The sequence below is a fragment of the Mesorhizobium sp. WSM4814 genome, assembly GCF_055811595.1.
Genome location: NZ_JBVVQT010000017.1, coordinates 57,672 through 140,094, shown reverse-complemented (window position 1 = coordinate 140,094; position 82,423 = coordinate 57,672). Strand labels below are relative to the sequence as shown.

The 82,423-nt window shown below is 57.8% G+C and carries 65 protein-coding genes and 16 pseudogenes; 49 read left to right on the top strand and 32 right to left on the bottom strand.

Annotated features, from left to right (window positions below; genetic code table 11):
- The first annotated feature begins 1,482 nt into the window (after positions 1–1,482).
- The 5 genes and pseudogenes from AC0L2V_RS23230 to istA all read left to right on the top strand — a co-directional run bounded on the left by AC0L2V_RS23230 (position 1,483) and on the right by istA (position 9,367).
- Positions 1,483–2,706, top strand: a complete 1,224-nt coding sequence (locus tag AC0L2V_RS23230; protein ID WP_473521310.1) for an ATP-grasp domain-containing protein — start codon at positions 1,483–1,485, stop codon at positions 2,704–2,706.
- A 475-nt stretch (positions 2,707–3,181) separates the two neighbouring features.
- Positions 3,182–3,919, top strand: a complete 738-nt coding sequence (locus AC0L2V_RS23225; protein WP_473521309.1) for a class I SAM-dependent DNA methyltransferase — start codon at positions 3,182–3,184, stop codon at positions 3,917–3,919.
- A 1,019-nt stretch (positions 3,920–4,938) separates the two neighbouring features.
- Positions 4,939–6,189: a methylaspartate ammonia-lyase gene (locus tag AC0L2V_RS23220; RefSeq protein ID WP_473521308.1), complete on the top strand. Its 1,251-nt coding sequence runs from the start codon at positions 4,939–4,941 to the stop codon at positions 6,187–6,189.
- Positions 6,190–6,204: 15 nt separating this feature from the next.
- The gene (locus AC0L2V_RS23215) at positions 6,205–7,356 is read left to right on the top strand and encodes a CaiB/BaiF CoA transferase family protein (RefSeq protein ID WP_473521307.1); all 1,152 of its coding nucleotides are present in this window, start codon (positions 6,205–6,207) and stop codon (positions 7,354–7,356) included.
- A 464-nt stretch (positions 7,357–7,820) separates the two neighbouring features.
- Positions 7,821–9,367, top strand: a pseudogene (gene istA, locus AC0L2V_RS23210) (IS21 family transposase).
- Here istA and AC0L2V_RS23205 read toward each other — a convergent pair.
- Positions 9,282–9,545: a hypothetical protein gene (locus AC0L2V_RS23205; RefSeq protein WP_473521323.1), complete on the bottom strand. Its 264-nt coding sequence runs from the start codon at positions 9,543–9,545 to the stop codon at positions 9,282–9,284. The pseudogene istA and the gene AC0L2V_RS23205 sit on opposite strands and share 86 nt — an antisense overlap.
- Here AC0L2V_RS23205 and AC0L2V_RS23200 point away from each other — a divergent pair.
- From AC0L2V_RS23200 to AC0L2V_RS23170, 7 genes and pseudogenes are all read left to right on the top strand, one after another.
- A pseudogene (locus AC0L2V_RS23200) lies at positions 9,511–9,621 on the top strand (IS21-like element helper ATPase IstB); the annotation flags it as partial. The gene AC0L2V_RS23205 and the pseudogene AC0L2V_RS23200 overlap by 35 nt on opposite strands.
- A gap of 31 nt (positions 9,622–9,652) precedes the next feature.
- Positions 9,653–10,036 carry an ATP-binding protein gene (locus tag AC0L2V_RS23195; RefSeq protein WP_473521306.1) on the top strand — a complete coding sequence of 128 codons (384 nt, stop codon included), beginning with the start codon at positions 9,653–9,655 and terminating at the stop codon, positions 10,034–10,036.
- A 138-nt stretch (positions 10,037–10,174) separates the two neighbouring features.
- A pseudogene (locus AC0L2V_RS23190) lies at positions 10,175–10,246 on the top strand (hypothetical protein); the annotation flags it as partial.
- A gap of 28 nt (positions 10,247–10,274) precedes the next feature.
- On the top strand, positions 10,275–11,177 hold the full coding sequence (locus AC0L2V_RS23185) for a M81 family metallopeptidase (RefSeq protein ID WP_473521305.1): 903 nt from the start codon (positions 10,275–10,277) through the stop codon (positions 11,175–11,177).
- 8 nt (positions 11,178–11,185) lie between these two features.
- Complete coding sequence (locus AC0L2V_RS23180) at positions 11,186–11,443, top strand: MlrC C-terminal domain-containing protein (protein WP_473521304.1); 258 nt, start codon at positions 11,186–11,188, stop codon at positions 11,441–11,443.
- Positions 11,444–12,115: 672 nt separating this feature from the next.
- Entirely contained in the window at positions 12,116–12,370 is a 255-nt protein-coding gene (locus AC0L2V_RS23175) for a M81 family metallopeptidase (RefSeq protein WP_473521303.1), read from the top strand.
- Between the two features lie 444 nt (positions 12,371–12,814).
- Positions 12,815–13,361: pseudogene (locus AC0L2V_RS23170) on the top strand (IS66 family transposase); the annotation flags it as partial.
- A gap of 27 nt (positions 13,362–13,388) precedes the next feature.
- Here AC0L2V_RS23170 and AC0L2V_RS23165 read toward each other — a convergent pair.
- Both AC0L2V_RS23165 and AC0L2V_RS23160 read right to left on the bottom strand, forming a co-directional pair.
- Positions 13,389–13,529, bottom strand: a pseudogene (locus tag AC0L2V_RS23165) (IS630 family transposase); the annotation flags it as partial.
- 38 nt (positions 13,530–13,567) lie between these two features.
- Positions 13,568–13,906, bottom strand: a complete 339-nt coding sequence (locus tag AC0L2V_RS23160) for an Lrp/AsnC family transcriptional regulator (protein WP_473521302.1) — start codon at positions 13,904–13,906, stop codon at positions 13,568–13,570.
- A gap of 590 nt (positions 13,907–14,496) precedes the next feature.
- On the opposite strand from AC0L2V_RS23160, the gene AC0L2V_RS23155 reads away from it, so the two are divergent.
- Genes AC0L2V_RS23155 through AC0L2V_RS23145 form a run of 3 tightly spaced genes read left to right on the top strand, consistent with a single transcriptional unit; the run spans position 14,497 to position 19,293 of the window.
- Positions 14,497–15,546, top strand: a complete 1,050-nt coding sequence (locus AC0L2V_RS23155) for a GHMP family kinase ATP-binding protein (RefSeq protein ID WP_473521301.1) — start codon at positions 14,497–14,499, stop codon at positions 15,544–15,546.
- A 10-nt stretch (positions 15,547–15,556) separates the two neighbouring features.
- Positions 15,557–16,612 carry a cysteine synthase family protein gene (locus AC0L2V_RS23150; RefSeq protein WP_473521300.1) on the top strand — a complete coding sequence of 352 codons (1,056 nt, stop codon included), beginning with the start codon at positions 15,557–15,559 and terminating at the stop codon, positions 16,610–16,612.
- Positions 16,612–19,293 (top strand): lyase family protein, encoded by a 2,682-nt coding sequence (locus AC0L2V_RS23145; RefSeq protein ID WP_473521299.1) that lies wholly within the window; start codon positions 16,612–16,614, stop codon positions 19,291–19,293. Before AC0L2V_RS23150 ends, AC0L2V_RS23145 begins: the two co-directional genes overlap by 1 nt.
- 223 nt (positions 19,294–19,516) lie before the next feature.
- On the opposite strand, the gene AC0L2V_RS23140 is transcribed toward AC0L2V_RS23145, so the two are convergent.
- Both AC0L2V_RS23140 and AC0L2V_RS23135 read right to left on the bottom strand, forming a co-directional pair.
- Entirely contained in the window at positions 19,517–19,774 is a 258-nt protein-coding gene (locus tag AC0L2V_RS23140) for a DDE-type integrase/transposase/recombinase (RefSeq protein ID WP_473521298.1), read from the bottom strand.
- A gap of 45 nt (positions 19,775–19,819) precedes the next feature.
- Positions 19,820–20,368: a cupin domain-containing protein gene (locus AC0L2V_RS23135; RefSeq protein ID WP_473521297.1), complete on the bottom strand. Its 549-nt coding sequence runs from the start codon at positions 20,366–20,368 to the stop codon at positions 19,820–19,822.
- A gap of 179 nt (positions 20,369–20,547) precedes the next feature.
- Here AC0L2V_RS23135 and hisD point away from each other — a divergent pair, with 179 nt between their 5' ends.
- Positions 20,548–21,852: a histidinol dehydrogenase gene (hisD, locus tag AC0L2V_RS23130; RefSeq protein ID WP_473521296.1), complete on the top strand. Its 1,305-nt coding sequence runs from the start codon at positions 20,548–20,550 to the stop codon at positions 21,850–21,852.
- Positions 21,853–22,172: 320 nt separating this feature from the next.
- Here hisD and AC0L2V_RS23125 read toward each other — a convergent pair whose 3' ends face one another.
- The 5 genes from AC0L2V_RS23125 to AC0L2V_RS23105 form a co-directional block, all read right to left on the bottom strand.
- On the bottom strand, positions 22,173–23,375 hold the full coding sequence (locus AC0L2V_RS23125; protein WP_473521295.1) for a glycine C-acetyltransferase: 1,203 nt from the start codon (positions 23,373–23,375) through the stop codon (positions 22,173–22,175).
- Positions 23,376–23,440: 65 nt separating this feature from the next.
- Positions 23,441–24,400, bottom strand: a complete 960-nt coding sequence (locus tag AC0L2V_RS23120; RefSeq protein WP_473521294.1) for an aminotransferase class IV — start codon at positions 24,398–24,400, stop codon at positions 23,441–23,443.
- A gap of 319 nt (positions 24,401–24,719) precedes the next feature.
- Positions 24,720–25,184, bottom strand: a complete 465-nt coding sequence (locus AC0L2V_RS23115; protein WP_473521293.1) for an Lrp/AsnC family transcriptional regulator — start codon at positions 25,182–25,184, stop codon at positions 24,720–24,722.
- A gap of 34 nt (positions 25,185–25,218) precedes the next feature.
- Positions 25,219–25,758, bottom strand: a complete 540-nt coding sequence (locus tag AC0L2V_RS23110) for a hypothetical protein (RefSeq protein ID WP_473521292.1) — start codon at positions 25,756–25,758, stop codon at positions 25,219–25,221.
- Between the two features lie 155 nt (positions 25,759–25,913).
- Entirely contained in the window at positions 25,914–26,324 is a 411-nt protein-coding gene (locus AC0L2V_RS23105; protein WP_473521291.1) for a transposase family protein, read from the bottom strand.
- A gap of 535 nt (positions 26,325–26,859) precedes the next feature.
- Between AC0L2V_RS23105 and AC0L2V_RS23100 the strand changes: the two genes are divergently transcribed.
- Positions 26,860–27,222: a transposase gene (locus tag AC0L2V_RS23100; RefSeq protein ID WP_473521290.1), complete on the top strand. Its 363-nt coding sequence runs from the start codon at positions 26,860–26,862 to the stop codon at positions 27,220–27,222.
- A 120-nt stretch (positions 27,223–27,342) separates the two neighbouring features.
- Positions 27,343–27,687 (top strand): IS66 family transposase, encoded by a 345-nt coding sequence (locus tag AC0L2V_RS23095; RefSeq protein ID WP_473521289.1) that lies wholly within the window; start codon positions 27,343–27,345, stop codon positions 27,685–27,687.
- Positions 27,688–27,889: 202 nt separating this feature from the next.
- On the opposite strand, the gene AC0L2V_RS23090 is transcribed toward AC0L2V_RS23095, so the two are convergent.
- The gene (locus AC0L2V_RS23090) at positions 27,890–28,318 is read right to left on the bottom strand and encodes a transposase (RefSeq protein ID WP_473521288.1); all 429 of its coding nucleotides are present in this window, start codon (positions 28,316–28,318) and stop codon (positions 27,890–27,892) included.
- A gap of 595 nt (positions 28,319–28,913) precedes the next feature.
- On the opposite strand from AC0L2V_RS23090, the gene AC0L2V_RS23085 reads away from it, so the two are divergent.
- From AC0L2V_RS23085 to AC0L2V_RS23075, 3 genes are all read left to right on the top strand, one after another.
- On the top strand, positions 28,914–30,113 hold the full coding sequence (locus tag AC0L2V_RS23085; protein WP_473521287.1) for a M24 family metallopeptidase: 1,200 nt from the start codon (positions 28,914–28,916) through the stop codon (positions 30,111–30,113).
- Positions 30,114–30,646: 533 nt separating this feature from the next.
- Positions 30,647–31,816: a M20 aminoacylase family protein gene (locus tag AC0L2V_RS23080; protein WP_473521286.1), complete on the top strand. Its 1,170-nt coding sequence runs from the start codon at positions 30,647–30,649 to the stop codon at positions 31,814–31,816.
- Between the two features lie 67 nt (positions 31,817–31,883).
- Complete coding sequence (locus AC0L2V_RS23075; protein WP_473521285.1) at positions 31,884–33,104, top strand: M24 family metallopeptidase; 1,221 nt, start codon at positions 31,884–31,886, stop codon at positions 33,102–33,104.
- 471 nt (positions 33,105–33,575) lie between these two features.
- Here the strand turns inward: AC0L2V_RS23075 and AC0L2V_RS23070 are convergent, their stop codons facing one another.
- Together AC0L2V_RS23070 and AC0L2V_RS23065 are read right to left on the bottom strand one after the other, a co-directional pair.
- Positions 33,576–33,779 (bottom strand): hypothetical protein, encoded by a 204-nt coding sequence (locus tag AC0L2V_RS23070; protein WP_473521284.1) that lies wholly within the window; start codon positions 33,777–33,779, stop codon positions 33,576–33,578.
- 146 nt (positions 33,780–33,925) lie between these two features.
- A pseudogene (locus AC0L2V_RS23065) lies at positions 33,926–34,230 on the bottom strand (LexA family protein).
- 38 nt (positions 34,231–34,268) lie between these two features.
- On the opposite strand from AC0L2V_RS23065, the pseudogene AC0L2V_RS23060 reads away from it, so the two are divergent.
- Positions 34,269–35,385 (top strand): annotated as a pseudogene (locus AC0L2V_RS23060) (IS630 family transposase).
- Between the two features lie 38 nt (positions 35,386–35,423).
- Here the strand turns inward: AC0L2V_RS23060 and AC0L2V_RS23055 are convergent.
- Complete coding sequence (locus AC0L2V_RS23055) at positions 35,424–35,987, bottom strand: transposase (RefSeq protein ID WP_473521283.1); 564 nt, start codon at positions 35,985–35,987, stop codon at positions 35,424–35,426.
- 18 nt (positions 35,988–36,005) lie between these two features.
- Between AC0L2V_RS23055 and AC0L2V_RS23050 the strand changes: the two genes are divergently transcribed.
- From AC0L2V_RS23050 to AC0L2V_RS23030, 5 genes are all read left to right on the top strand, one after another.
- Entirely contained in the window at positions 36,006–36,227 is a 222-nt protein-coding gene (locus AC0L2V_RS23050; RefSeq protein WP_473521282.1) for a hypothetical protein, read from the top strand.
- A gap of 608 nt (positions 36,228–36,835) precedes the next feature.
- Positions 36,836–37,669, top strand: a complete 834-nt coding sequence (locus tag AC0L2V_RS23045; RefSeq protein WP_473521281.1) for a transporter substrate-binding domain-containing protein — start codon at positions 36,836–36,838, stop codon at positions 37,667–37,669.
- 60 nt (positions 37,670–37,729) lie between these two features.
- The gene (locus AC0L2V_RS23040) at positions 37,730–38,704 is read left to right on the top strand and encodes an amino acid ABC transporter permease (RefSeq protein WP_473521280.1); all 975 of its coding nucleotides are present in this window, start codon (positions 37,730–37,732) and stop codon (positions 38,702–38,704) included.
- Positions 38,705–38,829: 125 nt separating this feature from the next.
- Positions 38,830–39,573, top strand: a complete 744-nt coding sequence (locus AC0L2V_RS23035; protein ID WP_473521320.1) for an amino acid ABC transporter ATP-binding protein — start codon at positions 38,830–38,832, stop codon at positions 39,571–39,573.
- A 154-nt stretch (positions 39,574–39,727) separates the two neighbouring features.
- Complete coding sequence (locus AC0L2V_RS23030; RefSeq protein ID WP_473521279.1) at positions 39,728–40,927, top strand: M20 aminoacylase family protein; 1,200 nt, start codon at positions 39,728–39,730, stop codon at positions 40,925–40,927.
- Positions 40,928–41,467: 540 nt separating this feature from the next.
- Here the strand turns inward: AC0L2V_RS23030 and AC0L2V_RS23025 are convergent.
- The 5 genes and pseudogenes from AC0L2V_RS23025 to AC0L2V_RS23005 all read right to left on the bottom strand — a co-directional run bounded on the left by AC0L2V_RS23025 (position 41,468) and on the right by AC0L2V_RS23005 (position 47,168).
- On the bottom strand, positions 41,468–41,731 hold the full coding sequence (locus AC0L2V_RS23025; RefSeq protein ID WP_473521322.1) for a hypothetical protein: 264 nt from the start codon (positions 41,729–41,731) through the stop codon (positions 41,468–41,470).
- On the bottom strand, positions 41,644–41,916 hold the full coding sequence (locus AC0L2V_RS23020; protein ID WP_473521319.1) for a site-specific integrase: 273 nt from the start codon (positions 41,914–41,916) through the stop codon (positions 41,644–41,646). Before AC0L2V_RS23020 ends, AC0L2V_RS23025 begins: the two co-directional genes overlap by 88 nt.
- 118 nt (positions 41,917–42,034) lie before the next feature.
- A complete protein-coding gene (locus AC0L2V_RS23015) occupies positions 42,035–43,378 on the bottom strand; it encodes an MATE family efflux transporter (protein ID WP_473521278.1) in 1,344 nt (447 codons plus the stop codon).
- Between the two features lie 882 nt (positions 43,379–44,260).
- Positions 44,261–44,656 (bottom strand): annotated as a pseudogene (locus AC0L2V_RS23010) (transposase); the annotation flags it as partial.
- Between the two features lie 694 nt (positions 44,657–45,350).
- Positions 45,351–47,168, bottom strand: coding sequence for a hypothetical protein (locus AC0L2V_RS23005; protein ID WP_473521277.1), 1,818 nt, complete (start codon positions 47,166–47,168; stop codon positions 45,351–45,353).
- 659 nt (positions 47,169–47,827) lie between these two features.
- On the opposite strand from AC0L2V_RS23005, the gene AC0L2V_RS23000 reads away from it, so the two are divergent.
- Genes AC0L2V_RS23000 through AC0L2V_RS22990 form a run of 3 tightly spaced genes read left to right on the top strand, consistent with a single transcriptional unit; the run spans position 47,828 to position 50,491 of the window.
- Positions 47,828–48,700, top strand: a complete 873-nt coding sequence (locus AC0L2V_RS23000) for a GtrA family protein (protein ID WP_473521276.1) — start codon at positions 47,828–47,830, stop codon at positions 48,698–48,700.
- Positions 48,701–48,739: 39 nt separating this feature from the next.
- Positions 48,740–49,726, top strand: a complete 987-nt coding sequence (locus AC0L2V_RS22995) for a glycosyltransferase family 2 protein (RefSeq protein ID WP_473521318.1) — start codon at positions 48,740–48,742, stop codon at positions 49,724–49,726.
- A 15-nt stretch (positions 49,727–49,741) separates the two neighbouring features.
- Positions 49,742–50,491, top strand: a complete 750-nt coding sequence (locus AC0L2V_RS22990) for a class I SAM-dependent methyltransferase (protein ID WP_473521275.1) — start codon at positions 49,742–49,744, stop codon at positions 50,489–50,491.
- A 138-nt stretch (positions 50,492–50,629) separates the two neighbouring features.
- Here the strand turns inward: AC0L2V_RS22990 and AC0L2V_RS22985 are convergent.
- A pseudogene (locus AC0L2V_RS22985) lies at positions 50,630–50,800 on the bottom strand (IS5/IS1182 family transposase); the annotation flags it as partial.
- A 299-nt stretch (positions 50,801–51,099) separates the two neighbouring features.
- Here AC0L2V_RS22985 and AC0L2V_RS22980 point away from each other — a divergent pair.
- Positions 51,100–51,774 (top strand): annotated as a pseudogene (locus tag AC0L2V_RS22980) (transposase); the annotation flags it as partial.
- Positions 51,775–52,051: 277 nt separating this feature from the next.
- Here AC0L2V_RS22980 and AC0L2V_RS22975 read toward each other — a convergent pair.
- The 3 genes and pseudogenes from AC0L2V_RS22975 to AC0L2V_RS22965 all read right to left on the bottom strand — a co-directional run.
- Positions 52,052–53,278, bottom strand: a complete 1,227-nt coding sequence (locus tag AC0L2V_RS22975) for an ATP-grasp domain-containing protein (protein WP_473521274.1) — start codon at positions 53,276–53,278, stop codon at positions 52,052–52,054.
- 87 nt (positions 53,279–53,365) lie between these two features.
- The gene (locus AC0L2V_RS22970; protein WP_473521273.1) at positions 53,366–54,313 is read right to left on the bottom strand and encodes a hypothetical protein; all 948 of its coding nucleotides are present in this window, start codon (positions 54,311–54,313) and stop codon (positions 53,366–53,368) included.
- 705 nt (positions 54,314–55,018) lie between these two features.
- Positions 55,019–55,694 (bottom strand): annotated as a pseudogene (locus tag AC0L2V_RS22965) (IS6 family transposase); the annotation flags it as partial.
- A 155-nt stretch (positions 55,695–55,849) separates the two neighbouring features.
- On the opposite strand from AC0L2V_RS22965, the gene AC0L2V_RS22960 reads away from it, so the two are divergent.
- A complete protein-coding gene (locus tag AC0L2V_RS22960; RefSeq protein WP_473521272.1) occupies positions 55,850–57,085 on the top strand; it encodes an ATP-grasp domain-containing protein in 1,236 nt (411 codons plus the stop codon).
- 660 nt (positions 57,086–57,745) lie between these two features.
- Here AC0L2V_RS22960 and AC0L2V_RS22955 read toward each other — a convergent pair.
- A complete protein-coding gene (locus AC0L2V_RS22955; RefSeq protein WP_473521271.1) occupies positions 57,746–58,786 on the bottom strand; it encodes an IS110 family RNA-guided transposase in 1,041 nt (346 codons plus the stop codon).
- Between the two features lie 176 nt (positions 58,787–58,962).
- Between AC0L2V_RS22955 and AC0L2V_RS22950 the strand changes: the two are divergent.
- From AC0L2V_RS22950 to tnpB (AC0L2V_RS22940), 3 genes and pseudogenes are all read left to right on the top strand, one after another.
- Positions 58,963–60,076: pseudogene (locus tag AC0L2V_RS22950) on the top strand (IS110 family RNA-guided transposase).
- A 409-nt stretch (positions 60,077–60,485) separates the two neighbouring features.
- Complete coding sequence (gene tnpA / locus AC0L2V_RS22945; RefSeq protein WP_473521317.1) at positions 60,486–60,878, top strand: IS66-like element accessory protein TnpA; 393 nt, start codon at positions 60,486–60,488, stop codon at positions 60,876–60,878.
- Between the two features lie 8 nt (positions 60,879–60,886).
- Positions 60,887–60,991: pseudogene (gene tnpB / locus AC0L2V_RS22940) on the top strand (IS66 family insertion sequence element accessory protein TnpB); the annotation flags it as partial.
- Positions 60,992–61,075: 84 nt separating this feature from the next.
- Here the strand turns inward: tnpB (AC0L2V_RS22940) and AC0L2V_RS22935 are convergent.
- From AC0L2V_RS22935 to AC0L2V_RS22915, 5 genes and pseudogenes are all read right to left on the bottom strand, one after another.
- Positions 61,076–61,366: a tyrosine-type recombinase/integrase gene (locus tag AC0L2V_RS22935; RefSeq protein ID WP_473521270.1), complete on the bottom strand. Its 291-nt coding sequence runs from the start codon at positions 61,364–61,366 to the stop codon at positions 61,076–61,078.
- A gap of 116 nt (positions 61,367–61,482) precedes the next feature.
- Positions 61,483–62,079: a tyrosine-type recombinase/integrase gene (locus AC0L2V_RS22930; protein WP_473521269.1), complete on the bottom strand. Its 597-nt coding sequence runs from the start codon at positions 62,077–62,079 to the stop codon at positions 61,483–61,485.
- Positions 62,076–62,624, bottom strand: a pseudogene (locus AC0L2V_RS22925) (tyrosine-type recombinase/integrase); the annotation flags it as partial. The gene AC0L2V_RS22930 and the pseudogene AC0L2V_RS22925, both read right to left, overlap by 4 nt.
- A 41-nt stretch (positions 62,625–62,665) precedes the next feature.
- Entirely contained in the window at positions 62,666–63,007 is a 342-nt protein-coding gene (locus AC0L2V_RS22920) for a hypothetical protein (RefSeq protein ID WP_473521321.1), read from the bottom strand.
- 106 nt (positions 63,008–63,113) lie between these two features.
- Positions 63,114–63,227, bottom strand: a pseudogene (locus AC0L2V_RS22915) (site-specific integrase); the annotation flags it as partial.
- Here AC0L2V_RS22915 and tnpB (AC0L2V_RS22910) point away from each other — a divergent pair.
- Positions 63,207–63,470: an IS66 family insertion sequence element accessory protein TnpB gene (gene tnpB, locus AC0L2V_RS22910; protein WP_473521268.1), complete on the top strand. Its 264-nt coding sequence runs from the start codon at positions 63,207–63,209 to the stop codon at positions 63,468–63,470. The pseudogene AC0L2V_RS22915 and the gene tnpB (AC0L2V_RS22910) overlap by 21 nt on opposite strands.
- 29 nt (positions 63,471–63,499) lie before the next feature.
- Here the strand turns inward: tnpB (AC0L2V_RS22910) and AC0L2V_RS22905 are convergent.
- A pseudogene (locus AC0L2V_RS22905) lies at positions 63,500–64,116 on the bottom strand (recombinase family protein); the annotation flags it as partial.
- Between AC0L2V_RS22905 and AC0L2V_RS22900 the strand changes: the two are divergent.
- The 10 genes from AC0L2V_RS22900 to AC0L2V_RS22855 all read left to right on the top strand — a co-directional run bounded on the left by AC0L2V_RS22900 (position 64,085) and on the right by AC0L2V_RS22855 (position 73,901).
- Positions 64,085–64,660 (top strand): aldolase/citrate lyase family protein, encoded by a 576-nt coding sequence (locus AC0L2V_RS22900; protein WP_473521316.1) that lies wholly within the window; start codon positions 64,085–64,087, stop codon positions 64,658–64,660. The pseudogene AC0L2V_RS22905 and the gene AC0L2V_RS22900 overlap by 32 nt on opposite strands.
- Positions 64,661–64,956: 296 nt before the next feature.
- Complete coding sequence (locus AC0L2V_RS22895) at positions 64,957–65,883, top strand: LysR family transcriptional regulator (protein ID WP_473521267.1); 927 nt, start codon at positions 64,957–64,959, stop codon at positions 65,881–65,883.
- Positions 65,884–66,087: 204 nt separating this feature from the next.
- Positions 66,088–67,521 carry an NAD-dependent succinate-semialdehyde dehydrogenase gene (locus tag AC0L2V_RS22890; RefSeq protein WP_473521315.1) on the top strand — a complete coding sequence of 478 codons (1,434 nt, stop codon included), beginning with the start codon at positions 66,088–66,090 and terminating at the stop codon, positions 67,519–67,521.
- A gap of 6 nt (positions 67,522–67,527) precedes the next feature.
- The gene (locus AC0L2V_RS22885; protein ID WP_473521266.1) at positions 67,528–69,072 is read left to right on the top strand and encodes a fumarate hydratase; all 1,545 of its coding nucleotides are present in this window, start codon (positions 67,528–67,530) and stop codon (positions 69,070–69,072) included.
- A 223-nt stretch (positions 69,073–69,295) separates the two neighbouring features.
- Positions 69,296–69,793, top strand: a complete 498-nt coding sequence (locus AC0L2V_RS22880; protein WP_473521265.1) for an Lrp/AsnC family transcriptional regulator — start codon at positions 69,296–69,298, stop codon at positions 69,791–69,793.
- Positions 69,794–69,953: 160 nt separating this feature from the next.
- Complete coding sequence (locus tag AC0L2V_RS22875; protein ID WP_473521264.1) at positions 69,954–71,360, top strand: aminotransferase; 1,407 nt, start codon at positions 69,954–69,956, stop codon at positions 71,358–71,360.
- A gap of 268 nt (positions 71,361–71,628) precedes the next feature.
- A complete protein-coding gene (locus tag AC0L2V_RS22870; protein WP_473521263.1) occupies positions 71,629–72,354 on the top strand; it encodes a LuxR family transcriptional regulator in 726 nt (241 codons plus the stop codon).
- An 85-nt stretch (positions 72,355–72,439) separates the two neighbouring features.
- Positions 72,440–73,072, top strand: a complete 633-nt coding sequence (locus AC0L2V_RS22865) for an acyl-homoserine-lactone synthase (RefSeq protein WP_473521262.1) — start codon at positions 72,440–72,442, stop codon at positions 73,070–73,072.
- A gap of 24 nt (positions 73,073–73,096) precedes the next feature.
- Positions 73,097–73,582 carry a transcriptional regulator domain-containing protein gene (locus tag AC0L2V_RS22860; protein ID WP_473521261.1) on the top strand — a complete coding sequence of 162 codons (486 nt, stop codon included), beginning with the start codon at positions 73,097–73,099 and terminating at the stop codon, positions 73,580–73,582.
- A complete protein-coding gene (locus tag AC0L2V_RS22855; protein WP_473521260.1) occupies positions 73,476–73,901 on the top strand; it encodes a DUF2285 domain-containing protein in 426 nt (141 codons plus the stop codon). Before AC0L2V_RS22860 ends, AC0L2V_RS22855 begins: the two co-directional genes overlap by 107 nt.
- A gap of 24 nt (positions 73,902–73,925) precedes the next feature.
- On the opposite strand, the gene AC0L2V_RS22850 is transcribed toward AC0L2V_RS22855, so the two are convergent.
- Positions 73,926–74,207: a hypothetical protein gene (locus AC0L2V_RS22850; protein WP_473521259.1), complete on the bottom strand. Its 282-nt coding sequence runs from the start codon at positions 74,205–74,207 to the stop codon at positions 73,926–73,928.
- Between the two features lie 116 nt (positions 74,208–74,323).
- Here AC0L2V_RS22850 and AC0L2V_RS22845 point away from each other — a divergent pair, with 116 nt between their 5' ends.
- The 3 genes from AC0L2V_RS22845 (at position 74,324) to AC0L2V_RS22835 (ending at position 77,332) form a co-directional block, all read left to right on the top strand.
- Complete coding sequence (locus tag AC0L2V_RS22845) at positions 74,324–74,551, top strand: helix-turn-helix domain-containing protein (protein ID WP_473521258.1); 228 nt, start codon at positions 74,324–74,326, stop codon at positions 74,549–74,551.
- Between the two features lie 1,517 nt (positions 74,552–76,068).
- Positions 76,069–76,491 (top strand): SET domain-containing protein-lysine N-methyltransferase, encoded by a 423-nt coding sequence (locus AC0L2V_RS22840; RefSeq protein ID WP_473521257.1) that lies wholly within the window; start codon positions 76,069–76,071, stop codon positions 76,489–76,491.
- Positions 76,492–76,594: 103 nt separating this feature from the next.
- Positions 76,595–77,332, top strand: coding sequence for a class I SAM-dependent DNA methyltransferase (locus AC0L2V_RS22835; RefSeq protein WP_473521256.1), 738 nt, complete (start codon positions 76,595–76,597; stop codon positions 77,330–77,332).
- Between the two features lie 765 nt (positions 77,333–78,097).
- Here the strand turns inward: AC0L2V_RS22835 and AC0L2V_RS22830 are convergent.
- Positions 78,098–80,542 carry a GcvT family protein gene (locus AC0L2V_RS22830; protein ID WP_473521255.1) on the bottom strand — a complete coding sequence of 815 codons (2,445 nt, stop codon included), beginning with the start codon at positions 80,540–80,542 and terminating at the stop codon, positions 78,098–78,100.
- Positions 80,543–82,423 lie beyond the last annotated feature (1,881 nt).

Here is an 82,423-nt window from a genome sequence, read left to right as displayed (position 1 = left end):
AAGCAATGCCAAGCGTTGGGCCGGATCCTTTGGTCATTGCTATCTCTCCAGTTCAATTCTATAGCTCCTCCTCGATGGGGGGATTATCATGCCGTGGAGGAGCGCGACATATCCAAGGCCGGCAGGGGCGAGATGGTTTAGAATAGTCGCCATAACTGGGACCGTCCCCCCAGAAGATCCGCGGGGAGTGGCATTCGATCAAACAAAACCAAAAGCAAAGAACCGGCGCCGCAGGAAGAAAAGGGGGAACATGACAATCTCTCGACGCAAATTCCAAAGTGTGGATCACGGAAACCAAACCTAAGGGTCGCCAGCGCATAGGTGTGGAAGGGCCTTTCGGCATCTACTGGAGGCTACCACGGCCCATCGCGGCGGAACTGAACGTCGCTGTTATCCCTATCGAGTGCAGCCATCCGCGAGCTCCTACACCGGTCGGAGATCGATGGAGAGAGCCGCGCCGGCACAATTCGAAGAGATCATGGACAGCAGGCACCGTGATTCAACGCTGCTGCGCGCGACGACCAGTCCTGTGTTTTTTGCGCCTGTGTTTGAATAGTGCCGCATAGCCAATCACTTTTCTGGAATGGCGCATGACGGCGAAGCGCCCCTACTCCAAAGAGCCGAAGAGCCGAGATGAGTGCCCGTGATCAAACCCTGTGGCGCTGCGGTCAACTTCGGATATCTGATCCAAATCATCATCGGTTGCCCATGACGTCGTCCGGCACCTGCACGGCGCTACACACCCATGGGTATATCGGGTTCTATCTCGTTGAATCCAAGCTTGCTGTAGTGTGGCAGGCCAACCTCGGTGGCGATCATTCGGCATTCGATGCAAGAGCGAGCTTCACCTGCCGAAACGTTGCACCGCAAGCACAGCCCTTTCGTAGCGACAAAGCTCCTGATTGGCAATGTTCGCTATCGGCACCCCCCAGGTTTTTTGCGCATCAGCTGGCTGACTCACGAGCGACATAATCCCCACGATGCTAAGCGCTCCTCTTGTTTTCAACCATGCTTCGACCTCAGAGTTGCAGTGAACATACCATTGGCGGCGACTTACGATCGCAAAGGTTCTGTAAATTTTTTGCGCTGCCGAGCTAAGTTGTTTGTTTAATCCCGAGGATGATGGCGGCGGTTGATGAAGCCGAGGAACTTGGCGAAAGGTTTCTTGTAGCGCGTAGCGATTCGCCGCCTGCTTGAGCTCGCGACGAAGTTCCCGTCACCCTAAGCGGTTTTAGCCGACTAGGTGGGAACGTGCTGATATTAGCGGCAGCGCGGAGGAATGCCGAGCTCGCGGCCTCGGTCGAGAATCGCTCCGTCGGCCTCCAAACTCCCAAGCCGGGATTCGATCACCGGGGGCACTCAAACAAAATTTTACAGAACCTTAATGGCGGCAAATCCCGGACAGTAGTACGTTCATCACCACGTCCGGGGTCAGACCCCACTAATTCGACGCTGTACAGACGCAATGCAAGGTCCACAACCATGGTAAGAAGAGCGCTCATCCTGGTTGAAGGTCATAGGAGTAATGGTCCCCTCTACATCCGAGCGGCCCAGTGCATTGGACTTCATCCAATTGTCTTGTCGGCTGATCCAGCTCAGTACGACTATCTTGCAGCGGAAAGCATTGAGACAATCCGTGTTGATACAAGCAATTTCGACGCGCTGGTCACCGAATGTTCCCGGCTGAATGCGAGCTATGACATCGCTGGCATTACGGGCCTCAAGGAGGCGTTCTATGCGACAGTTGGCAAGCTTTGCCGGTATTTCGATCTACCGGGACCGAATCCCACATCCATTGCGCGGTGCTGCGACAAACTCGTTCAACGTCAGCTCCTCGCGAAGGCCTGCCTTCCGATCCCTGCTTATCGATTGGCAGTGACTGCGACAGATGTAGAACGCTCTGCTGCCGAGATTGGCCTGCCGGTGGTTCTTAAACCAGTGGTCGGCAGCGGCAGCACCGGTGTCCGATTGTGCCGCAACCTCGAGGAGTTAGCCGAACATACGACCTTTCTGTCGGGCGGCAAGCACACAGGGGAGTCCTCGCCGAGAATACTGGTCGAAGAATTCGCACAAGGCCCCCTTTATGTCGCCAATTTAATGGGAGATGAGGTCATTGGAATTACCGCCTATGAGTTCGGCCCGCCACCGCATTTCCTCTCTCATGAATACACCTGTCCGGCCCCGCTAATTCATGACGAGCATCAACGTATCGCCCATGTGTCGCTGAGCTGTTTGCGAGCTCTCGGCCTTGGCTGGGGGCCATCAAATATTGAATTCCGGTGGACGATGCTTGGCCCAGTGGTCATCGAAGTCAATCCGCGTATGGCTGGTGGAGACCCTGAACTGATTCAGCTGTGTTACGGTGTCGATCTCATCGCCGAGCACATCAAACTTGTGATAGGCGAGGAATGGGATTTGCGCAAAAGGCATTCGCAGGCTGCGTCCACCCGGTGCTTAGTTCCTGATCGCGATGGCATCCTCGATTGGAGCGATGACGGCAGCCGGGCCGCTGCCCTAACTGGTGTCGTCGAGGTCAAATACCTTGCTGAATCCATGACGCCTATCGTCAGGAAAGGGGATTTCCGAGACTACATCGGGTATGTCATCGCGGCTTCACCCAGTCGTGCTCAGACCGCGGCGATACTTCAGCGTGCCGTCGACTTAATCGATTGGTCGATCACACCCTTTCCCCCCACTTGCGGATAAGAAGTCGTGTCACGGGCGTAGATGCTATGCGGCGAACGGCGAAGGGTGGCACTTTCGGCGGCTAAAATCAACTCTCAGAAGACGACCGCCGGCACAAAGGTAGGAGAATTTGCTGCACTGAAGCACGCCTCGCGACGCCAAGCAAAGACCTCTGCGGCCTAGTGCCACCTACGCACATTGGTAGCTATAACGAGGTTTGGTAACAAACTATGTTTGCTCTCGAAGCGGAAGTTATGCATTCGCTCTTAGAATGTATCCTGTTAAAGACGTGCGATTTCGCCAAGGCCCAACGATAGTTCAGGGGTGGCGGAGGTTTGCGTGTTCGGTGAAACCCGAGCCGACGTGCCTGGTGAATCGCCGTCGGAAAGTCAAATATTGCCCGTCGTTGAAAGTGCTCGTAAGGGACAGTTGTAGGCATTAATAAGATTAATACGTTTAGCAACGCAATGAGAAGATAGGGTCAGGAGAACCGAAATTGACAGCAGAGTTTAGCTATGATGAGAATTTGGCTTCCGTCTATGAAAAATTAACTGGTATGGTAGGCAAGGTCGCCGAGGCAGATGAAACAGCTATCTTTCTTGAGCGGTTTTCCAGCGGAAGGAGTGCTTTCGAACTAGGCATAGGCAACGGGCGCGTAGCGGTGCCGTTGAGCGAGCGCGGCGTAAAGGTCGAAGGTATCGACAATTCGGATAGCATGTTGAAGCTCCTCGCCAAGCGTACCGATCTGATTAAGGCTTGGAAGGTGGACATTGCCGATTTCAGCTCAGAGCAACGCTACGATCTTGTTTATTGTGTTCATAGTACATTTACGCTGCTCTGCCGCCGCGAACAGCAAATAACTTGTCTCCGATCTGCCGCGAAGGCGTTAGACGATGAGGGCGTTTTGGCGATAGAGCTGCGTGTGCCAGCCTTGGATGGGTTCGTCAGCGGCCAAAGAACGACTACTACGCTCGTGGATCGCGAGAATACAATCGTTAATGTGGAAATTCACGACCCACTAAGCCAGAACTTGCTTTCATCCCTCCTGTGGTTTTCTGGCAGCTCGGTCAGACGTTTTCCACAACGTATTCGTTACGTTTATCATCAGGAGCTCGATACGATGGCCGAATTCGTTGGGCTGGAGCTAGCGGAGCGTTGGGGAGATTGGGGGAGAGGTGCGTTCACCAACGTCTCCAAACGTCAAATCTCAGTTTACCGTCGAACCACCTCGTAATCCGTGACCTGCCAGTTAGACTAATCTTAAGACGACAAAAAGGAGCGCTTCGGGGATCTTTGATCCGAATCCAGTCTCTGGGCCCGCCGGTTGGATCACCGCTGATCTCGCGACCCGCCATGCCGCGCTACATGGAGATGATGCTGCTGTCGAACTCGGCACTGGGTATTTGGCAGTTAACTTCAGATCCAATGTTTCGGGCCGCCCGAGCGTTCTAGATCAAGCGTAGTCTTGCTTTCAAGTGCCCGTCAGAACCGACTTCTTCGAATAGCCGTTGCGGAGAGTGGCGTTGCTGGCGTTTTTATCTTCAATCGTTCAGTTCTGGAATTGCAAGGAGTTGGTAGCCATCTGCACGATCCGGACCTCCCTAGTGTGGAGAGCCACCTCCATCGCGACGGCAGCAGCGTCGGCTTCAATCCGCGCCGCGTCTCTTCGCAACGATGCGGCCAAGCCGCGTCGACATCAATAAAAAGGCCGCTCGGGGTTCCGGCACTGTCCCGCTGAGGCTCTATGCTTAGCTTTCCTTCGACATGTGACGGATGATGGGATGATGTCTCAACGATGTCGCAGCGCTGTGTTGAAGGGCAGAAGGGCACGCACCCCAACAGCGCTCGGCACACCCCGTGCTTTGCAAGCATACAAAAAGAAGTCGGGGGCATCGCCTCTATTGGCGCATCGCGCGCGACGAGGGCAACTCCATCTCTTTCGTACTCAGGTGCGCCGAGGGCGGTATGCGGGCCCAGGGTATGCTATGTCTCTGAGCTTCTCGGCTCGAAGAGGGGCAAGGGCTCGGCGTCTATCAAGGATCGGAATGACGCCATTCCGCACGCGTTCTGGTTTTTGAGCGTACTACGCTACGCCTGCTGTGAGCGTGATGAGCCCGCATCCATCTGAAAACGCGATGGCAACGTCCGGAACATTATATTGGTGAACTCAACATCAAGTGGCGCATACTTGGCAGGCAGCGAACGAACCGCAACCGCCCGTCAACGCAGTCCGTAAAAATCGAGTGAAGTGAAGTGCAGATCAAAGATGTCCTGCTCGCGCCTGGCACCGGCGCATTTTTCTATGACGATCAGGAAGCCATTAGGTCTGGCGCTATCCAGGACGGCTTCGTCTATGTCGGTGGACCGACAACGCTCGGATTCAACTCGATACGCATTCCAGCATCTTCGCTCAGCGTCGGGCTCGTCCTTGCCGACGACACCGTTGTCTGGGGCGACATGATGAACGTCCAATACTCTGGTGCCGGTGGGCGCGATCCCGTGTTCGATATCAATGAAATCTCATCTTTAACGTCACGCGTTGTCGCGCCGCGGCTCCTTGATGTGGATGCCTCTCGCTTTCGTGGTTCTTGCACGGATGTCTTGGAAGCGCTCGAACAGCGGTTACCTTCGGCTGTTGAATATGGCGTTAGCCAAGCTCTCCTTCGCGCAGCCGCCCATCTTCAGCGCAAAACGATGGCGGAGATCATATGCACGGAGTTCGGTCTGGTGCTGCCGACCCGCAAGGTCCCGATTTACTGCCAGAGCGGTGATGCTCGCGAAATCAACGTCGACAAGATGATCCTGAAAGCGGTGGATGTGCTTCCCCACGGTCTGATCAATTCGCGGCAGAAATTCGGCGTCGACGGCCAGACCTTCATGGATTTCGTGAAATGGGTTGCAACACGCACGTGCGAAATCAGCCGCCCGGGGTATCATCCGGTCTTGCATTTCGATGTGTATGGCTGGATCGGCCAGGAAATTGGCTTGGAGCCGCAACGCATCGCCGACTTCATCTCCAAAGTTGCAGATACCGTTGCGGGCTTCACGCTCAACATCGAGTCCCCGGCGGATTTTGGTTCCACGCAAGCGCAAATTGAGAATTATGCCGAGATCGTATCGATTTTGGACAAGCGGGATTCCAGCGCTCGTATTGTCGTCGATGAGAGATGCAATACGTTAGAAGATATTCGGCTCTTTGCCGAAGCGAAGGCCGCGCATCTGCTCCAAATCAAGACGCCAGACGTCGGCTCAATCGCCGATACGGCTCGCGCGGTTCTTATCTGCAAGGAAAACAAAGTAGGGGCTTATGTCGGTGGGAGCTGTACCGAAACGGATCTCTCCGCGCAGGCTTCAGTCCACGTCTCTGTAGCGACCCAAGCCGACATGATGCTTGCAAAGCCCGGAATGGGTGTCGACGAGGCATTCTCAATTGTTGGGAATGAACAAAACCGGTTGCTGGCGATACTGAACCGTCGTCGGGCTCAAAACGAAAAAATTGGATGAAAAGCACGGTGTCGCATGCAGAACTCTCTTGAGGCGATTACGGTCGTAGCCGTAGAGCAGGCGGTGGCGGCGCCTTACGCATCATCACGGCTTGCGGATGCTGGGGCCCGGGTCATTAAGATCGAGAGGCCGGAAGGGGATTTTGCCCGAAAGTACGACAAGTTGGTGCGGGGACAGAGCGCTTACTTCGTCTGGCTCAACCGGGGTAAGGAGTCGGTTTGTCTGGACCTGAGATCGGAAGCTGACTGCGGCGTGCTGGACACGCTTATTGCCAGTGCTGACATCTTCATCCAAAATCTGAAACCGGGCAGCATAGAAAGACTCGGTTTTGGGTCTGCGGATCTCCGTCGGCGTTTTCCACGGCTGATCACCTGCGACATCTCTGGTTTCGGGGAGACAGGCCCGTATTCCCATTTGAAGGCATATGATCTCATCGTTCAGGCTGAAACGGGTCTGTGCGCGATCACCGGGAACCAACAAGGGCCCGCACGTGTCGGAGTCTCGGTTTGCGACATCTCGGCGGGCATGACCGCGCATAGCGCCATTCTTCAGGCGCTGTACCACCGCGAAGTCACCGGCGAAGGGGCCAGCATCCAGGTGTCACTTTTCGATGCCCTGGCCGATTGGATGAACGTGCCGGTTCTGCAAAGCGACTACAGTGGGTATCACACGGTACGCGCCGGCGTGAAACACCCGTCGCTGGCGCCATATGGGGCGTATCGTTGCGCCGACGGCAAGGAGGTTGTTTTTTCGGTGCAAAATGACTGTGAATGGGTAAATTTCTGCGAGAAGTTCCTTAAACGAACCGAGCTGGCACGCGCACCTGGTTTTTCCGACAACATGGAGCGCCTCGATAATCGGGTGCAACTTGACGAGATTATCGCACTGCGCTTTTCCGAACTGTCCTGTCCCGAAGCAATGCAGGAGCTTGAGGCAGCCGGTCTGGCATATGGTCGACTGAACGAGGTGGCCGATGTTTCAAGACATCCACACGTTCGCAGAGCAACCGTTAGCACACCCGAAGGAACTATAGAGACGATAGCGCCGGCGGCGATCTTCAACGCGGAGCGTCCTTCGCTGCGCCCGGTTCCGGCTCTTGGTGCTCATACGCAGACTGTCCGGGAAGAGGTTCTGGGGCGTCTGCGCGATAGGGCCGCGTCAGCATGAGCGCGCATCGTGTCGGGACGCGCTCGCGATTTACAGAACGCGTGACGGTTCCTCGCCATCCAGTCCGGGCACTCTGCAAACTGGCTGCTACCGCCCTCGCAAAAATCAACCGCAGAGGCACTCCGTGATCAAGGACACCGTTTCGGCCGTTGAGAGCCCGAAGGTCTGTGCCCCGCTGGAGATCCCTGCTCTTCGTTGCCGCTCACGTTTCCCGCTTCGTGGGGGAGGGCTCATGAAAGGGGGGCGGACGGCATCATACTCGACCTCGAGTGTGATTTTTTATGGAATGAGGACCCTGTTTCAGGGGTGATTTTCGTCCAAACGGGACCCCTTAACGGTGGGGTCATCAAGATGCCTCCGGTTTGATCGGAGGCATTTGTGTTGTGCGCCCGGCATGGGCATCGACTAGGAGGTGGAAGTCCTCTCGTGAGCCGGTCACAGCGAGCGAAGCGAAGCCGATTTGGATGTTGGTTGTGGAGACGATTGCAAAGATACGCCGGCTGTCGCTGGTGCAGGGAAAGTCGATCAAGGCGATCTGCCGGGAGCTGAAGATCTCCCGGAAGGTGGTGCGCAAGGTTTTGCGTTCCGAGGAGACAGAGTTCCGCTACGAGCGCAAGCATCAGCCTTGTTCCCCGGATGGGCGCCTGGCGTGACGAGTTGGATCGGCTGCTGTCGGCGAATGCGGCCAAGTCTCAGCGGGAGCGGCTGACACTGATCCGCATCTTCGAGGAGCTTCCCGGCCTCGGCTATGACGGCAGCAGTTCGGTGTGGCGGCATGCTCAGAGTTGGGAGGCGGATCGCGGCAGCGCCGCGGCCGAAGCTTACATTCCGTTGAGCTTTGCGCCGGGCGAGGCCTACCAGTTCGACTGGAGCCACGAGATCGTTCTGCTCGACGGCGTGACGGTAACGGTGAAGGTGGCGCACATGCGGCTTTGCCACAGCCGTATGTTCTTCGTGCGGGCCTATCCGCGCGAAACGCAGGAGATGGTGTTCGACGCCCATGACCGGGCGTTCGGCTTCTTCCGCGGCGCCTGTACGCGCGGCATCTACGACAACATGAAGACGGCGGTGGACGCGATCTTCATCGGCAGGGATCGCCGCTACAACCGCCGCTTTGCGCAGATGTGCGGGCACCTTGTCGAGCCGGAGGCCTGCACGCCGGCGGCCGGCTGGGAGAAGGGGCAAGTCGAGAACCAGGTCGGGCTGGTGCGCGAGCGCTTCTTCACACCGAGGCTGCGCTTCAAGACGTTGGAGGATCTCAACGGCTGGCTGGCCGACAAATGCGTTGCCTATGCCAAGGCCCCGAACAGGGCGAGCGCACGATCTGGGACGTATTCGAAGAAGAGCGCGCCAGCTTCATTCCCTATGCCGGTCGCTTCGACGGCTTCCATTGCATTCCCGCGTCGGTGTCGAAGACCTGCACGGTGCGCTTCGAAAACAACAAATACTCGGTGCAGCCGTCGGCCGGCCGGTCGAGATCCATGCTTATGCCGACCGGATCATTATCCGCCAGGACGGTGTGGTCGTGGGCGAGCATGCCCGCTGCTTCGGCCGCAACGAGGGTCATCTACGATCCCTGGCACTACGTGCCGGTGCTGGCCCGCAAGCCGGGCGGATTGCGCAACGGCGCGCCGTTCCTTGGCTGGGTCCTGCCGTCGGCAATGGAGAAGGTGCGCCGCAAGCTCAAGGCGGTTGATGGCGGCGATCGGCAGATGGTGTCGATCCTCACCTGCGTGCTGACCGATGGATTGAGCGCGGTCGAGGCCGCCTGCCAGAAGCCATCGAGCACGGCGTCTCGTCGGCGGCGGGGATCCTCAAAATTCTGGCCCGCAGCCGCGATCCGGCGCCGGGCACGATCCTTTCCATTCCCCAGGGGCTGAAGCTGGCTCACGAGCCGATCGCCGACTGCGCCCGCTATGACAGCCTCAGGAGGACGAACAGCCATGGAACGCACCGAAGTATTGGAACTGATGGGGGCGCTGAAACTCTTCGGGATGCGCGCGGCCTATAACGAGATCATGGGCGTCGCCATTAAGCGGCAGCACGAACCGCCGAAGATCGTCGGCGATCTGTTGCAGGCCGAGATATCGGAGAAGCAGGCCCGCCCCATCAAGTACCAGCTCACCGTCGCCAAGCTTCCGCTGGGCCAAGGATATCGAGGACTTCGATTTTGCCGGCACGCCGGTCAACGAGAGCCTGATCCGCGATCTCACCGCCGGCGCCTTCGTCGCCGATCAGCGCAATGTCGTCCTGGTCGGCCGGACAGGCACCGGCAAGTCGCATCTGGCGATCGCCATTGCCCGTTCTCTCATCCGCACGGCGCACGCGGGCGCTTTTCAACGTTGTCGACCTCGTCAACAGGCTCGAGACCGAGACCCGTGCCGGCCGGCAGGGCCGCATTGCCGATCACCTTACCCGGCTCGACTTCGTCGTCTTCGATGAACTCGGCTATCTTCCCTTCGCCCAGGCCGGCGGGCAGTTGCTCTTCCATCTGGTCTCGAAACTTTACGAACGCACCAGCGTCATCATCACCACCAATCTCGCCTTCGGGGAATGGCCGAGCGAGCGTCTTCGGCGACGCCAAGATGACAACCGCGCTGCTCGACCGCCTCACCCATCATGCGAGATCGCCGAGACTGGCAACGAATCCTGGCGCTTCAAGAGCCGCTCTCAAAGCTGAAGTCCGAAAGCCAATCAGTCGCGCCCGATCAGGCTGTGCAGCCCCGACCAGCTTCGCCTGATCGGGCGCTTACCGGCGTGCCCTTCAATACCCCAATACCGGGGCCCCTTTTGCGCGAAAAAACAGGGTCCCGATTCCGTGGTCTTTGACAGTCAAACATTTGAGCAGCTTTGCGACTGGTTCCTTACGGGGGCCAAAGGCTGCGATGGAGCGCTCTTCGAGTTGCCTGGGGCTATGGTTGCCGAGGGCTGCGAAGACCCGGAAGGCCGAGATCCTTGCACGACTGCGTACTGTGCTCGGGCCGGACGCGCCGATCGTCGCTACGCTCGACCTGCACGCAAACGTCACGGCAAAGATGGCGGCAAACGCCTCGGCGCTGATTGCCGTGCGGACGTATCCTCACATTGACTATTATGAACGCGCCTGGCAGGGCGCAGAACTGCTCGACCGCGCTCTGCGTGGTGAGATTCGTCCTCGGACGGTCATCGCCAAGCGCCCGATGGCGCATGGTCTCGATGGCGGGCGTACTCAGGTCGGCCCGATGCGCGAGCTGATCAACCGCGGAGAGGCGTTGGAGTCCTCCGGAAAGGCACTGGTAGTGAGCGTCTGCGCTGGATTCGAACTGAGTGACATTTACGATGTCGGGCCCAGCGTCACCGTTACTGTCGATGGCGACACCACCGCGGCGCAGCGCATTGCAGAGGAATTTATGGATTACGCATGGCAGACACGTGAGTTTCTCTCCTCCCCTTGGACATCAGCCACCGCTGCCCAAGCAGTGGAGCAAGCAAAAGCCGGCGAATTGAATGCCAAAAAGCCCTTGGTGCTCCCTGATAACAGCGACAATCCGGGCGGCGGTGCATACGGAGACGCTACGGATTTGCTGCGAGCTATGATCGCGGCCGACCTCCAGAACGCGGCCTTCCATGCGATCTTCGATCCGGCGGCGGTTCAGGCCGGCATCGCCATCGGTGTGGGGAACAGCGGGCGGATGGCTCTTGGTGGCAAGCATGCCCCTGAGATGGGCGGTGGACCGCTCGAAGTCGAAGCGCAGGTGGTGTCAATAACTAGCGGACATTTCCGCTGCTATGGTCCTTCGTTCTTGGCGGAGGCGGGTGGAACAGCTTCGGGCCGAGCCTGATGCTCCGTGTGGGCGGCATCGAAGTCGCGGTAATCTCGCGAAATATCCAAGGAGTCGACCTTGCGCAACTTACCTCTCTTGGCGTGGACCCGCTTCACTGCGCGACTATCGCGCTCAAGTCATCTCATCATTTCCGCGCGGCCTTCGAACCGATCGCACGCGAAGTGCTCATGGTGGACGGCGGTGGGATGTTGGGTTCAGAACTCCTGTTAAGGTTGCGCCATGTCCGCCGTCCGATCTGGCCACTTGACGACATCAAACTCTAGGATACGGACGAATTAGGCTGTGCAGGCCAGAGCAAAGTTTGTCAGAAACTGCGCCACGTCGGCAGTTTCACGGCGAACGAGAGAAAACATGGGGATGGTCGACTTCGACGGGCGGCACTATTTTGACGGCCGCGCTTCCGATCCAAACGAGCTCCATTAGATGCTCGGCAGCCCGCCACCGACCACAAGCGCCTTCGAGTGATGTGGGACGGATCTTGCCTCCGTCCCGACCATTCACCAGCTACCGCTCCGAATCCGGTTTTCGCGCTCCTGCAAAGGAGCTCGATTTTACAGGCCGATACGAGTTCAGCCCGTTCGTCACGGCGGTCGGGCAGGGATGTTCATGATACCCCACGCCGCTATCTGCTGATCTTAAGATTTGAGGGGCTGCCCGGATGGTCCTAAACCTGGCCTTTAGCAACAGGTTGGCAGGAAGGGCTGACCGGGCGCGGAACTGTTCGGAGAGCATACGGTGCGCATTGTCATTGCCCGCCTCAATCATGAACCAATACATTCTCAGCCGTCTCAAAAGCCTCGTCTTCTACGAGTCCGCCGGGGTTGGCGGTGGCCGCGAGCGGCGTGATCACCTCCGCTCCCTTTAAGAGTGCAATCGTAAAAGGCGCCTAGCGCCGCCTTCGGCATCGGCTTGAATACGGCAAATGGCCGCCGCCGTTGTTGCCGCCTGTCGAATGTGGTTGCGACGCGATTCCTCTCGATTTGCACGGGGCTATGGTGACGCGCAGTTTCGATGTCGGCGAGGGAGAACTGCTGGCACGAGCCAGAAGGGCTGCCGCTGACGTTTCTCTCGGGGTGGCGCTCGATCTGCATGGTACATCACGCAGCGCATGGTGTACAATTGCGACTGCATGGTCGGTTTTCAAGACATATCCCCATTTCGACATGTCCACGACCGGCGAGCCAATCTGAGAAGTAAAAGCGGACGATTGCAGCGCCGTGCACTGTGGGGGAAGGTTGTTGCTGGGAGCGATGGCAACTATGTCGTGTCCGGACCGATCTATTCCGATCAGCTTTGCCATATACGGAGGGCCGTTTTAAACTGACGCGGCGATCGTTCTCAGATCTTGGCGTCTTTCACTGTGCGGCAATAGATCCGCTAAACGCACGCTAACCCATTCTCAAGTCGAGAATGTATTGTCAGCCTGTCTTTGAAAGGCACTGCAAAGCAGCTATAGAGTGCGCAAGCGGCGGCATCACCAGCTCCAATTACAATCTGCTTTCTTTTCGGAAACTCGCCCGGCCCATCTATCCGCTGGATGGCGACGTCCACCGGGAGCCGTAGAACGTTTGATTCTTCGTGTAACCGGTCGGAAAAGTCCCGGACGGCTGCGCCCTGTACAGAGTAGGTTCCATCATCCGCGGCGCAAGTTTTACGAACTGCATATCCGTGGGATCCCGCAGGGCGCGACGGTTTCGGTCACAACCATGAGCAAACTGTGGGAGGTCTAGAACGAGGTCCGCGGCAAGGATGCCGATAGCCGCGCTGCGCTGCGTCAGGAAAAGTCCGGCCATCCTCGAGAGCCTCTTCGAGCATTGGGGGAAGGAACTGGGCAAGGTCTCTCCGGAATCCAAGACCGCCGAGGCAATCCGGTATGCGCTCACCCGACGAGAGGCGCTCGAACGCTTTCTATGACGGACGGTCGCATCGAGATCGACTCCAACATCGTCTAGCGCGCCATCAGGCCCCAGACAATTACTCGCAAAAACAGCCTATTTGCCGGCAGCGAGGGCGGTGGACGAACTTGGGCGACCGTAGCCACACTTCTGCAAACGACCAAAATGAATGGCATCGATCCGCTCGCCTGATCTCACAGACCTTGACCGCATCGCCCGGCGCTGGCCCGTAGCCGAAATCGAAATGCTCATGCCCTGGAACTTCAAGCCAGACGCCATCAGCTAACCGGTTACGCTTGGACTTATCAGCTTACCGCATGATCTTGATGGTGCCCACGCCGTAGCTCCGCAACAGAATGATCTCGGCGCGCCAAATGTGCTTCTGCGGCGCATTGCGATCTCTGATCAGCGCGCCCAAACGCTGACAGTCAATCGAAGAAACAGTGAGCAATATTCCTGTGTGGCAGTGACTTCAGCGAAATCCGTCAAAAGCTATACTGTTGTCCTTGGCTCGAACTTAACAAGATCAATATTGATCATGCTGTTAAATTTTCGCACGTTGGGGTCGCTATAGAGCTTCTTCTTGACGAAGACGTAAAAGGCCTCGACGTCCTCGACCGTCACGATGAGGACGAAATCGACTTCGCCTGTAACCATATAGCATTGCTTGACCTCCCTGGCTGAGTGCATCGCGCGCTTGAAGTGGTTGACAAACTCCAGGCGTTCACAGTCAAGCTCTACTGTCACAACAACGGTAATCGATTTGCAAAAAGCCTTCGGATCGAGTATCGACATATACACAATGACATCTTCTGCATGGAACTTTTTCACTCGACGGATTCTATAGAGACGGAAGAAACGAGAGTTCGGCAAAGACTGCCGATTCCTGTGTAGCGCTGTTGGGATCCTTTTGTCTAGGTCGTCCGCGGTCCGATGCTGGCCTTACCTCAAAATTTAATATTTACCTTACAAGTTTTGCAATTTCTTAATTTTTTTACATGAGGCATTCAGAGTCGGCACACGCGCCACCAGTTTGATAGCGGTCTCGCGCGATGGTTCCAAGAGCGCGTCGGCGCCGGCAAGGGGCGCATCCCCGGGCGCATCCACCCTTCCGGAGGGCGCCACGACGCCAAAATGGTCCGTTGAACATCGCACCCACCGTCGCCATACGCCCCAGTCATCGAACGGTGTAACGAATCCTACAAGTAACTTCAAAGAATCTTTGCAACCGCTAATCGCGACGAATGGTACGTTCACCCACAGTCGGGGGTTTTAGGCCGCTCGGGGTTTGGGCAATCGGCATCCGGCCACTTATAAGTATCTCGACTCAAACACGAGTAAGTGTCGCCTGAGACAGGAGTCGCGCTCTGAATGGTCCAAGTCTCGTGTCCTCGCAACATCAGCGCACCTAGGAAAGTAACATGCCGACTCAGCATTCCGCCAGTTCCATCGAACCTGCAGGAGGCAGGGCGAGCATTGCGACGAGAGAACTTGTAGAAGCGGCTACAGATGAAGTTTGGAGGCCATTCATGTGTCACCAGACATTCGATGGCGCAGATGCGGCTGAGATTATCGCCGAGAACGGGCAGCAGCCAAGGGTTTACTCTGGCGACGCTCTTTGTTGCGGCACATTCGGCGAGCTGTTGCAAGGCCAATTGCCAATCGGCTCCCTTTCCCGTGACTCCCACTTTTTGGTCACGATGCCCATCGCGCTCTTTGCGCGTGCCCACTTCATGCCGATCTCGGGCACACGGTCCGTAGCCGTTTATCCGTCACACAAAGTCAAAGCAAAACGACTGGCTGAGAGTCTCGTGATTGCGCTCGGCTCCTCGGGAGGAATCCTCTTTTTGCAATCTGAGCTTCCGGAAGGCAAAGGGCTGGCGAGTTCGTCTGCGGATCTTGTTGCGACTGCACGGTCAATCGCCTGCTGCTTCAAGCATAGAGTCCGGACGTCGTTGATCGAGAAGCTAATGGCGGAGATTGAGCCGTCCGACGGAGTAATGTACCCCGGCGTGGTGGCATATCAGCAGCGAGCATGTAGCCTTCTCTCATTTCTCGGACAAATGCCGCCGCTTGCAATCGTTGGTATCGATGAAGGGGGAACGGTCGAAACCGTCGACTATGATCATCGGCGAGGTGAAATCTCCGCCACTCGCAGAGCAGAGTATCAGGAATTACTCGACCGCGCCCGCATGGCAATTCCGCGCGGTGACACTGCCACGATAGGCAGAATAGCTACAGCCAGCGCTCTCCTGCATCAGGAGCGGACTCCAAAGGAGCATCTGAATTCGATGTTGAATGCATCCGAGGCTACTAACGCTCTTGGGGTCATAGTCGCGCACAGCGGCACAATGATTGGAATCCTGCTTGATCGAATGGCGGCTGACTTTCCACAGAAGCTTCGGTCTGTGCTCGCCCACGTATCGCCGTTCGACAACTCGCCTAAAATTTATCTGACCATGACTGGCTGAGGTAAGCAATATGGACGCTGATCGCAAATGCATGCCATTCTCCGGCTATTCTGATGCCTATGCTCTTCCCAGCATCATTAGATGTGAGACAAACCTTTATCTTGCGCAGTTCGCGTTCATGAAGCTTCTACCTGCAAAGTACATTATCGAGCAGGCGCTGGCTCGGGGGACTTTGACGCACGGCATGAAAGTTCTCGAAACCTCGAGCGGAACCTTCGCGCTGGGTCTGGCCGTGGTGTGCCTGGAACGTGGATTCCAGCTAGAAATCTTCACAGACCCAGTGATGGAAAAAGGCCTGGAAAACAGGTTGAGCTCCCTGGGAGCTGAAGTCTTCATAATAACTGAAAAGGCGAGGCGCGGTGGCTATCAAAGAAGCCGCCTTGACGCATTGCACGCCAGGATGAGACAGTTGGGCCACTCCTGTTTCTGGCCCCGGCAATACGAAACACCGGACAACCCCGCCGCCTATTGGGTCTTGGCCGACCAAATATCAGAGATGTTGGACGCCGACGTAACTCTGGTCGGTTCTGTCGGGTCCGGCGGCTCTACCTGTGGAACGATCGAGCGCCTCCGCCAAAAAGCCCCTGGGGCGCGCCTGATTGGAGTGGATACCTTCAACAGCGTCATTTTTGGCCAACGGGATGGCGAACGGAAACTGCGGGGGCTGGGGAACAGTCTAGTCCCCAAGAACGTGAAGCATGAGCTGTACGACGAGGTGCATCTCATCTCGGCTCCGCTCGCATTTGCTGCAACGCGATCCCTGCACGCGCGGCACGCCGTTTTCGCCGGTCCCACCTCCGGAGCGAGCTACATCGTCGGGCGTTGGCGCGCTCGACAGTATCCAAGAGAGACCGTAGTCGTCATATGTCCTGATGAAGGCCACCGCTACGTCGAAGCCGTTTACGACCACGAGTGGCTGAAGAAGAACGGATGTCTACATGAAGGTGTTCTGCTGGACGCGCCGGCAACCGAAAATCACCCTTCGACGGCTCTCCCGCCATGGAACCGATATCTTTGGAAGCGGAAAAGCCGGGAAGCTGTCCTGACCCTTTTGGAGGAGGTTTGATGAACGGAGGTAGCTTCCTTTTCGTGGAAAGCAACACGACTGGCACCGGCGAACTATTGATGAAGCGGGCCCGACTCCTGGGCTTTGAGACCTATCTCGTTACGCGCAATCCTGCGCGCTATCCGTTTCTCAAGGACTCGGTCGCCAAAGTGATTGAAGCTGAAACGCGCAGTCCGCACGAACTCCTCAGGGTCGCTGCCAAATTAACAGGCCTGGCAGGTATATACTCGTCGTCGGATTATTTTGTGAAAGCAGCGTCAAGTGCTGCGATGGAGATGGGGCTACCAGCAGCGAATTCGGAGGCTATCGCCACATGCCGGAACAAATGGAAGCAAGCGGCCGAGTTACAGCGACAATCAATCCCGATTCCTGAAACACGGCTGGCCACTTCCGTCAGAGATGTCGAGAATATTCTTGCCCAAGCTACTCTGCCGGTGGTCGTCAAACCGGTGTCCGGTAGTGGTAGTAGCGGCGTGAGGTTGTGCGATACTGCCACAGCCGCCGTCAAAGCGTTTGAGAGCGCAAGGGGCGCACTGCTTGAACAAGTAGGTCTGCCCAGTCCCGACATCCTCATCCAGCAATATGTCGAGGGTAAGGAATACTCCGCAGAGATAATTGCCTACAATGGGACGCTGCATTGTCTTGGAATTCTTGCCAAGCATAAAGGGCCGCCTCCCTGCTTCGTCGAGGTGGGGCACGACTTCCCGGCATCGCTACCGGAGCCATCTCTACGGGAACTGGCCTCTTTTGCCGCAGGCGCGGTCTCGGCTCTGGGCCTGAATTTCGGACCGTCTCATGTGGAGTTCGTGATAACGGAGTCGGGCCCCGTCATCATCGAGGTCAACCCCAGACTGGCTGGAGGGATGATTCCAGTCATGCTCTCCCACGCCCTGGGAACGTCAATCCTTGACATGGTGATTAGACTTTACGCGGGAGAAGGGTTCACGCCTCCCCACGCGAGCGCAAGGGCGGGAGCCATCCGTTTCCAACTCGTTCATAAATCCGGCAAGCTCAAACGCCTGGGCTTTTCTCGAAATCCAGACCCGACTGTGCCAGAGGCCGGGCTACTGAAATCTGAAGGGGACGAAGTTCAAATAGAGGGCGACTTCAGAGACAGAGTAGCCTACGCCGTAGGCGTCGCTGATGAACTCGATGCCGCCGCCGCCGCAGCTGATCGGATGATCGATTCCATTGTGATCGATATCGAGACGGCTGCTGGCGAATCGGACAAGCAAGACCTTGGGTCGAGCGAGGGCAGCTGGAACTTACATCCCGAAGCGATGAAGTTGCTCGCCCCGCCTATCGAAATCTCACGCGATGGCCGCTTTCTGCAGCACCAGGCGGCCATAGACGAAGCACATCTGGTGATGCTTGCGGACCAGGGTTTGGTCAGCCAGGCGGCCGCTGCCGATCTCCTCAAGCACGTCTTGGACCTTCAGGACGAGCGCTTTCAGTCTTTGGAGGGCCGCGATGCTCCGCGTGGACTTTATTTGGCCTACGAGGCTGAACTTGAGGCCAGAGCCGGTCCGGAAAAGGCCGGCTGGCTGCACCTGGCGAGATCCCGGAACGACCTGAACGCGACCATTTCTCTCCTGGTCCTTCGGGAAGCCGCGTGGTCCATCTCTCAAGAAATGGAGAGCCTACAAGATGCCCTGCTTCAGCGAGTGGAGGAAGCATCGAGGCTTGTGGCTCCTCTGTACAGTCAGTACCAGATCGCACTTCCCGGATCGCCAGGGCACTACCTACTAAGCGTTTTCTTCGCTCTGGGGCGCGAGCGTCAGCGTCTCCACTGCCTGCTGGGAGACATGAGGAACTGCCCTATGGGAGCTGGTGCCGGCGGAGGCACCAGCATGCCTATAGATCCCCTGAAGACTGCAAATCTTCTGGGATTCGAACTACCGTCATTCAATTCACTTGATGCGGTCGCAAGCCGCGATCATCATCTGCAAGGGCTTTCAATCTTTGCTGGCGTTTCAATCTTGCTCAGTCGGGTGGCCCAGGACCTGCAGGTTTGGACAACGCGTGAGTTCGCTCTCATAGACGTTCCTCGAAATCTTGCCGGCGGCTCTTCCATGCTGCCTCAGAAGAAGAACCCGTTTCTGCTTGAACACATCAAGGGATCGGCAAGCACCATAATCGGCGCATACGTTTCTGCGGCAACGGCTACGTGTAAATCGCCTTTCAGCAACTCGATCGAAGCAAGCAACTACGGCTGCTCTCCATTAGGCCTTGCAGAAGATGCCCTGAAGCGGGCCATCATCCTCACGTCGCTTATCGTGAAGGACATGTCGTTCAACGTGAGGTCAATGCGCGAACACCTGGAAGATGGCTTATCTATGACGGCCGTCGCCGCCGAACGGATGGCGTCGCGATGCATTCCTTTCAGGAAGGCCCATACACAAATTGGCGAGTTCGCAAGGCGCCTGGCTGAGAATAGGCACGTGGCGGAGCGCCGAAGCCAACTGGCTAGCCAGCTCGGTGGCGTGCTGCCAGGGAGCCTCGAAGAGTGCAGGGATGCTCTGCAATTCGGAGGTGGACCCGGAAAAAGATCAGTTGACGACCAGATTTCTGTAGCAAAAACACTGTTTCGGGAAATGCAGCTGAAATGTGAGGAGATACGGGAGCGGTGGGCTGGCGCCGAGGTGCACCGCAAACGACGAGTGAAAGAATTCGTTGATTGACGTATGCATACGCTGAAGTGTAAGCGCGTCGCTGATCCCCTCCGGATTTGCTCGAGCGCCGTTGCGGATCAGCGCCCGACGACCACGTGCGACTTACCGGTGCCTGTGCCCGCCGACCAGAACGACACTGCGCTGATCGGCGACGAAGGCTCCGCCGGCGAGGCCACGGATGAAGCTCTCGTTGAAAATCACCCCTCAAACAGGGTCCTCATTCCACGAAAAATCACACGCGTCCGCAGGCGCTTGGCCGCCATGGGTTGCGGCGCGTCTGGACAATCTCATCGAGCACATATTCGTGACTAACCGCTCTCCACAACGAGCATTTCTGACCGTTGATACGCACCACGACTTCATCGAGGTGCCGGACATCACCTTTCGTCGGCGCCTTGTGGGGTATGCGGCGCGGATAACCAGAGTCCGTGCTTTCGGCATCATCGGCGGATGGTCTCGCAGGAACGACGATCCCGCAGTCGCGCAGCATTTCCTCGACATCCCGCGGGCTCAGATTTTGGCGAGGATCGGATGGTCAATAAGTGGGTGGTGTTATAGCGCTCACAATTTCGCTATGGCCGTTGTGAACGTTTCGAAATTGATGCGGCAACCGACTATCAAAATAGTATCCGTCTCCCGGATTGAGAATTCGTTTCTGGTTTCCCACCGTCACCTCCACCATGCCGGATAAAACCATGCCAGCTTCCTGCGCTGCATGAGTGAATTCCTCGCCGCTGTCCGCGCCTGGTGCATATCGTTCGTGCAACATCAGCAGTTGGCGGTTCGGGTGATCCAAGCCGATCACGCGATAGGAGATTGTGTCGACCTTTCCAATTTCTACCAGGTTGGCCGACGCATAGAATGGGGAATACGGGAGGCTTGACTGTAGATCGGAAAAGAAGCCCGTAAGCGTCGTTCCAAGCGCGTCCAACACAGCACCCAAAGTGTCGACCGAAGGGCTCATTCGATCGCGCTCAATGAGAGATATTGTGGAATGAGATATTCCCGAACGAGCCGCCAACGCTCTGACGCTAAGGTCCCGTCGGCGACGCAGTTCGCGCAGTTTGCTTCCAATCTTTGGCACTCGTCAGTTCCTTGAATGATTGACTGGAGATCATGCCGTCCCCGCAATGAAAACGATACCAAGATGACCCGGATAGCTGACCGGCTGGTGAGTATATTGAACGAGCGCTCGCTGGGCAATTGTGGGACTGCTTTTGTTGCACGATGCTGGCGTCCATCATCGCACGAAAGGAGGTTTTGATGTCGTCACGTCTCGAAGGCCTGAAGAAAGACAAATTCACCCACATCAAGAAGCCGACCCGAGACGCTGTCTCAGACTCGGCCCCAGTCGAGAAAACCGTAGGGGAGATTATTGGGAACGTCCGTGAGCGCGGAGACTCTGCGGTTCGCGAATATTCGCTTGCCTTCGACAAGGCTGACGTCACGAACTTCGAAGTCACCGAGGCGGAGAAGAAGAAAGCTGTCGCCGATCTCAATCCGCAGACCCGAGAAGATACCGAATTTGCCATAGCCAACGTCCGCCGCTTCGCCGAAGCTCAATTGGGTACCATTTTACCGCTTGAAGTCGAGAGCCTCCCCGGTCTTCACCTCGGTCACCGCGTAATTCCGATTGAGACTGTCGGCTGCTATGTGCCGGGCGGTCGCTATCCGCTTCTGTCAGCTCCAGTCATGACCATCGTACCGGCCAAGGTCGCAGGCTGTGACCAGGTAATCGCCTGTCTACCGCCAAACGCCCATTCAGCGATGATCGCCGGCTGCCACCTTGCTGGTGCGGACCGCATTTTCCGCGTTGGCGGTGCCCAGGCAATTGCCGCAATGGCCTTCGGCACTGAGACGATTCCGGCAGTCGACAAGATCGTCGGCCCGGGAAACGCCTTCGTCAACGAAGCAAAACGCCAGGTGTTCGGCCAGGTCGGAATCGACCAGCTCGCTGGCCCGAGCGAGATCTTCATCGTCGCCGACGAAACCGGCAATGCAGCAACCATCGCGATCGATCTATTGGCGCAGGCCGAGCACGACGTCCGCGCCCGTGTTGGGCTCGTGACGACTGACCGCCAGCTTGCTGAAGACGTTCTCAAGGAAGTCGAAAGGCAGTTGGAAGACCTGCCCACGGCGCCGGTCGCAGGCGTTGCTTGGAAGGATTATGGCGAGATTACCGTCGTCGAAGACGAAGACGCGATGATTGCCTATTCGGATTATATCGCAACGGAGCATCTGCAGGTCCACACTCGCGACCCACAGGCAACCGCCAAGAAGCTTCGGAACTACGGCTCGCTATTCATAGGCGAACTGGCCAGCGTCGTCTATTCGGACAAGTGCTGCGGCACGAATCACACCCTACCTACTATGGCAGCAGGCCGTTACACCGGCGGTCTCTGGGTCGGCTCCTACGTGAAAATTGCCACCCATCAGTGGCTGGATGAGCGCGGCGTTGCCGCCGTCGCCCCGGCCGCTGTCCGCCAGAGCGCGACCGAAAAGCTGGAAGGCCACCGCCGCGCAGCTGCGTTGCGCCTTGGCCCAAAGCAGCTGACCTCAGTTGGTTGAGCCATGACAGCGTCCGATTTGCACATCGAAGTCCTGCAGAAGGTTCCGGCAAATTCTGATTTGGCGTAGACGGGTCGCAGCATTTCCTCGACATCCCGCGGGCTCAGATTAAAGCGGAAGTATAGCCAGACAAGCACGGGCTACGATTCGATCGGATAGCGGTGGTTCTTGTAGGCCGGTGCACTCACGGTCATGGGCGCGCTGCTACTTCAATTTCCTTACCGCTTAACCAATGTGATAGCACCCGGCGGGGCGCACACGCCCCGAATCGAACCCGCCGACCGCAACCTGCAACCCCCGCCTTGCATCACGACGGATGATCACTGCCGGCGCCCAACGAATGTGATCGAAAGTTCCCTTGCTACCGCCGCAAACGCCTCAACCGCACGGTCAATGTCCGCAGTGGAATGCGACGCTGACATCTGCGTGCGAATGCGTGTCTGGCCCTTGGGCACAACCGGGAAGGTAAAGCCAACGACATAGATGCCGCGCTTCAGCATGCGTGCGGCCATCTCTTGCGCAAGGGCTGCGTCGCCCAGCATCACCGGGATGATCGGATGGTCGGCGCCGGCCAGCGTGAAACCGAGCTTGCCCATCTCGGAGCGAAACCGCGCCGCATTGGCATAGAGCCTGTTGCGCAGACCGTCGCCGTTTTTGATCAGCTCGAAAACCCGGATCGAGGCGCCGGCGATCGCCGGCATCAGCGTGTTGGAAAACAGATAAGGACGCGAGCGCTGGCGCAACCAGTCGACCACCTGGCGCTTGCCCGATGTGTAGCCGCCCGACGCGCCGCCGAGTGCCTTGCCGAGCGTGCCGGTGATGATGTCCACCCGGCCCTCGACGCCGCAATGCTCAGCCGAGCCTCGGCCGTTCTTGCCGACGAAGCCGACTGCATGGCTGTCGTCGACCATCACCATTGCATCGTACTTGTCGGCGAGATCGCAGACGCCCTTCAGATTGGCGATGATGCCGTCCATGGAAAATACACCATCGGTGGCGATCAGCCGAAAACGGCAATCCATCGCCTCCTTCAGCCGCGCTTCCAGATCGGCCATGTCGTTGTTGGCGTAACGGAAACGCTTCGCCTTCGACAGCCGCACGCCGTCGATGATCGAGGCATGGTTCAGCGCGTCGGAAATGACCGCATCCTCCTCGCCGAGCAGCGTCTCGAACAGACCGCCATTGGCGTCGAAGCAGGAGCCGTAGAGGATCGTGTCCTCCATGCCGAGAAACCCAGAAATCGTCGCCTCGAGCTGCTTGTGCTCTTCCTGCGTGCCGCAGATGAAACGCACCGACGCCATGCCGTACCCGTAGCGGTCAAGCGCCTGCTTGGCCGCGTCGCGCAATTCGGCGCTGTCTGCGAGCCCTAGATAGTTGTTGGCGCAGAAATTCAGCACCTTTTCGCCGCCCACCTCGATCTGCGCCGACTGCGTCGACGAGATGAGGCGCTCTGATTTGTACAGGCCCTCCGCCTTCAGGCCGGCGAGTTCGTTCGAGAGATGAGAAATAAAAGCGTCGGTCATCGGCAGACTCACGGCAGCACAGACTCCCCCGCGCTGGGGAGGAGCACTCGATATATGTCGCGGCACTATCTGTAATCTACCGCGATCGACCATGCCGGATCGGCATGCTTCTCCCAATACAGGTCTGTCAGCTGGCGTGTTAGAGAGCCAACCTTGCCGTCGCCAACAACGGTCTCGTCTATCTTGGACACCGGCATGATTCCGCCCGCAGTAGACGTGATGAAAACCTCATCGGCGCCCTTCAGCTCGTTGCGATCAATGTCGCCGGCGCTGACGGACAGGCCCAGTTCGTCGCAAAGATCAAAAACGGTCTGCCGGGTAATGCCTGCGAGGACGCCAAAAGCCGGTGTCTTCAAGCGGCCGTCTTTCAGGGTGAAAACGTTGAAACCAGGCCCTTCGGCAATGTTGTCGTTAATGTCGACAATCAATGCAGTTTCGGCACCGTTGTCGTATGCATCGAACAGGCCCTTCACCAAATCGAGCCAGTGATAGTTCTTGATGGTCGGATCAATTGATTTGGGCGGGATCCGAACGGTGTTGCTGATGGCGACATGCAGGCCGCGCTCAAGTTGCTCCTTGTTGGCGACCGACCCGAAAGGCACCGCGAATGCGATGAACCTATTCTCCGACTGGCGCGGGTCACGGCTAAAGTTGGGTGAGCCGCCTCGCGTGCAGATCATTTCGACATACGCCGACTTGTGTCCGGAGAGCGCCACGCAGGTCGACAGGATCTTTTCGATCTCACTGCGGCTGTAGGGAACCTTCATGCGGAGCTTTTCCATTCCGCGGAAGAAGCGGTCCAGATGCAGGTCCAGCCTGAAGAACCTCCCGTCCCATACATGAACGGTATCGTAGGTGGCGTCGGAGTGCAGAAAGCCCCAGTCCAGAACGGACACCTTGGCTTCGGACATCGGCAGGTACTGACCATCCATGAAGGCTACGCCGTGAGGATAATGCCGTTGATCCCGGTGGCGTTGTTCTATGGTTGGGAGAGCCGTTCCAGGTTCGGCTGCAGCAAGTGTCATTCCCGGATCCTCCAAATCTTGCACTCCAGGCGCTCCGCACACCCGGTCACGAGTTTGCCGCCGCGAAACCGCCAAGCGGCCCCATCTCAGCAGTTCGAATGTTGGCTCACCTCGGACCGCCAGCACGCCGCGCGTGCCAATGTCGTCAGCGCGATCGATTACCCCTTGAGCGGGGCCGTAAGCCCTTTCGCGGCCGGCCGCCGGTCACCCGGTGATGCAATTAGATCGCAGACTTCGATGCACTGATCGCGATCAAAGTGCCTCCCCGGCCGCAATGCACGTTTCAAAAACGGGATGGGAGTGGCGCAAACATTCAGCCTTAAAAGGGCGACGTTAGTACCCTGGGCTCGAACTTTACGCGGTCCAGCGCAATCATGCTCTTGAACTTGCGAACATTGGGATTTGTATAGAGTTTGGTCTTTACAAAAACGTCAAAGGCCTCGACGTCCTCGACGAGTACAATAAGAACGAAGTCAGCATCACCTGTCACCATATAGCATTGAGTGACTTCTTTTGCCGCCCTCATTGCTCGTCTGAAGTCATCGACAAGATCCAAACGCTCGCGATCGAGCTCCACCGCTACCACCACGGTCAGCGACTTCCCGAGCGCTTTAGGGTCGACTAGGGAGATATCAGCGGTGATAACGCCGTCGGCGCGTAACTTATTGACGCGGCGCATGCATGAGGCAGCAGACGAACCCACAAGATCCGCAAGCTCGGCGAACGACAACCTGTTGTTCTTTTGAAGGGTGCCGAGTATCCGCCGGTCAAGGTCATCTATCATCCCAATACCCTAGAGGCGAAACGACAATCAGGCTTTAGCGATCCGAAACGCTCGTTGCAATATCGACGCTCAATGAAACGCTACCCCATTCAAAGGCAGGGCTATCGCACATGAGTGATGGCATTGATGAGGTAGTCGTCATTCCAGGCGGATTTCTTGATGCGATGGCTGATAGGAACGTTGGGAGCATCAGCGGCTTTAAGGATGTTTCTGGCGAGGCGCTTGAGGAGGGCTGTGTTGGCGGGAGCATTGTCCTTGCGGGCACGGCTGAGATCCTCATCGAAATGTACATCGAGCATCCATGCAGGCCGTTCTCGATCTGCCAATGAGCTCTGGTGAGGTCGAGCGCCTGCTGCGGCGACAGAAGCGTGGAGGCCATGAACAGACGCATCAACGGCTTGGCCTTGTCGCGTTGGCTGGTGATGCGGATGAAGGCCCGGTGGCCGGGCATCAGCGGCTCGGCCGCCGATACGATCTCGGCTTGCCGCCACTCGTTGCGGCCGTGGCTGGTCTCGGTGCGCTCGGCAATGGAAGGGGTGGCATCGGCCAGTTGCAGTTGGCACGGCGCAGCCAATGACGACGATTGCCCTTCAGCGCAACCAGGTAATCGCCACCTCTTTGGGTAATGGCCGCAGCCATGCGGGTGTGGCAATGGAGCGCGTCGGCGGTGACCAATCGGCCCGTAGATCAATGAGTTCGATGACTTTGAGCGCGGCCTCGACTTCGTTCTTACCATCGCTCGGCGAGACTGCCGCCAGACACAGCCGGGTCCCGTCGGCGAAGGCCGACACCGTCAACGGCGGACTGGCTGCCAAGCCCCTTCTCATAGGCCCGCCGCAAAGCCTTGCCGTCAAGCGACACCACCTCGGGCGTCTCTCGGCTGGCTCGGGCGAAAGCTGCCGCAAAGGCAGCGAAGGCGCGACCGAAGGCCTCCGGGTCGAGCAGGCGCAGCAGCCGCGAGAAGGTGTCGTGGCTGGGGGCTGCGTCATAGTCGATCAGCCGCGACAGCGCCTGTTTGCGCTCCTGCGCAAACAGGGCAAATTCCGTCGCATTGCTGGCGCCGCACAGGCTTGCCGCGATCATCATCACGATCAGGTCGCCAAGCCGGTGCGTGGCGTTGGGCGCGCGTGGATCAGGCACCGCGCCAAAGTAGCTCTAAAGGCAGGAAATGGCAGTCGCTCCTTCGCTCAACTGCCTCTCCAAAGAATCCTTTCTCAGCCTAAACTCAACCCCAAAATCGCCATATGCGATTCCCCTGCATTCAAAGGGTGCCATGATTGCGATCGTCATGGAGACGCAATCGTTCTTTTCACCCGAATGCGTGTTTTGCCCAAAAGTTTCCTCGGATTCTTCGAGTTGCGTGTTTCTCATGACCCGGAGGCGCCATCAACCATGCGGTTCGTAGCCAGGCGCGAGGCTCTTGGAGGGCGTTGTCACGTTATTTGAAATTGTGGCCGCGTATGGCCGACACCGCGCTGTTCAGACAGGCCGTGCACTCATGGCGGTCCTGGTCGAGTAGCTCAGCCATTCGGCTTTCGACGGGTCACCGAAGGCGGTCGCCCGCCCCCGGTTCCCACAGAACGTGGCGTGCGGAGCTACCGCACCACGCTTTTCGGCAGTTGCCTCACAGCACCGCAAGTGCCCTGCAGCCCCCGTATGGGAGCCACAGTTTCGGATGCAGTGGTGGGTCCGCTCTTTGACCTGGAGGAAGGCGTCCCAGACTGCACAGCATCTTGCGCCAGTAACGCTAAGCGACCCGATACACCTTGGTCAGCGAGCGGATATTGATCGCGGCCAGCATTCGTCTTTGGATGAGCTTGCCAGACTGAGCGACTGGGTGCGGACCGATCAAGTCCTTTCCCTTTGTGTTTCCTGCTCTGCGAACGGCGAGCCTGCCTGGCCGCCAATGGCCTTGTTCAAGGCGATGCTGCTTACAGTCTGGTACGACTTGTCCGACGTCAAGCTTGCCGAGGCGCTGGACGACAGAGGATCGTTCCTACCGGTTCTGCGGGTTCTCGGCTCAAGAGCCGACACCTGAGCGAACGCTTTCGTGCGTTTCTCGAAAAGCCCGCATCGCCTTAAGTCCGACTTGCGCCCGACGGGAGCATTCCGCGCCGGTCATCGCGGCCCTGGAATTATGGTTCGAAAGCAGCTACCGATGATCTCCTCGGGCTCTGGACTGGCCGAAGACATACGTTATGGGCTTGCTCACTGGCAGGGGCTGACCCGTTTCCTGGACGATGGCCACATGGAACTCGACACCAACCCAGTCGAAAACGCCATATGCTTGACCGAAAAAAATGCTCTGTTTGCTGGCAATGAGATCGGGGCCGAAAACTGGGCGCTGCTCTCATCCATCGTGGCCACCTGCATGCTCAACGACGTCAATCACGTCGCCTCCCTCGCCGAAACCCTCGACGCCATCATCAACGGCCACCCCCAGAGCGAGATCGAGGATCTCATGCCCTGGCGATTCCGGAAAACGTCAAGCTCACATCCGTGAGGCGATCGATGAGGCGCTCACAAATCACGAAAGAGTCAGCAACCAGGACCGTTGGTATAATGGAGGCTTGTTCGCGGGAAGCAATCTTGCGTTGATTTTGTTGATCTATCGGCTTCAGCGTAAGGGGGAAACCATGTCAGCGCTGACATGGTCGGCTGTGTCTTCTGGCGCTCTCGTGTGGGCGTCAATGGTGTTTTTGTCATTATCCAGCGATGACGATAAACTTCAAACTGCGTTTCATCGTAATGTAAGCGATGGCAATGAGGCGAATTTGAACGCATGCCTTTGCAAGCCCTCGCCATCGCATCCGGCGAAGGCCGTAGCTTCGTTTCCAGGTACCGAAAATCTTCTCGATCCGGCCATAAATGCGGTGGATCGGTTGGTTCGAGGCCTCAAGACGCGCCAGTGTTTCGGCTTCATCCCGTCCCCACATACCGGTGGCGACGATGCGTGGCGTCGCACCCTTGGTGCGCACCGCGTCGTCGAAATGGTTGCCTCGACAAGCGCTATCGGCAAACACCTCGCCGGGATCGTCCGGCAGAGCATCAGGACCGGCCTTACCATCGTTGATGTTTGGGAGGCGTGACGGCGATCTCCTCGACCAGAGCTGTGTCAGCGTCGGCGCCGACATAGGCCTGGAAACCATGAACCGCTGGCCGGCTCTTATGCTTGACCCAATGACATCTTCATCATCCTCACGTCTTCACACGGATCGCTTTGGCCTTCAGCTGGCGGGTGATTTCGTCGAACAGAGTCTTGTCCCGACCATGGGCCAGAAGCACCGCGCGGGGGCGAGAAGAAGGGGCTTCTTCTGGACGATCGCTTCCGATGACCCCGCGGCCATGGTGGCCAAGGCCTGCCCATCGTGCTGTTCAACTATGCGCCAGGGCGCGGCGGCGACCATGCTAAACGCTTCCTGTAAGGTTTCGGCGGACAGTTTGTGCAAGTTGGACCGGGATGCTCGTCCATTGCTGGAGCCATCTGCGCCGGCGTTTTGTGAAGCTGGCGCAACACTAAGTCCCCGATCGCCGAAGCCGCCGTGCGGCCAGATCGCCACGGTCTACGCCGTCGAGGCGACGGTGCACGGCGTGAGTCATTGGCGGTGAATATTATGACCAGCCAGCGCTAGCTAGCTTTCCCAGCGGCGGAGGACCTCTTATCGTCTCTTCATCTCGCATTTTTTCGCGCGCGGGTACTGGAGATTTGATCTACTATGGGAGAACTCAATGACAGGATTTGTACCGGAAGAGACCTCGTCGATGATAGGTATGCCGCTGCCGTTCACGAATGGCGAATACCGGCAGCGGATTAATGCCGTGCGCAAGCGGTTAGTCGAGGAGAAGCTCGACGCTCTCCTGATATTTCATCAAGAAAGCATGTTTTACCTCTTTGGTTATGAGCAGACAGGCTACTGGATCTACCAGACTGCGATCCTGACTGCCGACGGTCCAGAGATTACGGTATTTGTTCGTACCGCTGATGAACATATGGTCCACGGACTCCCATACGTTGGGGATGTTCGGACGTGGAAAGACGATTCCGCGAACGACCCGATTGCGATCACTGTCGATTTGCTTCGGGAACGCGGCGTCTTAGGGCCTGGTAAGCGCATAGGTATCGAGCTAAAAACGCATGCTCTCTTGCCCTTCTACCATAAACGGCTGAACGAAGCATTGCCGTCGTTGGTCGACGCTTCTGACGTGATAACTGAACTGAGGATTCGCAAATCGGACGCTGAAGTGGTCTATATGCGGGAAGCGGGAAAAGTACTCGATGCTGCTTACGCAGGCGCGTTCGAGGCGCTGCGTCCGGGCGTGCTTGAAACCGAGGTTCTTGCTGCAGCGCTCACCGGCATGTTCAGGGCGGGCGGTCACGTGCCGGCCATCGTTCCTCCGTTCGCAAGCGGACCTCGCTTGCCTTCATGGACCCATGGCCACGCCGTGGATCGCCGCATTTCGCCCAATGAGGCAGTGACAATCGAACCCGGCGGTTCACGCTACAGATATCATGCAGTTGGTGTACAGACGCGGTGGGTTGGTGGCGAGCCGACAGCGAAAGTTCAAAAGACGTTCGACGACCTTATCCAAGCTCAGGAAGCTGCAGTTTCTATGATACGACCGGGGGTTTCTACGGCAGACGCGGCCCGTGAGATCAATCGCGTACTCAAGCATTTTGAGCTGTACAAGCCGGGAACCCATAGTGGCTACGGCACGGGAATTGGTTACCCTCCCACTTGGCTGGACACCCTGCGCATCATGGAAAGCGACCGCCATGTGTTTGAACGAAACATGACTTTCTTCTTAGTTTCCTATTGGGCTGTCAAACAAGTAGGCAACATGACTACGGAGTTGTGCTTGGGCGAGCCATTTATTGTAACCGACACCGGTTGCGAACGGTTGTCTGCTACGCCGCTCAGCTTGACCTGACTGCGGACGATGTCCAGTTGCAACACCGCGCTACGCAAGCGCGGCTCTGCGCTGATCTGGCTGGATGAGGAGATTTGCGGGCGTTAACACGTTGTTTAAAATGTGGGCCAGCACCGCGCTTTTCAGGCGGGCCGTGCACTCACGGCTCCCCACGTGGCCAACATTTTAAACAACGTGACAACGCCTCTTCTCGCCACAGGCGGAGCCGGTGGCCGCCGCCCCACCCTCTATCTCCATCAGCTTCTCAGGCAGCTGATCTGACGACCGATCCAGGCGCCTTAAACGCTGAAGACAATTCAAAACTCATCCTTTGCTGTAGCTGATGTTTCAACAGGAAACGCAGTTTGGTGTAAATCCCTCGCCATAATGCAGTATATTGATTTATGCTGACCAAAACGAGATTATTTTTCCCTCGTAAGATATCACTCAAAGTAGGGGTCCATTGATTCCTTTTGCCCATGTCCGAGCAGAATGGCGCTGAACTTTGCATCAAAACGGTCCGGCAGAAAACTCCAAATATGGATAAATACAGAATGACAAGCTTTGAAATTTTCCCGGAACTGCATCACGAAGCAACCGAATGGCGCCGGTACCTTCATCAACATCCTGAACTCGATTACCGGCTACATAACACAGCACAATTTGTTGCGGAGAAATTAGCCTCGTTTGGCATCGATCATATCGAGAAGGGGATTGCCGAGACGGGCATAGTAGCGATTGTCCAGGGTAAAGGTGGCGACGGGCCGACTGTGGGGTTGAGGGCTGACATGGATGCCTTGCCAATTGTTGAGGCTTCAGGCAAGCCCTGGGCATCAAAAAAGCCGGGCCGAATGCATGCATGCGGCCATGACGGGCACACGGCCATGTTGCTAGGCGCCGCGAAACATTTGTCAAGAACGCGCAACTTCAAAGGCTCCGTTGCTCTGATCTTCCAGCCCGCCGAAGAGGTTGAGCTGCCATCGGGGGGGCTGAAAATGGTCCTAGAGGGGATCATGGATCGTTTCAACATCTCCCAGGTCTTCGGCATGCACAACAGGCCAGGGGTGGAGATCGGCACATTCGCAATTTCCGCTGGTCCCATCATGGCGTCGCAAGATGACTTCGACATAATCGTAAAGGGGAGGGGTGGTCATGCGGCTTCGCCAAGCCGAACTATAGATCCTGTGGTTGTTGCAGCACAGATCATCATGGGCCTCCAGACACTGGTCTCGCGCAAGACTGATCCTATGGACTCCCTCGTGATCTCAGTGACAAAGTTGAAGGCCGCAGAAGCCTACAATGTCATTCCCGATAAAGTTGAAATCGCTGGAACTGTTAGGGCGCTTTCATCCGAGCTCAGAGATTTTGCCGAGCGAGAGGTGTTTGCTTCCGCTCAGGGCATTGCGCGTGGATTCGGCGCCGATATCGAGTTCACGTATCGCCGATCCGTTCCGGTTACTTTCAATCACGCTAAAGAGACAAATTTTGCGACCACGGCGGCTCGTAAACTGGTGGGAGCCGCATCAGTGGACGACAAGGTCAGGATGAGTATGGGCGCAGAGGATTTCGCCTATATGCTTGAGGCGCGACCGGGGGCGATGATCTTTCTTGGAAATGGATCATCGCCTTCTCTACACAATCCGGCTTATGATTTTGACGATGAGGCCCTTGCCTATGGCATCGGGTTCTGGCTCAGCCTGGTAGAGACAGTGTTGCCGGTTTGAGAGGAACCTGAGCCGAATCGTGAATCGTCGACATTCTAGATTGCCAAGTAAGTTTGCAGGAGAATTCATGCCCAATCCACATTGTTCTGGCATTACAACCATCCCGCGCGCCCCGTTTCCGCGTATTGAGTGTAAAAACCGGATCCTGAATGCGCGGCAGTTAATGAAGCAGCATGCTTTTGACGCGCTTCTCGTCACGTCCGAACATAACTTCCGCTATTTTGTTGACGACACCAGCACCACTCCCATTCAGACTACGCGACCGCGCTTTTTGTTGCTCCTGCAGTCTGGTGAGGCGATAGCAATTGTTCCAACTGGTCTAGATGAATTTTTCAGGGAGACCACCTGGATAAGAGATTTCCGCACTTGGCCGGGTCCGAATCCGAAAGATGAAGGCGTCTCCGAAGTTGCGAAGCTCTTAAATGAACTGGCGCCAGAAAATGCCCGGATCGGGATCGAGCTTGGCCCAGAAAGCAGACTTGGAATGCCTGGAGGAGACTTTTTACGTTTGAGCGAAGCAATAAGGCCCCGGATATTTGCCGATGCATCAGGACCAATTCTGACCCCATTGCGAATGATTAAGTCAGAGAGGGAAATTGATCGCATCAGAACTGTATGTAGAATTGTTTCCAAGGTCTTTGACAATTTGGCTCAGCAGTTGCACCTTGGAATCACCGAGCGAGAGGCTTGCCGCCTTTTCGAACTAGGATGCTTTATTCACGGTGCAGATAAAACTCCAAAGATCGACAGTGCTTCAGGCCGTGGAGGATATTCGCGATGCTACGGTGAGCCGACGGATAAAGTGCTGTCTGGTGGGGATGTGCTTTTCATTGATGCTGGCTGTTTGTTTAATTTTTATTGGAGCGACTTCAACCGCAACTTTTCTTTCGGAGAAGCTGATCCGCATACACAGGATGCCTACCGGGCGGTTTGGGAAGCGACAGAAGTAGGAATTGCTGCTGCGCAGCAAGGTGTTCCAATCTGTAATGTGTGGGCTGCAATGTCCGATGCCCTATCTCATTCGACAAAACGGGGAAAGCGCACCACTATCGGCCGTATGGGACACTCCATGGGTCTCTGGATGCCAGAGCTACCTTCTGTTCAGCAGGATGACAACACGATGCTCAAGCCAGGCATGATCATCAATATCGAGCCCAGTATAGCCTATCCCTCTTATTTTGATGGTTCTTCAAAGCTAATGCTTCACGAAGAGGTTATATTAGTGACCGAAAACGGGCCGCAACTGCTTACCTCGCGGGCTCACCGAGAAATGCCCGTCATTGAGTAGCCGATTATAGGCCACGGCTGCTGTCCACGACGTTGGCGGTCCCTCAAAATGTCGCTGGGCCTGAGGGCGGCCCTTCATCCAATGTGCAAAGGTACGAGGGTTAAGCCGGCTGGCCGGCGCAGAGCCTCATGCATAGGAGAGGGCCATATGGACCATATCAGATTGTCGGCTCGGATATCCACAAGGAACGGATCTCGGTCGCGATTGCGGAGAGCGGACACTCCGGCGCAGTGGAATATCTCGGCGAGATTGCCAATGCTGCTGATGCCATCAGCAAGCTGTGCGACCGTCTCGGGCGGTCCGCCAAGCCGCTGCCGTTTTGTTATGAGGCCGGCCCGTGAGGCTATGGCGTTCATCGCCAAGTCACGCGCCTCGGCCATCGGTGCGACTTGGTGGCGCCGACGCTGATTCCGCGGAAGCCTGGCGATCGGGTGACGACGAACCGCCGCGATGCCACCCTGCTCGCCCGCCTCAACCGGGCTGGTGAGTTGACGCCCGTCTGGGTTGCCCGACGCCGATCATGAAGCCATGCGCGACCTGATCCGGCTGCGCAGCGTCGTGCGACAGGTGGTGACGCGAGCGCGCCAACATCTTCAAGGATTTCTTCTGCGTCACGGGCGCAAGCATGAGCGTGGACGGCCTGGCGAAAGGCTTACCGGCGATGGCTTTCGACATTGGCCTTCAACCATCCCGCTCATGCCGGGGAGCATCGTCTCCACTATGAGCCTCGACGCTCGCCACCTAGGTAGAGGGTCAGCCCTCAGAGCCTCTGGTATGACTCGTCTCTAGCGTGGCCTACACTCTTTGCTCCTAGTACCGTTTCACAGTGATTGTGACTGGTTAATTTCGAGCCATTGCAAGATGGGCAGCTTTTGGGGCGGGACGAGGATTTCGATGCTTCGGGATATGCCGGATTGACGGCGAATGAGCCCATTTCGTTCGAGGGTCATGATCATCTGGTGGACCGATGGCGGGCTGACCCGAAAATGGCGTTGGAGATCGGCTTCGGCGGGTGGGCGTCGGAACATGTGCGAATAGGTGTAGAGATAAAGGCCAGGTACTGGCCTTGCTTTTCGGTGAAGCCCTGGTCGATGGACCGGTGCGCAGCGCCTGATCTTTGACTCATCTGTCGATTCGTCCTGAGCCTCCAACGAGGAGGCTGCGATGAACATACGTTACCGGGTCGAGCTGAGCCAAGCCGAACGCGACGAGCTGAGCGCGCTGCTGAACGGAGGCAGGCATGCCGCCCGCAAGCTCAAACGAGCCCAAATCTGCTTGCAGCCGATGCGGGCAGTAGCGACGAGGAGATTGCGCGGGTCGTGGCGGTGGGCGACTCGACCGTCTATCGAACCAAGCGACGCTTTGTGGAACGTAATCTGGAATACGCGCTGAGCGAGGAGCCGCGCCCTGGAGCCGAGCGCAAGCTGACCGGCAAACAGGAAGCCTTGCTGGTGGCGACTGCGTGCGCGAACCCGCCGGCGGGCCGCGCGCGCTGGACGTTGGAGCTGCTGGCCGATGCCATGGTAAGGCTCACCGATCATGCCAGCCTGTCGCACGAGACGGTGCGCCGCCGGCTGGCCGAGAACGGCCTCAAGCCTTGGCGCAGGGACATGTGGTGCATTCCCGAGGTCAATGGCGAGTACGTGGCGCGCATGGAAGACGTGCTCGATCTCTATGCCGAAGCGCCCGATCCAGAGCGCCCGGTGATCTGCTTCGACGAAACCCCGGTGCAGCTCATCGGCGAGGTCCGTCAGCCCATCCCGGCCGCGCCGGGCCAGCTCGAACGCTACGACTACGAATACCGCCGCAACGGCACGGTCAATCGCTTCGTCTTTCTCGACGTGAACCGGCCTTGGCGAAAGGTCAAAGTCATCCAACGGCGCACGGCACGAGATTATGCCCATTGCATGCGCGACATCGTCGCCCGAGGCCACCTGCATTCGCGTCGTCCAGGACAACTTGTCGACCCACTCGGCCGGTGCCCTCTACTAAGCCTTCCCGCCCACCGAGGCCCGCCGCATCCTGCGCCGTCTGTAGTTCCACTACACGCCCAAGCACGCCAGCTGGCTCAGCATGGTCGAGATCGAAATCGGCGTCCTTAACGGCCAGTGCCTAGACGAGGTATTGACGACGCCAAGCGCCTAATCAGCGAGATCGCCGCATGGGAACACCAGCGAAATGCCGCCGGCGCCCAAATCAAATGGATGTTCACAGCCGATAAGGCCCGAGCCAAGATGGCCGCGCCTATCCTCAGGCAGTCAAAGAGTCACAATCATTGTGAAACGGTACTAGGCTAGAGCACATCCTGTTTAATTTGGGTCATATTCTGCGGCCTTGAAGTAGTTTGCGCATTCGTCTGGGTGTGAACTGGTCGAGGATCGAACCGACGGCGTCCCACAGGGCGTTGATGGTTCTCTCGGCTTTGGCGCGCATGACAGCCTTGAGTTTTGAGAAGGCGTTTTCGATCGGATTGAAGTCGGGCGAGTACGGCGGCAGGAACAAGAGCTTGGCGCCGACCTGTTCGATTGCCGCTCGCACGCCTGCCCCCTTGTGCGCCGGCAGGTTGTCCATCACGACGACGTTGCCCGGCGCGAGGGTCGGGACCAGGACCTGATCGACATAGGCAAGGAACACACTGCCGTTCATGGCACCGTCGTAGACGATGGTGCGGTCATACCCGTCAACCTCAGCGCGCCGGTGAAGGTGGTCGGTGCGGCACGCCGGCCCGGCAGCGCGCACCGCATGGCGCACGCCCCCGCAAGACGGGGCCATCTTGGTCGACAGCCCGGTCTCGTCAATGAAGACGAGCTTTGCCGGATCGAGATCGAGTTGGCCGTCGAACAGGCGCCGGCGCTTCAGGATGTCGGGGCGGCCCTGCTTCAATGCGTGTGCGGACTTTTTTTGAACGTCCACCCGTGGCCGCGAAGCCATGCGCTCAAGGCGCTGCGGCTGATCCGCACCGACCGCTCGCCTTCCAGCCACTCCACCATCTCGTTCAACATGATGTCCTTGCGCTCATCGATCAGCCCGACGATGAAGGCTTCATGCGCATCGAGGCTGGACGCGCGGCGGCGGCCTTGCGGCCGCGGCGCCAGTTCGCCGATCTTCGCCCGCGCGATCTAGCGGATCGCACTCGATATCCCGACCCCAAAACCGCGCGGCAGCCTGCCGGGCCGATATGCCCGCGTCAGACGCCTTCAGGACCCGCAGCCGGAGATCCTCGCTCGGTGATCTTCCCATCATCCACGTCACCAAAGTGGATGTTGAATCACCTGCCAAGGCCGCCGACACATCACAATCGATTCGTCGATCACAGGACGTGCTCTAGTGCGATGCGGCTTCGTGGGATGGCCGCACCACCGACATACATTTTCACCAGCGCGGTTATTTCAAACCTAGCTCGGGCCGCATTTCAGAACGGCGTCAAAAATGGTTCACACGTTTCACAAGCCAGCTAAGTTTGCAGTTGTATCGTGCTTCACCAAGTTTCATAGATTAGGTGCTCAAAAAAGCTGTGCCGGACCAGAAAACAACTGGTGCGAGCAAGGAAACTCTCTGGCAGAAGCGAGCGTACAGTACAACGATAAGGAGAAAAGCGCCTCGACGACATGAGTTGCTGAAATTTTATAACATAAACGGCTTCGGCAAACGGCAGTACGGTCAACGTGCGGCGTCTTGGGCTGCGACGTCCCGAATACGCGTTGGCCAGCGTATCAAGAAGGGAACGATCGATGCTAAAACGACTGGGGACGGCGGCGTTTGCCGCCGCATTTACCATTGCCGCTTGGACCGGCGCCGCAACAGCGGGTGAAGTACTTGACCGAGTGCAGCGGACGAAAACCTTAACGGTCGCCGTAGGTGCGGACTGGGGGCCGGGCTCGCATTTGGACGAAAACCATGAGTTCGCTGGTTATGACGTGGCTATCGCCAAACAGATTGCCGCGTCACTCGGGGTTAATATCAAATTTGTGACGCCGGGCTGGGATCTCATCGCTGCAGGCAAGTGGGACGGCCGTTGGGATGTCGCCATGGGACAGATGACGCCGACGAAGGAACGGGCCGAAAGGATAGACTTCCCTGCTACCTACATTTGGGGGCCCACTTCGGCGGTCGTTCACAAGGACAGCAAGGCAACGAAGCCTTCCGACCTGGAGGGGAAGGTGGTCGGCGTAACAGCAGGCGTCACGGGAGAAGCGTATGCCAATCACAATTTCAAGCCAGGTTGGCTGAACGCCGACCCTATTACATATCAATTCAAGCCTGCTCAGGTGAAAACCTACGGAACGAGCAACGTTGCATTTGATGACCTTCGACTTGGCGATGGGGTGCGCCTTGACGCTGTGATCGCAGACACACCTATAGCGCTCGATGCGATAAAGGCCGGTTATCCTTTGAGGATTCTGGAGCCAGCGCTGTTTAATTCGCCTGGAGATATAGCAATTCAGCGTGGCGACAAGGAATTCAGCGCTAAGATCGCAGCGGCCGTCAAGCAAATGGAGGACGACGGCACGCTCTCCAAGCTTTCAATGAAGTGGTATGGAGTCGATTATTCCAAGCAACAGTGAGGCTGCGAACTCCAGGCGGCTTGGACTCTGCCCGGGCTGCCCCCTTATGAGAGACTTCTTATGCTTTATCAGGATACGGTCGAATCCGAGGTGCTTGTCCATAAGCCATGGTTTGTTGCCACGGTTTTTGCCGTCGTGCTCGCGGTCTTTCTTGTGGTCAACCTTACGGGCACCACCTTCGGCGAACTCATGCGGCCGGTTATCGGCGACCCGATGCAAAGCGGAATCTATGGCCGTGTCGCGATCGCATTCGTGATCGCAGTCATGTTCTGCATCAACATCGTTTTAATCGGGTTTGCTCCGTTGAGGGCGCAGATCGGCATTGTATGGGTCGAGCTGCTAGCCCTGTTCTTTTTCTTCTTCAAGGCATTTAACCTGAGCATGCCGTTCATCTGGCAGAATCTACCATACCTGATCACGCAGGGGGTGGTGACCACGATCTATGTTTCGGCGGTTTCAATTATATGCGCATCACTCATCGCGATTATTGCGGCTATCGCAAAGCTTTCGAGCAATGGTTTCGCCTACGCGATCGCCAATTTTTACACATCGTTTTTTCGCGGTCTGCCGCTTCTCATGCAGATTTACCTAGTCTACCTCGGGTTACCGCAACTGGGTATCGTCATCGATGCAGTTCCTTCCGGCATATTGGCACTGTCGCTTTGCGTGGGAGCCTATATGACGGAAATCTTCCGCGCGGGTATCCAGAGCATCGACCGCGGCCAATGGGAAGCGTCACGATCGATGGGGTTCAGCTTCGGCCTTACCATGCGCAGGATCATCTTGCCGCAGGCACTGCCGGTCATTATTCCGCCTATGGGAAACACTTTTATCTCAATGTTGAAAGACAGCTCGCTTGTGTCCGTTCTTGGCGTCTGGGAACTGACGTTTCTTGCTCGCACCCTCGGTCAGCCGACCTTCCATCACATGGAGATGCTGATCACAGCCTCGATCATCTACTGGATCATGTCTGCCTGCCTCGAGGTTGTTCAATCGCGGCTTGAGCGTCACTTCGGAAGGAGTAAGGTGCGATGAACGCTATCAATATAGGTCAGCTGGAAGGTGGCTTTGGTGGAGGCAGCCCTTCGCAAGTGATGGGCAACATACCGAACGTGCAGCTACTTTCATCCCAGGAGTCTTCCAGTCCGAAGCAGGTGCCAATGAGTGCGGACAACATTATCGAAGCAACGAACGTCTCCAAATGGTACGGCACCTTCAAAGCATTGACTGATGTCAACCTCACTGTCCGCAAAGGCGAACGCATCGTTATTTGCGGCCCCTCCGGATCCGGGAAGTCGACGCTTATCCGCTGCTTCAACCGGCTCGAAGCGCATCAGGAAGGCGAGATCACCGTCAACGGGATCAGATTACACAACAAAATGCGCAACGTGACTGAAGTTCGCAAGAATGTTGGTATGGTTTTTCAGCACTTCAATCTCTTCCCCCACATGACCGTGCTGATGAACTGCATGGCCGGGCCAATGTGGATCAAGGGCGTGCCCGAAGCCGAGGCCAAGAAGACCGCGCTAAAGTTCCTCGAGCGCGTGCGCATTCCAGAACAGGCGAACAAATACCCGGTTCAACTCTCCGGAGGACAGCAGCAGCGCGTGGCAATAGCCCGCTCTCTATGCATGGAACCTGCGGTCATGTTGTTCGACGAGCCTACCTCGGCACTCGATCCGGAGATGGTGTCGGAAGTTCTCGAAACCATGACAAGTTTGGCGCGCGACGGCATGACCATGGTCTGCGTCACCCACGAGATGGGCTTTGCCCGCGCTGTCTCCGATCGGGTTATCTTCATGGATTGGGGCCAGATCGTTGAAGAGGGTAAACCAAACGACTTCTTCACCAATCCGCGGCACGACAGGACAAAACTCTTCCTCAGTCAGATACTGAAGCACTGATCGGTCTTCTCGACGAGCCGCGGTAAGGTTTTGGCAGCGCGTAGCCCTGGCGCGGCGGTCGAAGTTGCGTGCGAGCTATTTCGACGCGCAGACAGCAGCAGAGTTCCAGAAAATGACGAGCTCTGTGCGAGACCGATGAATCGAAGGTTAACCTATGAAAATCATCCCAGAAATTGCGCATTCACAGCAGGAAATGCAGTCAATGAGGCGCTGGATGCATGCTCATCCAGAACTCAGCTTTCAAGAAAAGGAAACCGGCGATCTTATTGCTAAAACTTTGGCCGGCTGGGGCATCGAGGTATATAGAGGGTTGGGTCGGACGGGAGTGGTCGGGGTCCTTAAAGTTGGAAACGGTAAACGGGCTATCGGTATCCGAGCAGATATGGACGCGTTGCCCATCCAGGAACGCAATGATTTCGAACATCGTTCACAGTATCCCGGCAAGATGCATGCGTGCGGCCACGACGGGCACATGGCAATGCTCCTCGGTGCAGCGCGTTATCTAGCGCGAGCACGTAACTTCGACGGTACCGTGGTGTTCATTTTCTCTCCTGCCGAGGAAGCGGGGGGGGGCGCAAAGGTAATGGTCGATGAGGGCCTTTTCGAGCGTTTCCCGGTTGATGCGGTATTTGGATTGCACAACGAGCCCGGACTGCCCGCTGGAAAGTTCGGTGTGCGGGCCGGCACGACCATGGCGGCGAGCGGCGAGTTTCGTATTCGCCTGACAGGCGTTGGTTCGCACGCGGCCGCTCCTCATCTTGGCAAAGATCCGTTATTCGTCGGCGTCCAGATTGTAAGTGCGCTGCAAGGAATAATCACGCGCAACAAGAAGCCGGTCGATACAGCTGTGTTTTCCGTCACGCAATTTGACGCCAATGGCGGTGCAACGAACATAATCCCCGAAGTTGCGACCATCGCCGGGATCGTACGTGCTGAAAGCACGCCTATCCTTGATGTGATAGCGTCGAGAATGAAGACAGTCGTTAAGGGACTTTGCGCGGCGCATGACTGCCAACTTGATTACGAATTCGTGCACGGCTGCCCTCCTACGGTCAACACGCCGGACGAGACGAGGTTTGCTGCTGAAGTGATGAAGTCGATAGTTGGCGAAGCCGGTGTTGATACCGATATCGAACTGGACATGGGCGTCGAAGATTTCGCCTACATGCTGCAGGCTCGTCCCGGCGCTTACGCTTATCTCGGCATTGGATCCGGTGAACACCGCGCTAGTGGGCATGGTTCCGGTCCATGTGAGCTCCACAATGCGAGTTACGACTTTAACGACGAAATGCTTACGATTGGATCGACCTATTGGGCGGAATTGGCGCTCCAGTGGCTGAAGTCATCGACCTAAATCATTGCGCTTCATAAGATGACAAGACCCAAAGAATACAAATGCTGAGATGTTAAAACATCAGCAATCCGGCTTTGACCTGACCGATATCGACCCGTCGCCGCACAAAATCGGGGGCGCCAAGCAAAGTGGACCATTTTTTCTGATGTGCATGCACGCCGGGAAAGCGCTGCCGGCTTGTCTATCGGACCTCGGAATAGAACGGAGCGAAAATGGAGCGTCACATAGCCTATGATGTTGGCGCAAAGGCAGTTGCATGGAAACTCTCCGCTGCCCTTTGAGGCACCGTTGCATATCCAGCGCTATAGTCGGCTTGCCCTTCAAGCCATTGACAGCATCCCCGAGGTCAGTGACGGGACAACAAAGGCGATGTTCGCGGAAGTGAGGGCAGAATATACGAACATTGAGGTTGCCCTCAACGAACCTTACACAGATCGATGAACTCGGCGACTATGCGATACCTGTGCACGGGAGCAACGGGGGCTTCCGCATGTTCTCATCGAGATCCGAAATGACCTCATCTCTGATGAGGCCGGACAATCACGCTGGGCAGAGATCATCTCTAAACGACTCGAGGCCGTCGCCCATGCCATCCGCACCGTCTTTGCCGCTTTGCCGAACTCGGCTCGGCGCGCCGACCCTGCGGCCATGCAGCTTCACCTCGACGAGATCAGCCGCCATCGCCTCGGCCGAAGAGCTGAGACGCTCCTCGAGGATCAGTTGCTGCTGGGGTTCGAAGAGGCTGAACAGATCGAGGCCGCCGGTGACGAAGAGCAGGCACAGTTCGCTCTTGTGCGGCGGCACGGTGAAGCTGGTGGCCCATTCCGAATGTAAGCGACGATAGCTATGCCGACGTCTGGGCGTAGCGGCATCGTCGCTTGTCGCCGCCCCTTGCCATGGCCGAGGATCTTGCCTGACCGCGGGTCAATGTCATCAACACAGAGGGCCGCGATCTCGCTGTCGCGGAGGCCAAACTTGGCCAGCACCATCAGAACCGCATAGTCCGCCGTCGCTGTATCGCCGCCGATCCGCAGCACACCACCCTCTCATGCGCCTATCCAGCTCCCGGCAACCAAGCTCCGATATTGCTAGGTAGCCGATCGACAATCATCCCGCGAACGCAGAGCGGACACGGCGCCACATGACCGACAGCAAGCTTATGCCACGCACAAGCAGAAAAATGTGAAGGGCAGCCCAGAGCCCGTGGTTGCCGAAGATCAGCCCGAACGCGAACAAGGCAGCGATAAAGGCGGCGAAAGATAGGAGCATCATGTTGCGTATGTCACGCGACCAGGTGGCGCCGATGAAGATGGCGTTCATCTGCATAGCCAGGGCGGCGCTCAAACTCCCGAACGCCGCCCAAGGTAGATAGATAACCGCCTCCGCACGCACGTCTGCTGTCTTCGTTATGACGCTCAGTAACTGTTCGCCGAACGTGAAGAGTAAGACGCTAGTAAGGCCAGCAAGCGCAAATCCCCAGCCTGCGGTCAGCTTTACCGTGCGCAAGAACGCCCGCTGATCACGGGCTCCAATGGCCCGACCGGCGAGTTGCTGGGCGGCCGTCGCGAACCCCTCGAGGAAATAACACGCGACTATGAAAAAATGCATCAGCACTGCGTTGGCGGCCAAGGTCAACGTGCCAAATTGGGCGCCCTGCCGCGCGAACAGGACGTATGCCCCCGTCAGCACGAAGGAACGGATCATCATGTCGCCGTTGAGGCGAAGCATTCGCTTCATTGCCAGCATGTTGAACGTGGGCTGGCGCGAAACTTTTGGCATCGCGCGGAAGCGCCCTAAGAGGATGGTCATGCCGGCGATCGTGGCGGCGGCCTCTCCACACAAGGTTCCCCAAGCGACGCCCGCAACGCCCCACCCGAGGTAAAGACCCAGGAAGATGGATGACGCGGTACTCACCCCGTTTAAAAAAAGCTGCAGGATAAGTCCGAGGGCTGCATTGCCGCAGCCCAGAAAGTAGCCGAGAATCGAATAGTTGATAAGAGAGGCAGGCGCCGAGACTAGGCGGATGCGGATGTAGAGGTCCATTGCGGTGGTCACGGGCTTTTCTGCATTCATAAACCATTCGCCGATCAGGGCAATCAGCGGGGCGAGCACGACTAATGCCAAGCCTGAACTCACCGCTATAGCAAATGCCCGCCAGAAGGCGGCCCTCGCTTCCAGAACATTGCCCCTCCCGAAAGCTTGTGCGACGAATGCGGTCGTACCGGAGAGCAGGAAACTAAAACTCGTTAAGATGACGTCGAAAACTACGCCCCCGGCCGCAAGACCTCCAATCAACCGGGCATCCCCGATTTGGCCGACTACGATCGTGTCGACGAAGCCGATCAGCGGGGTAGTGAGGCATGCGAGCGCCATGGGAATGGCGATCGCCAGGACCTGCCGGTTGGTGACCTGGAGTGACCTGGAGCCGAGGGGCGGCGCTTTCCGTTGCACGTCGACTCCTACTGATCTGTTGCGAACTCTTGTTTGCCAGCGGGATGGCACACAGCCCCGAAGACCAAATTCGGAGAGCTGCGATGTCTAAGGGACGCCAGTTTTTTGCGTCCCTGTTATCTTGCCCGTAATATGAGGCTGCGCGGCCTCGAAGAGATGGCCGAGCGAGTCATCTCGGTCGATCACACTACCGGCAGATGCCCCATCGATGTAGTCTCTTACAAGGCTCTTGGCCGGTAGATCTATCTGCATCCCCCACCAACAGCGTTGGCGAAGTAGCCGCGTTCCGGCATGCTGAGTGCCGCGACGGCGGAACACTTGTTTTGGCGGACGCGGAAGGGGCGTGGCCGGCCCGACCGCGTCGTCATTGATGGCAGTCCTAGCAAGGTCATGGGTCGCCCGCAGCGGGGAACATTCGCGGATCAGCGCTACATCGTCTTTATCGGCACTGATTGCCTCAATTCCGGCTGCTGCGAGATAGTCGTACGGGCCGGATCAGTCGACAGGTAATTGGATAAAGACCAGGCGCTGGGCCGCTTTGCAGGCCCACAGAATGTTCATTGCAATTTGAAGTAGAGCTAGGCCTATTTATAGAGCTAGACATCTCTTGCCATTCATCAATACCGAGGCTATTTGCTACAAAGCGACCTGAGCATGTATTCACATTCCCTTCCTCTCTTATTCCGGTCGCAGGTTGTGCCGTGAAATTACCATCACCAACAAACTTTGGTATAAAGATCCTGCAGTTCTATTTTAAGTTTTTGTTGCAGGCTGAATCTTGCTAGGAACGCTATGATTGAGGCGGCAATGTACGAAGGATGAAGGAGCCAGCGTGGCGTTTCGCGTCGTTTGAAAATGGGCGCGTGAGGCCGACCGCGCTTTTCAGGAGGCCGTGCACTCATACCAAGAGTCGTGGGATGGACCGATATGGGCCCACTCCCGCATTCCGATTGAAGCGATAGCATCGGGGGCGACGAGCGAGCCTCGCATGCGGCTTCGATGATGGCGTCGTGGCGGTCGAAGACGCGGTTGGAGAGCCAGTTGGCGCGCAGATATTGCCATATGTTCTCGACCGGGTTGAGTTCCGGGGCTCGCGACGGCGGCAGCACCGGCGTGATGTTTTTCGGCACCTTCAGCTTGGCGGTCGTGTGCCATCCAGCCCGATCATGACGAGCACGGCATGCGCGCCGTTTTCGACGTGCCGGCTGATCTCGTTGAGAGGAGGTACATGGTCTCGGTGTCGGCAAAGAGAAGCGCGAGAGCAGCACCGATGCCGCGCACGACTATTCTACCGCGCAATTGCCTCCAGGTAGTAAGTAGGGGGCGTAATCGCGCTGAGAATTTCGCTATGGCCATCGTGAACATTTCCGGAACCGATGCCGCGGTAAGCGGCTGTCGAAATAGTAGCCATCGCTTGGCTTGAGGATACGCTTGATTTCCCCACAGTGACCTCGACTGTACCCGCTACAATCATGCTAGCTTCTGGCGCTGCATGAGCGAATTCCTCGCCGCTGTCGGCGCCGGGAACGTATCGTTCGTGCAGCATCAACATCTGCCGGTTGGGATGATCCAAACCAATCGCGCAATACGAAAATGCATCGATCTTCCGATCTCTTAAAAGGTCGTCTGACGCATAGGATGGGGATATGCTGACTGCAGATCGGAAAACAAACCGGTAAGCGTCACACCGAGGGCGTCCACAGCCCAAAATCTCGACCGAAGGGCTCTGCGGCGTTAAGGAACGTGAGAGAGCAATGCGATAAATATGGGGCACGCCTCAGCAGTCAGTGTCTTGCGTTCGCGGCAGACCCGACGATGATCTTCTTTTAGGCACGCGCCCAGAACGCCCGGTGGGTCGTGGGACTGATAGATTCTTACCGGGCAGGAACAGAAGTAGCTGATGCAGTAAGTAAGTTGCGCAGTCTCCATTTCCGCGGCTTCGCACAGCTTTCATTATTGGCTCCTTTTCTGGCTATCCGGCTGTTTGTCGCCTGGCTTGCCGACACGATTGCTCCGCGAGCGCGGCGGGGCGAACTGGCTTTAACAGAAACTGCCGACCATTCGGATAATCCCGGTCAACGACGGTGGGGTCGAACGTAGCGGCGGCGACGTAGTCCGCCTGCCCGGCTCCAAAGGAGGCCATGACACTGGCTTGGTCGAGATGACTCTTGCCCTCTGGCTCGATCAGTACCCACGCCTTGGCCAGATCGGCGCAGTTCTCAAATCCGAGCGTTTCCACCGCCACAGCACTACCGCCGGGAAACCATCCGCTCAGCCATGGAAGACCTAGCGCTCGTGTCTCGAGCACATACAGCAGGCTTGGCGAGCCGCCAGTGAGATCGACCACTGGGGTACCAACTTCAAGGCCGGCCGCACGAGCCTTGACGCTGGCCGTGGCCAGATAGTTGTGGAGCGATTCCGCGATCACCAATTTTCCACCACCAGGCATGGGCATGACAGCGGTATAAGCGCGCACATCTTTCACGTCCCAGGGCGGGTTGAGGATACTATCATTGTTGACTGATGCAGTGAGCAACTGTGCGAACACAGTCAGGGGCAATAGAGTGGCGAGGCTGCGTCCCTGTTGCGCAAGAGGGCTAAGGAAAGCAACGCCCGCGAGCATCCAGAACAAGGCGGCGAGCGCGCCAAGATGCCAGTAATTGATATTGGAGCCCAGTGCGAACACGTGCGGCAGGACCAAAAAGGTTAGCGCTAGAGCGATGCTGGTGGCAGGCTGGGTGCGCAGAACCAATCCCTTACGGTAGAGCATCGCGCCCAAGCATGTGAAGGCCGACACTAGGAATAGGGTTGAGGGCTGGATGCTGATTGGGTCAATCCCCAGCAACGCAATCCCTATTGTTACGATCAACACTGCAGCGAGAGTCAGCGATGGGAGCAACTTGTCCGTGGATCCCAAGAGAATGCTGAGCAGAAGAGCTACCGCCAGTAACACAGCCATTGTGACTTGCCAGCGACTGGTGGCGAGCCAGTCGATCCGAAAGCTGCCAAACACCTCGTGTCCGGAACCTAGTAGGATTTCCATCTCAGCGCTGCTGACCATACGGGTCACCAGCCCGGTGATGCCGCCGTCGATCAAATGGGCAGTCATTATCAGTAGAGCGAGAGCGACCAGTGCCGCGCCGAGCATGGGCAGCAGCGACTTTCGGCGCAAAACGACAACATACAGCATAACGATGAGGGCAATGGCCGCAGCGGTGGTCGGCTTGGCCATGAAACAGCACCAGCCGCCAACACCGACCAGGGTCCACCCCAAGACTTGGCGCATGCGCCCTGCGCGGTCGGCCAGTAGCAAACCGATCATTATGATCAAGAGCGATTGAAAGGCTAGCGCATAGTAGCTCGGGGTGAGCGTCAGTCGAAAGCGAAAGACGATTGATGCCATGCTGGCGATCCCTGCCGATAGCACCGCCGCCTGCAGCCAGCCCACTATCCAGAGGCGCCGGATCGCAAGGAAGCTAAGAATCCACCCCAGCGCCATGGTGAGCGTGACGTTGGCTTTGCGAAGCACTGCAATATCGCCCCCCACCCACAGATATGGCCAGTGATAAACGAATCCGAAAAGGGACGGCGGAGAATTGATTGAGTAGGGGAATGGGTTCGCGAGAAAGTTGAGGTAGAAACCTTCGTCTTCGAGATGAAGACCGTAGTTGCTGTAGTACAGCAGCCAAGCGAAAAGGATCGCTGTGGTTAAGGCGGACAGAGCCAGCAAGGTCCGCTCCGGCAAGAGCGACAACGTCCTTCCATTGGCAAAGTGGTTCTCTCTTGCCATAGGCCCTTCCTGCCAGCCTCCTAGACAAGGCCCGTTCCATGGGTTTCAGGATCAGGAGCTTCTAACCGACCCGAGTCCCGCAATCGCCTACAAGAATTGGTAGGCTCGCTCACTTCGTGGTCCGATCGCAATGTCCGGAAGGGCCTCGACTTAGGGCCGTGACGGAGTCGGTTGTGGACATCTGCTGGAAAGCCGGGACCAATCAGGCCTATTTCAACAGAACAAAGAATTATCCGGATTGATGCCGACGGAGATGCGGTGGTTGAAGCAGCCCGAGGAGAGGGAAAAGAACGGCAAGCAGAAGAAACTGGTGAGTGACCTATCGCTCGACACACGCGTAGCCAATCTCTCATAGAAAGTGACGAGGCGCGGAAATCACGCGAACCACGGCTGTTCCTTGTCCGGTATCTGACAACGGCACAACGGCTGTCCGGTTTAAACACGGAAGGCTGTTGGCGGCGGACAAACTTTTCAAAGCGAATCAGAAGCTTAACGTCGGGGAACGGCCATGGCACGATCGTTGCAGAGTAAGGGCTGAGTCCCCGCGCAAACCAGTGATGCCCTTCTTCCCTTGAAAACGGTGGGCCCTGTTTCTGAGAGAGAAGCGAGCTCGAGTACGAAAGTCGTTCAGTCGTCTGGTGATAGCTTTGGAGAGCAACATGGCGGTGCGTTTGAAGTTCCTCGCTCCTCTGATCAAAGTGGAGAGCTGGCCCCCCGCCAGCCCCTCACGACCTTCCAGCCCGGGACGAGCGGACGCTCTCAAAACGGCTGGGACGATCCTACCCGCATTAGCGGCGGGATGCTCCTCTTGGCGGCTTGCTTCCTCGCCATCAAGAATGATCATGGAGCCCGCGCCGAAAAATGTTGCGTCGGGCGCGCTCGCCTATGTGCGAGAGCATGGATCTGAAAGCAGTCCAGGAAAGCCAATTCTCGAAAAGATGATCGCGAAACACGAAATTGATTGGACGTTGCTCGCGGCCGAGGACGGTGGCATCCCCATCTTCGCTGAACTGGAGGTTGGCGGCAAGCATACAAAGATGAAACGCCGTCATCTATCTCCGGGAAGGCATGGACAGGTGAACTCCAGCCGAGCCCAAACTGGTGTGAAACTTACGTCTTTTGAGCAGATCGAGCCATTGGCAAGGCTTGGCCCGCCTCTTCGCTACGTTGTCGTTGGCTGCGTCAACACGTTTGTCGGCCTGTCGGTGATTTTTTTCTGCATAGGCTGTGTGGGAATGCCATCCATTGCCGCGAATGCTTCCGGATATGCAGTAGGTTTATTTCTGAGCTTTCTTCTGAACCGGCGTTTCACCTTCCGCAGCGAGATTCCGATCGCATCAGGAGTTGGTCGATTTTTGATAGTCATGCTTCTCGCATATTGCGCAAATGTCCTTGTGGTAATTGCGGCCACTGCGTGGCTTTGCGTTGGTGACTACCTTTCCCAAATTCTAGGCGTAGGGAGCTATCTCATCGTTGGTTTCTTAGGGAATAGTCTCTTCGTTTTCAAGGAAGGCGGATGTGAAGCGAAATAGTCATGGATTGGCGCCTCGTCCGGGGTTTGGGGGTGGGTGATGAGTTCGCAGAGAATATCTGGGCTGATTTCATTGGTAGTTCCGGTGCTGAACGAGCAGGACGCGATCGCACCGTTCCTCCGGCGCGTCATCCCGTGCCTCGAAGAGGCTGCCCGGCGGATTGGCGAGCGGGGAGCTTACGAGATCATGTTCGTGGACGATGGCAGCACGGACTCTACGCTGGCTGCGCTTTCCGCCGAACGGCGAAACAACTCCGCCGTCAAGGTTGTCGTGCTTTCCCGCAATTTCGGCAAGGACGCGGCGTTGGCGGCGGGGATGAATTATGCCCTGGGCGACGCCGTCATTCCAATCGACGTGGATCTGCAGGACCCGCCGGAGATAATCCCGCTGCTCGTTGAAAACTGGCTGGAAGGCGCGAAGATCGTCAACGCGCTCCGCGCGGACCGCAGGGCGGATACAGCGCTGAAGCGGCTTACCGCGCGGGCCTTCTATTCTGCCTATAACCGGATGGCGGACCGACCAATACCCGCTCAGGTAGGCGATTTCCGCCTGATCGATCGCGAAGTGATTGAGGTCCTGAAACTCTTGCCCGAGCGCGCGCGCTTTATGAAGGGCCTGGTCTCCTGGGTCGGGTTCCCGACCCGGGAAGTCGGCTATGTGAGGGAAAAGCGCGAAGCCGGCCTGACCAAATGGAACTACTGGAAACTGTGGAATTTCGCGCTCGACGGTGTTACCACCTCGACCACAGTCCCCGTGCGCATCTGGACGTATCTCGGCGCGGGGGTCTCCATACTGGCGTTTGGCTATGCGCTCTTCATCGTCCTGTTGACGCTGATAGCCGGCCGCGATGCGCCGGGCTACGCATCTCTCATGATCGCGGTCCTGCTTCTCGGCGGCCTCAATCTTCTGTCGCTGGGCATTCTCGGTGAATATATTGGCCGCATTTTCAACGAAGTGAAAGGAAGGCCGTTGTTCATCGTCCGCTCCACCATGGGGATTGATGCTACGATTCGACAAGGAAGCTGATTCCGGAGATGAGCGATGGACAGAATCATCTATGAGCGCTTGGCCGCCAACGAAGAAAGTCATTGGTGGTTTACTGGCCGCCGCGCCATAATCGAACGTCTCCTTGTCCAGCTTGGTCTGCCGCCGGAGGGCGAGGCACGAATCCTTGAGGCGGGGTGCGGAACTGGCGGCAACCTCCGTCTTTTGCAAAAATTTGGCGCGGTCGACGCCGTCGAATTCGACGTTGCCGCGCGCGAGACCGCAAGCCGCAAAAGCGGCCTCAGAATCGGCTTCGCGGCACTGCCGGACCAGCTTGAAGCCCAGGATGGCAGTTACGACCTGATCGCGCTGCTCGACGTTGTCGAGCACATCGAGCAGGATGTCGCCTCGCTTTCGGCGCTGAAGTCCAAGCTGCGCCACACAGGCGCGATCCTGATCACGGTGCCCGCGCATCCGTGGATGTGGTCGGCACATGACGAAGTACATCACCACAAGCGGCGGTATACCCGCGCCGCGCTGAGATTGGCAATCGAACGCGCCGGCCTGGTGACGGCGGATATTGGCTACTTCAGCACCTTTCTGTTTCCTCTGGGCTTGCTGCGGCGGCTAATCAGCAAGCTAACCGGCGGACAAACCCACGACGACATCCCGCCGCCAGCCCCTCTAAACCAACTCTTTGCCGGGATTTTCGCCCTTGAGCGTCACCTAGTGGGGCGGGTTCGATTGCCGATAGGGCTATCCTTGTTCGCAGTGGCCCGGCGGCCCGAGGACAGTTTTTCGGTTTGATTACAAGCCTGTTTTACTCGTGCAGAACTGTCACGAGATCCTGGTGGACCAGCGCTACATTTTATTTGTCGCGCTGACCCTGCCACGATCAATTCCTCCGGTCGGGGTTAGTGTCTGAAAAAACGACTGATGCAATTTTCAAAGTCTTGCGAAGCGAGGCGTGAGCGGGCGGATCTTGGAGATGAACCCAGACTTCGGCGGACGCGATGGTTCGTTCGAAGTCCTTGCTTAGTCTGCGGCATCTGCCGAGCCAAGCGAATGTTCTCTCACCACCCGTCTGTGGGGTAGCACCTCGCAGCCCTTGGTTTTTCTTCGCATTCTTGGTGACGAACGCACCGGGGACAACGGTGCTGACTGATATCGCCGTGGGGTGGACGGAATGCGTGCCGGTGCGGACGAAAGTGGTGATCGCTGCCATCAAAAGTGCCAGGTCGCTATTTCCCTCTCCGCTGCTGGGCGTGGACTTCGACAATGACAGTGCCTTCATGAATGAATTCGTGGTCTCCTGGTACCGAAGTCAAGGGTTGGAAGTAACCCGTTCCCGTGCTATCGGAAGAATGGTCAGGCATGGGTCCAGCAGAGAACGGCGCCATCGTTCGACGTCTGGTCATGCCAAAGCGGCGCTCGACATGGCCGCCAACAAAACCGATGCAATGACGCCGATGGGCCCGCCCACCTGGCGGAGGTCGGTTTCTCCGCGAAGTCCGGGTAAAGGGCTTCGACAGCATGCTTTCTAGGACATTGATCGCGACTCGAACGAAACTCATGCGAACGACACTGGACGTGGTGAACCAGATTCGGGGATTGATGAAGATGTTCGGCCTTCTCGTTCCGTGCAGTATGGGTGGCACGTGCGAAGCGTGGCGTAGCCTGCGCATCCAGGTGGCCAGGTTGGGCAGCAGATCCTCGCCGAAGCGCGTATAAACCAGCAATGTCAGTTGCTGATGTCGATCCCCGGCGTTGGAGCGATCACAGCCACTGCATACCAAACTGCCGTCGAGGATCCAGTGAAGTTCAAGCGATCGCGCTCGGTGGGCGCCTGGCTGGGGTTGACGACACGGCGCTATCAGTCGGGCGAAGTAGACTATGACGGCTATATCTCCCGACGCGGAGATACCCATGTGCATTCGCTTTTCTATGAAGCCGCAGTAGTGACCTGACTCGCAGCCGGCCGACAGCGACTACGCAATTGGGGTATAAAACTACGCGAGAAGACCGGCTTCAAACGCTCCGCTGTCGCCCGCAAGCTCGCCGTCATCATGCTTGCGTGCTCCGCTCCCTGAGCTCATCAACCGGGCGACGACCACCGCCTAACTCAACTCTCGAGCTCTGCAGCGCCCATCGCGTGACGAGGAGTCCCTGCCGGGACCGAGGCTGGCATTCCGTTAAGACCGTTGCACCACGAGTTTGCTCGGAGCGTGCGAGACATACATTGGAGGGACCGCCCCGCGAAGCCCCATGATGCGGCGACCCCTGTCGACCGCGTAGAAGACCATGCTCTCAGTAGACAACTTCTCGCACCTAAAAGGCGCTTGCAAATCTCGCTATTAGACGACGGTCTTACGGTTCCAGTTGTATGATCGACCAACCGATTAGGTCGATGGCACGCTGAAGTATGGCCTCGCCCCGAGTGCGTTCGGGCGAAGTGGCAATGACATGTCCGATCATGTCTAAGTGATCGCCTTTCCGGATGATCGGGGTCCCGGGCTCAACATAAAATCTGACTTCCGCGACACCCGGTACAGCCGCCGCCCGACTGGTGCCGTCGATCGGAGCAAGGATGCCGTCCCGATCAGGAACTAGGAACCGCGCGATCGCAACGTGCGAATGCCTTGTGCGCAGATCACATGCGTTGCCAATTACAAGGTTGATGTGCTCATTGATGATATCAACACCGTAAGCTAGTTGAACCAGCCGAGGAGTGGTCCAACCCGGAAGACGCGCATTGACTTCTATTACGACTGGGCCACGCTTCGTCCATCGGAATTCAATGTTCGCAGGTCCCCAGCCAAGGTCTAGAGCTCGCAAGCAGCTCAGCGAAACATCCACAATACGCTTATGCTCTTCTTCAGTCAGCTGGGCCGGAAATATGCTCTGGCAAGGGACGAAATGCGGCGGACGGTTGAAATGGGCGGCACCGATCGCAACAACCGAATTCCCCATCGTAACGACGTCATAGAAAGGGCCTTCTGCGAAGTGTTCGACGAGTATATTTGGCGAAGACAGCCATGGATACGTCGTGCCCAGTAGATAGCTTGTATGTTCGGCTAACTCATCCGCATCGCGGCACAATCGAACGCCACTGCTGCCGCTGCCTTCGGACGGCTTAACTATAACTGGCCAGCCGAGTTCCGCGGCGAAGCTTTCTATCTCCGCCGCATTCGCCGCCAACCGGTAAGCAGGCACTGGCACGCCGGCCTGAGCAAGGAGGTGACGTTGCGTGAATTTATCACTACACCTTTCAATCGATACGGGATTTTGTCCCGGTAGAGCGAAATGCCGGCAAAGCTTGGCAACTGCCACATGGCGCCACTCATAGAGGCTCCCAAAACCAATGATGCCACAAATGTCATAGGTCGCACGCAGCCGAGAGCAAACGTGCATCAGCGCATCGAAATTGTTGGTATCGACCTGGATGGCCTCGATGCTTTCCGCCGCAAGATAGTCGTACTGTGTTGGATCACTCGCCAAGGTAATTGGATGAAGCCCAAGACGCTGAGCTGCCTGAACGTAAAGTATACCGTTAGTTCTATGACCTTCAACTATGATGAGTGTTCTTCTCGGCATTGACCATTGCCCTTTCCTTGCAGTCGATGCGGTAGCGCGGCCGTAAATATGTCCCTGCCCGATCCCCAAACTTTATGTATTAAAACCTTATGTATATGTTATTTGCGCCGTCATGAGTTCCGCTTCAATATCTGAACACAAGAGCGGCAGTTTCGTAGATATCTGGTGATTGTTTGTGGAGATGAACCGAAGAAACTCGTCGTCATACATGGTCACATATTCTATCTTCTTGACTGTGACATTCGGAAGCACTGGGATTGACGACAGATCCACTACGGTTCGCGGTTGCAAGCGCAGAATCGCGTTCTGAAGAACGGCTTGGTATTGATTGTTGACATCGGCCGTTGCGATCACAACGATCGACCGAGGTTCACGTACAGACCCAATTTCCGCCGGGCGCATGAGCGAGACTTTGATGTCGGTCCAGGGTCGAAGGCGTTTGCGAAGGTTTTTAGGGTTCCGCGTTACGACTACCGTTGAACGGAATCGCTCTCCCACACCGCTTCTGATCATCTCGCGCCCCAGCATGCCCGCACCAATCATGTAAAGGCAGTCGGGTAGCTCTCCATCCTGAAATCGATGAGCTATGATGTCTCTGACAATTTGGTCGTAATTGAACGACGCAATGAACTGCTGTCGCTCCCGCGAGGCACGGCCTATTTCAACTGCTAGACGCCCGACCTTGAAAATCGGCAGGTTTGGCTCAAGAAGTTCTATAGCTTTCGCGATCTGATCGCTGATGTAAGCCTCGCCGAGTATCTGGGAATGAGCGCCGGACGCAATCTCGGCAAGACGTTGAGCAATAGCGGCCGCACCTTCAATGCGTCTGCACGAAACGTTAGAAAATATAGTGCTATCGATATTTCTGAGTGCGGGCTCCTCACCATAGACCTCAACTCGCAAGCAGGTTGCGACCAAGAGAACTCCGCTTCTCGCTAGATCGTTCGCAATTGGTTTGATCTTCGCCGAATGCCGCGCCATAGCGGAAGGCGAGGTCATCTGGTGATCAACGTAAAGGCCAAGAAGTTCGCTCATCGTTTTCCTCCTGCGGCTTCGCATCACAACCGACGAAGGGCGCAAGCCTCGTGCCAATTTGGCGGATCGCGCCGAAGAAGAAGCGTTTTTGTTGATTTTTGAGATTTCCATGAGAGTGCGGCGGCCCGCCAGGCCGATCCGCGCTGGGTCGCGTCCTCGACAAACGCGACATGTGATGGCAGCGACATAAGAACAAGAGTTCGCGCACGAGACGGCTCGATCGGAATTTCTACCGTCATCTCAAGCATGCCCTACGCGATGCTCTCCTGTAGCGCCGAGCTAGCCCGTAAAGTTCAGTGCGCCCCGATGGCGCGTATCACAAGTGGAGGAAGGTTCCCCGACAGTAGTCGATAGGTCTGGTAACTGACGAGCGGCTCGGTCGGTTAACTGGCTGGGTCAAAGTCTCGTGACAAGACGGCCTTGGGCGGTTGAGCAATCCGATGGGCTGTAACGCGAGTGAAGCTTGGCGGGCCCCAAAAGGTTGCTATCACATCCATTGAGCGGTAAGGAAATTGAGGTAGCAGCGCGCCCCGTGAGTGCACCGGCTCTATAAGAAGCACCGCTATCCGATCGAAATAGTAGCCCCGTGCGGTCTGGCTCTACTTCCGCTTAATCTGAGCCTGCGTGATGGAGAAAGCACGGCATTTTCACGTTGTATGAAATTTGGCGGCGTGAGGCACACCCGCGCTTTTCAGGCAGGCCGTCACTCACGGCTTCCCACGTGGCCATGGCTGGCGTCGATGGGTCGAATTTGTGCCGCCGAGCGGTTGGTCTGGGATGGGACGAAGAGGTTTCGGACTGCGGAGAAGATCGACACGAAATGTTGCAATGAGCCGACCGGCCGGAGCCCCTTTTTCGTTCGCTCCTGTTTCGGAACGGCAGGTGAGAATTCTCCGCCGGTTGTTCAAGCCTTTATGCGAGCGGTGTCCACGTTCGGCATGCCCTGGCGTTTGGCCGCCCCGTAGGAGTGCAATTTGTCGGTGACTATACGATTTGGCGGCATGCCCTGCTACTTCAGAAGTCGCGTCCGTAGGCGCTTGGCCGCCCTGGGTTGCGGCGCGTCTGGACAATCTCATCGAGCACATATCCGTGACTAACCGCTCTCCACAACGAGCATTTCTGACCGTTGATACGCACCACGACTTCATCGAGGTGCCGGACATCACCTTTCGTCGGCGCCTTGTGGGGTATGCGGCGCGGATAACCAGAGTCCGTGCTTTCGGCATCATCGGCGGATGGTCTCGCAGGAAACGACGATCCCGCGGTCGCGCAGCATTTCCTCGACATCCCGCGGGCTCAGATTAAAGCGGAAGTATAGCCAGACAAGCACGGGCTACGATTCGATCGGATAGCGGTGGTTCTTGTAGGCCGGTGCACTCACACCACCTATCCTTCAAATAAATTTACAGGAACTTTACGTTTGCGGGCCGCTGACAGTGATACCTTGACCGCAAAGTCTGAGGTCAGGCGCGGATTAAAAGCTGATGCCTGTTCACGCTCAGACCGCCACCCAGCATCAACGGAGGGTCAACGTCAGTGGCAAGCAGAGCGCTTATCCTAGTTGAAGGCCATAGGAGTATTGGTTTTCTCTATGTGAACGCGGCCGAGCGCCTTGGTCTCTGTCCAATTACCCTGTCGGCGGATCCAACTCAGTACGACTATCTTGCGGCGGATGGCATTGAGGCAATCCGTGTCGATACAACCAATCTCGATGCGCTGATCCGCGAATGTTGTCGACTGCGTGAGACATATGACATCGCTGGCATTACTGGTTTTTCAGGCCTCGACGAGTCGGTCCCGACGACAGTCGGCAAGCTCTGCCGACATTTTGATCTACCGGGACTGAACCCCGCATCGATTGAACGTTGCAGCGATAAATTCACGCAACGTCAGATTCTCGCGGAGGCCGGCGTTCCAATACCTGCTTATCGCTTGGCAGCGAATGCGACCGAGGTGAAAAGCTCTGCCGCGGAGATCGGTCTCCCGGTTGTTGTTAAGCCAGCCATAGGCGCTGGCAGCAGCGGTGTCCGATTGTGCCACAACGCCGACGAGTTAGATGAACATACGTCCTGTCTGTTGGGCGAGATGCAAACATGGCCATCTTCACCGAGGATATTGGTCGAAGAATTCGCACAAGGCTCCCATTACAGCGCTGAGATAATGGGAGACGAGGCCTTTGGAATTGCCGCCGTGGACTTCGGCAGCCCGCCGCATTTCGTCAGTCTTGAGTACACTTATCCCGCCGTGCTGACCGATGATCAGCATAGGCGTATCACGGATGTTTCGCTGAGCTGTTTGCGAGCACTCGGCCTTGGCTGGGGGCCAACCAACATTGATCTCCGATGGACAAGACGAGGTCCCGTCGTCATTGAAGTCAATCCGCGTCTGGCGGGTGGGACCAATCCTCAGCTGGTTCAAGCGGCCTGCGGCGTCGATCTCATCACGGAGCACATCAAGCTTGCCATCGGCGGCGAATGGGATCTACGCAAAAGGCATTCGCAGATTGCGGTCGCGCGGATCTTGGTACCTGATTGTGAAGGTACCCTCGATTGGATTGATGGCAACGGTCAGGCGGCTGCAGTGCCAGGTGTCTCGGAGGTCAAATTGCATGTTACATCCAAGACGCCAATCATCAGGAAAGGCGATTTCCGGGACGCTATTGGACATGTCATCGCTGCTTCACCCGACCTCGCGCAGACCCGGTCGATTCTTCAACGAGCCGTCGACTTGATCCATTGGTCGATCACACCGTTTCCGACCATTGGCGAATAGGAGCAGTCCGGGGTCTCTCGCGTCGCCGCACTTGCAGAGGTGGCCCGAAGCGATAGGTGATTGTCGCCGGACACAACATGGCGCAATTGAAAGATCCTCCTAGACCGCACCGGAACGTGACTGGCCCCGAACTCCTCAAAAGTATGGTCCTGCCGCAAAACGGTAAGACCGTATGTCCGCTTCTGCCGGTGAGGTGGCTCGCCCTACACTGCGCGTCCGAGGGTTGCTTCTCTATTCGGCGTGTTGAAGTCAAGCGCTTTTCGAGCTTTCCGCTTCGCCGGCGTCTGAGGTCTTTCGCAGTGCCTTGTTTCTCTGCGGGATCGGCGCTCGGCCGTCGCCTTGATGGGATCAGAAGAATGAGGCGGAACAATCTCGGACGCGTCCTGATCGTTGTGATGCGACCGGCACTGCAACCCTCGCGAACTCACCTCATTCACCGTCCCGCGAAGGACGCTCTTGCCACCGGCTGGTGGAACCTTATGGGGTGATCCTTGTCACGCTCGCTCTGCGATCATGTTTCATCTCCGTGTTCGACCGTCCCGACCTGGTTCGGCCGGCGCGTGCAGTGGCCGGTCAAGGGTGGCCGAAGGTCAGCGCGCCGCGACTTGCCCTTGACGGGCCCCTGCACGCGCCGGCAGCCTGCAATGGTTGGGCGCAGGATCAGGCGGCCTTCGGCATGATGTCTTGTCGCGTCCAACGAAACTCTGTGCCGTCGCGCCACATGCGATGCATGATCACCGCCAGTCGGCGAGCCAATGCGACAATGGCCTTCTGTCGGCCGCGCCGCCTGGCAACATTCATCGCCCACGCCCTTAGCCACGACCATTTCGTCACGCGCGTTAGCAGTGTCTGCGCGGCTTCGTAAAGCAGCGTTCGCATCATGCCGTCGCCGCAGCGGGATATCCGGCCGATGCGGCGGCTTTCGCCCGACTCATGGAGCACCGGCGTCAGCCCCAAGATCGGTCCGACCGCCTTGGAGTTGCGGAAGCGGGCCGGAATGTCGATGGTCGCCGTATAGGCCAGCGCCACCACCGGACCGACGCCCGGTATCGTCGTCAGCCGCCGGCAGACCGCATCATCGCGGACGATGGCCAGAAGTTTTCGGTGAAGCGCGGCAAACGTCTCGCGCAGCTTGCTGCGCGCCTCGAGCAGCGGTTCGACGATTTCGGCCAGATCGGGCATTCTTTCGGTGAGCTCGCGGATGCGGGGCTCGAACTTGACGGCGCCGACCATCCCAACCTTGAGACCGAAGTTGCGCAACAGCCCGCGGATGTCGTTTTCGATGGCGATCGCCTTATCCTGCAAAAGTTTGCGCGCCATCAGCAGGGCCCGGCGCTTTTGGCTCGTCAGCGTCTTGACATGGACCGGGCGAAACAGGTTGACCCGCATCATCTGGGCAATACCTCGGGCGTCAATGCGGTCGGATTTGTTCGGTTGCGCCTCCAGGAAGGCCTTGGTGTGGCGGGTTTCGATGCACACCACCGGCAGGCCGGCTTCGGCCAGACCGCTGAACAGCCATTGCGACAATGGCCCGGCTTCAAGCCCGATCCGCTCAAAGGTCCAGGCAGCATCCGAGAGCACCCGCACAAGATCCTCGGGATGGCTCTCCACTTTCATCTCCCGGCAGATCTTGCCGGTTTCGTCGACGATGCAAATCGCGGTCTCCTTTACCGCGACGTCCAACCCGACATAATGTTTCATGCTGCGCTTCTCCTTCTGATGCTTGTGGCTGCGGGTATGCAGACCACGTTTAACCATCAGCTCGAAGCGCAGCACCTTCAACCTATCCACCATGCATTGTCGCCCGAAGATAAGGCTCAAGCCGAATACCCCATCTCGGGCGGGCCGAGCCGATCCTCATCACAGGAGGACGAGCCGTGGCAGATTATAAGGAAGCATTTGTCGGAATCGATGTTGCGAAGCAGAGGAATGCCCTCGCGATTGCGGACGCCGGTCCGGGAAGGAGAGGTTCGCTTCTTCGGCGAGGTCGACGCATCGCATACAAGCATGCGCCGCGTTATCCAACGGATCGCCGCCAAGTTCGATCGGATCCACCTCTGCTATGAGGCCGGCCCAACCGGCTATGGCCTCTACCGGCTGATTCGTTCCCTCGGCCATGAATGCACTGTCGTCGCGCCATCGCTGATTCCAAGGAAGCCTGGCGATCGGGTGAAGACGAACCGCCGGGATGCTCTTTCATTGGCAAGGCTGCTGCGCGCCGGCGAACTGACGGCGGTATGGGTTCCCGATGAAGACCACGAAGCCATGCGCGATCTCGTTCGCGCGCGGGCGGCCGCGGTCGAGACGCTGCGGGTCCATCGCCAGCAGGTGGGCGCTTTCATGCTCAAGCATGGTCGTACCTATCCGCGCACAAAGAGCTGGACCATGCGCTACCTGCGTTGGTTGCAGGAGCAGCGGTTCGATTATCCCGCACATCAGATCGCGCTCCAGGAGATGGTCGAAGCGGTGCGCGTGTCGAACGAGCGGGTGGAACGGCTTGAGCGCGTGATCGAAGAGTTCATTCCGAACTGGTCGCTGGCGCCGATCGTACGAGCGCTCCAGACATTGCGTGGGGTCGATCTGATTGTCGCCGTGACGTTCGCTACCGAGGTCGGCGACGTGAGCCGTTTTAAGAGCCCTCGCCAGCTCATGGGCTACCTCGGCCTCGTTCCCGGTGAGCGATCGACTGGAGAGACAATCAGGCGTGACGGCATCACTAAGGCAGGCAATGGCCGCGTTCGCCACATGCTGGTCGAGAGCGTCGCCTGGACCTATCGACATCCGCCCCGGATCGGTAAGGCGAAGCTGTACCGGTTGGAGCAAGCGCCGCCGAAAGTCCGCGAGATCGCATGGAAGGCTCAGGCCCGACTGACGGCCCGCTATCGAAAGCTGGTCGCGCGAGGCAAGCGAACGACGGTGGTCTGCACGGCGATCGCCCGCGAACTGGTCGGCTTCATGTGGGCCGTCGCCAGGGAGGCACGCCTCACGTAGTCGCTCGCCGCGGCAGTGTACACCTCGCGCATGGGCGGAGGCGGGACCACGGCAGGGGAATGCCCGTCAGACGCTTTGTGGCCGGCAAATTGACCGACGCCCGCAGTAAGATAGGAACAGCCCCGGACGCACAATCGGGAATGCGGTAGCCAACCCGCGCATCAGAGCTTGATCACCGACGTCCTTTAGTTCCGCCTCCTCCCATACGCGATCATCAGCACGAACAGCCGCTCCCCGGATCGGATGATTTTGTGCGCCCACAGCATTGACAGCGGACATCAGAGCGCTGTCCCGGCGGCACCTTTCGCGCGTGGATGTAAGGGACGATGTTCGAGGGCCTTTGAGGGCTTCGACATATGACGATTTCAGAGTTTACGCTTAAGTCAAGGACGAGCAGCCGGTCCGTCGGCTGGAGATCTTCACTGGCTCGGGTTGGCGGCGTGAGTGGCCGCCGGAGGAGAAGGCCCGGATAGTGGCGGAGAGCTACGAGGCGGGCGAGACGGTTTGTGCTGTGGCACGCCGGTATGGACTTTCCCCGCAGCAATTGTTCACCTGGCGTCGGGCTGCTCGCCGGCCGATGGGGGAGGCAGCGATATCGGAATCCATGTTCGTGCCGGCGGTGGTGACGGCAGCGCCTCCGAAGCCTGCGGCGAAGCATCGACCACAGCCAAGGAAGCGGGAGCCGGCTCGAGACGCGGGTGTGATCGAACTCGAGATCGACGGCATCGCAATGCGGGTGGGTCGTGGGGCGGATTCGAAGACGGTTGCAGCGGTGATCCGTGCGCTGAGGGCAACATCGTGATCGAGCCAATGGGAGCGGTCAAGGTCATGGTGGCGACGAAGCCAGTCGACTTCCGCAAGGGAGCGGAAGGTCTGGCAGCGCTCGTGAGCGAGGCGATGGGCGCGGATCCGTTCTTATGCGTCGGGCGAGATTATGTGGCGGAGCCGCCCTGACCCCTTCGGGCCGGCCAAACCCAGCTTGCCTCCGCCACATAATATTCAGATGGAGTTCAGCAGTTGCAGAACGGTGTCATTCGGCCGGAAACGCACGCCGTGATCGCCGTTGACGCCGGCCTTCTCGAGTCCATTGCGCATCATCTCGACATCCGCTGCGGCATAGCGGTGGGTCGTGGCGACCTGTGCGTGCCCGAGCCAGGCTTGGATCGTCAAAAGGTCCACGCCAGACTGGAGAAGCTTCATGGCGAGGGAGTGCCGGAAGATGTGCGGCGATATGGGCTTGACGGCCAAGGCTGGCCTGATAGGCACGGCCTCGGCCGCCGCACGCCGCATGGGTCGCTCCGAAGCGGGTCAGGCGCTCGTTACGGGCGCCGACGAATATCGGTCGCGGCTCGCGATGGGTGATCCCGCGCTCGCCCAACAAGGTCGTCAGCGCTCGCGCCAGGTCCTTAGGAATGGGCACGACGCGGTCTCTGCGCCCCCTTGCCGCGCAGCAGCACTTGCGGGTGAGAGCGCTCCAACTGAAGGTCATTTGCGTTTACGCCGGTGGCTTCCGAGACCCGGGCGCCGGTCCGTGCCAGGAAGAGCAGAAAGGCTCGGTCGTGCCGACCACGAGGCGTCTTTGGATCGGGCGCCGCGATGAGGGTATCCACTTCGGCCTTGGTGAGATGGTGCGTTACCTCAATGTGCGTCCGTTTAATGGGAATCGTCAGCACGCGTTGGGCAACGCCGAAGGACGCCGGGTCGGCGGCAGCGACGTGGTGGAAGAAAGATCGGATCGCGGCCAAGCGGGCGTTGCGCGTGGTGACGGAATTGTTCCGCTTCTCCTCGAGTTCGTCGAGAAAAGCGAGAACGAGGTCTCGATCGAGATCTTCGAGCGCCAACGCCGCCGGTTTCTTACGCAACCGGTCGGCGGCAAAGAGGATCAGCATGCGCAAGGCGTCGCGATAGCTGGCCACGGTCGCGGGAGTCGCATTGCGCTGCTTCGTCAGGCGCCGGCGGAAATAGGACTCCAGGAGCGGCGCCAGGAGCAGGTGTTCGCTCATGCTGCGCCTCCATCGAGGGCGGCACGCTCAGCCGCGATAGCGAGGAGCTCCGCCGAGCCCGTGAGGTAGTAGGCCATGTCGCTGTAACTAACGTGGCCGAGATATGTGGCGAGCAAAGGCAATAGCGTCTGAACGTCGGCGCGCTGTTGGTGCCAGAGGCTGAGGCGGGTCACGGCAAACCGGTGCCTGAGATCGTGCGGCCTTAACGGCTTACCGCCATCAAAGTCGGCGAGTTTACGGACCTCGGCAAAGCCGTTTTGCAGGCCGGTCGCCGAGAGGCGGTTGCCCCGGGAACTGAGGAAGAAGGCCTGATCCTTGGGTATGGGGAAAGCGGCGTCGCGCTCACGGGCATAGCAACCAAGGGCACCCTGGGTTGTCGTGTGAACTGGAACGAGACGATCCTTGCGGAACTTTGTCTTCCGAATGAGGAGAACCCCGTTGGTGAGATCAACGTCGGAACGATCAAGCCCGACTACTTCCCCCGATCGCAGCCCCGAACTCGCCAACAATCCGATCAGCGTCGCCATCGTCCGCCCTCGCAAAGGGATGCTAGGCGAAACGCGGGCGCATGCTTCGATGAGTGACGTCAACTCAGCCTCGCTGAGAATACGCGGAGGCGGAATCGCTCTGGATCTGGGGAAAGCTCTGCGCTCCAAGCCCTCGGTCCGGGCGTCGTAGACGGCGAGATACTCGTAAAACCGGCGAAGCACACCATGGGAATTGCGCGGCTGTTCGCGGCGCCGCTGAACGACAGGACGAAGTCCAGCGCCATCGTCCGGGTAGCGGGCGCATCGAGCTGAGCGCGCCCAACGTAGCGGACGAAAGCCCGCGACGTGCCGGCTTGCTTGCTGAAGGCGTAGCCGAGGGAGTGGCGCAGCTCGATGTACCGCTCGGCCTTCTCGCCGAGGAATTGGGCAAAGGCGGTCATGCGACGCCTCCCGGAAAGGGGAGTCCGACCTCGGCGAGCTGCGAGTGGCGACCTTTACGTACAATGCCGTTGTGTTGATGCTTCGGTGGCCGAGAAGATCGGCGACCTCGTTGATCGGCCTTCGCTGCTTGACGAGCTGGGTGGCAAGACTGTGGCGCAGGAGATGCGCACCTGCGACTCGCCCGAGTTCAACCCCGCCATGTCGCAACCGCTTCCGCACGATCCTCGAAACAGGCGACGCGCATTTGAATGCTGCCACGGGCGGCGTGAAGGAGTCTACTTCGACGGCACGGGCGTATGCTTGTTCGCCAAGCGGCTGGAGGATGGCAAGTTCTGCTGGCCGGGCATTACCGATGGTGTCGTGCGACTGACGGCGGCACAGTTGCAGGCACTCCTGGAAGGCCTCGACTGGCGGCGGGTGCACGAGACGCGCGAGATGCGTGTTCCAACGACGGCGAGCTGACCATTGCATTATTGCCAAATCACTGGAATCCGTGCTTGGTGCATCCGCTCCGCCTCGAACGCGGCCTCGATCGCCAAGGGTTCTACCGCTCGCAACAGCTCACGCGCAACAGCCGCGTCGACCCGTGAGCCGCCGAAGGTCATGCACCTGGGCAAGCCCATCATCAGGTTTGGCTTGTCGCAGCAATAGACCGGTCGACTTTGCGGATTTCCGGTATAGGCAACGCTCAGTCGCCGCCCGCATCGTGCACACGTCATGATGCCTGACAGCAGCGCTTTCCCGCCGCGGCCCGATTTTACACCATCTGCGCGACTGTAGTTGTTGAGTGCCAGCTGCTTCTGGTTTCGCTCGTACTCATCCCAGCTGATATAACCCTCGTGGTGACCCTTGATCATCACCTCCAGGTTCCGACAGGCTTGTCATGCCCGTAGCTTCGCCGCGCTCGCCCGTCGACAATGGAGGTTCGCTTTTCGCTTTTGCCGTAAACGTAAACACCTGCATAGAAGGGGTTTTTGAGAACGGCGATGACATTGCGATAACGGATCGGCAACCAGACGAAGCTGGTCATGCGGCCCTCATCAGAAGGCCGAGGGAGTGGATTTTGATCTGCCGTTATCGACAACAACACCTGGCGCGCGCTGCCGAGTGGCCTGACGCTCCCGATTGCGGATGCCGTACTGTTCGCAAAAGGGCCGTCTCGAACGGCGTGTGACACTGACCTGCCACTGAATTTTCATCCGGCTGCAGTTAGAGCCTCGGCGGGCGTTGCTGCGATACCATTCTCTGGACCGCCGGGATGTTACCGCGGAAAACTCCACTTTCGAACGATTCAGTTTTCTGGGATCAGAGCAGTCCAGGGACGCATCCGTTTCGTTGCCCAAATCGAGACACCGGCAGCACTGCAAAAGCTCGCGGCCATAGCCTCGGCTCATCCCAGGATGGTCGCAATGGCGCTTGGCCCTGAAGACTTCAGTGCCTGGGTTGGCGGAATGCCGGAGTTCGACCTTCTCTTGACGCCGAACCTTTCCGTTCTGTTTGCCGCCCGTGCGGCTGGATTGCTCCCTCTGGGCTTTGTTGGAAGCATCGGCGAGGTATCAGACACTGATAAACTTCGTGAGGCCGCGGCGCATTCGCGGCGGCTTGGCTTTACCCGAGCTTTGGCGATCCATCCGACACAGGTCGCGATATAATGAGGCCTTCTCGCCGAGCGCACAGGAACTCAAGTGGGCTCGTGATGTCATCGCCGCTGAGAACGATGCGGCCGCGCGCGGGGATGTCTGCATTCTCGTTTAATGGTAGATGGTTGATCGGGCGGTGGTTCGGCGCGCCCACGATACTCTGGCTCTCGCGGGCAGCAACTGACCTACGTCCGATCAATAAGACCGCGCATCTTTCCCGGTGTGGGGTAGGCAAGTATCACTTGCTGGCCATCTGGTTTCGAGATAATACGAAGGGACTGGGAAAGTGCCTCAGTTGGGTTTAAGCCGTGGATATCAGGCAGTTAAAATACTTCGTCGGCGTCGTGGAGGCTGGCAGTTTTACGAAGGCCGCTGCGCTCCTTCACGTTGCTCAAAGCGCTCTAAGCCTGCATGTGCGTCAACTGGAGGAAGGATTCGGAACCCAGCTGCTCGTTCGCGATAGGACGGGTGTCAGTGTCACCGCGTCCGGAGACAGGCTGCTTGAGCGCGCACGGATTATTCTAAGGGAAATTCAGCTCACTGAAGCGGAACTAACCAACTCGGTGGCTGCTCCTTCCGGAGAAGTGACCATTGGCATCCCGTCCGGCGCCGCACGCGTGCTCAGTGGTCCCCTGCTTGAATCGGTAAGAAGTGAACTGCCGAGGATCTCGCTTAAGATGATCGAGGGCATGACGGGACCGCTGGAGGAGTGGATGGCTGCTGGCCGCTTCCATCTGGCAGTCTTGTATCGGACTGCCGAGAGCGTGGGGCAAATGACGGTGCTGGCCCGCGAAGAGTTTTACCTGGTAGTGCCGCCAGGTGAACCGCCTTTCGAAAATTCGATCCCCCTCGTCGATCTGCACGCGTTTCCCCTGGCGGTTCCGATGCGCAATAACAATGTCAGGCGTTCGGTGGCTGATGTCGTTGCGCAACACGGTTGTGTGCTCGACGTAAGATTCGAAGTCGACTCCCTTTCTACGATCATCAATATGGTCATGGAAGGAAAGGCCTATTCTATCCTCACGCCGTCGGCCATTCAGAAAGAGGCGTCTCAAGGCCGCGTCCGGACAGTGAAGATCATTGATCCGGTGATCACCCGATCCGTTGTCCTTGCCGTTAACTTGAAAGATGAGCGCTCTCCAGCCGTCTCTGCCGTCCGCAATTTGATCCCCAAGGTCGTCAGGACATTGATCGAGGGCGGACACTGGTCAGCCACGGCTCCGGACCGGGCTTAGGCCATTCTTCAAACCAAGCTCTTCCAGTGCTATCGCCGCGCTCGTTCGCGGTTGCCTGAGCTCTACCAATCTGTCTTCGAGATGGTCTTGGTCGACATTCCATATTTGACCGGGCGGGACCATCGCGATGAAACTGCAGGGAAGCGAGCCCATGGTCGGGGTATCGGCTGGTATCGCACTGAATTCAGTCAAGCGGAGCACGCTATGTCCCACGCCACGAGCTATGAGCTCCTTATCAATGGTAAATGGCGAGCCGCTCGCAACAGAGCCACGTTGCCCGTGATCAACCCGGCGACGGAGAAGGTGTTTGGCTCGGTGGCCTCGGCGACGGTGTCGGATCTGGACGAGGCCCTCGCTTCGGCAGAGCGCAGCCGCAAGGCTTGGTCCTCACGGCCTGGAAAAGAGCGCGGCGAGATCCTTGTAGCAGCCGCCAAGATTCTTGCCACAAAGGCAGGCGGCGCAGCGAAGGATTTGTCGGCTGAACAGGGAAAGACGATTGCCGAGGCCACAGGTGAGTACGCGCGCGCTGTCGAAACGATGGAGTGGAACGGCACCCACGCCGAAGAGCTTTCGGCCCCGATTCCGTTGGGCCCGAACAGGATGATCGTCCCGGAGCCCCTCGGTGTCGTTGCTGCCTTCACGCCTTGGAACTATCCCGCCGTCCTCATCGCCCGCAAGCTCGCCCCTGCGCTGGCAGCAGGCTGTACGGTGATTCTTAAAGGTGCGGAAGAGACGCCGAGCGCCGCCGTTCATATCGTAGAAGCCTTGCGCCATGCGGGCGTCCCGGACGGGGTGGTCAATCTCGTCTTCGGTGTACCGGTGCATATTTCGCGCCATCTCCTCAGTTCCTCAATCGTCAAGGTCTTGACTTTCACGGGCAGCACGGCAGTTGGAAAACAGCTGGCCACGCTTGCCGCGAATAACTTGCAGCGCTGCGTCCTTGAACTCGGTGGACACTCCCCCGTCGTTGTGTGCGCGGATGCGGATCTCGCACAGGCGGTCCCAGCGATATCGGAATACAAGTTCGAGTGCGCGGGCCAGAGCTGCAACGCGCCGAGCAGGATTCTCGTCGCGCGGACTCTCTATCTGGAATTCCTGTCCCGAATGACGGAAGCGGCCCGCAAGATCAAGATCGGTCCACCGGACGACCCTGCGACCGAGATGGGCCCTATGGCGAACGCGCGGCGAATTGAGGCCATGCAGCGTCTGATTCAGGATGCGGTCGATCGCGGCGCCCGAATTGAGACCGGTGGCATCCGACTCGACCAGCCCGGTTTTTACTGGCCGCCAACCATCCTGACAGGGGTGCCAAAAGATGCCAAAGTGCTTCATGACGAGCCGTTCGGCCCGATCCTCACGGTGGCGCCGTTCGACACGATGGAGGAGGCGATCGAAGAAGCCAACGCCACTGAGTATGGCTTGGCCGCCTACTGCTTCACCGGGGCCGCCAATGCGAAACGGGCGCTGATCGGTGGTCTTTCGGCGGGCGCTGTGAGTGTGAATTACCTGAAAGGGGTTTCGGCAGATGCGCCGTATGGAGGAATCAAACAGAGCGGCTATGGATACGAAGGAGGCGAGCAGGGGGTGCGGAGCTTCCAGAACCTGAAAATGGTCAACGGCCTCGGCTCATTTGGATGAGATCCGGTGGGAAATAGATCGCGGATCATTGCTGGCAAGGACATCACAAGGAGCGTCGCCGACGCCCTTCAGTATATCTCGTACTACCATCCTCCAGACTATATCCGGTCTCTTTCGCAGGCATATGCGCGCGAACAGAGCCCGTCGGCGAAGAATGCTATCGGGCAGATTTTGCTGAACTCGCGCATGGCGGGCTTCGGACGGCGCCCGATCTGCCAGGATACCGGTCTTGTGGTGGTCTTTGCAAAGATTGGCATGGGGGTCCGCATTAAATCAGCGGCGAGTTTCGCCGACCTCGTGAATAGGGGCGTTCGCCAAGCATATCTCGACCCCGACAATCCCCTCCGACCATCGATCGTCTCGGATCCGCTTGGCCGACGGGTGAACACGCGTGACAACACGCCGGCGGTCGTCCACGTCGAACTGGTGCCTGGTAACCGGATTGAAATCACCATCGCGGCAAAAGGGGGCGGGTCGGAAAACAAGGCGCGCTTCACCACCCTTAACCCCAGCGCGTCGGTTGCCGACTGGGTGGTCGACACCGTTTCGACGCTTGGCAGCGGATGGTGCCCACCTGGCCTGATCTCGGTCGGCATCGGTGGCAGCTCTGAAAAGGCTATGCTGCTGGCCAAGGAGGCCATGAACGAGCCCATCGACATCTCGGAACTGACCGCCAGAGGGCCCTCGAACGCAGAGGAGGCACTGCGGATCGAGCTTTATGAGCGAATTAATGGGCTAGGCATCGGCGCCCAAGGCCTGGGTGGCCTGACAACAGTCGTAGACGTCAAGGTTGCAACCTATCCTACCCACGCCGCGTCCAAGCCAGTCGCCCTGATTCCGCAATGCGCCGCCAACCGGCACCTAACGTTTAAACTGGACGGCACAGGGCCGGTCCAGCTGCAACCGCCCGACCTTTCTGAATGGCCACAGATCGGAAATGAGGACTTGCTCACGGCCAAGGTCCAGCGGGTCAACCTTGATGCGCTCACAAAGGAACAGACGGCATCATGGCGCTGCGGGGAGACTCTCCTTTTGTCCGGAAAGATCCTGACCGGTCGTGACGCCGCCCATAAGCGGATGGTCGATTTGATCGATGCCGGCGAGCCGCTTCCCGTCGATCTGCGGGGGCGCGTGATCTATTACGTCGGACCCGTCCGCGCGATCAGGGATGAGGTCGTCGGGCCGGCTGGCCCAACAACGTCCAGCCGGATGGATAGTTTCACTGAAAAAATGCTCGCCGCGACGGGGCTATTTGCGATGGTCGGCAAAGCGGAGAGGGGGCCAACCGCTATTGAATCGATTGTCAGACACAAGACGCCCTATCTCATCGCAGTGGGCGGGGCTGCGTACCTGATTTCAAAATCGATCAAGAGGGCGCGGATCGTGGCCTTTGACGACTTGGGCATGGAAGCCATCCATGAATTCGAGGTGCAGGACATGCCGGTCATCATGGCCGTCGATGTTGAAGGAAACTCCATTCACAATTCAGGGCCACTCGAGTGGCGTAAGCGCATGGCTGCCGATACTATCGCGCGCAACATCGGAGTCTAATTATTCCGGTTTGCCAGCCCGTACTGCCTTGGTTACACACAGACTATGAAAGAGCGCTGAGAGCTTTGTTTTCGTTTTGGGCAAGCTGTGCGCATGGGCTTATGTCTACACCAGCATCGCCTGCGACGAAGGCAACGCTAGGCTGGCACGACCGGACCATGGATGCAACTGGCGCCGGAACCAAGCAGACTAAACGTAAAGCCATACTTAGCCCGGCAACGCTATGAAGTCGAAACTCAACACAGTCCGCCTGGACGCTTGGGACCTTCGAATCCTGGCGGAGCTTCAGGCACACGGTCGGATATCAAAAAGCGAACTTGCGAAGCGCGTCCATCTGTCCGCGTCGGCTTGCTCGGAGCGGCTGCGCATACTCGAAACAACAGGGGTTGTTGAAGGCTATTACGCGCGGCTGAGTCCATCCCTCACCGGGGGCGTGATTTTCGTTATGGTGGAGATCGTGCTGGAACGTCACCGGCTCGAAGACCAAAGACACTTTGAGACGGCAATTCAGGGCATCTCCGAAATTTTGGACTGCTGGGCGATCGGGGGCCGGATCGATTACCTGATGCGCGTTGCTTCTCCGTCTATGGCTGCCTACCAGGAATTCATGGAGGGTTTGCTGCAGGTTGGACTCGGGATCGACCAATATTACAGCCTCATTGTGACGAAATCGGTAAAATCCAATTCGCCCATTCCCTTGTCCGCGCCGAGACAACGGTGAGTTCCGAGCCTGTGTTTTCGACGGAGTTTGAAGCAACTTCCGTGAATTCATCGGCCACGGACGTACATTGCCGTGGAACGTGAAGTGGGACCGTCGGTATAGTCAGCCTTCGATGAGCGGAACGGAGTGTTTCCGCCGGGCGATCAACGGGAGAGCGACAATGAGCCTGACCAATCTGGGAACCAAGCAAGTCCAGGAAAAGGATCGGAGCTACGTCTTTCATCCGTCCACGCATTTGGCAAAACACAGCCGCGGCGAGACGCCAAACCGGATCATGGCCGGAGCGGAAGGCGTCTACATCTGGGATACCGAAGGCCGAAAGAGCCTCGACGGTTTCGGTGGGCTCTACTGCGTCAACATGGGATATGGATGCACGGAGATCGCTGACGCCATTGCGAAGCAAGCCCACGACCTACCGTTCGCTCATGTCTATGCCAGCCAAGGCACAGAGCCCGTTGCCCGCTTGGCGGAGGCCGTGGTCGAATATTTCGGGCAAAACATGCAAAGAGTTTATTTTGGCCTGTCCGGTTCCGATGCCAACGAGACCAACATCAAGCTCGTCTGGTACTATAACAACATTCTCGGTCGCCCTGAAAAGAAGAAGATCATTTCGCGGCATCGCGGTTATCACGGTTCCGGCCTAGTCACCGGAAGCCTGACAGGTCTTCCATTCTTCCATAAGTTTTTCGATCTACCTTTCAATCTCGTGCGCCACACAACGACCCCACATTACTATCGCCAGGCGCATGAGGGCGAATCCGAAGAAGCCTTCTCCAAACGCTGCGCCGACGAACTTGAAGCCCTTATTCTTGCTGAGGGCCCAGATACGGTTGCTGCCTTTATCGGAGAACCGGCACTTGGGACCGGCGGCATCGTTCCGCCCCCAAAGGGGTACTGGACGGCCATTCAAGAGGTGCTGGATAAATACGATATCCTTCTGATCGCCGATGAAGTGGTTTGCGGCTTCGCGCGAACCGGCGAGAAATTCGGTTCCCACCTCTACGGCATGCGTCCGGATTTCGTTACCATCGCCAAGGGCGTGAGTTCCGCCTATCTCCCCATCTCGGGGTCAATCATCGGCGACCGCGTCTGGTCGGTCCTGGAAGAAGGAACCGAGAAGCATGGACCTCTCGGCCATGGCTGGACATATTCCGGGCATACGCTTTGCGCGGCGGCCGCACTTGCCAACATTCAAGTTCTCAAGGAAAGAAACATCCTGGAACATGTCCAGGATGTCGGCCCCTATTGGCTTTCCCGCATGAAAGCTGAACTGGAGGGACATCCCATTGTCGGCGAAGTTCGCGGTGTTGGAATCCTCTCTGGCGTCGAGCTGATGGGGGATCCCAAAGCGCGCGTACCGTTCGAGGCCGAGCTGCAGGTTGGCGTGCGGGCCGCCGCTGCTCTGCTTGAGAACGGGGTCATCGGCCGGGCCATGCCGCACAGCGATACCCTCGGCTTTGCCCCGCCACTGATCATCACCCGCAACGAAGTGGACATCATCGTCGACGCGACGGCGAAGTCAGTTGACGCGACGTTCCGCGCCTTGAAGGCGGAAGGGGCCGTATAAATCTTTGTCAGCGCCAAATACTTTATTGCCGCTGTTGTCCGGTCCTCCCATTTGACGCGGGCGCTGCGCGGCGAGCCCTGCCGGTGCACCTCCCAGCCGGCAGGGCGTATTTCTGAGACGTTGCATGTCAATCGCATCGCGCCAGTGAATGGCTGTTGAGAAGAACAATATGCACGCCAAGAAACGCTTGTGATGCCGAGCACCTGGACTTGCTGCCACCTGCGAGCAAGTTGCCGAAGACCAAAGGAAAGCGCCGACAAGGGCAGACATGCAATCTGTCTTCGAACGATTTTTGGAACAGCTTTCGGACGGTGTCGATGAAGTCGATTTCCACAGCGCCTTGGCCTATGTGAGCTCACAATTCGACCTGCTCGCCTTCGCCTACCTCTCGCTGCCGCCGCGGCCAGGTGACAAGCCCACGCTGATCTCAAACTATCCGGCGCCCTGGACAGCGCGCTATCTTGAGCACCAGTACCAGAGCATCGATCCCGTTATCGTGCGTGCCCGCGTCGGCGGATGCCCATTTCGATGGGGCTCTGCACTACCGGGTGTTGAGCCATCAGAAGCTGAGCAGAGGGTCTTTGACGAAGCCGCGCAATTCGGCATCTGCTGTGGTTTGACGATCCCCATTATCGATCTCCTAGGCAATTTTGCGGCGATGACCTTTGCCGCTGACAAGCGCGATCCTGCATTTTTCCGCGTCGCGGAACACTATGAAGACGATCTTCCTTACGTCGCGACCTGCTTTCACACGTTCGTTCGACGAAAACTGTCCGCTGACCGAATCGTTGACGGTGTGCCCTTGACGGCGCGCGAATACGAGTGCCTGCAATGGGCAGCACGTGGCAAGACGGCCTGGGAGATCGGCTGCATCCTTGGGATCACGCGGCGCACGGCCGCGTTTCATCTCGATAACGCCCGTAGGAAGCTCGGCGTCACGACCAGAAGCCAGTTGGTTGCGCGATTCGTCAATTCGAAATCTTCGCATCACTGACAGTCTAGCTGTGCAGTTGCACAGGCAGCGCAAGCGTCAAGCTTCGCCTCCAATACCGGGGAGATTCCCCGCGAGGAGGCCTTTGATGATCCAGCTGATTTCACCAGACTGCTACGAGGACTTTGCCGACAACCTGCATGCAATGCATCGCCTTCGCTACCGCGTCTTCAAAGAGAGGCTCGACTGGGAGGTGAGAGGAAATGGCGGCTACGAGATCGATTCCTTTGACTCGTTGAGACCTCACTACCTGTTGCTGCGCGGTTTCGAGGGTCGGGTAGAGGGTTGCGTGCGCCTCCTGCCCTCCACAGGGCCGACTATGCTTCGCGACACCTTCCCCATGCTGTTGGAGGGAAAGACGGCACCTGAGCACCCGAGCATATGGGAAAGCAGCCGCTTCGCGCTCGACATTGCTTCGTCCGCACCGAAGGGAGCGGGCGGCATTGCGATCGCCACCTACGAACTCTTCGCCGGCATGATCGAGTTGGGCCTCTCGCGCCAGCTCAGCCATATCGTGACGGTCACCGACTTGCGCATGGAGCGCATACTTCGTCGCGCAGGCTGGCCGCTTGAGCGAATCGGAGAGCCGCAAACCGTTGGCGTCACCCGAGCGCTGGCCGGCTATTTAGAGGTGTCGGAAAAGATACTCCAGGCGGTGCGGCAAAACGGTGGCATTGGCGGTCCGGTGCTGTGGGCGCCTGTGCTTCGCCGGGTGGCATAATTACGCGCGGCGGGGCGCACGGTCATGCCCATATCTGTCGCGCCAGATGCCGATCAGGACTGGCAGGATCACTGCTCCTATGACTGCACCACTCAATTGACGTCGGGTGGCTGGGCTTGGGAGTTCTTGCGTCGCAACCCGGCATTCCGGCTTGATCTGCTCGCTGCGCGCCAGCAGGCCAATACACTGTCTCGTGGAGCCCTTGTCGACGTGATCAGTTCCGCCGGCGATCTCTCGCGCTGGGGTGTTTTGTTTCGCCCAGTCTCACGCACGCACTGCGGTCGTGTTCTGGTGTCCGCGCCGGTGCGCCCATGTTTTGCCGGTCTTCGCGGAACAGCCGTCTGCATCGCCAACCGAATCGCCGTTCGAACTGGCGGGATTGTCATGTCGAGCGACAGTCCTGTTGAGGCCCGACGAGAGCCAGCACGTCCATCTTCGCAATGCGGAGCATGGCCTCCAACTCGCAGTTTCGGGTGCGGATATCCTTCGGCCAGCTTGCCTGCGTGCTGAGGCGATTTGGCCCCCAGAACTTTTGAAACATCGCTTGTGGGGGCTCGAGTGCCTCAATGCCCTTTGTCTCGATGGACAACTGCCCGCCCGCCTGTTTCCGCCCGAAAGACGCGAAGCCCGATTGACCTTCGTTCTTCGCGCCCTCGACGGGTCGCTCGCTGGAGCATCCCACCGCGAGATTGCGGAGGCGCTGATCGGAGAAGGGCGCGTCCACTCCGACTGGAACGATCCTCGCGATCACCTGCGCGATCGCATCCGCCGCGCCGTCGCTCGTGGCCGGGCGCTGATGAATGGCGGGTACCTGGACTTTCTCCTCTGAAAGGCGTGGCAATCCGCGCCGTATTCAGCCGCCGAACAGGTGCTTGCTGCCGGTCGTCACCATCCAATTCGCACGGTCGATATGGCTGCGAACAGCCTTGCGAGCGCGGACCGGTTCAAGGATCGGGTCGATGCCGAGAATGCGATCGGCCATTTCCTCTATGCTGGCATTGTAGGCGCAGGCGTCGAGGATGCGCAGGTAAATGGTGCGATGTTGCCTGTCGTAGCTCGTAATGCTGTCTGACCAGGGGACATCGTCGAGCAGTGTCGAGCTTTCAGTCCCATCTGTTCCCGTCGATCGATTCATCTCTGCCGCGAACCTCGCATGTTGATAGCTGGATTCAAGACAGCATATCCCAAAATGGGATAATCCGGAACCGGGATTAGTGGCTGAGCCGGTCTTTACCTGACCGGTTCGCCTACATGCCCAAATCACTTCGATCTGCCCGCCACCAGCGATTTCTGGCCCAGTTGATATCGCTGCGCAACGCCAAAGGCATGACCCAGGCGCAGGTAGCCGAGAAGCTTGGCCGTCCGCAATCCTTCGTGGCCAAGTATGAGGGTGGAGAGCGGCGTCTCGATGTCATTGAGTTTCTCGACGTAACTATGGCACTTGACGCTGATCCGTGCGAGATTCTGTTGAGCCTATGATCATAGCTGGCGCGGGTTCACGAAGCGGTCCGTCTGTCGTGGATCAGTCTGCGTTCTTCGGCAAGCTCAGGCGTCTCAGTCATCCGGCTCACCGCCGACGGGCGCAGCCTTTCGGCTACTGAAGACGCGGCCCGACGACCTTTCTTCGTGCGCTCGACGGATCACTCGCTGGAAACCTCCCGCCGTCGCTGAGGCGCTATTCGGCGAATGTCGCGTCCAGTCGGACTGGAATGATCCTCGCGATCACATGGGCGACCGATCCGCAGTCTCTTGCAAGAGCGCGACTGCGTGGCCGCTCCGAGTCCTCTCTCCGTGCCGGTCTATCGCTGGCGCGGAGCTGCATCGACCCGGGGCTCCGAGCCACATCACTCCGAAGCCGCAGTCGTTCAGCCGTTCATGGTGGCGCCCGGGAGCGGCTGCGCCATAGTCTTGAGGGTGCCGAGTATCTGCGCCGCGGTGGGGTTCGGCTCGGCTGCGAGCATGAAGCCGAGCGCCCCCGAGACGCAAGGGCTCGCCTGTACTCGTGCCGGTCGTCCAGGGCTCGGCATGATCGCCAAGGCACTTGGCGCAATCTTTCGACCTGGGCAACGCTCAGGCTTTGGGCATGCGTCGCGTGTAGGTCGCTGACTTGAGGCGATGTGCCTCCGGCGGACCGCCTCGTCGCCTCTTGAGGTTAGTCACCGAAATGATGCGCTCACCGCCGGCGAGCGGACTGACCGAAGACACATCCACTTTTGGCTCCGCTTAAAGAATTATTCAAGCGATCGAGCCATCCCCAAGGTTGGCGGGAACGTCCCGCTCGACCCCGGCGTGCAAGATACCATCGCGAACTGCGAGGCTTTGGAGTCGCACCTCTCACACTCCCGACCTTGCGCCGACCACCAGCGTCTTGCTCAACAAGGGTGTCAGAACCGCGACGTGGCTCGCCTGTTGGCCGGGTGATGCACCTCCTTGTAGATGATGAGCACCTTGCGATCGGAAGCTAGAAGTCCAATGAACTCGCTTGGTTCGATCGGCCGATCCGATCGCCTCAGGCCAGAATGGCAAATGCCAGCGGTTCAACCAGAGCTCGCTCTCGTTTCCAAGGCGTCTTTTGATGCCATCGCCGGTCGTTCCCATTCGAGCACGTGGTCCAAGCCTTGGCCAAGACACGTGAAGCGGGTTGGTTGGAACGAGCCGTAAGAGCCGAGGTCGGCAGCTAACGTCACCCACGCATATTGGTAGGTATGACGAGGTTAAGAAAAAGCTATGTTCGCTCACGGAGAACCTCCCACCGATGTGTTCCTTAGTGGAAGGGATGCCCGTTATCGGGGGGATGTTACTAAAAGTGGCGGAAAGCAACTTGGATTTGGAATGGCAGAAGGAGGAGGTTGCGGCGACAAGAGTGAGCCTCGCAGCGGAGCGCACCATCAACACGCCGCCGAGGTTCTTTGAAGTCAGCATTGCTGATGAATCGCGTCCGGAAGCTCAACGACTGCCCCTAAGAACGCTCCAAGCTCAGCATCAAGAAGGTACACATGATAGTCGATAGGGTTTTTGATCGTAGCAACGCTCTGTATGTGAAGAAAGTTCCACGAAAAGGCCGCGGTTTATTCGCCAACATCCCGTTCAAAGCTGGAGATATAATCGAGCGCGCTCCAACGTGGGGATTTGACGAGCGGCAAGCAAACCTCATAGACCGTACAGGCATACTGGAGTATTACTTCGTACGTGGAAGAAAAAATTCGAAAAGCGCGCCTTTTACGGGTTATGTTGTTTTTGGACTTGGCTCGTTGGTGAATCACTCTTCGACGCCTAATGCAGAAACCGTTTGGAGTGATGAAGAATCCGGCGCATGGGCCAGCATTGTAGCAATCAAAGACATAAATGTTGACGAGGAAATAACGCAGACATACACGAACATCCCAGATTACCCTAAACATATCAACTTCGTTGATTGAGTGAACAACAGGTTATCAGGGATGCAGGTGCGTCTTGGCTTGTTGAGAACTGCCGGTTGTATTGTTGAACAACATTTTCGTAATATTAGGCTTGGAGAATCGAATGTCTGGTGATTTTGTTTACGACGAGAGTGTGGCTTCCACGTATGAAAAATATACTAGGTTAGTAGGGAAAGTTGCGGAGGCAGACGAAACTGCTGCCTTCCTCGAGCTATTTTCCAGAGGAGGGGGCGCTCTTGAGCTCGGTATTGGCAATGGGCGCGTAGCGGTGCCGTTGAGCGAGCGGGGAGTCAGGGTCGAAGGCATCGACAATTCAGAGAGCATGTTAAAACTTCTCGCCAAACGTACTGATCTGATCAAAGCCTGGAAGGGGGACATTGCCGATTTCAGCTCAGAGCAGCGCTACGATCTTGTCTATTGTGTTTATAGCACATTCACCCTGCTCTCTACGCGCGAAGAACAAATAGCTTGCCTTCGATCGGCCGCGGAGGCGCTAACAGAGAACGGGGTTGTGATAGTAGAAGTTCGTGTTCCACCCTTGGACGGTTTTGTCGGCGGCCAGAAAACTACTACCACGTACGTTGATCATGAGAATACCTTTGTCAATGCGGTAATCCACGACGCAGTAAACCAGCAATTGACTTCAACCATCCTCTGGTTTTCGGGTACATCGGTCAGACGTTTACCACAGCGCGTTCGGTACGTTTATCACCAGGAGCTCGATACCATGGCCGAACGCGTTGGGCTGGAGCTGGCGGAGCGTTGGGGGGATTGGGCGAGGGGCGCGTTCACCAATGAATCCAAAGGTCACATCTCAGTTTACCGGCGAACCAGCTTGTAGTTGGTGACCTGCCCCTGAAGGTTCGTCTTAGTGCCTCGGCAGTTTTGGCCGATCCCAATCTTTGGGCCGCCGGTTGGCCACACGCTGCCTGGGGCCATACCTCAACGTTGGGCCGGTACTTGCGTGGACTCATGGTCAAAATGACGCTCGCCGCGCGAGCAAGGCCGCCCTGCTCTAAGTCCCCGCCATGCCCAACCGCATACCTATAACGGTTTGATCGATCCATCCGGCCTGGGCATCATCGAAGAGACCTGACCAAGACCGACATGACGCCCATCCATGCTGGGCACCACATGGCCCAACAGCTGGTCGAAACTGCCACGGGCACGCGGGCCGATTCATTCTGCTGTCTGCTGTCTCAGTTGCCTCCGTCATACCGCCCGCGATTGCTGCTCTTCAAAGTGGAAGCTCATCCCTCTCAAGGCCTTTATCCGGCGGCCTCATGTCGACCCGAGGACGACCGCGCTTTCGGTAAACGACACCTCTTGCCAACTTGGGCGTCCGTCCGGCGAGTAGAAGAGTGATATGATAACAATTCTTCTTGATCGCATTGAACGGAGAGGCCAGCAGTTCCATTTGCCCGGAGATTACGCCCATCCCTTGCGTTCGCGCGCGTCGAGCTGAAATCCAGTCGAACTCGTGGCGAACTGCACCACTTGGCTCGTGAACCGCGCCTTCGGGGTCCAGAAGGCTATATCTTAGGCGCGGGCCGCGAGCTTCGACACTACGATACGTTGCTGGATGCCGAACGGCCGAATTCGTAAGTCAACCCCGCATCCGCTCGCCCTTCGGGTCATACATCGGTTCGAGGGAGACTTCCGCGGCAAAGCATTCGCCGGCGATCTCAATCTGGTATGAAGAGGAGAGCAGAGCTGCCTCACTTTCGTCTTTGCACGGTATATAGCCAAGGCCGAGGGCTCCACCGAGCGTGTGCCCGTAGTCTCCGGAAGTGATTGTTCCGGCGATCCGACCGTCTCGGAAAACAACTTCGTTCTTATGAAGTAGGGGAGCAGGATCTTTAAGGCGGAACTGAACCAACCGACGGTCGAGTCCCGCCTCAAGTTTTCTCAGCACCGCATCGCGGCCAATATATCCAGGCTTTGCCGTCTTGACAGCGAAGCCCAGCCCCGCTTCGAGCACGTGATCCCCGCTGCCAACGTCATCGGGGAGGTGGCGACATGCCTTCTCCATGCGGCACGAGCCGATGGCATGGAGCCCACACAGCTTGAGTGCCACATCGGCGCCCGCCGCCTCGATTACTTCGAAGACATGAGCGGCTTGGTCACTCGGAATGTAGATCTCCCAGCCCAGCTCGCCGACACAGGTCACTCTATGGGCCCGCGCGAGACCCATGCCGATCTCAATCTCCTGCCAGGTGCCGTAAGGGTTGTTCTCGTTGGAGAAGTCATTCGGACTCACTTTGCCGAGCAGTTCGCGCGAAGTCGGTCCCAGCACTGCCAGAATGCTTTCCGACGCCGACATATCGGTTATGACGACGAACTCATCGCCCAGATGCCGCCTAAGCCAAGAGAGATTGGGTTGTAATGTGAAGGCTGACACGACCAGCAGGAAAGCAGTCTCCGTGAGACGACTCACGGTCAGATTGCTCTCGATCCCGCCTCGCTCGTTCAGCATTTGTGTATAGACGATCCGGCCAACCGGCACGTCGACATTATTAGAGCAAAGCCGCTGGAGAAAGGTGGTAGCGTCTCGTCCCTCAACTCGGATTTTTCCGAACGATGTCAAGTCAAACAAGCCGACCCCTTCGCGCACAGCAATATGCTCGTCGCACTGGTTATCGAACCAGTTCTGGCGATACCAGGAATACCGGTACGCACGCTCCTGGCCTTCCCTGGCAAACCAGTTGGCGCGCTCCCATCCCGCCGCCTCGCCGAACACCGCCCGGCGCGCCTTAAGATGGTCGTGAATTGGTGAGCGTCGAATGCCGCGCGCTGTTGTCATCTGACGAGCGGGGAAGTGGTTGGCAAAGGAGAGCCCCACTACCTCCGAAACCCGCTCTCTCAAGTACGAACGGTTTTTCTGTAAGGGCTCCATCCGACGGATGTCCACGCTCGACAAGTCGAAGGGCGGCTCGTCGTCATTCATCCACTGAGCCAGCGCTAAGCCCGCGCCTCCTGCGGCAGCTATCCCTGTACTGTTGTAACCACATGCTACCCAATAACCCCTAACATCAGGAACTTCACCCAAGTGGTATTGGTCGTCAGGAGTGAAGCTTTCTGGCCCGTTAAAGAAGGTACGAATACCGGCTGTGGCCAGCATCGGAATGCGCTTCAGAGCCTTCTCCATAATAGGTTCGAAATGCGCAAAGTCCTCGGGCAACTGATCGAAGCAGAAGCTTTCCGGGATGCCGTCCATGCCCCACGGTTTCGCCTCCGGTTCCACCGCCCCGAAAAGAATTCTGCCTGCATCTTCTTTGTAGTACGTATGTTCGTCAAGAACCCGAAGGACCGGCAGCCGAGTTAGTCCATTTATCGGTTCTGTGACCAAGTAGAAATGTTCGCACGCATGCAATGGAACCGCGACGTCGCTTCTAGCGCCGAATTCCCGTGCCCACATACCAGCACAGTTTACTACGTTGTCTGTTTCAATTACCCCTCGCTCGCCATCCTTCTCCCAAGTCACGTTCGACACCCGCCCGTTTCTCGCCTGAACACCGGCTACCTTCACTCCTTCAAAGATCGCGGCGCCACGCTGACGTGCGCCTTTGGCCAGCGCCATCGTGACGTTGCCTGGATCACATTGTCCGTCATTAGGGAAATGAAGCGCAGCAGTGACATCAGACACATCGATATGAGGGTACATTCCCTCGAGTTCTCGCACAGAGATCTTTCGCGCCTCCACGCCGTGGGCGGGTGCGAGAGACAGTTGCCTGTAGAGCTCGTGCTTGCGCTCTTGGGTAGCTGCGATAGACAATGAGCCGACGCGGCGAAGTCCGGTTGCAATCCCCGTATCTTCCTCCAGACTCGAGTAGAGTTGCATTGAGTACTTGGTCAATTTCGTCATGTCGCTAGACCCGCGAAGCTCGCTGAGTAATCCGGCGGCGTGCCAAGTCGTGCCGCACGTAAGTTGCTTACGCTCGAGCAGGATCACGTCCGTCCATCCCAGCTTCACTAAGTGATATGCGACGGAGCACCCCGACACGCCGCCTCCGATTATGACAGCTCGCGCTTTGGAAGGCAGTGGCTTCATTTCGGATACCTCAACCAGGAAAATTCGACTCTCATTGTAAGCTCCGGTTCAGTGTCTTTTCGGCACCCTCGCTAGAGCCAAAGGAGCGCGCCCTCCAGAAGCTCCGGATGAAAGGTGAGCTTGGCGAGACCACGAGGCACCGCAGATCGCTATCCCTTGTCCCCCCTCGCGAAGAGTGCCCGGCCAGAGCCGCACGGCGGGCTCGTGGGCGACGCTGTTCATCCTCGAGATTTTTGTGGTCTACTATGGGTGCCGCCAGTCCAGCCTTCAGACCGCGGCCGTTCGGTGCCAGGACTAAGATACTCTTGGCCATGCATGTATCGGATATCGGCGCGGGGCGGCGACTTGCCACTGCCTCTGGGCGTGAATGATAGCGCTGGCGGGGCCGCCCGCCCCGTCCGCGCTGCCCCGCTCGAACGGTAGACGAGGCCCCGCTCGGCAATGCTCACTTGTCCCACCGCTCCAGCGTCGGTTCGACAAATTTGCGACGCCTGGAAGCTATGGTGATCTGCCGCCCTTCGCCCGTGGGAACTTCGAAGCCCCAGATTAGGTTGAGTCAACACGCGGCTAATCGCGAAGACCAAGCGTGTCCCGTTGGACGTCCAGGACACGGAGGGATCAGGAAAGCCCGTGTTCTGCTCCGTGCCGCTGGTGATCGCGGATAAAGGCCAAGTTCCGTCCTTGTCGTTGCTGATGATGGTGGTGCGCGATCGGTCGGGCGCGAGCGCCATCGCAACTACATTCTTTCCACCAAACTCAGGCTTTTTTCGGCGAAGGAGTACAAAGGGATTGCTGTGGGATTTACGTTCGTGCTCAAAAACTTTCCTGTACCGTCTAACCAAGCTCGCAATATTTGAGGTGGCGGCGTTATTCGATGCCGATTGGAGAGCAAACGCACATTCTTGGGTCGGCTCGGAAATGCTCAGTGTCGCGGGGGCGAACGCATGCTCGGCGAGCGTGATCATAGGAGTGGTCCATGCGGGGCGGTGCTTTGGCAGATCGACAGCACGTGTCATGCCAACTGAGAAAATCATTTCAGAACAACGAGTCATTCTGACAGGACTTGTGTCTCATGTCCGACATCGTCAGAGATCCGACGACTGTGCAACTTTAATCGCCTGATCGGTCCCCTGTGCGAGCTCGCAGGAACACCATGCAAACTCAAGTCAGTAAAACTCACAGCGAGCTTGGTTGGCACGCAGGATCTTGGCTCCAACGACGCTTCACGTACCCGGCTCTAAATGGCAATCCCTTGACTAACGATCTGAACGACGAAGATCGGCTGCGCGTATCCCGACGCAAGCGAACGGCTTGCAATTCACCCTCCACGCTATCGCGTCTCCAGGAAAGTCTGGAACGGAACGAAGCAGTCGACAGTGCTGTCAAACGATGCCTTTAACCGCTCACACCGCACTCGTTGCGCGGTGTTGGCGGCCAGTCGCTGTTTGCATCCGTCTTCTGTCCTTGACAGTTTTTCAATGGCACACGTTTCACGAATTGCGCCATTGACGACGAGTGCTTTCGGGCGCTCCGGACGTCTGGCCCGGTCTGCTGCTGTGTCTCGCGGCGTTGCTCCGTGCGTCGCCGTTCATAGGCCGTCGGAGATGGAGCGGATCGAGGTGCCGGGCGGCCCCGCTTCGCTAGGCCCCTCCATTGGTCACCGTTGGCGTGCTGTTCCCAGCGAGACGACTGGACGCCTGTTTCGGGACACTGCAGCCGCCCTCATAGTCCACGATCACGAGGCAACTCAGGCGGCTGGTCTTTGCTTAAGAAGCGACGCCATGTCTACGGGATCTAGTTCTGTAGTATCGGAGGCTGCGAAACTATGGTCATTTTTGCAGGAATGCTGCTTATACGGTGCTTTTGCGTCGTCACTCGTCG

Excerpts from the sequence above, each read along its gene's own strand:
- AC0L2V_RS22845 (WP_473521258.1), top strand. The coding sequence starts at position 74,324 with ATGCCCAAATCACTTCGATCTGCCCGCCACCAGCGATTTCTGGCCCAG.
- AC0L2V_RS22935 (WP_473521270.1), bottom strand. The coding sequence starts at position 61,366 with ATGCGGCGTGCGGCGGCCGAGGCCGTGCCTATCAGGCCAGCCTTGGCC.
- AC0L2V_RS23090 (WP_473521288.1), bottom strand. The coding sequence starts at position 28,318 with ATGTCGGCGCCGACGCTGACACAGCTCTGGTCGAGGAGATCGCCGTCA.
- AC0L2V_RS22830 (WP_473521255.1), bottom strand. The coding sequence starts at position 80,542 with ATGAAGCCACTGCCTTCCAAAGCGCGAGCTGTCATAATCGGAGGCGGC.
- AC0L2V_RS23070 (WP_473521284.1), bottom strand. The coding sequence starts at position 33,779 with ATGTCGAAAGCCATCGCCGGTAAGCCTTTCGCCAGGCCGTCCACGCTC.
- AC0L2V_RS23005 (WP_473521277.1), bottom strand. The coding sequence starts at position 47,168 with ATGGCAAGAGAGAACCACTTTGCCAATGGAAGGACGTTGTCGCTCTTG.
- AC0L2V_RS23095 (WP_473521289.1), top strand. The coding sequence starts at position 27,343 with ATGATCTCCTCGGGCTCTGGACTGGCCGAAGACATACGTTATGGGCTT.
- AC0L2V_RS23230 (WP_473521310.1), top strand. The coding sequence starts at position 1,483 with ATGGTAAGAAGAGCGCTCATCCTGGTTGAAGGTCATAGGAGTAATGGT.
- AC0L2V_RS22850 (WP_473521259.1), bottom strand. The coding sequence starts at position 74,207 with ATGAATCGATCGACGGGAACAGATGGGACTGAAAGCTCGACACTGCTC.
- AC0L2V_RS23020 (WP_473521319.1), bottom strand. The coding sequence starts at position 41,916 with ATGGTGCTGGCCAAGTTTGGCCTCCGCGACAGCGAGATCGCGGCCCTC.
- AC0L2V_RS23045 (WP_473521281.1), top strand. The coding sequence starts at position 36,836 with ATGCTAAAACGACTGGGGACGGCGGCGTTTGCCGCCGCATTTACCATT.
- AC0L2V_RS22870 (WP_473521263.1), top strand. The coding sequence starts at position 71,629 with ATGCAATCTGTCTTCGAACGATTTTTGGAACAGCTTTCGGACGGTGTC.
- AC0L2V_RS22995 (WP_473521318.1), top strand. The coding sequence starts at position 48,740 with ATGAGTTCGCAGAGAATATCTGGGCTGATTTCATTGGTAGTTCCGGTG.
- AC0L2V_RS22890 (WP_473521315.1), top strand. The coding sequence starts at position 66,088 with ATGTCCCACGCCACGAGCTATGAGCTCCTTATCAATGGTAAATGGCGA.
- AC0L2V_RS23145 (WP_473521299.1), top strand. The coding sequence starts at position 16,612 with ATGAACGGAGGTAGCTTCCTTTTCGTGGAAAGCAACACGACTGGCACC.
- AC0L2V_RS23120 (WP_473521294.1), bottom strand. The coding sequence starts at position 24,400 with ATGACACTTGCTGCAGCCGAACCTGGAACGGCTCTCCCAACCATAGAA.
- AC0L2V_RS22875 (WP_473521264.1), top strand. The coding sequence starts at position 69,954 with ATGAGCCTGACCAATCTGGGAACCAAGCAAGTCCAGGAAAAGGATCGG.
- AC0L2V_RS23140 (WP_473521298.1), bottom strand. The coding sequence starts at position 19,774 with ATGCTGCGCGACTGCGGGATCGTCGTTCCTGCGAGACCATCCGCCGAT.
- AC0L2V_RS23100 (WP_473521290.1), top strand. The coding sequence starts at position 26,860 with ATGCAGTGGTGGGTCCGCTCTTTGACCTGGAGGAAGGCGTCCCAGACT.
- AC0L2V_RS22970 (WP_473521273.1), bottom strand. The coding sequence starts at position 54,313 with ATGAGCGAACTTCTTGGCCTTTACGTTGATCACCAGATGACCTCGCCT.
- AC0L2V_RS23115 (WP_473521293.1), bottom strand. The coding sequence starts at position 25,184 with ATGATAGATGACCTTGACCGGCGGATACTCGGCACCCTTCAAAAGAAC.
- hisD (WP_473521296.1), top strand. The coding sequence starts at position 20,548 with ATGTCGTCACGTCTCGAAGGCCTGAAGAAAGACAAATTCACCCACATC.
- tnpB (WP_473521268.1), top strand. The coding sequence starts at position 63,207 with ATGTCGCAACCGCTTCCGCACGATCCTCGAAACAGGCGACGCGCATTT.
- AC0L2V_RS23030 (WP_473521279.1), top strand. The coding sequence starts at position 39,728 with ATGAAAATCATCCCAGAAATTGCGCATTCACAGCAGGAAATGCAGTCA.
- AC0L2V_RS22955 (WP_473521271.1), bottom strand. The coding sequence starts at position 58,786 with ATGAAACATTATGTCGGGTTGGACGTCGCGGTAAAGGAGACCGCGATT.
- AC0L2V_RS23075 (WP_473521285.1), top strand. The coding sequence starts at position 31,884 with ATGCCCAATCCACATTGTTCTGGCATTACAACCATCCCGCGCGCCCCG.
- AC0L2V_RS22840 (WP_473521257.1), top strand. The coding sequence starts at position 76,069 with ATGATAGTCGATAGGGTTTTTGATCGTAGCAACGCTCTGTATGTGAAG.
- AC0L2V_RS22860 (WP_473521261.1), top strand. The coding sequence starts at position 73,097 with ATGCCCATATCTGTCGCGCCAGATGCCGATCAGGACTGGCAGGATCAC.
- AC0L2V_RS23000 (WP_473521276.1), top strand. The coding sequence starts at position 47,828 with ATGGCGGTGCGTTTGAAGTTCCTCGCTCCTCTGATCAAAGTGGAGAGC.
- AC0L2V_RS23150 (WP_473521300.1), top strand. The coding sequence starts at position 15,557 with ATGGACGCTGATCGCAAATGCATGCCATTCTCCGGCTATTCTGATGCC.
- AC0L2V_RS23080 (WP_473521286.1), top strand. The coding sequence starts at position 30,647 with ATGACAAGCTTTGAAATTTTCCCGGAACTGCATCACGAAGCAACCGAA.
- AC0L2V_RS22990 (WP_473521275.1), top strand. The coding sequence starts at position 49,742 with ATGGACAGAATCATCTATGAGCGCTTGGCCGCCAACGAAGAAAGTCAT.
- AC0L2V_RS23040 (WP_473521280.1), top strand. The coding sequence starts at position 37,730 with ATGCTTTATCAGGATACGGTCGAATCCGAGGTGCTTGTCCATAAGCCA.
- AC0L2V_RS23155 (WP_473521301.1), top strand. The coding sequence starts at position 14,497 with ATGCCGACTCAGCATTCCGCCAGTTCCATCGAACCTGCAGGAGGCAGG.
- AC0L2V_RS22920 (WP_473521321.1), bottom strand. The coding sequence starts at position 63,007 with ATGACCGCCTTTGCCCAATTCCTCGGCGAGAAGGCCGAGCGGTACATC.
- AC0L2V_RS22865 (WP_473521262.1), top strand. The coding sequence starts at position 72,440 with ATGATCCAGCTGATTTCACCAGACTGCTACGAGGACTTTGCCGACAAC.
- AC0L2V_RS22880 (WP_473521265.1), top strand. The coding sequence starts at position 69,296 with ATGAAGTCGAAACTCAACACAGTCCGCCTGGACGCTTGGGACCTTCGA.
- AC0L2V_RS23125 (WP_473521295.1), bottom strand. The coding sequence starts at position 23,375 with ATGACCGACGCTTTTATTTCTCATCTCTCGAACGAACTCGCCGGCCTG.
- AC0L2V_RS23215 (WP_473521307.1), top strand. The coding sequence starts at position 6,205 with ATGCAGAACTCTCTTGAGGCGATTACGGTCGTAGCCGTAGAGCAGGCG.
- AC0L2V_RS23085 (WP_473521287.1), top strand. The coding sequence starts at position 28,914 with ATGACAGGATTTGTACCGGAAGAGACCTCGTCGATGATAGGTATGCCG.
- AC0L2V_RS23035 (WP_473521320.1), top strand. The coding sequence starts at position 38,830 with ATGAGTGCGGACAACATTATCGAAGCAACGAACGTCTCCAAATGGTAC.
- AC0L2V_RS22930 (WP_473521269.1), bottom strand. The coding sequence starts at position 62,079 with ATGAGCGAACACCTGCTCCTGGCGCCGCTCCTGGAGTCCTATTTCCGC.
- AC0L2V_RS22835 (WP_473521256.1), top strand. The coding sequence starts at position 76,595 with ATGTCTGGTGATTTTGTTTACGACGAGAGTGTGGCTTCCACGTATGAA.
- AC0L2V_RS22975 (WP_473521274.1), bottom strand. The coding sequence starts at position 53,278 with ATGCCGAGAAGAACACTCATCATAGTTGAAGGTCATAGAACTAACGGT.